Annotated in this window: 95 protein-coding genes, 1 tRNA gene and 2 pseudogenes (1 of these 98 running past the window's edge); 45 read left to right on the top strand and 53 right to left on the bottom strand. The window is 58.9% G+C overall.

The features are described 5' to 3' along the window. The 9 genes from V0R60_RS20570 to V0R60_RS20530 all read left to right on the top strand — a co-directional run. On the top strand, nucleotides 1–2,250 hold the 3' portion of the coding sequence (locus V0R60_RS20570) for a malto-oligosyltrehalose synthase (protein WP_330080202.1). It extends 519 nt beyond the left edge of the window; the window shows 2,250 of its 2,769 coding nt (coding positions 520–2,769); the start codon falls outside the window, past its left edge; its stop codon occupies nucleotides 2,248–2,250. Nucleotides 2,251–2,267: 17 nt separating this feature from the next. Next, the gene (locus tag V0R60_RS20565) at nucleotides 2,268–2,528 is read left to right on the top strand and encodes a DUF2934 domain-containing protein (protein ID WP_330080203.1); all 261 of its coding nucleotides are present in this window, start codon (nucleotides 2,268–2,270) and stop codon (nucleotides 2,526–2,528) included. Nucleotides 2,529–2,603: 75 nt separating this feature from the next. Next, entirely contained in the window at nucleotides 2,604–4,748 is a 2,145-nt protein-coding gene (glgX, locus tag V0R60_RS20560; RefSeq protein ID WP_330080204.1) for a glycogen debranching protein GlgX, read from the top strand. Nucleotides 4,749–4,810: 62 nt separating this feature from the next. Next, entirely contained in the window at nucleotides 4,811–5,605 is a 795-nt protein-coding gene (locus V0R60_RS20555; protein WP_136475656.1) for an endonuclease/exonuclease/phosphatase family protein, read from the top strand. 312 nt (nucleotides 5,606–5,917) lie between these two features. Beyond that, complete coding sequence (locus tag V0R60_RS20550; RefSeq protein WP_330080205.1) at nucleotides 5,918–7,000, top strand: autotransporter outer membrane beta-barrel domain-containing protein; 1,083 nt, start codon at nucleotides 5,918–5,920, stop codon at nucleotides 6,998–7,000. Nucleotides 7,001–7,236: 236 nt separating this feature from the next. After that, nucleotides 7,237–8,268, top strand: coding sequence for an ABC transporter substrate-binding protein (locus tag V0R60_RS20545; protein WP_330080206.1), 1,032 nt, complete (start codon nucleotides 7,237–7,239; stop codon nucleotides 8,266–8,268). After that, the gene (locus V0R60_RS20540) at nucleotides 8,269–9,075 is read left to right on the top strand and encodes an ABC transporter permease (protein ID WP_330080207.1); all 807 of its coding nucleotides are present in this window, start codon (nucleotides 8,269–8,271) and stop codon (nucleotides 9,073–9,075) included. Then, nucleotides 9,072–9,857: an ABC transporter ATP-binding protein gene (locus tag V0R60_RS20535; RefSeq protein ID WP_330080208.1), complete on the top strand. Its 786-nt coding sequence runs from the start codon at nucleotides 9,072–9,074 to the stop codon at nucleotides 9,855–9,857. The genes V0R60_RS20540 and V0R60_RS20535 overlap by 4 nt, the downstream gene beginning before the upstream one ends. Beyond that, nucleotides 9,854–11,095, top strand: a complete 1,242-nt coding sequence (locus tag V0R60_RS20530) for an NnrS family protein (RefSeq protein WP_330080209.1) — start codon at nucleotides 9,854–9,856, stop codon at nucleotides 11,093–11,095. Before V0R60_RS20535 ends, V0R60_RS20530 begins: the two co-directional genes overlap by 4 nt. 9 nt (nucleotides 11,096–11,104) lie before the next feature. Here the strand turns inward: V0R60_RS20530 and V0R60_RS20525 are convergent, their stop codons facing one another. The 5 genes from V0R60_RS20525 to V0R60_RS20505 form a co-directional block, all read right to left on the bottom strand. Next, nucleotides 11,105–11,887, bottom strand: a complete 783-nt coding sequence (locus V0R60_RS20525; RefSeq protein WP_136475650.1) for a Crp/Fnr family transcriptional regulator — start codon at nucleotides 11,885–11,887, stop codon at nucleotides 11,105–11,107. Between the two features lie 112 nt (nucleotides 11,888–11,999). Beyond that, nucleotides 12,000–13,478 (bottom strand): surface lipoprotein assembly modifier, encoded by a 1,479-nt coding sequence (locus tag V0R60_RS20520; protein WP_330080210.1) that lies wholly within the window; start codon nucleotides 13,476–13,478, stop codon nucleotides 12,000–12,002. A 103-nt stretch (nucleotides 13,479–13,581) separates the two neighbouring features. After that, a complete protein-coding gene (locus tag V0R60_RS20515; RefSeq protein WP_330080211.1) occupies nucleotides 13,582–14,457 on the bottom strand; it encodes a Slam-dependent surface lipoprotein in 876 nt (291 codons plus the stop codon). Between the two features lie 73 nt (nucleotides 14,458–14,530). Then, nucleotides 14,531–17,671 carry a TonB-dependent receptor domain-containing protein gene (locus V0R60_RS20510; protein WP_330080212.1) on the bottom strand — a complete coding sequence of 1,047 codons (3,141 nt, stop codon included), beginning with the start codon at nucleotides 17,669–17,671 and terminating at the stop codon, nucleotides 14,531–14,533. 224 nt (nucleotides 17,672–17,895) lie between these two features. After that, entirely contained in the window at nucleotides 17,896–18,894 is a 999-nt protein-coding gene (locus tag V0R60_RS20505) for an NAD(P)H-dependent flavin oxidoreductase (protein ID WP_330080213.1), read from the bottom strand. 187 nt (nucleotides 18,895–19,081) lie between these two features. On the opposite strand from V0R60_RS20505, the gene V0R60_RS20500 reads away from it, so the two are divergent. After that, on the top strand, nucleotides 19,082–19,243 hold the full coding sequence (locus V0R60_RS20500) for a DUF2986 domain-containing protein (protein WP_136475645.1): 162 nt from the start codon (nucleotides 19,082–19,084) through the stop codon (nucleotides 19,241–19,243). A 35-nt stretch (nucleotides 19,244–19,278) separates the two neighbouring features. On the opposite strand, the gene V0R60_RS20495 is transcribed toward V0R60_RS20500, so the two are convergent. Then, the gene (locus tag V0R60_RS20495) at nucleotides 19,279–19,758 is read right to left on the bottom strand and encodes an isochorismatase family protein (protein ID WP_136475644.1); all 480 of its coding nucleotides are present in this window, start codon (nucleotides 19,756–19,758) and stop codon (nucleotides 19,279–19,281) included. An 80-nt stretch (nucleotides 19,759–19,838) separates the two neighbouring features. After that, a complete protein-coding gene (locus V0R60_RS20490) occupies nucleotides 19,839–20,909 on the bottom strand; it encodes a helix-turn-helix transcriptional regulator (RefSeq protein WP_330080214.1) in 1,071 nt (356 codons plus the stop codon). 112 nt (nucleotides 20,910–21,021) lie between these two features. On the opposite strand from V0R60_RS20490, the gene V0R60_RS20485 reads away from it, so the two are divergent. Together V0R60_RS20485 and V0R60_RS20480 are read left to right on the top strand one after the other, a co-directional pair. Continuing rightward, on the top strand, nucleotides 21,022–21,903 hold the full coding sequence (locus V0R60_RS20485; protein ID WP_330080215.1) for a hypothetical protein: 882 nt from the start codon (nucleotides 21,022–21,024) through the stop codon (nucleotides 21,901–21,903). 73 nt (nucleotides 21,904–21,976) lie between these two features. Then, a complete protein-coding gene (locus V0R60_RS20480; protein WP_330080216.1) occupies nucleotides 21,977–22,348 on the top strand; it encodes a hypothetical protein in 372 nt (123 codons plus the stop codon). Between the two features lie 45 nt (nucleotides 22,349–22,393). On the opposite strand, the gene V0R60_RS20475 is transcribed toward V0R60_RS20480, so the two are convergent. Next, a complete protein-coding gene (locus V0R60_RS20475; RefSeq protein ID WP_330080217.1) occupies nucleotides 22,394–23,089 on the bottom strand; it encodes a tRNA (adenine(22)-N(1))-methyltransferase in 696 nt (231 codons plus the stop codon). 210 nt (nucleotides 23,090–23,299) lie between these two features. On the opposite strand from V0R60_RS20475, the gene gltS reads away from it, so the two are divergent. After that, nucleotides 23,300–24,514 (top strand): sodium/glutamate symporter, encoded by a 1,215-nt coding sequence (gene gltS / locus V0R60_RS20470; protein WP_136475628.1) that lies wholly within the window; start codon nucleotides 23,300–23,302, stop codon nucleotides 24,512–24,514. Nucleotides 24,515–24,549: 35 nt separating this feature from the next. Here gltS and V0R60_RS20465 read toward each other — a convergent pair whose 3' ends face one another. The 5 genes from V0R60_RS20465 to V0R60_RS20445 form a co-directional block, all read right to left on the bottom strand. Continuing rightward, entirely contained in the window at nucleotides 24,550–27,051 is a 2,502-nt protein-coding gene (locus V0R60_RS20465; protein WP_330080218.1) for a TonB-dependent siderophore receptor, read from the bottom strand. An 84-nt stretch (nucleotides 27,052–27,135) separates the two neighbouring features. Then, on the bottom strand, nucleotides 27,136–28,089 hold the full coding sequence (locus V0R60_RS20460; RefSeq protein ID WP_330080219.1) for a FecR domain-containing protein: 954 nt from the start codon (nucleotides 28,087–28,089) through the stop codon (nucleotides 27,136–27,138). Further along, nucleotides 28,086–28,604 carry a sigma-70 family RNA polymerase sigma factor gene (locus V0R60_RS20455; RefSeq protein WP_330080220.1) on the bottom strand — a complete coding sequence of 173 codons (519 nt, stop codon included), beginning with the start codon at nucleotides 28,602–28,604 and terminating at the stop codon, nucleotides 28,086–28,088. The genes V0R60_RS20460 and V0R60_RS20455 overlap by 4 nt, the downstream gene beginning before the upstream one ends. Before the next feature lie 186 nt (nucleotides 28,605–28,790). Then, nucleotides 28,791–29,573 carry an APH(3') family aminoglycoside O-phosphotransferase gene (locus V0R60_RS20450; RefSeq protein WP_330080221.1) on the bottom strand — a complete coding sequence of 261 codons (783 nt, stop codon included), beginning with the start codon at nucleotides 29,571–29,573 and terminating at the stop codon, nucleotides 28,791–28,793. A gap of 62 nt (nucleotides 29,574–29,635) precedes the next feature. Continuing rightward, nucleotides 29,636–30,166 (bottom strand): glyoxalase superfamily protein, encoded by a 531-nt coding sequence (locus V0R60_RS20445; protein ID WP_330080222.1) that lies wholly within the window; start codon nucleotides 30,164–30,166, stop codon nucleotides 29,636–29,638. Nucleotides 30,167–30,528: 362 nt separating this feature from the next. On the opposite strand from V0R60_RS20445, the gene V0R60_RS20440 reads away from it, so the two are divergent. Further along, entirely contained in the window at nucleotides 30,529–31,161 is a 633-nt protein-coding gene (locus V0R60_RS20440; protein WP_218571424.1) for a hypothetical protein, read from the top strand. 63 nt (nucleotides 31,162–31,224) lie between these two features. Here V0R60_RS20440 and V0R60_RS20435 read toward each other — a convergent pair whose 3' ends face one another. The 6 genes from V0R60_RS20435 to V0R60_RS20410 form a co-directional block, all read right to left on the bottom strand. Then, on the bottom strand, nucleotides 31,225–32,316 hold the full coding sequence (locus tag V0R60_RS20435; protein WP_168198454.1) for a hypothetical protein: 1,092 nt from the start codon (nucleotides 32,314–32,316) through the stop codon (nucleotides 31,225–31,227). Nucleotides 32,317–32,506: 190 nt separating this feature from the next. After that, nucleotides 32,507–32,582: transfer RNA gene (locus V0R60_RS20430), tRNA-Gly, on the bottom strand. A gap of 62 nt (nucleotides 32,583–32,644) precedes the next feature. Beyond that, nucleotides 32,645–33,205 (bottom strand): CDP-diacylglycerol--glycerol-3-phosphate 3-phosphatidyltransferase, encoded by a 561-nt coding sequence (gene pgsA, locus V0R60_RS20425; protein WP_136475622.1) that lies wholly within the window; start codon nucleotides 33,203–33,205, stop codon nucleotides 32,645–32,647. A gap of 32 nt (nucleotides 33,206–33,237) precedes the next feature. Then, nucleotides 33,238–35,061 (bottom strand): excinuclease ABC subunit UvrC, encoded by a 1,824-nt coding sequence (gene uvrC / locus V0R60_RS20420; RefSeq protein ID WP_136478912.1) that lies wholly within the window; start codon nucleotides 35,059–35,061, stop codon nucleotides 33,238–33,240. Between the two features lie 4 nt (nucleotides 35,062–35,065). Further along, the gene (gene gacA / locus V0R60_RS20415) at nucleotides 35,066–35,704 is read right to left on the bottom strand and encodes a response regulator transcription factor GacA (protein ID WP_136475621.1); all 639 of its coding nucleotides are present in this window, start codon (nucleotides 35,702–35,704) and stop codon (nucleotides 35,066–35,068) included. Nucleotides 35,705–35,784: 80 nt separating this feature from the next. Then, a complete protein-coding gene (locus tag V0R60_RS20410) occupies nucleotides 35,785–36,189 on the bottom strand; it encodes a helix-turn-helix domain-containing protein (protein WP_136475620.1) in 405 nt (134 codons plus the stop codon). 658 nt (nucleotides 36,190–36,847) lie between these two features. Here V0R60_RS20410 and V0R60_RS20405 point away from each other — a divergent pair. The 11 genes from V0R60_RS20405 (at nucleotide 36,848) to V0R60_RS20355 (ending at nucleotide 51,178) form a co-directional block, all read left to right on the top strand. Then, nucleotides 36,848–38,155: a nucleotide sugar dehydrogenase gene (locus tag V0R60_RS20405; RefSeq protein ID WP_330080223.1), complete on the top strand. Its 1,308-nt coding sequence runs from the start codon at nucleotides 36,848–36,850 to the stop codon at nucleotides 38,153–38,155. 155 nt (nucleotides 38,156–38,310) lie between these two features. Next, nucleotides 38,311–39,834 (top strand): glycosyltransferase, encoded by a 1,524-nt coding sequence (locus V0R60_RS20400; protein ID WP_136475618.1) that lies wholly within the window; start codon nucleotides 38,311–38,313, stop codon nucleotides 39,832–39,834. Between the two features lie 15 nt (nucleotides 39,835–39,849). Next, nucleotides 39,850–41,013 (top strand): PilZ domain-containing protein, encoded by a 1,164-nt coding sequence (locus V0R60_RS20395; protein ID WP_136475617.1) that lies wholly within the window; start codon nucleotides 39,850–39,852, stop codon nucleotides 41,011–41,013. A 20-nt stretch (nucleotides 41,014–41,033) separates the two neighbouring features. Next, nucleotides 41,034–42,485 (top strand): sel1 repeat family protein, encoded by a 1,452-nt coding sequence (locus V0R60_RS20390; protein WP_136475616.1) that lies wholly within the window; start codon nucleotides 41,034–41,036, stop codon nucleotides 42,483–42,485. After that, a complete protein-coding gene (locus tag V0R60_RS20385) occupies nucleotides 42,482–43,939 on the top strand; it encodes an alginate export family protein (protein WP_330080224.1) in 1,458 nt (485 codons plus the stop codon). The genes V0R60_RS20390 and V0R60_RS20385 overlap by 4 nt, the downstream gene beginning before the upstream one ends. A gap of 14 nt (nucleotides 43,940–43,953) precedes the next feature. Then, on the top strand, nucleotides 43,954–45,381 hold the full coding sequence (locus V0R60_RS20380; protein WP_136475614.1) for an MBOAT family O-acyltransferase: 1,428 nt from the start codon (nucleotides 43,954–43,956) through the stop codon (nucleotides 45,379–45,381). Nucleotides 45,382–45,390: 9 nt separating this feature from the next. After that, the gene (locus V0R60_RS20375; RefSeq protein WP_136475613.1) at nucleotides 45,391–46,485 is read left to right on the top strand and encodes an alginate O-acetyltransferase; all 1,095 of its coding nucleotides are present in this window, start codon (nucleotides 45,391–45,393) and stop codon (nucleotides 46,483–46,485) included. Between the two features lie 19 nt (nucleotides 46,486–46,504). Next, nucleotides 46,505–47,149, top strand: a complete 645-nt coding sequence (locus V0R60_RS20370; protein WP_330080225.1) for an alginate O-acetyltransferase AlgF — start codon at nucleotides 46,505–46,507, stop codon at nucleotides 47,147–47,149. Nucleotides 47,150–47,157: 8 nt separating this feature from the next. After that, nucleotides 47,158–48,552, top strand: coding sequence for an alginate O-acetyltransferase AlgX-related protein (locus V0R60_RS20365; RefSeq protein WP_330080226.1), 1,395 nt, complete (start codon nucleotides 47,158–47,160; stop codon nucleotides 48,550–48,552). Next, nucleotides 48,543–49,658 (top strand): polysaccharide lyase, encoded by a 1,116-nt coding sequence (locus V0R60_RS20360; RefSeq protein ID WP_136475610.1) that lies wholly within the window; start codon nucleotides 48,543–48,545, stop codon nucleotides 49,656–49,658. Before V0R60_RS20365 ends, V0R60_RS20360 begins: the two co-directional genes overlap by 10 nt. A gap of 17 nt (nucleotides 49,659–49,675) precedes the next feature. Next, nucleotides 49,676–51,178 (top strand): right-handed parallel beta-helix repeat-containing protein, encoded by a 1,503-nt coding sequence (locus V0R60_RS20355; protein ID WP_330080227.1) that lies wholly within the window; start codon nucleotides 49,676–49,678, stop codon nucleotides 51,176–51,178. Here V0R60_RS20355 and V0R60_RS20350 read toward each other — a convergent pair. Continuing rightward, nucleotides 51,168–51,599, bottom strand: coding sequence for a GNAT family N-acetyltransferase (locus V0R60_RS20350; protein ID WP_330080279.1), 432 nt, complete (start codon nucleotides 51,597–51,599; stop codon nucleotides 51,168–51,170). The genes V0R60_RS20355 and V0R60_RS20350 overlap by 11 nt on opposite strands. Before the next feature lie 38 nt (nucleotides 51,600–51,637). Further along, on the bottom strand, nucleotides 51,638–52,036 hold the full coding sequence (locus tag V0R60_RS20345) for a DUF488 domain-containing protein (RefSeq protein ID WP_136475609.1): 399 nt from the start codon (nucleotides 52,034–52,036) through the stop codon (nucleotides 51,638–51,640). 112 nt (nucleotides 52,037–52,148) lie between these two features. On the opposite strand from V0R60_RS20345, the gene V0R60_RS20340 reads away from it, so the two are divergent. Then, entirely contained in the window at nucleotides 52,149–53,765 is a 1,617-nt protein-coding gene (locus V0R60_RS20340; RefSeq protein ID WP_136475608.1) for an inorganic phosphate transporter, read from the top strand. A gap of 91 nt (nucleotides 53,766–53,856) precedes the next feature. On the opposite strand, the gene V0R60_RS20335 is transcribed toward V0R60_RS20340, so the two are convergent. The 9 genes from V0R60_RS20335 to V0R60_RS20295 all read right to left on the bottom strand — a co-directional run bounded on the left by V0R60_RS20335 (nucleotide 53,857) and on the right by V0R60_RS20295 (nucleotide 62,488). Continuing rightward, complete coding sequence (locus tag V0R60_RS20335; RefSeq protein WP_136475607.1) at nucleotides 53,857–54,351, bottom strand: DUF934 domain-containing protein; 495 nt, start codon at nucleotides 54,349–54,351, stop codon at nucleotides 53,857–53,859. Continuing rightward, a complete protein-coding gene (locus V0R60_RS20330) occupies nucleotides 54,339–56,021 on the bottom strand; it encodes a nitrite/sulfite reductase (protein ID WP_136475606.1) in 1,683 nt (560 codons plus the stop codon). The genes V0R60_RS20335 and V0R60_RS20330 overlap by 13 nt, the downstream gene beginning before the upstream one ends. Nucleotides 56,022–56,116: 95 nt before the next feature. Next, a complete protein-coding gene (locus V0R60_RS20325; protein WP_330080228.1) occupies nucleotides 56,117–57,082 on the bottom strand; it encodes a Csu type fimbrial protein in 966 nt (321 codons plus the stop codon). Beyond that, the gene (locus tag V0R60_RS20320; protein WP_330080280.1) at nucleotides 57,079–59,409 is read right to left on the bottom strand and encodes a fimbria/pilus outer membrane usher protein; all 2,331 of its coding nucleotides are present in this window, start codon (nucleotides 59,407–59,409) and stop codon (nucleotides 57,079–57,081) included. Before V0R60_RS20320 ends, V0R60_RS20325 begins: the two co-directional genes overlap by 4 nt. Before the next feature lie 83 nt (nucleotides 59,410–59,492). Continuing rightward, a complete protein-coding gene (locus V0R60_RS20315) occupies nucleotides 59,493–60,254 on the bottom strand; it encodes a fimbrial biogenesis chaperone (RefSeq protein WP_330080281.1) in 762 nt (253 codons plus the stop codon). 71 nt (nucleotides 60,255–60,325) lie between these two features. Beyond that, nucleotides 60,326–60,829 carry a Csu type fimbrial protein gene (locus V0R60_RS20310; RefSeq protein WP_330080229.1) on the bottom strand — a complete coding sequence of 168 codons (504 nt, stop codon included), beginning with the start codon at nucleotides 60,827–60,829 and terminating at the stop codon, nucleotides 60,326–60,328. A 3-nt stretch (nucleotides 60,830–60,832) separates the two neighbouring features. Beyond that, on the bottom strand, nucleotides 60,833–61,363 hold the full coding sequence (locus V0R60_RS20305; protein WP_136475601.1) for a Csu type fimbrial protein: 531 nt from the start codon (nucleotides 61,361–61,363) through the stop codon (nucleotides 60,833–60,835). 17 nt (nucleotides 61,364–61,380) lie between these two features. After that, a complete protein-coding gene (locus V0R60_RS20300) occupies nucleotides 61,381–61,911 on the bottom strand; it encodes a Csu type fimbrial protein (protein ID WP_330080230.1) in 531 nt (176 codons plus the stop codon). A gap of 49 nt (nucleotides 61,912–61,960) precedes the next feature. Next, nucleotides 61,961–62,488, bottom strand: coding sequence for a Csu type fimbrial protein (locus V0R60_RS20295; protein ID WP_330080231.1), 528 nt, complete (start codon nucleotides 62,486–62,488; stop codon nucleotides 61,961–61,963). Between the two features lie 212 nt (nucleotides 62,489–62,700). On the opposite strand from V0R60_RS20295, the gene zapE reads away from it, so the two are divergent. Further along, the gene (gene zapE / locus V0R60_RS20290) at nucleotides 62,701–63,816 is read left to right on the top strand and encodes a cell division protein ZapE (RefSeq protein ID WP_330080232.1); all 1,116 of its coding nucleotides are present in this window, start codon (nucleotides 62,701–62,703) and stop codon (nucleotides 63,814–63,816) included. A gap of 21 nt (nucleotides 63,817–63,837) precedes the next feature. Here the strand turns inward: zapE and V0R60_RS20285 are convergent, their stop codons facing one another. The 4 genes from V0R60_RS20285 to V0R60_RS20270 form a co-directional block, all read right to left on the bottom strand. Further along, on the bottom strand, nucleotides 63,838–65,727 hold the full coding sequence (locus tag V0R60_RS20285; RefSeq protein ID WP_330080233.1) for a propionyl-CoA synthetase: 1,890 nt from the start codon (nucleotides 65,725–65,727) through the stop codon (nucleotides 63,838–63,840). 180 nt (nucleotides 65,728–65,907) lie between these two features. Further along, on the bottom strand, nucleotides 65,908–66,615 hold the full coding sequence (locus V0R60_RS20280) for a YebC/PmpR family DNA-binding transcriptional regulator (protein WP_136475596.1): 708 nt from the start codon (nucleotides 66,613–66,615) through the stop codon (nucleotides 65,908–65,910). Nucleotides 66,616–66,710: 95 nt separating this feature from the next. Continuing rightward, nucleotides 66,711–68,102: an FAD-dependent oxidoreductase gene (locus tag V0R60_RS20275; RefSeq protein ID WP_330080234.1), complete on the bottom strand. Its 1,392-nt coding sequence runs from the start codon at nucleotides 68,100–68,102 to the stop codon at nucleotides 66,711–66,713. A gap of 19 nt (nucleotides 68,103–68,121) precedes the next feature. Further along, nucleotides 68,122–69,438, bottom strand: coding sequence for an MFS transporter (locus V0R60_RS20270; protein WP_136475594.1), 1,317 nt, complete (start codon nucleotides 69,436–69,438; stop codon nucleotides 68,122–68,124). A 278-nt stretch (nucleotides 69,439–69,716) separates the two neighbouring features. Between V0R60_RS20270 and V0R60_RS20265 the strand changes: the two genes are divergently transcribed. Next, nucleotides 69,717–70,586 carry a LysR family transcriptional regulator gene (locus V0R60_RS20265; protein ID WP_136475593.1) on the top strand — a complete coding sequence of 290 codons (870 nt, stop codon included), beginning with the start codon at nucleotides 69,717–69,719 and terminating at the stop codon, nucleotides 70,584–70,586. Between the two features lie 193 nt (nucleotides 70,587–70,779). On the opposite strand, the gene V0R60_RS20260 is transcribed toward V0R60_RS20265, so the two are convergent. After that, entirely contained in the window at nucleotides 70,780–72,078 is a 1,299-nt protein-coding gene (locus V0R60_RS20260; RefSeq protein WP_136475592.1) for a Zn-dependent hydrolase, read from the bottom strand. A gap of 45 nt (nucleotides 72,079–72,123) precedes the next feature. After that, nucleotides 72,124–73,611, bottom strand: a complete 1,488-nt coding sequence (locus V0R60_RS20255) for an NCS1 family nucleobase:cation symporter-1 (RefSeq protein WP_136475591.1) — start codon at nucleotides 73,609–73,611, stop codon at nucleotides 72,124–72,126. 325 nt (nucleotides 73,612–73,936) lie between these two features. Here V0R60_RS20255 and hydA point away from each other — a divergent pair, with 325 nt between their 5' ends. From hydA to preA, 3 genes are all read left to right on the top strand, one after another. Next, on the top strand, nucleotides 73,937–75,382 hold the full coding sequence (gene hydA / locus V0R60_RS20250) for a dihydropyrimidinase (protein ID WP_330080235.1): 1,446 nt from the start codon (nucleotides 73,937–73,939) through the stop codon (nucleotides 75,380–75,382). A 99-nt stretch (nucleotides 75,383–75,481) separates the two neighbouring features. Beyond that, nucleotides 75,482–76,849 carry an NAD(P)-dependent oxidoreductase gene (locus V0R60_RS20245; protein ID WP_330080236.1) on the top strand — a complete coding sequence of 456 codons (1,368 nt, stop codon included), beginning with the start codon at nucleotides 75,482–75,484 and terminating at the stop codon, nucleotides 76,847–76,849. Then, nucleotides 76,846–78,123: an NAD-dependent dihydropyrimidine dehydrogenase subunit PreA gene (preA, locus tag V0R60_RS20240; protein WP_178084211.1), complete on the top strand. Its 1,278-nt coding sequence runs from the start codon at nucleotides 76,846–76,848 to the stop codon at nucleotides 78,121–78,123. Before V0R60_RS20245 ends, preA begins: the two co-directional genes overlap by 4 nt. Before the next feature lie 54 nt (nucleotides 78,124–78,177). Here the strand turns inward: preA and V0R60_RS20235 are convergent, their stop codons facing one another. After that, nucleotides 78,178–78,807 carry a LysE family translocator gene (locus V0R60_RS20235; RefSeq protein WP_136475588.1) on the bottom strand — a complete coding sequence of 210 codons (630 nt, stop codon included), beginning with the start codon at nucleotides 78,805–78,807 and terminating at the stop codon, nucleotides 78,178–78,180. A gap of 142 nt (nucleotides 78,808–78,949) precedes the next feature. Between V0R60_RS20235 and V0R60_RS20230 the strand changes: the two genes are divergently transcribed. Beyond that, on the top strand, nucleotides 78,950–79,324 hold the full coding sequence (locus V0R60_RS20230) for a DUF2784 domain-containing protein (protein WP_136478908.1): 375 nt from the start codon (nucleotides 78,950–78,952) through the stop codon (nucleotides 79,322–79,324). A gap of 10 nt (nucleotides 79,325–79,334) precedes the next feature. Here V0R60_RS20230 and V0R60_RS20225 read toward each other — a convergent pair whose 3' ends face one another. Then, nucleotides 79,335–79,955 (bottom strand): TetR/AcrR family transcriptional regulator, encoded by a 621-nt coding sequence (locus V0R60_RS20225; protein WP_136475587.1) that lies wholly within the window; start codon nucleotides 79,953–79,955, stop codon nucleotides 79,335–79,337. 158 nt (nucleotides 79,956–80,113) lie between these two features. Here V0R60_RS20225 and dkgB point away from each other — a divergent pair, with 158 nt between their 5' ends. Further along, complete coding sequence (gene dkgB / locus V0R60_RS20220; RefSeq protein WP_136475586.1) at nucleotides 80,114–80,917, top strand: 2,5-didehydrogluconate reductase DkgB; 804 nt, start codon at nucleotides 80,114–80,116, stop codon at nucleotides 80,915–80,917. Here the strand turns inward: dkgB and V0R60_RS20215 are convergent. Further along, nucleotides 80,914–81,156, bottom strand: coding sequence for a DUF2790 domain-containing protein (locus tag V0R60_RS20215; protein WP_136475585.1), 243 nt, complete (start codon nucleotides 81,154–81,156; stop codon nucleotides 80,914–80,916). The two genes, dkgB and V0R60_RS20215, sit on opposite strands and share 4 nt — an antisense overlap. A 165-nt stretch (nucleotides 81,157–81,321) precedes the next feature. On the opposite strand from V0R60_RS20215, the gene pdxR reads away from it, so the two are divergent. Together pdxR and V0R60_RS20205 are read left to right on the top strand one after the other, a co-directional pair. Then, the gene (pdxR, locus tag V0R60_RS20210) at nucleotides 81,322–82,752 is read left to right on the top strand and encodes a MocR-like pyridoxine biosynthesis transcription factor PdxR (protein WP_136475584.1); all 1,431 of its coding nucleotides are present in this window, start codon (nucleotides 81,322–81,324) and stop codon (nucleotides 82,750–82,752) included. Between the two features lie 102 nt (nucleotides 82,753–82,854). Next, nucleotides 82,855–83,292, top strand: coding sequence for a carboxymuconolactone decarboxylase family protein (locus V0R60_RS20205; protein ID WP_136475583.1), 438 nt, complete (start codon nucleotides 82,855–82,857; stop codon nucleotides 83,290–83,292). A gap of 16 nt (nucleotides 83,293–83,308) precedes the next feature. On the opposite strand, the gene V0R60_RS20200 is transcribed toward V0R60_RS20205, so the two are convergent. The 3 genes from V0R60_RS20200 to V0R60_RS20190 form a co-directional block, all read right to left on the bottom strand. Then, a complete protein-coding gene (locus V0R60_RS20200; protein WP_136475582.1) occupies nucleotides 83,309–84,739 on the bottom strand; it encodes a short-chain fatty acid transporter in 1,431 nt (476 codons plus the stop codon). Nucleotides 84,740–84,881: 142 nt separating this feature from the next. After that, nucleotides 84,882–85,538: a CoA transferase subunit B gene (locus tag V0R60_RS20195; RefSeq protein WP_136475581.1), complete on the bottom strand. Its 657-nt coding sequence runs from the start codon at nucleotides 85,536–85,538 to the stop codon at nucleotides 84,882–84,884. A 36-nt stretch (nucleotides 85,539–85,574) separates the two neighbouring features. Next, a complete protein-coding gene (locus V0R60_RS20190) occupies nucleotides 85,575–86,273 on the bottom strand; it encodes a CoA transferase subunit A (RefSeq protein WP_136475580.1) in 699 nt (232 codons plus the stop codon). Between the two features lie 137 nt (nucleotides 86,274–86,410). Here V0R60_RS20190 and V0R60_RS20185 point away from each other — a divergent pair, with 137 nt between their 5' ends. From V0R60_RS20185 to V0R60_RS27065, 5 genes and pseudogenes are all read left to right on the top strand, one after another. Beyond that, nucleotides 86,411–87,316 carry a LysR family transcriptional regulator gene (locus V0R60_RS20185; RefSeq protein WP_136475579.1) on the top strand — a complete coding sequence of 302 codons (906 nt, stop codon included), beginning with the start codon at nucleotides 86,411–86,413 and terminating at the stop codon, nucleotides 87,314–87,316. Then, entirely contained in the window at nucleotides 87,304–88,125 is an 822-nt protein-coding gene (locus V0R60_RS20180; protein WP_330080237.1) for an aldo/keto reductase, read from the top strand. Before V0R60_RS20185 ends, V0R60_RS20180 begins: the two co-directional genes overlap by 13 nt. Nucleotides 88,126–88,424: 299 nt before the next feature. Continuing rightward, entirely contained in the window at nucleotides 88,425–89,780 is a 1,356-nt protein-coding gene (locus tag V0R60_RS20175) for an APC family permease (RefSeq protein ID WP_330080238.1), read from the top strand. A gap of 68 nt (nucleotides 89,781–89,848) precedes the next feature. Further along, nucleotides 89,849–91,117: pseudogene (locus V0R60_RS27070) on the top strand (PDC sensor domain-containing protein); the annotation flags it as partial. 102 nt (nucleotides 91,118–91,219) lie between these two features. Further along, entirely contained in the window at nucleotides 91,220–91,975 is a 756-nt protein-coding gene (locus tag V0R60_RS27065) for a methyl-accepting chemotaxis protein (protein ID WP_408005547.1), read from the top strand. Nucleotides 91,976–91,990: 15 nt separating this feature from the next. Here V0R60_RS27065 and V0R60_RS20165 read toward each other — a convergent pair whose 3' ends face one another. The 4 genes from V0R60_RS20165 to V0R60_RS20150 all read right to left on the bottom strand — a co-directional run bounded on the left by V0R60_RS20165 (nucleotide 91,991) and on the right by V0R60_RS20150 (nucleotide 102,133). Next, a complete protein-coding gene (locus tag V0R60_RS20165; RefSeq protein WP_330080240.1) occupies nucleotides 91,991–97,651 on the bottom strand; it encodes a CHAT domain-containing protein in 5,661 nt (1,886 codons plus the stop codon). Between the two features lie 374 nt (nucleotides 97,652–98,025). Then, nucleotides 98,026–99,366 carry an MFS transporter gene (locus tag V0R60_RS20160; protein ID WP_136475574.1) on the bottom strand — a complete coding sequence of 447 codons (1,341 nt, stop codon included), beginning with the start codon at nucleotides 99,364–99,366 and terminating at the stop codon, nucleotides 98,026–98,028. Nucleotides 99,367–99,419: 53 nt separating this feature from the next. Beyond that, on the bottom strand, nucleotides 99,420–100,952 hold the full coding sequence (locus V0R60_RS20155) for a class I adenylate-forming enzyme family protein (protein ID WP_330080241.1): 1,533 nt from the start codon (nucleotides 100,950–100,952) through the stop codon (nucleotides 99,420–99,422). A 2-nt stretch (nucleotides 100,953–100,954) separates the two neighbouring features. Beyond that, nucleotides 100,955–102,133 carry a thiolase domain-containing protein gene (locus V0R60_RS20150; RefSeq protein WP_136475572.1) on the bottom strand — a complete coding sequence of 393 codons (1,179 nt, stop codon included), beginning with the start codon at nucleotides 102,131–102,133 and terminating at the stop codon, nucleotides 100,955–100,957. 146 nt (nucleotides 102,134–102,279) lie between these two features. Between V0R60_RS20150 and V0R60_RS20145 the strand changes: the two genes are divergently transcribed. Beyond that, nucleotides 102,280–102,852 (top strand): LuxR C-terminal-related transcriptional regulator, encoded by a 573-nt coding sequence (locus tag V0R60_RS20145; RefSeq protein WP_330080242.1) that lies wholly within the window; start codon nucleotides 102,280–102,282, stop codon nucleotides 102,850–102,852. A 360-nt stretch (nucleotides 102,853–103,212) separates the two neighbouring features. After that, entirely contained in the window at nucleotides 103,213–103,416 is a 204-nt protein-coding gene (locus tag V0R60_RS20140) for a hypothetical protein (protein WP_136475570.1), read from the top strand. 7 nt (nucleotides 103,417–103,423) lie between these two features. On the opposite strand, the gene V0R60_RS20135 is transcribed toward V0R60_RS20140, so the two are convergent. Next, nucleotides 103,424–103,717, bottom strand: a complete 294-nt coding sequence (locus tag V0R60_RS20135) for a DUF3077 domain-containing protein (protein WP_330080243.1) — start codon at nucleotides 103,715–103,717, stop codon at nucleotides 103,424–103,426. 561 nt (nucleotides 103,718–104,278) lie between these two features. Here V0R60_RS20135 and V0R60_RS20130 point away from each other — a divergent pair. The 3 genes from V0R60_RS20130 (at nucleotide 104,279) to V0R60_RS20120 (ending at nucleotide 107,620) form a co-directional block, all read left to right on the top strand. Next, nucleotides 104,279–105,271: a formylglycine-generating enzyme family protein gene (locus V0R60_RS20130; protein ID WP_330080244.1), complete on the top strand. Its 993-nt coding sequence runs from the start codon at nucleotides 104,279–104,281 to the stop codon at nucleotides 105,269–105,271. 172 nt (nucleotides 105,272–105,443) lie between these two features. Further along, nucleotides 105,444–106,436, top strand: coding sequence for a formylglycine-generating enzyme family protein (locus V0R60_RS20125; protein ID WP_330080245.1), 993 nt, complete (start codon nucleotides 105,444–105,446; stop codon nucleotides 106,434–106,436). Between the two features lie 176 nt (nucleotides 106,437–106,612). Continuing rightward, nucleotides 106,613–107,620 carry a formylglycine-generating enzyme family protein gene (locus V0R60_RS20120; protein WP_330080246.1) on the top strand — a complete coding sequence of 336 codons (1,008 nt, stop codon included), beginning with the start codon at nucleotides 106,613–106,615 and terminating at the stop codon, nucleotides 107,618–107,620. Nucleotides 107,621–108,004: 384 nt separating this feature from the next. On the opposite strand, the pseudogene V0R60_RS20115 reads toward V0R60_RS20120, so the two are convergent. The 6 genes and pseudogenes from V0R60_RS20115 to tssK all read right to left on the bottom strand — a co-directional run. Beyond that, nucleotides 108,005–108,244 (bottom strand): annotated as a pseudogene (locus V0R60_RS20115) (type VI secretion system tip protein VgrG); the annotation flags it as partial. A gap of 95 nt (nucleotides 108,245–108,339) precedes the next feature. Beyond that, nucleotides 108,340–109,353 (bottom strand): serine/threonine-protein kinase, encoded by a 1,014-nt coding sequence (locus tag V0R60_RS20110; RefSeq protein ID WP_136475563.1) that lies wholly within the window; start codon nucleotides 109,351–109,353, stop codon nucleotides 108,340–108,342. After that, nucleotides 109,350–110,078 carry a PP2C family protein-serine/threonine phosphatase gene (locus V0R60_RS20105; protein WP_136475562.1) on the bottom strand — a complete coding sequence of 243 codons (729 nt, stop codon included), beginning with the start codon at nucleotides 110,076–110,078 and terminating at the stop codon, nucleotides 109,350–109,352. The genes V0R60_RS20110 and V0R60_RS20105 overlap by 4 nt, the downstream gene beginning before the upstream one ends. After that, complete coding sequence (gene tssM / locus V0R60_RS20100) at nucleotides 110,078–113,602, bottom strand: type VI secretion system membrane subunit TssM (RefSeq protein ID WP_330080247.1); 3,525 nt, start codon at nucleotides 113,600–113,602, stop codon at nucleotides 110,078–110,080. Before tssM ends, V0R60_RS20105 begins: the two co-directional genes overlap by 1 nt. A gap of 14 nt (nucleotides 113,603–113,616) precedes the next feature. After that, nucleotides 113,617–114,486 (bottom strand): type IVB secretion system protein IcmH/DotU, encoded by an 870-nt coding sequence (gene icmH / locus V0R60_RS20095; protein ID WP_330080248.1) that lies wholly within the window; start codon nucleotides 114,484–114,486, stop codon nucleotides 113,617–113,619. 5 nt (nucleotides 114,487–114,491) lie between these two features. Beyond that, nucleotides 114,492–115,328 carry a type VI secretion system baseplate subunit TssK gene (gene tssK / locus V0R60_RS20090; RefSeq protein ID WP_330143362.1) on the bottom strand — a complete coding sequence of 279 codons (837 nt, stop codon included), beginning with the start codon at nucleotides 115,326–115,328 and terminating at the stop codon, nucleotides 114,492–114,494. Nucleotides 115,329–115,343: the final 15 nt, after the last annotated feature.

Here is a 115,343-nt window from a genome sequence, read left to right as displayed (position 1 = left end):
AGCCCCACCGATTACGGGCAAATCCTGTGCCTGAGTGAAAACACTGCGTTGCAGGGTCTGGGCATGCGCTTTGCTGCCTTGCACAGTGCGACCCAGGCAGCCGACAAGGCTGTGCTGTTGCGCCAGGAGCTGGTGGCGATGGCCGATCCGTTGCACATTGAACAGTTGCTCACCGCTTTCGATGGCCGCACCGGCCCGGGCGCCGAGCGCCTGCATGGTTTACTCGAACATCAGGCTTATCGACTGGCCAGCTGGCGTACCGCCGCCGATGACATCAATTGGCGGCGCTTTTTCGATGTCAACGAACTGGCCGGCCTGCGGGTGGAGCGCAATGAAGTGTTCGAAGCCACCCATCAGAAGATCTTCGACTTGATCCGCGCAGGTCTGGTCGACGGCCTGCGTATCGACCATATCGATGGCCTGGCCGATCCACGCAGCTACTGCCGCAAACTGCGGCGCCGTGTCGATGCTCTGCTGGCCGAGCGACCGCTGAGTACCGCATTGGAACACCTGCCGATCTATGTCGAGAAGATCCTAGGCGCCGGCGAACAGTTGCACCGTGACTGGGGGGTGGATGGCACCACGGGTTATGAGTTCATGAACCAGATCAGCCTGCTGCAACATGACCCCGCAGGCGAAGCGATCCTCAGTGAAGCCTGGAGCACCCTGAGCGAACGCCCAGCATTCGGTGAAGAGGTGCGCCTGGCCCGCCAGCAAGTACTCAACACCGGCCTTGCCGGTGATTTTGAGTCTGTCGCCCAGGCACTGCTGCAAGTGGCTCGCGATGACCTGATGAGCCGCGACCTGACCCTGGGTGCCATTCGCCGGGTGCTGCAGGCGCTGGTCGAACACTACCCGGTGTATCGCACCTACCTGCATGCCGGTGGCCGTTCGCAACAGGATGCACCGTTCTTCGACCATGCCCTGGCCGGTGCCCGGCAAAGCCTGGGCGAAGGCGACTGGCCGGTGCTCGACTACCTGCAATACTGGCTTGGCGGCCAACCCTGGCGCAGCCTGCCGCCAGGGCGGCGGCGCAAGCACTTGCGCCACGCCTGCATCCGTTTTCAACAATTGACTGCGCCGACCGCAGCCAAGGCGGTGGAAGACACTGCATTCTATCGCTCAGCCCTGCTGCTTTCGCGCAACGATGTCGGCTTTGACGCCGAGCGATTCAGCGCCCCGGCGCAGGCTTTTCATCAGGCCTGCGCACAGCGTTTACAGCAGTTTCCGCACAATCTGTTGTGTACTGCCACCCATGATCACAAACGTGGTGAAGACCTGCGCGCACGCTTGGCGGTTTTAAGCGAACGCAGTGAATGGTTCGTGAGTCGCGTCGAGCACTGGCGCGAGCTCGCTGCACCACTACGCAGCAACCTTGCCGACGGCATCGCCCCGGAGCCTGGTGATGAGTGGATGCTTTACCAAACCCTGCTTGGCAGTTGGCCGTTAGAGCTGGACGAAGGCGACGCTCTGGCAGTGCAAGCCTACGTGGAGCGCTTGCAGCAATGGCAACGCAAAGCCTTGCGCGAAGCCAAGCTGCGCAGCAGCTGGAACGCACCGAACGAGGACTATGAAAAAGCGTGCCTGAGCTTCATCGAGAATCTGCTACTGGCCCCGGAAAACCAGCAACTGCGCCACTCACTGGCCCAGGCCACGCAGTCGATAGCCTGCGCCGGGGCGGTCAACAGCCTGGGGCAATGCCTGCTGCGCATGACCGTTCCCGGAGTGCCCGACTTGTACCAGGGCAATGAGTTCTGGGACTTCAGCCTGGTCGATCCCGATAACCGTCGCCCGGTGGATTACTACACGCGCCGACATGCGCTGGATGAAAGCACCAGCATGGCGCAGTTGCTTGAGCAATGGCGCGGCGGCCAGGTCAAGCAAGCGCTGATCAACCAGGTGCTGGAGCGACGCCAACAGTACCAGGCGCTGTTTGCCCAAGGCCGCTACCTGCCGCTGCAAGTACAAGGTAGACACGCCGAGCAGGTATTGGCGTTCGCCCGAGTAAGCGATGAAGCCCAAGCGATAGTCGTGGTGCCGCGCCTGGCCTGTGGCTTGCTTGGTGATACCCCGATCCCGTTGATCCCGGCACAGAACTGGGACGACACCCGGCTGATTTTGCCGTTTGCCCTGTCACCTGCCAATTGCTCGGGACTTTTTGCCAGCAGTGCAGTCACAGCCTCAAGGGAGCTGTTACTCAGCGTTGTACTCAAGGAGTTCCCGGTCAACCTGTTGATTAATCATGCCTAAACCTCAGGAGCGTCGAGATGAGTATTGATGACAAACGTATTAGCGAGTTTGCCTACCAGATCTGGGAGTCGGAAGGTAAACCCGAAGGCCAGGAGTCGCGCCACTGGGAGATGGCACGCAAGCTCGCCGAGGCTGAATCCCTGGCGCCCAAAGTCACGCCGCGAAAAGCCAAGGCCAAGCCGACGCCGACAGCCACGGCGGAGGTAGCGGTGTCGAGCAAAAAACCCGCCCCGGCAGCGAAAAAGCCGCGAACGACGAAAAAACCACCCGTTGCATGATCCGTAATGCGGGGCAGTCCCGTTCATCAAGGAGCGGGCTTGCCCCGTAATGAACCGAATCAGTCAAGGAGACTTATGAAAACACCCACGCAAGCTGTCGAACCCTCGCGCATTCGCGAAGGCCTGCCATTTCCGCTTGGCGCAAGCTGGGACGGCTTGGGGGTCAACTTCGCCCTGTTCTCTGCCCATGCCACCAAGGTCGAGCTGTGCCTGTTCGACGCCAGCGGTGAGGTAGAACTTGAACGTATCGAGCTACCGGAATACACCGACGAGATCTTTCACGGCTACTTGCCCGATGCCCACCCGGGGCAGATCTACGGCTACCGTGTGCACGGTCCGTACGAGCCGCAGAACGGCCATCGCTTCAACCCCAACAAATTATTGATCGACCCTTACGCCAAGCAACTGGTGGGCAGTCTGAAATGGTCCGAGGCGTTGTTCGGCTACACCATTGGTCACCCCGATGGCGACCTCAGTTTCGATGAGCGCGACAGCGCCCCATTCGTACCCAAGTGCAAGGTCATCGACCCGGCCTACACCTGGGGTCGCGATCAACGTGTCGGCGTGCCCTGGGACCGCACCATCATTTACGAAGCCCATGTACGCGGCATCAGCATGCGCCACCCGGCAGTGCCCGAAGACAATCGTGGCACCTTTGCAGGCCTGATGTGCGACGAGTTGCTCAACCATATAAAGCAACTGGGCGTCACTTCCATCGAGCTGCTGCCGATCCATGCCTTCGTCAGCGACCAGCACCTGCTGCAAAAGGGCCTGGACAATTACTGGGGCTACAACAGCATCGCGTTTTTCGCCCCGCATCCACGCTACCTGGCCAACGGCAAGATCGCCGAGTTCAAGGAAATGGTCGCGCACTTGCACGACGCTGGTCTGGAGCTAATTCTCGATGTGGTCTACAACCACACTGCAGAAGGCAATGAACTGGGCCCGACCCTGTCCATGCGCGGTATCGACAACGCCTCGTATTACCGGCTGATGCCCGACGACAAGCGTTTCTACATCAACGATTCCGGCACCGGCAACACCTTGGACCTGAGTCACCCTTGCGTACTGCAACTGGTTACCGATTCGCTGCGCTACTGGGCCGGCGAGATGCATGTAGACGGCTTTCGCTTCGACCTGGCCACCATCCTTGGCCGCTACCACGACGGTTTCAATGAACGTCACAGCTTCCTGGTTGCCTGTCGCCAGGACCCGCTGCTGCGGCAGGTCAAGCTAATTGCCGAGCCTTGGGATTGCGGCCCGGGTGGCTATCAGGTGGGCAACTTTGCTCCAGGCTGGGCGGAGTGGAACGACCGCTTTCGCGACACCGTGCGGGCTTTCTGGAAAGGCGATGAAGGTCAGTTGGCCGAGTTTGCCGCACGCATGACCGCTTCCGGCGAGCTGTTCAACCGCCGTGGTCGTCGCGCCTACGCCTCGGTGAACTTCATTACCGCCCACGACGGCTTCACCCTGCGCGACCTGGTCTCGTACAACGACAAGCACAACGAGGACAACGACGAAGACAACCAAGATGGCAGCAACAACAACCTGTCCTGGAACCACGGCGCCGAAGGTGCCACCGATGACCCGGAAATCAATGCATTGCGCCTGCGCCAGATGCGCAACTTTTTCGCCACCCTGCTGCTCGCCCAGGGCACGCCCATGATCGTTGCAGGAGACGAATTCAGTCGTACTCAACACGGCAACAACAATGCCTATTGCCAGGACAGCGAAATCGGCTGGATCAATTGGGAACTCGACGACGAAGGCAGTGCACTGCTCAAGTTTGTCAAACGCCTGACCAAGCTGCGCCTGAACTATCCGGTGTTGCGCCGCTCGCGCTTTCTGGTGGGTGACTACAATGAGGCCATCGGGGTCAAGGATGTTACGTGGCTCGCGCCTGACGCCAGCGAGATGAGTGTCGAGCAATGGGAGGACAGCCAGGGGCGCTGCCTGGGCATGTTGATGGATGGCCGCGCACAGGTGAGCGGCATACAGCGACCCGGTGAGGATGCCACCTTGTTGTTGATCGTCAACTCCCATCACGACAATGTCACCTTCACGTTGCCGCAGGTACCTGAAGGCGAGCACTGGAATTGTCTGCTCGACACCGATCGACCGCAGTTGCGCAAGGGTGAACGCCATGAGTTCGAAAGTACCCTGGAGGTGACGGGGCGATCGCTGATGCTGCTGGAACTGCAACGCGAAGATGACAGTTGAGGCTGGGAACTGACACATTGGGTATCAGTCTCAAGCAGTAGGCTTGAAGATCAGGAGCAACCGTGAATCCCGAACCGGACCCCACGCTGATTACCACTACCCAACAGGCGCCCGCCGTGCGGCGCCTGAAGGTGTTGACCGTCAACACCCACAAAGGCTTCACAGCCTTCAATCGCCGCTTCATCCTGCCGGAGTTGCGCGAGGCAGTGCGCAGTACCGAAGCCGACATCGTTTTCCTCCAGGAAGTGCTCGGCAGTCACGACCGGCATGCCGCGCGCCACGCCGGCTGGCCGCAGACGTCTCAGTACGAGTTTCTTGCCGACAGCATGTGGACCGATTTCGCCTATGGCCGCAACGCCGTCTATCCCGATGGCCATCACGGCAATGCCTTATTGTCCAAGTACCCGATCATCGAACACCGCAATCTGGATGTCTCGATTACCGGCCCGGAACGACGCGGGCTGCTGCACTGCATACTCGACGTGCCCGGTCAGCATCAGGTTCACGCCGTGTGCGTGCATTTGTCGCTGCTGGAAAGCCACAGGCAAAAGCAGCTGCAGTTGCTACGCCGATTACTCGACTCGCTACCCGCTGAAGCACCGGTGATCATCGCTGGCGACTTCAATGACTGGAAGCTGCAAGGCAACCGCACGTTGGGCCTGCACCGTGGCCTGCACGAGGCGTTCGAGCGCCATCATGGCTTGTTGGCGCGCACCTACCCCGCTCGGTTGCCGCTGTTGCGCCTGGATCGTATCTACCTGCGCAATGCCAACAGTCATGCGCCACGCATCCTCGGCAACAAACCGTGGAGCCACCTCTCCGATCATCTGCCGCTGGCTGTCGAGGTGCAGCTTTAGCAATGATTCGGCATTAGACGCGGGTATGCAAAGATCCATCACGTCTATCTAATGTAAATAATTGTTTAATTTCAGCACACTACCCTGCTTAACTTCTTGACAACATGCGCTTCACGCTTTCTTGACGCCCGCCGTCTCCTCTCCTTAGCTACATGTAATGCAGCATTGCATAACTCCATTGCGAGCCTCTAGCTCGCGCCTTTCGGCGCGCGGCGGAGACCCGTTTTGCTGGTTTGGGTCGCCCTCTGGTTTTGCCTTACAGCTCGTGACATCAGGCCAGAACCTTGGCTGTTACAACAGAGGAGATCCGCCATGAAAAAAACGCTGAATCGCGCACGCTGTGAGTACGCTTTCTACGCGATTTCCACGTCGCTGCTGATCGCAAGCCCGTTGGAAGCATTTGCGTTCGAACTCCAGAATGACGATCCCTTCAATACACTGGTGCAAGCGCAGGCACAGTTCCTGCCAATGCTGTCATTGAACCCCGTCAATGCCAGCGGCATAGGCCTGGCGACCCTGAGCGCGTTCTCCGAGCGCATGGCCGAACGCAATACGCCAGCCGCCCCCGAGCTCATGACCAGTCAGTGGGCACAATTTTTTCCGGTGCCGTTGAGAACCAGTGCTCCTGCTGCGACCCGACTGGATGCTGCCAACCAGAGCCTGCAGATCAGCCCGGACTTGTTCGTCCGCGAAACCAGCGCCGGTAACATCCATCGCATCGGATTCTTCGTCGGGCACAGCAGCCTGCAAAGCGGCTTCGATGGCATGCGCAAACCGCAGGTCGGTGACAAGAAGTCCAACGTCAATCTTGAAGGTGAAAGCCTGGGTATGTACTGGAGCATGACCCACGATCAGGGCTGGCACGTGGATGCGGTGGCCATGGGCACCCGTTTCGACGTCAACGGCCGCAGCGAAAACGGCCAGCGTCTGGATGGCGATGGTCATGCCCTGACCTTGTCGGTTGAAGGTGGCTACCCCATCAGCCTTGGCGCCAACTGGACAATCGAACCCCAGGCGCAATTGATCAACCAACAGTATTTCCCCGGCAGCCAGACCCAAACCGACACGCAACAAGCCTTCGACCAACAACCTAACTGGACCGGCCGGGTCGGCGCCAAGTTGTCCGCACGCTACAACCTGCGGGGCATGCCCATAGAGCCCTTCCTGCGCACGAATGTGTGGTACGACTTTACCAACGCCGACACCGTGTCACTGGACAAGGTCGACAAGATCAGCAGCGGGCGCAACTCCGCCACGGTTGAAGTGGGCTTGGGGCTGGTGGCCAGGGTAACGCCTAAAGTGGCGTTGTTCGTCAGTGCCGACTACAGCACCGATGTGGACGACAACGATCTCAATGGCTTGATTGGCAACCTTGGGGTCAGGGTCAGATGGTGAAGGTGCGGGCGTCGATCAAGTGAGTGGGATCGTTCAAGGCGGTGATACTGCGAGATGTTTGCGCCATACGCCGCCGGAACCTATTTTGGGGTTCGCTCGCGAAAGCCACAGAGGCATCAAGATTTTTACATCGTCACTTGATAATTATCATTCGCACCTGAATCTGGGATAGATAAGCTTGAATGCTTTGGCCCCTATTGTCGGGACCTGTACGCTTTCGAGTGGATCCTCTATCGATGCCGGACATTTTTTCCCGTTCGCGACACCTTGGCCCAATACTGGTCGCATGGGTGTTCTGCCTGCAACCCTGGCAAACGGTGACCGCCGAAACCGCGCCTGTCTTGCGCCCCCAATTGGTATTGGCGGGGCCGCCCGCTTCGGTTTCCTATCCGTTGATTCATATGCTCGAAAGCGGCGCCTTGAACGACCTGGCGCAACGTGTCGAATTCGTCCTCTGGAGCAACCCCGACCAATTGCGCGCGCAGGTGATTGGCAAGCAGGCCGACTTCATTGCCGCCCCCAGTAATGTGGCTGCCAACTTATACAACCGGGGGGCGGCCATCCAACTGCTCAACGTGTCCACCTGGGGTTCGCTGTGGATGGTCTCACGCAATCCTGGCATGCGCTCGTTGGCTGACTTCAAGGGCCAGGAGGTGGCTCTGCCGTTTCGCGCCGACATGCCAGACATCCTGTTCAGCTACCTGGTCGAGCAACAGGGTCTGAACCCGCAAAAGGATATGCGCCTGCGCTACACCGCCACGCCCCTGGATGCCTTGCAACTGCTGGTCCTGCGTCAGGTCGACCATGCGCTGCTGGTGGAACCCGCCGTGTCCATGGCGCTACGCAAGACGCGCTCCTTTCCTTTGTCGGTGGTCGCACCGGAGTTGTATCGCAGCGTCAACCTGCAACAACAATGGGGCGCCTTGCACGGCAACCAGGCACGCATCCCGCAGGCCGGGCTGGCCGCGCTGGGCAACGTCCGCCTCGATGCGCAACTGACCCAGCGCGTCGCCCAGGCTTATGAGCAATCCAACGCCTGGTGTTTCGACCACCCTCAAGCGTGTGCGCAAATGGTCGCCCGCCATATTCCGCTACTCAGCGCCGAAGCCGTCGCCGATTCGCTTCGCGTGCTGCCACGCGACTACGCCAGCGCCGCCCAGGCTCGCCCGGAACTGGAGGCTTTGTTTCAAATTCTCCTGCAACGTCAGCCTGCCAGCATTGGCGGCAAGCTGCCCACTGTCGGCTTCTATGCGAGTGAACGCGAATAAATGAGTGACGTGGAAAAAATCGTGCAACGCAGTGTACGAGCGACGCTCATCTACCTGTGGAGCGGTTGGGGCGCGGTTGCCAGTCTGTTGCTATTCTGCGCCGCCTGGGAGTTGGCTGGCGAGCTAAACGGGCCGCTGGTACTGCCTGGGCCACTGGCAACCATCGACCAGTTGCGCGCAATGATCAGTGATGGCAGCGCCCTGCCGCAATTGACCATCTCGGCACGCCGAACCCTGTATGGTTTGGCTGCTGCATTGTTGCTTGGCAGTTTTCTGGGACTGCTGGCTGGCCGCTCGCTTACCACCAGCATGTTGTCACGGCCGTTGGTAACACTGTTGCTGGGCATGCCGCCAATTGCCTGGCTGGTGCTGGCGATGCTGTGGTTCGGCATGAGTGATGCCACGCCAATGTTCACGGTATTCATCGCCTGCCTGCCGATTGTCTTCGCTGCGGCCATGCAAGGCGCGCGTACCCTGGACAATCAACTGCACAAAGTGGCTAGTGCTTACCGCCTGCCTGCGCTCATGCGCCTTACCGACCTGTACCTGCCGCACGTGGCATCGTACTTGTTCCCCGCCTGGATCACCGCGCTGGGTACCTCATGGAAAGTCGTGGTAATGGCTGAACTGCTCAGTACCAATGATGGCGTCGGCGCGGCGCTGGCGGTGTCGCGTGCACAGCTGGATACAGCCAGCTCACTGGCTTGGATTCTCGCCGTTCTGGCACTGCTGCTGGGCACCGAATATTTGCTGCTCGAACCCCTCAAGCGCCGCGTCGAACGCTGGCGAACACCGGAGCACGCATGAACGCCCTGCACGTTCGTCATCTCTATCATCGTTATGGCCCCATAGAAGTGCTGGCCGATGTTGGACTGGATCTGTACGCCGGTGAAACTCTGGCGCTGGTCGGCCCTTCCGGTTGCGGCAAGAGTACCCTGCTACAGGTGTTAGCGGGCCTGCTTGTGCCAACGGAAATGATCATGCACTGCGACTTTCGCGGCATCGGTTATGTGTTTCAGCAACCAAACCTGATGCCTTGGATGACCGCGCGCGACAATATTGCCCTGGGCCTCAAGGCCCTCGGCGTACCCAGGTCTGCCCGTCGCAAGCAGGCAGACCATATGGCCCAGCGCCTGGGGCTGACAACACAAGACCTGGACAAATATCCCCACGAACTCTCCGGTGGCATGCAAAGCCGCGTATCCCTTGGCCGTGCCCTGGCCGTGTGCCCCGACCTGCTGCTGCTCGACGAACCCTTCTCGGCGCTGGACATCGGCCTGAAACTGGAACTTTATGCCTTGCTGCGCGAACACCTGACCCAGCGTGGCAATGCCGCGCTGTTGATCACCCACGACCTTATGGAAGCGGTACGCCTGGCCGACCGCATTCTGTTGATGGTGGCCAACCCCGGACGCATGGTGCATGAGTTTGTCATGCCAGTGCCGCATCACGAGCGCTCGGAAGCCTGGATCTATCAAACCACGGGCGAGCTGATGCAAACCCGCGAAGTGCGCATCGGCTTTGGCTTGAGCCAGGAAGCCTTCGACTGGGTAGCACCCCTTCGAGCCCATACAGGTTGCGAGCTATGAGCCGAAGCTTGCCGGTGTTGATGTGCGGCTTTCGCCCCTTCTTTGTCCTGACTGCAGCCAGTGCCACACTGCTGATGCTGACCTGGCTGCTGGTGATCAATGGCTGGCTGCCGGGGTGGAATCCTCCCGGTGGCCTGGTGCTATGGCACGCCCATGAACTGATATTCGGCTTTGCCGCTGCAGCCACCGCAGGGTTCACCCTGACGGCGATTCCGGAGTTCAGCAAAACCTCGGAAATTCTTGGCAAAACGCTGCTGCCGGTCGTGGGCCTATGGCTCTTGGCGCGTCTGGCCTATTTGCTCGCCGCGTTATGGCCGGCCGCGCTGGGCCTATGGCCGGCAGCATTGTGCAACCTGGCATTCTGGCTGACGCTGCTGCGTTTGCTGGTTCCACGCCTATGGCAAGCCGATGGGCGGGCGCACCTGAGTTTTGCCTGGGTGATCCTCAGCCTGTGCCTGCTGCAAGTGGGCTTCTTTGCCGCCCAGCTAATGGTCGCTGATGCACTGGCCTGGGCTCGGGCGGCAACAGGTGCCTTGAGCGTATTGATAGTGATTGCCACCAGCCGGATTTCCATGAGTGTGGTCAACGGCCGAATCGAAGAAGGCCGTCCTGACGCCCCATTACCCAACGATTCATACCTGGCTCGGCCTCCACGGCGCAACCTCGCGATTGTCTGCATCGTACTGTGCAGCGCCAGCGAGTTCGTCATCGGTGGGCAGCCTGTCAGTGGCTGGGTCGCCCTGGCCGCTGCTGCTGCCATGTTCAATCTCCTCAACGATTGGCATGTGGGGCGCCCCTTGTTCCAACGCTGGGCGCTGATGCTGTACACCTGCTACTGGTTGATCGGCCTCGGTTATCTGGCGCTCGGTGCGGCCTGGCTTGGCGCCCCCATCAGTTCTTCATCCGGTCGACATCTGTTGACCAGTGGCGCGGTATCGTTGGCTATCTTTGCGGTAATGGCCATGGTCGGTCGCATCCATGCCGGGCTCTGGCTTGATCGACGACCGTGGCCGATGCTCTGTGCAAGCACTCTGGTACTTGCTGCGCTGCTCAGGACATTGGCCGGGCTACCACTCACCGCAAGCAGCAGTCTGGCTCTGATGAACATCGCAGGCCTGCTGTGGGCGAGTTGCTTCGCCATCTACCTGATTGCGACCTGGAACACCCTGACCGGCCCGCGGGCAGATGGTCGCCATGACGGCTCCGGCCCACAGCTGAAAAGTGATCACAGCTGTTGACGTGACGGTTCAGCCTTTACCCAACGTCTGGCGCGCATAGTTACAGCAATCGAACAAGCTGCTGCCCAAATGCGCCATGGGTTCGGCGTTATCGAAATTGGTATCCGGCACCGGCAGCTCTACCGACTGACACAAACCTTCGATATCCAGCAGTACCAATTCAGGACTGTGCCCACCGACAAACCCCGCCTTGCGGAACGAACTCAATTGACGCGAAAAGGTTTCCGGGGTGATGTTCAATTGCCGGGCCAACACGTTATGGCTGCTGGGGAAGGTCAGCCAGGCACTGCGCTGCTGAACATAGAGATCCATCAGGTAGGCCACCAGGCGTTGCGCCGAGTTGCCAATGGTCAACAGGTCGATGCGGTTGAGCGACTGGGCGATACGCACGGCCATGCCTTCAAGCATGGCAATGCTGAAGTCCGGTGAGGCCCGGCAAAGCGCCAACAGGCGTGCCCGCGGCAGGCGGTAGACACTGGAGGCAAGACCAGCACGGGCCGACAACGGGTAGCGGCAAGGTTCGACAAACATGGCGGTTTCTGCCAACAGGTCGCCCGCTTCCATGCTGCGAAATATTTTGTGCTCTCCCGAATAGCTGGGGCGATAGAGCTCCAGGCTGCCCGACTGCACCAGATAGAAATAGGCCGCTGCATCGCCCATGCGAAACAGATGCTGGCCACGCTCCAGGCGGATCAGCGAAACACCCTCGAGCAGCGAGGCCAGCCCTTCCTTGCCCACCTTGGAAAACACCGGCGAGCGAGCCAGCATATGGATAAGACTTAACGCCTTCATGGCTTACTCATCGTACATATCGGAAGCGTTGCACATCAGTGAAGACCGACGGCGACGGTAATGAGAATTATTCTCGAGGCGCAAAGTTACTCCATTTGACATCATTTTAAAATCAGAAATGCTTGCGCACCTGCAAGGTAATCTCACTTTGCTGGTAGCCGTTGAAGACCGAATTGCTGTCGTTGAGGGTGCGCTTGAAGCGCAACTCCGGGTAAGCCCCGTGGATCGCCAGCTTGCTGGCGCCCAGGGTGGCGATGAGCATGCGCTGCTGATCTTCGCGCTGAACGCCATAAAAGTAGGATTCGTCGTCGTTGCTGAAGTCGCGCTGTAGCACCATCAAATTGGCAAACAAGCCTGCCGTTTCAAACTGATGAAATACGCCAGCCCGCCACACCTGCTCTTGGCTACTATTGACAGACAACGCGTAGCTTTTGCGGTAATAGTCCACCCCGCCGTAAATGCTGGTGTTGGGCTCAGGGTAATAGGTCAGGCTAACCCCCGCCCCACGCTGGGTGTAGTCGGCGTAATAGCGGCTGTCAGGCCCCTGGTATTTGTAGCGCTTGGCTCCAGCTTGCAGGCCCAGTTTCACACGTGGCGAAAGAAAGTAACTCCAGTCTGCCTGCACACCGGGGGCGCGATAACTAGTGTTGCCGTCGCGGTGATAGTTTTCCAGTAAGGGCAGCACGGTGAGGCTTTGGCGGGCGCTGGCGTACTGGTAACCGAGGTACAGAATGTTAGTGCTGTCGCTGTAATCCGTAAGCGTCGTGCTTTGCTCGTCCCGCTTGTGATAGTAGGTACCGTAGCTGACCGGACGTATAAGCACATTGTGATGCCCGCTCAAGGCAATGCGCTTGCTCAGTACCAGGTCGTAGCTCAACAGCGACGATGCGATGGGGTCGGGTAACTTCATCTGCGACAGGCAATAGCCCGCAAACTGCTGCGAACACCGCTCGTAGCCATTGCCCTGATTGATATTGCTGTTGTAACCAACACCCAGGGCCAGCGAGCCCTGCCAGTCACTGCGTTGTTGCACGGCACTCACATAGTTGTGCAACAACTCACGCGTTTCGGCTGGCAGGCTGCTGCCGAGCGTGCGTTCGAGCATTTGCACCGACTCGCGGTCCTGTTGGTCTTCGGCGTAGATACGCGCCAGTTCCATCTGCACGCGCAGATCATCCGGGGCTGCGGCGTTGGCGTGTTCCAATAACCTCACAGCGCTGTGGTAATCACCGCTGTGGCGTGCACTGAGGCCTTCAGCCATCAGGGCCAGGTGCTCTTTGTGCCCGGGTAGCTCGCGGTAGGCTGCCGCCAGCTCACCCGCGTTGTTCCATTGTCCGGTATTGATAGCGACGTAGAGCGCAGGCTCCAAGTCGGCTAGGGATCTTTGCACACGATAGCGCTGACCGTTGACCTCGACAGAGAGCTCGCCCGTAGGGGCTGCCACTTGCCACTGCGGACGTTGTTGCTGGTGCAGGGTTCGTTCGGCACGTTCGCGGTCGAGCAGCAGACGAGTATCTTCCTCGTCTGCCCAGACGCTGGCAGCGCCGGCCAACAGCAGCAGGGCCAACGGGGTAATGCGTGGAATCGTCATAGGCGCAGCGTCTTGTGAGGGAAGAAGAAACGGGAGGAGCGCCTGTTGCGCCCCTCCCGTGAACGTGGCCGGACCGCGCCACGATCGTCACTGGTGCTGATGGTTACTGCCGTGCGCCACCGAAGGCGACGTCGTCCTGAGTACCCGCACCGCCCTTGTGAATGCCGGCCAGGGCATTGGCTTGAGCACCGTAGAACTGCCCGGTGATCACATTGCCGGCGTTGGCGAAGCTGCCGTTGCTGCTGATATTGGTGTTGGCGAAGTTCAATGAAGCCGAACCGCTACGCGCCAACGTGCCGGTCAGCGACCCTGCGCCCGTGCTATAGGTGGCGCTGAGCACACCGGTGTAAACGTTGGGGTTTTCCGGATTGTGCTGGTTGATACCCACAACGTTGTACTTGGCGTTGGCCAGGGTCGGCATGTTGGTGGTGGGGTTTTCACCCGAATACCAGGCGGTATGCTGGGCACTGTTGAGGTTCAGATCGGTGCTGGCTACAGCGGCATAGTTGGCGCCCTTCGGAGCCCACTCGCCGAAGTACACGGGAGAGCCCTCCACCTTGCCGATGACCAGACCGCCAAAGTCCGGCATGAACGGCAGGGGCGGCACGATCATCTGGCGGGTGCTGTTGATCGTGGTGGTGTCGCCATTGAATGCCACGTCATTGCGCCACACCTGAGCGATCTTGGTACTGCCCAGCATCACCCCGGCAAGGAAGTTGATATCACTGCCCTTGAGATAATGTTTGCCATTGCTTTCGGCAGCACGGGCCAGTGCATTGTTTGCCTGGGTGATCGGCCCGCCCAACAGGTCAATCGCTGCCGAAGAGCCAAACTGCAATCCGGCATTGCCGGAGCCAAACAAGGTCGAAGGTGCTGCCTTGACCTTGGTTTCATCAGTAGACCCGCCTTTTACGGCACCGACAGCGGAAACACTCGCCAGGGCGGCAGCCATGGCAACGATCACAACATGCTTGTTCATCGGTTGACTCCTTGAGGGTTGGGTACAGCGTTGGCGCCGGTTTTGATAAACCGGCAAAAGCGAATGGCCGGGATCAGAACCGTGCGCGCATGCCCACCGTGAGGGTGCGCCCTGGGCCCGGAACAGGAATTTTCGACATCGGGTCCATGTAATAGCGGTCGGTGAGGTTGGTAATGCCCATGTTCAGGTCGAGATGTTTATCGACCCGCACCCTGGCGTAGGCGTCGTGCAGCAAAACCGACTTCCAGTACAGTGGGCTGGCGCTGTTCTGCACCCAGATGTCATGGCCATAATCGGTATTGAGCAGGTCATCGAGGTCTTTGTTTTCTGCCTTGGCGTGGTAGACCGAACGCATGCCCAACTCCAGCCGCTCGTTGAACAGTCGCGTGCCCAGATCGGTATTGATCGAGTAGCGCGGTTGCAGGCTGCTGGCGGTCAAGGTGTCGGGGAACCCGCCGGTCATGCATTCGGGCATACGATTTTTGAACACGTCGAAGCTGTAGGCGTAATCCTTGTCACACAGCTCCTGCTTGAGCCGGTAAGTCGCCCCGACGCCACCGAAGAAACGTCCGCTGTCAAAACGTGACTGGAACTCGATGCCGGTGGTTTTTTTCTCGTCGAACTGAATGACGTTGAGGTAGATATCGCGCTCGATGAAGTCTTCGATGGTGGTGTCGAAATAGCTCAGGCGCGCATCGGCCAATTGCAGGTCAGGGAAGAACTGCGTCAAGTCGTGGGCATAGCCAATCTCCCAGTTGGTGCTGCGCTCAGGCTTGGTTGCACCGCGGGTTGCGAGACTGCCACCATCCATCCCTACCGACGTCGACGCCACCTCAAAGATGCTCGGAAACCGCGTGACTTGGGCATAACGCCCAAACAGACTGCCGTACTCGGTCACCCGCGCGGTAGCCGAAAATACCGGCGACCAGGCATGCCCCGATTGTTTCTCCGGCTCGGCCCATTCATCACCGGCAGCAGGCAGCGCATAGATATTGGAACCGCGCGGCGAGCTGATCGGGGTGATAACCGCGTACTCGCCGCTGTTGCCCTGGGCGTCCTGGACCACTGCCGAGGCGTCCAGGGAGCCATTGGCAAATGGGCTCTGCGAGGCGTCCACTTTGCCGTCAACCAAAGGCACCGCCACGCTTCGCAGCCAGTAGTAGGCGCCATTGTTGGCCAAGTGCGTGCCCTTGCCGGAAAAGTCGAGAAAAGCCTTTTGCGCAGCTAGGTGCGCGGCCATGGCCGGCGTGGCTATTTTCTCGTTAGCCCATTTTTCCGAGTCGGCAGGCGTTACCTGGCTGAGCGCCTGAATCGCGGCGGCATCCAGCGTCTTGAGGCGGATGGCCTCGGCGTCAGTCATCAGTTGGCCGTAATCAAGCTGCACACCAGTTTTCTGCTGGTTGATTTTCGATCCGGCGACCCGATTGCGGCGCCGATCAGCCAGTCCCTCATCGAAGGCCGAGTAACGGTTGTAGCGAGTGCCGGCGGTAAGCGTCAGCCATGGCAAGGCCTGCCATTCCAGGTTCATGCTGCCGGCGTACTCACGACGATCGCCCGAGCGCGGGCCATAGTTGGCCGTGGCGTAGTGAAAGTTCGAGCCACCGATGCCGATACCGCCACTGAGGTCGAGTTCGGTCACACGCTCGTCAAGCTTCTCGCGTTGAAACTCGCCAGCCATCGTCAGGTGCAGGTTGTCACGCAGCACAATCATGTTGCTGAAATCAAAACCGGTGCGGTCATGACTGGTCCACTGTGCGCTACCGGCGAACACACGCGCATCGACATTAGGGTCCGGTTCAGGCTTGGGCGCATTGAGGAATGGATTGAGCTCCGGGCGGATGTAGCAGTTCCACAGAGCATCAGGCGTGCTGACTGGCGGCTTGCCAGCTTTGCAGGCCTTCCAGTCCTCCAGCAATGTGTCGTACTCCTTGACGTAGTAAGCACCGCTACCGGTCTGATGGCGCTCGCCATCGGTCTTGGTCATCCACAAGTTGCTTTGCAGATCGATCCAGCGCGAGCCTTCCGGCTTCCACTCATGGCTGAGTTTGTAGGTATCGAGACGAATTTCGGACTTGGGGTATTCGGCCACCAGTTGATCACGAAACCCCTGCTTTTCCAGCTCTTCGGCAAAACCGAGCATCACCACCGCCTGACCGGAACTGGTCTCGGCAAACTCCAGATCGGTACGCATGAAACTCAGGCCAATCTTGTGGTTATCCGCCAGGTACCAGTTGTTCTTGGCCAGCAGCGTACTGGTGTCGTTGGAGGTGCTGAGAATCTCATTACCTGGCTTGTAGAGTTTGGTCAGGTTGGGGAAATAGGCGGCACTGTCGCGGGCATAGGCGTCATTGTTGCTATAGGCGCCAGCGCCCTGTTTGCCGGCGAAGTAGTTGCCCTTCTTGCGCTCACTGTAAGAGACCAGTAGATCACTGAAATCCGTACGCCCGGCAACGGCGAACATCACCGCGTTGTCGTCGAAATTGAGCGTGTCGTTATGGCCACGGGTGCGCGGCACCGGTTGTGGAATGTTGACGTTTTTGTCCGCCCCCAATACCGCGCCAGGGATGTCACGGTAATCACGTCCGAAGTAGTCGTTGGCATCGACGCGGGGCTTGACCGTGCTGCCGGAAGTTTCCAGCTTGAGGTCGAAACCGAAGGTGTCGCCGTCCGCAATGATGTCATCGGCATCGATGGTGCGCACACTCACCGCACCGCCCACGCCACTTTTTACCCCACGGGTCAGGGAAGGCCCCTTCTCCACCGAGATGCTGCGAAACAGTGCCGGGTCGACATAGTTGCGGTTACCCGCGCCGTAGACTTGCAACCAAACGTTGGTCGACTGTTCAGTGCCATCGACGGTCAACGGCACCCGTCCTTCGCCAGACAAGCCCCGGATATTCGGTGACAGCGCAGTGCCGTTGCGCGAGTCCATGCTGTAGACGCCGTTGAGCCCCTTGAATACATCGGCCGGATTACTGTTCTGGTAGCGCTCCAGCTCTTCGCGGCCCAGATAGAGGTTGGTGACGTTCTCTGCGTACACCTTGTTGCGCCCTTCTGCGTCTTTGTCGCGCTTGCCCTCGACCGTGGTGGGCAGCAGCTCGACCTGACCGTCCACGTTTGTCACCGACTCCGCCGCTTGTGCCGTCTGCGCGTATGGACTTAACCAGCACAGACTCGATATCAGCAGCGACAGCTTCTTTGGCGTAAACAACATCACAACCCCTCCCCGGGCGACTCCAGATGATCGGGTAGGCCTGATGGCAATACCGATAAATGAGAATCATTATTTTTAGGGAGATGAAGGCTGAGAGCCCATGACAATTGTCAACGGCAGGGCAAAACAGAGAATTGGCGATGGGGGAATAGCGATTGTTCTACCTAATGTGCAATGCCCTTCCCAGCGGCGCTCCGACACCGCTGGGATTGCAATGTCGTCACCTAGGCGGCGTCGTGTAGCTGCCCAAGACGCTGAAGTGCGTTTTTGGCATCGTCGAGTATTTCATCGAAGATGGCCTCTACAGGCTTTACGGCGTCGGCGAACACAACCGATGGGCCGAAGTCGAGCATGCCCAGGGCGCTGTCGCCAGTCTGATATGCTTGAGTGCTCAGCGAGCCCATCACATGAGTCCGGTACTGCTCGAAGTCGCTTGCACCGGCAGCATCCAGGGCAGCAACGGCCTTGGCGCTTTGGTTGTTGTAAACCCGGTGATGATCGCGCAACCCGGTCTTCACGATCACGCTTTCGGTGCCGTCGCTGCGCACCAGCAAATCCTTGTAATTGCGGTGTATCCACAACTCCTCGGCGACCAGCATGCGCGATCCCATCAATACGGCGTCCGCGCCCATGGTCAACGTTGCTGCCAATTGCCGCCCCGTGCCGATGCCGCCACCAATAACCACTGGGACACTGACTTCGTTAGGCACCTGCGCCGCCTGAACCATACTGCTGATGCCATAGACGCCCGGATGGCCACCACAGTCGTTACCGACAACAATCACCGCATCTACCCCAAGCCTTGCGGCCGAGCGGGCATAACGCGCCGCGGCCACCTTGTGCAGCACTTTGATCCCCGCTTCACGCAGAATCGGCAGGATGCCCTCGGGACTTGCACCCGACGTCTCCACGCACAACACACCCTCCTCAGCGACGATCGCCAACTGTTCATGCATACGCTCAAGGCCTTGCGCTTGACGAGACAGGTACAGGTTGACGCCAAAGCCCTTGCCCGCAGTCAGCTGCTTGCAGCGGCGCAGTTGCTCACGGAATTCATCGGGATCAGCGAAGCCCGCAGCCACTATAAAACCCATGCCGCCGGCATTGACTACCGCCGCAACATAGTCGGCATCAGACACCCCCGGACCCATGCCGCCGCACAGAATGGGGTGAGCGATGCCGAGCATTTCGGTAATTGGCGTTTTGAACAGGGGGCTGCGCATCAGGGGGACCTCCGACTCGATGAGAACGTATGAGGAAGCAGGATCGAAGGGTTTATAGCTGAACAGTCGTTCAATAGCAATTCCGGACGTAGCGCGTCCTGGAACACACGCTAAGGCGGCGTTTCATTTGCGTGGCGCAACAGATATGACAGACTTCGGGGTATTGACGCAGAGCTGAGTAGAAAAAATGAATCGCCGCAAGAAAATCAAGCAACTGCTGACGGCTCACGCCAAAAAAGCCAGCGCCAAACTGGCTCCGAAGAGCAAACCTAAATACATCAGCAAAGCTGACCGACTGAAACTGGAAGCCGAATCCAGCCAGGAACCAACTGTGGCACCTGAAAGCTGATCAAGTACTCTGCAGGCGCTGGAGCCGCCTGCCTGCTAAGCGTCGAGCTCGGCCAGAATTTCGGCTCGAGTGGTGACCTGACGGAAGTGGTGTTCCCACAGTTTGATCCCCAACTGCCCCGAGCGATCCAGGGAGGAGCCCACCGTCAGGTCAGTCACCAGCGTCGGCGACAGCCCCGCATCAAAGAGTGCGAAACCGGCGGCAAGTACGCAGGTTTCGGTCTGGATCCCACACACCAGCACGCGTTCGACGCCTAACTGCTTGATGTACTCGATCGTTTCACCGGTCTGCCCGTAGCCATGCTTTACAAACACTCGGTCAGCCTCGACCAGGCTTTCATCCTCGGCGGCAGGATGCCAACCGAGTTGCTTTTGGAACGGGGTTATCCCCTCGTCATGCAGCTCGACCGACGCGATGGTAAGGATTCTCTCTGACAGCGCCCGCACACCATCGACCAGCCACTCGGGAGGACTGAAGGTGGACTGCACATCAACGATAAGCAAAACCTGCCGCATGAACGTCTCTCGAGCGATAGCAAAGGGCTGGGAGTATATCGCTTCGTCAGCTCAAGACAGAAATCGCGCCGCGCCCACCGTCAATCATCGGCATAAAGACTGACCGCCCGACGCAGCGTATCCCTGACATGCGCGCGAACAACCGCTGGCGCCAACACCTCGATTTCGTCGGCATTACTCAACAGGAACAACCGCAGGCCTTGGGTATCGTGCAAGGTGCAATTGAGCTCCCACTTGCCGTCGACAGATGGAACCATGACCTGATTTTCGGCCAACGGATTTTCAACGAGCCGATTGTGCAAGTTGGCGCCCAAGCGCAACGTTAGCTGCACAGGATCATCGCCATGGATGGTCATGAGGTGCTTTTGTGCTTCCACCGAGTTGACGTCATAGTCGTCAGGTTCGCAGATGTGCCGACTGCTTTCGGTAACCGCTACAACTCGGTGCAGCATCAGCGCACACATTGTGTTCGGGCCATTGCTGCTGTACTTCCCGCGTTTTGCCCCGGGCTCGGGCGCGCAGCCTTGCGGCCACTCTTCTTCCAGTACGTAGGCAGACAGGTAGATGTTGGAATCTTGATAAGACAACGCCAATGGCTTCAGGTGATAGACACACTCAACACCGCCCGCATCCCTGGGCAGGTAGGTGACCTTCAGCGGCTCGTCGTATAACAGCGCGTCTTGAATCCTTGCGACATGCCCGGGGTTGGACCGCCCGGGTAGCAACACGGTAAAACGTGTGCCGGTGGTGATGCGTTTGGTCCACTCCAGCTTGCGGATGGGTACCTTGCTCATGACCCGGTCCACGTAGCCACGCAGTTTTTTCAGCATTGCCGGCGGCGCCTGCAGACCGAAACGGGCGGCGTGGTCGATGATGGCGGTGACGGTCATGGCTTCGGTGGGCAACAGGGTCAGGTCGAGACTTGCGCCTTCACCTACCCAGTAGTTGGCCCTGAGGTCGGTGTCCATCTGCACTTGCCGGACCTCGCCGATACGCTCCAGTGCTTCAAGGTCGCGCTGCGTGTTCTTGGGGTTGTGGTGCTCCAACTCAAGCTCGGCACACAAACGCTCATGTAGAATCGGGGTCGATTGTGGCGCCTTGTAACTAAGCAAAATTTTGCGCAGACAATCGCGACGATCGAACAAATCCACTTTATTTTCCACAGTCATCCCATTGCGGACACGATCTGTCCCTATCTGATGTTTTGATGCTCTGGCTGGCAGGCAATCTCGCCAACCGTAGTGCCAGCCCACAGGAGCATTGATGAATCGGCAAACTTATTTCGCCCTTCCCCACGTTGCCCAGTTCACTGACTGGCTCGCGGCCGAGCTCGACTCGCAGTCGCGCTTCAAGCACGAGTATGTTGATCGGCGCAGTGCCACGCAATGGTCGTGCAATAGCTTGTTCGACGCGTTCTGCAAGTACCGCTGGAATCATCCGGGCAATGCCCGCCTGGGGTTCAATCCCGGCAGCTGTTCTGCCAGCAACGGCCTGGCCCTGGCGGCATTGCGCAACGATCTGCAAGGCATCGATGGCGATGACGGGCGCGCGCTTGAGGCGACCCTGGATGTTATGCGCTGGGGAGGCGTGAGTGCCGGCAACGCCAACTGGCTTACCTTGAACAAGGCGGGTTTGGCAAACGCTCTCAAGACTGTCCAAGTCGCAATGGACGCTGGCGATGAATGTGCGCCAACGCTTCGCGCCAAGCAACTGCGTTTCAATTCGGGGATGACCAAAGTCTACTCGCTGCTGTGCAAGAACTTTGTCATCTACGACAGCCGTGTCGCCGCAGCGCTGGGATGGCTGGTGGTGAAGTACTGCCAGACGCACAGTTTGTCGAGCGTACCGCAAGCATTGAGCTTCCCCTGGGCGGGTGCGAAGGAGGCAGCCAACGCAAGTGCCCCGAAACGTCGCAACCCGGGCATTGGCAACCTCCAGTTCAAGGGCCTGCGCTCGGGATCTCACCACGCCCTGTGGAATCTTCGTGCCAACTGGCTGTTGACTGCGGTACTGGCCCACCCCGCTGCACACGACAGTCCGTTCCACTCGGTGGCGGCCCCGTACGCCCCCTTGCGTGCGCTCGAAGCTGCACTGTTCATGATTGGCTATGACCTGGGCGATCAACGCGCCGCTGTCGCAGCCTGATCAATGCGCCACGTGCCCTCGAAGCATCAACGAGGGCTCGCTGAACAATCTGAATGAACAGTCGAGGTGAGCAATGAATGACTTCAATCCGCTGCAGGCGTTGATCGTGGAACTCGCCGCCGAGGGCACGCGTGCCATTGACCTCAAGCGCGCCGTTGCGAGCAAGTTTCCAGCACTGGAAGAAGCCCAGTACCAGTCGACGCTACTGGGCCTTCAAGAGCTGGAGTGCCTGGTCGGGGAAGAAGCGCAAGGTGAATGGTTCTTCAAAACCGTGGATAAAACCAGTCCGGACTACCAAGCGCTGGAATACAGCCCTGAATTTGCCGAAAAGATCATCGCGGCTTCCTGCGGGGAATTTGTCGAGATCGATGTCGACGCGTTTCTCGCCCAGCTAAGTGACATGATTGCCAAGGCCAAAAGCGCTAACTCAAAACCTGCCGACTGAATTGCATAGGGAGCAAACCAATCATGCTCAAACCACGTCGAGCCATTAAGCCAACAACTCGGCAATCCACCGCACCTGGCGGGTGACGTCTTCGACCTTTTGTTCGGGAACATCCTGCCGTGCCCGGGCAAAGTTGCTCAAAATTCGTTGCTTCTGGCGCAGCATGCGCTGCCACTTCTGCACAAATGCGGGGCTGCGCACCTGCATTTGCATCGGGCCGAAATACAGCTCCCGTGCGGTGTAGGCCACAGGACCAGCACGCTCGGCAACAATAATTTCGTAGTCAAAGCGGTTTTCCCGCAGCACTTCCTCACAGAGAATCCGATAGCCATTTTCCATCAACCATTGGCGCAACGGCCCTTCGCCGCCGTTGGGTTGCAGGATCAATCGCTCCTCGCCGCTCAGGCGTGACTTGTCGGCTTCAAGAATGTCGCGAATCGTCTCGCCACCCATGCCACAGATGCTGATTGCAGTGATTGCGTCCTGCGCCTCGATTGCACCCAGGCCGTTGGCCAGGCGTACCGAAATCAGTTGCTCCAGCGCATTCTCGCGTACCGTGCATTGGGCAGAGTGAAACGGCGTCAAGGCCACCTCCCCCGCTACCGCTGCTGCGATGACGCCACGGCGCGTCAGTGCCACAGGTAGGTAGGCATGATCCGAGCCGATATCGGCCAAGCGTGCACCCACCGGTACATGTGCCGCCACACGCTCCAGGCGCGCAGACAATGTCTGTTCGTTCAACTGCAACCTCTCTTCACCACAATCGCCCGGCAGCTTTGCCCGGATCGGGGCGCGATTCTGTCGAGCGACGCCGCGCAATTCAAGTTTTTGCGACCAAATCCACGCTTCAGACCTTGCTGCTATGCTCATTTCACCGTTCATTGACGCCAATCAGAACGCAAAATGGCGGTGCCCTGATAATGACTTTCCCGGATTTTTAGGTAGGCCTCGATGACCTCCCAGCTCTTCCCGATTCACGGCCTCGTGAGCTTCACGCTGGCCATTCTTCTGCTGTTCCTGGGTAAGACCCTGGTCCAGCGCAGTACCCTGCTACGTCAGTACTGCATTCCCGAATCCGTCGTCGGCGGCTTCGTTTGCGCGGCGGTGACCAGTATTCTGTATTTCGGCCTCAATGTTCAGGTCGAATTCGATTTGCAGGTTCGCGACACCTTGCTGCTGTATTTCTTCGCCGGCATCGGCTTGAAATCGGACATGCGCCAACTCGTCAAGGGCGGGCGCCCACTGCTCATCCTGCTGTTTCTCGCCAGCGCCTTCATCGTGCTGCAGAACACCCTGGGTATGGGCATGGCCGAAGCGTTCGGCCTCGATCCAAAGGCTGGTTTGATGGTCGGTTCCATCTCCCTCACAGGTGGTGTGGGCACCACCCTGGCCTGGGCACCACTGTTCGTTGAAAAACTGGGGATCAATAACGCCCATGAACTGGGCATCGCCAGTAACACCGTAGGGCTTATCGCCGCGTGCGTGATCGGCGGCCCGATCGCCAACCAATTGATACGCCGCCATCAACTTAAACCTTCCCGGGATGCAGCGCTGGAGGTCGGCATTCTTGAGCACCAAGCCAACAATTCAGTGAACTACTACGACGTGCTCTGGGCATGGATGTGGCTCAACCTGACATTGATGCTCGGCTATGGACTCAACCTGTTGCTGGTCGATGCCGGCATCACCCTGCCGAAGTTCGTCAGTTGCCTGTTCGCGGGCATCATCATCCACCATGTGGTGCTCGCGGTGCTGGGTGAACAGCGACTGAAAAGCTGGAGCGGTGCCAGCCTCGGCCTGGCGTTGATTTCCGACATTTGCCTGGGCATGTTCCTGACCATGGCCTTGATGGGCCTGCAGCTGTGGCAGCTCAGCGGGGCCCTGATGTTCATTATGTGCACCTTGACCTTGCAGGTACTGCTGACGGTTCTCTACACCTACTTCGTGGTGTTCCGTTGCATGGGCCGCGACTACGAGGCCAGCGTTATTGCCTCAGGCTTCGGCGGAATTACCCTCGGCTCCACGGCAACGGCCATCGTCAACATGACAACCGTTACGCAGAAATACGGCGCAGCGCACCAGGCATTTCTGATCGTGCCGCTGGTGTGTGGCTTTTTCATCGACCTGGTCAACGCCGTGATCATTGGTATGTTCAGCGGGATTTAGGTAGACGGCGGGCGTGCCCGCCGAGGCTGGGACGCTCAGAACTTGCTACGAATGGTCACCATCAAGTTGCGAGGATCGCCATAGAAGTTGTTGTAAGCCGAGGTGCCCACTGTCGAGTAGTACTTCTTGTCGAAGAGATTGTTGGCATTGAGCGTGGCTGACCAGTTCTTGTCGATTTGGTAGTCCAGGCTCGCGCTCCAAAGGGTATAACCCGACTGCAAGAACTGGTAGTCAACCGGTGTGCCGTCAAACTTGCCGGTGTCGGGGTTGAACGGCGTCACCTGCCCTTGCTTGGAGGTTGCGCTTTGGCTGGTCGCTCCCAGGCCAACCTTCCAGTCGTGCAGTTGGCCCGGCAGTTGGTACGTACCCCAGACCTTGAGCAGGTGTTTGGGCGTGACACCTTCGAAGGTGCTACGACCTTCGTTGGCATCCTTGGCTTCGAGGCGGTTGAAGGTATAGCCGGCCATCAGGTTCAGGCCTGTGGCAACTTCACCGCTTATCTCGGCATCAAAGCCCTTGCTGATCACCCGACCCGCATTGTAATAGCAGCAGGTTGCTTCGCTACCGATAGGTCCGGTACCCAGCTCGTCGTAGACCGCAGTATCGTCCTGCTCAATGCGATAGAGGGCAAACGAGGTATTGACCCGGCCATCGAACAGTTGCCCCTTAAGGCCAATCTCGTAGTTCTTCGACGTCGCCGGATCGAGCTGGGCACCTTGGGTATCGGTATCACCGGCTTGCGGGGTAAAGGTCTCGGCAAAACTGGTGTAGGCGGTCCACTGCTCGTTCAGGTCATAGGTCAGGCCGGCATAAGGAGTGAAAACACCCCGCTTGTGCTGAGTGGCCGGGCGCGATGGCGGCGTGACGCCGTCGTAGAAGTCCTGCTTGTTTTGATAGGCGTAGTCGGTAAGACGACCACCGAAGATAATCTTCAGGTCTTCGCTCAGTGCCAGGCGAGTCATGCCATAGGCCGAGCGGCGGATCTCGGGCAGGTCCTGCTTCTTGCTCGCCGTGCTACCCAGGTTTTGCGGCGGATTACGCCCCTCAAGGTCCACAGGAAGGCCCTGGATTCGACCGGTACGCTGATTGACAGTGCCTACGGTATGGGTGTAGTCAACCCCGAAAAGCACATCGTGGTGTCGTTCAAAAGCGTCGAAACCACCTTTGACATAGCTGTTGACGGTCTTGCGCACGCTGCCACCTTTGTTCGGGAACTGGTGCCAGGTCGGACCGCTACCGGTGAGTGGATCGACACCACCAAAGAAGTACAGGCCGGCAGAGTCACGATCGATGTCGACATAAGCCAAGTCAGTGGTCAGTGACCAATCGGCGTTGAAGGCATGCTCGAGCTTGGTGTACAGCTGGGTGGTTTTTTCCCGTACCGTGTTCCAGTCGGCGGTATACGCGGTGTGCCGTGGCAGTGCCAGGTCGTCGCCGTTGGTGTAGCGCGGCAGGCCTGCGTAATACGGCACGCCGTCGTTGTCCTGGAAGCTGCCGCCCAAGGTCAGGGTGGTGTCGGGATCCAGGTCGAATTCCAGTGAGCCGTAGGTCAGCGAATTCTGCGTGTCAACGTAGTCCATGAACGACTTGCTATCCTGGTAGGCCATCCCCAGGCGACCGCGGATATCGCCGCTATCGACCAGCGCGCCGGTCACGTCAAGCTCGCTGCGGTAGTTGTCCCAGGAACCGGCCGAAGCGGAGAACGACAGTTGCTTGTCCCGCAAGGCGCGCTTGCGTACCAGGTTGACAGTGCCGCCCGGATCGCCAGTACTGGAGTACAAGCCATCGACGCCGCGCAAGAACTCGACACGATCATATTGAGCCATATCGAGTTGGCTCAACGACCCGTAGCCGGCGATCGAGGTGGTCAAGGGCGCACCGCCGTCGATGGTGGTATTGGAGACCGCGAAACCGCGCGAAAAAAAGTTGCTTTCGTTTCCCATAGCCGCCTGGGATACACCGCCTTTCTGCAAGGAAACACCGGTCATTTTGGACATCACATCGGTCAGGCTATTGAGGTTCTGGTCCTCTATGCGCTGACGAGTAATGACCGAAACCGAATGCGGCACCTCACGCACCGAGGTCGCCACCTTGCTGCCAACAGTCGCGGTGTTGGCGGTATAACTTTGGGCGCCCTCTTCCAATCCCAGGCCGTTGATGGTGGTCGCACCCAACTCCACCGAGCCGTCGCGCGGGCGGTGTTCTGTCAGCAGGTACACACCATTTGCCTGGCGGACCGCTTGCAGCCCACTGCCGGCCAGCAATACTGCGAAACCCTGATCGACATTGTAACTGCCTTGCAGTCCTGGCGAGCGCCGCACCTGGGTGCTGGCCCCATCAAATGACAATGCCACCCTGGAGAAACTGGCAAAGCGGCTCAACGTTTCGGTCAAGGTGCCGGGGGCGATATTGTAGACCCGGGCCTGGCTGCTGCTCACCTGCTCGGCAATCGAGATACTGGGCCAGGCGATCACTGTACCGAGTGAAAGATAGATCGCCAGGGCTGATGCCGTTTGTGCCCGCTGCTTGCTGCTCATGTTCCCTTCCCAAAACATTCAGTTGATCAGATGGAAGGAAGAGCCGAACGGGGCTACGAAAAAGTGCAACATCAAACAAAAAAATCAGCGCCGCGCTGTGACCGTTACCCAGTATCGGCTACGGCGATGCACGTTGAGCGCAAAGGCGCTTTGCAGTGCCGCCAGCGCCAGGTCTGTGTCGGTAATCGGGAACGCGCCGGAGATCTTCATCGCCGCCACCTGCGGATCGCAGAACAGCAAACCGGGACGATAGCGGGACAACTGGGCAAGCAGTTCGCCCAGAGGCTGGTCGATGGCGATCAGACTGCCGTCCTGCCAAGCGCCAACCGCAGCATCGTTGGCACGCACGGCACCGATACCCGACGCTCCAAATGCCACCCGTTGACCGGCCTCCAGGCGCAGGTGCTGAGTAGCGCCATACGACAGTTGCACAGCCTTCTCCAGAACGGCCACTTCGCTGCCCTGGTCATCGACACTGACGATGAAGCGGGTGCCCAGGGCGCGTATCCGGCCATAGCGGGTATCGACCAGAAAAGGCCGGGCGCCTGGGTCGGCGGCGGTGGTGATCGACACCTGGCCACGACGTAGCACCAGCAGTCGCTGTTGAACATCGAACTGCACCTCCAGAGCGCTGTCGGTGTCGAGCATAACCCGGCTGCCGTCCGCCAATGTCAGGGTGCGCAGCTCGCCCACGCCAGTGCGCTGGTCAGCGGTCAGCTCTCGGCGCATATCGCTACGCCAGCCCAGCGACGCAATTGTGCCGCCGCCCAGCAGCATCGCCAAGCCATAGAGCACCTGTCGGCGAGTGCGCCCGGCGCTCAATAGCGTTGAAGAGACCAGTGATCGAGGCAGACACTCCAGGGGATTGGTGACCGCCTGCATGCGTTGCCACGCCTGTTGATGCAAGGGGCTGCTGTCATGCCAGCATTGCCAACTTGCACGGTCATCGGCGGTGGCCATGCCCGAGGACAACTGCGCATACCAGCGGGCTGCGTCACGTATGGCCTCACGCTGGGCAGGTGAAGGCGACAAGCTCATTCACTGGGCTCCCACTGCAGCAGGCAGATGTGCTCCATGGCTTTGGCCATGTGGCTATTGACCGTCCGCAGGGAAATACCGAGTTGCTCAGCAATTTGAGCGTACGTCATGCCGTCGAGTTGCGACAGGATGAAGACCTCGCGCACCCGCGCGCCAAGCCCTGCGAGCATTCGATCCAGCTCCATCAATGTTTCAAACAGTACCGTTTGCGCCTCGGCGCTCGGGACTAGAGCGGCGGGTAGGTTTGCCAGGGTTTCGAAGTATGCCTGTTCCAACGAGCGGCGGCGAAACAGGTCAATCATCAGGCCCTTGGCTATTGTCGTCAGGTAAACCCGAGGCTCGCGAATTTCCAGTGCACTGTTTGCCTTGATGACTTTGACGAAGGTGTCCTGTACCAGGTCGGCTGCATCGCTATAGTCGCCCATGCGTTTGCGTAACCAGCCGCGGAGCCACGGGCTGTGTTCAACGTAAAGTTCAGCTACAGCGGCGGACAGAGGAGCGGACTCAGCCGACATGACGGGAATCTCAAATGGGAATTGATCGCATTATTATTTGTTTTGGGGTTGATTGGCAATGTGTAAGGACAGCTTCGGACCGTTCCCCGCTCGTCATTCGCTACTCACCTCCCGTACAAACGGGTAATCAGTACCGAGCTTTCAGGTGGACTGACGAGGCGCCATTTCGCAGCCCTCGCTCAACACTTAAAACAACTCATCCAACTGCTCGAAAAACACCCGCTTGGCCACTTGGTCCGGCTCGCCAATTCCCAGAAGCAGACTGTTTGCTGCTTTATCCGAAACATCTTCGCGCAGGTTTCGATGGGCAAAGGCGATGTCCAGCCAGCGATCGGCGATACCACCGCGCCCCAAGTCAATGAAATGCAACTGGTCGTGGGCGTCGACGAAAACGTTGGTGTCGCAGAGGTCGCCATGACTGAACGCCTTTTCTTCAAGCGGTCGCGTAGCGTACAGGTGGGCCAGAAACCTGTTGGGGCTGGTAAGATTCGGCCATTGCTGCAGATCGACATCGTCCGCACACAAATCGTGGGCGACGAGGTATTCCAGTTCATTCAGGCGCAGCGAAACACTCGAGTCGAATGGGCAATCGCTGATCTCCACAGCCTGCAACTGCCGAAGTGCTTCGCGAAACAACGCCAGTATTGTGTCCTGATCGTCGCTACGGGTTTGTATCGGTTCGCCAGGTACGCAACGCGTGATCATGAACTGCCCGGCATCGCTTTGAGCAACCACGGCGACCTCGGGAACATTCAGCCGGCCATCCAGCCATTGCAGCACCTGCGCTTCACGTACAACGCTGTAGGTCGTGGACGAATAGATCGAATTGCAGGCCTTGAGGAAAAAACGCTCATTGCCTCGAGTGAAGCTGAAGACGTTGCAGGGCGACTCGCCCACCTCGTCGGCAATAAGTTGATTGCCGCCAATAAATCGGGCAATGGCGTTGGGTAATTGGTAAGGGGTGTGCAATGAAATGTACTCGCAACGGTGGATGCAAGGCGCCCACCTGAAGTGAAACGCCTGTTGTGCAATCAGCTTTCGCAGAACCTGATCCGATTGCCGAATGGGTCGTACACCTCCAACAGTTTGCCCCAGCCCTGTTCAACGATGTCTGGACGCCCGTAGCCATAGCGCTTGGTAAGCAGCTCGTCACGAAGCAACTCGATGTTTTGCATCGGTACAAAGATTGTCGTTCCAGGGCTGGCATCGCCATGGTGCTCGGACAGGTGCAACTGCAACCCGTCGCGGTTGAGCCCAAGGTACAGCGGCAGATCCGCTTCGAATCGATGCTCGAATTCGACGCTGAAACCTAGGAAATCGAGGTAGAACTCGCGGGCCTTGGTTTCGTCGAACATCCGCAAGATCGGGATGGCCTTGTCAAAGGTAATGACCGGTTGCGGTGCCTCGGCCGGCAACAGCGCCGCAGCGGTGTTCCAGTCCTTGTAACCCAGTTGCCGAGCGACCAGCTCAAGCGCGTTAGCGTGAGACACTTCATGATCGCTCGCTTGCAAAGCGCTTCGCAGGCTCTTGGCCATGCGCTTGGCTTTCTCGATTGACAGCATAAATCCTCCTGGCGTCGAAGCATGTTGGTGCTCGCATTGCCAAACCTCGACGTTCAAGAGTGACTCGAGAGGGTTTGGAGCAGAGATGCTTTCACCTTTCCAATGAGGAGCGAGCGGCAGGCAGCATCGGCCTGCCGCGATAGTACACAGTCGCCGTTATGCGCGAAAGCGCCGCCAGCAGCCCTCTTCTGCACACAAGGCCTACGAAAATCGTGCCACAACTCGTATAGTCCCCACTTGCTGGAAGCCGGTCCGCAGTTGCCTTGAGATCCTTGCACGTTGTCCAAGGCCAAGCGGATGTAGTCAATCAACAGGAGTTGGCAAGGATGGATTTTTCGCATCAGCGGGTTTTAGAGGGTGCAATGTTTGAAGCGGTTCGCGCTCGCTCGCCCCTCTTGGGAAAACAGATCATCAATACAGGTTCGTTCAGCGTGCTGTTCGAGGGCGAAACAGCGGCATCGGTGCATCGTTTGTCTTCCGACAACGCCACCCATGATTTCGCCGCAAAAGCGCGCCAGCTTGGCCTGCCTGGCGTGGTCGGAGTGCTTGCAGACTACGGCGCCGTCGCCCTGTACGACGAGAGTGACTACGGCGCCGAGTACCTGTGGCTGGCCCATCTCGAACGTCTGGAGAGCCTGCAGGACTACCCTGCCCAGCGCGCCGCGGTCGCGCACCTGCTGGTGCATCTGACCGATTGTGACGACGGCGACCTGTTAGGTACGCAGGCCGACAAATGCAACTTGTTGACGAAGCTGAACGACGCCCCTGTCGAGCCGTACACGCAACAGGCTGTCGAAGCCATGAAGCGCCTGCTGCCGGAGTACATCAGGAACACCGACGTTGCCATCGACCTTGAAATCAGTAATTTCATGGTCCGCGCCTCCACTGGCGACGTGGTGCTGAGCGACCCACTCAGCGGGCTTGCCGATGTCTCTCAAGCGCACCATCAACGCTTGTTGGATGAAGTCATTGTGATTGCCGATACGTTGGGTTGAATCTGTTGCTGTCTATAAAGATGCACTCACGGGGGCGTACATTGCACGTTAGCGCGCAAACTCCTAGTCACGCGAAAACGTTATAACGCTGTAGGCAAACTCGTGCGGTTGCCGCACAACGCCTGTATCAGGGTTGTTCATCCTGACCCGATCGTCGTCGTGTACAACCAGAACATGGCTGTTATCGAGCACCTCAACCCCTTCAGGCTTATTGGTGAATTGGAGCGGTGAGCCATCCTTGAGCCTCACCGCTTGTGGTCTACCCGGCTTATCGCCCTCCAGCGGCAGAACCCACAGAAACCCACCCAGTGTATTACCGCGTTCAAAGCTCGTTGCAGCATAGAATCGGTCCTGGTTGTAGCGATCGAATTCAATAGCGGAAATCCCTAACTCGGGATGAGAGCCGGCAGGCAAATCAAGAGCCTGCATCAGTTGGTCGGCAGGGAGATTCCAGACAACCTCAAAACTATCTCCCAACACGAAGCCGCTGTCGGTGATGGCGAACGGTACAGAAAGCAGCAGGAATGAGAAACCTGCTGCTTTTTTGCTAGGTCCATGCTTACGAATTCCTACCAGCAGACGGTCGCCGGGAGCGGTCGTCAACGCTTCGATCTGGTAATAGGGAGTACCGATGGCGTGGCTGATGTGTTCTCGCAAACTGCGTGAGCTTGTGACATTGCCACGCGTGGAAGGAGAAATGACCTGCGCCTTTTCTGGTGCATCGACGGGCCAGTAAAGCAGCGTACTGAGCGCATCTGCTGCAGCCTGCTGCTCGCTGCCCTCCTTGTTGAACGCAGTGCTCGCGATGACGAACTTGCCATCCAACGTCGTGGTCAGCGCCTCATATTTGTCTGCTCTGCGCAGCACGTCTACTGCCAGGTAGCTGGGAGTGCCAATGATCTGGTTGTTCTTGAGCGCCATTGTGAATACAGCTGAATCAGCTGGGTTGGGCAAAGGCTTGTCATTGGCGAGCAACAAGGCTTCGCCGATACGAGCGACGCCCGAGACTTCACAATTGACCTTTTGACCTGCCGCGTAACAGGGCGCGAAATGGTGCTGTATAGAGTCTACAGTCGCCGCACCAGGCGCGGCATAGGCGCTGACGTGGTAAAAAATCAGTCCACTAAGTGCGAACGACCTGATTGGCCTACTCATGGCTTTCCTCCGTGAATGCGCCATTGCGGTATAGGTTTGAAGGTACGCAGAAGTGAGCAATGAAGTAACTGGCATTTCTGACAGGTAGTGTTTGCCGTCGGCGCAAATGGGCTGCACAGAAACGAAAAAAGACGCCGAAGCGTCTTTTTTCGATGATCTACAGAATTAATGAAATTCCCAGATCTATATTTGGAGCGGGAAACGAGACTCGAACTCGCGACCCCGACCTTGGCAAGGTCGTGCTCTACCAACTGAGCTATTCCCGCATTTGGTGACGGCCATTCTATAGATTCACGGAACGCCGTCAAGCCCTTGATTCAAAAAAGCTTTATTTTTGTTCCGAACCTTCGCGCAGGTGCGGCCAGGCGGCGCGCAGGTAGTGCACCATAGACCACAAGGTCAGGCCTGCGGAAATCATCAGCAAGACGTAGCCCAAAATCACCCAGAAGGTCATCACCGGCGGATTGGCCAACAGAATCACCAGCGCGAGCATTTGTGCGGCGGTTTTCCACTTGCCCAGGTTCGACACCGCGACATGTGCCCGTGCGCCCAACTCGGCCATCCATTCGCGCAGGGCCGATACCACGATCTCACGACCGATGATCACCGCTGCTGGCAATGTCAGCCAGAAGTTTGCATGGACCTGCACCAACAGCACCAAGGCCACAGCGACCATCAACTTGTCCGCCACGGGGTCGAGGAAGGCTCCGAAGGGTGTGCTCTGCTGCAGTCGGCGGGCCAGGTAGCCGTCAAGCCAGTCGGTGGCCGCTGCAACAGCAAAGACACTGCTCGCTGCGATATAGCTCCAATGGTACGGAACATAAAACAGCAAAATGAAGATCGGAATGAGCAGGACGCGAAGAACTGTAAGTAGATTTGGGATATTCATCGGCACAACTGGCTGCAAAGTGAGGGGGCATTCTACTCGCTATGCAGGGTCGCATAAATCGACTCGGCAAGCTTTTTACTGATTCCCGGTGCTTTGGCGATTTCTTCGATGCTGGCACGGGTCAATTCCTGCAGGCCACCGAAGTGTTTAAGCAGGTCACGACGGCGTTTTGGTCCTACCCCAGCTACATCTTCAAGGCTGGAGGTACGTCGGGCCTTACCGCGTCGGGCACGGTGGCCGGTAATGGCAAAGCGGTGCGCTTCGTCACGAATCTGCTGAATCAAGTGCAACGCTGGCGAGTCGCCCTTGAGGGTGAACTCGTGGGCCGCATCGTTGAGGTACAAGGTTTCAAAGCCCGCCTTGCGGGTTACGCCTTTGGCCACGCCGAGCAGAATCAGGTCTGGCACCGCCAATTCCTGCAGCACATCGCGGGCCATGTTCAACTGGCCCTTACCGCCGTCGACCAACAGCACGTCTGGTAACTTGCCCTCTCCGTCCTTGATGCGCCCGAAGCGGCGAGTCAGGGCCTGATGCATGGCCGCATAATCATCGCCCGGGGTGACGCCTTCGATGTTGAAGCGTCGGTAGTCCGATTTCAGCGGCCCCTCCGGCCCAAACACCACGCAGGATGCTACGGTGGCCTCGCCACTGGAGTGACTGATGTCGTAGCACTCAAGGCGTTGAGGCACCTCATCGAGGGCCAGCACCTGAGCCAAGGCTTCAAAGCGTGACGCCATGTGCTGACGGTTCGCCAGGCGGGCGCCGAGGGCCTGTTCGGCGTTGGTCACCGCCAACTGCTGCCAGCGCGCACGGGTACCGCGCACCCGATGGCTGATGGTCAGTTCGCGCCCGCGCAAGGTTTCGATGGCCGCGGTGAACGCAGCGAAATCTTCATGCACCACGTTAACGATCAATTCGCCCGGCAGGTCGCGCTCGGCGTTACCTATATAGTACTGCGAGAGAAACGCGGCCATCACCTCGGCCACATCCTCTTCGATCCCAACCTGCGGAAAGAAATTCTTGCTTCCCAAAACACGCCCACCGCGCACACTGATCAAGTGCACACAGGCGCCACCAGGGTTGGTAAACGCCGCGACGACATCCACATCGCCACTGCCGCCCTCCATACTCTGCTGGTCCTGGACCCTGCGCAGCAGCCCGATCTGATCGCGCAGCTCGGCGGCCTTTTCAAATTCCAAGGCCATCGCCGCCTGTTCCATCTCAGCATTGAGTTCATTGGTCAATTGGTGACTGCGCCCCTCGAGGAACATCACCGAGTGGCGTACATCGATGGCATATTCCTCGGGCTCGACCAAGCCGACACAGGGGGCCTTGCAGCGCTTGATCTGGTACTGCAGGCATGGGCGGGTGCGGTTGCTGTAGTAGCTGTCTTCACATTGGCGAACAAAGAAGGTCTTTTGCAACAAGCTCAAGCTTTCGCGAATTGCCCCGGCACTTGGATAGGGGCCGAAGTACTTGCCCTTCTGCTTCTTGGCTCCGCGGTGAATGCCGAGGCGCGGAAACGGACCATCGGAGAGAAACACATAGGGATATGACTTGTCGTCGCGCAACAGAATGTTATACGGCGGCCGCCACTGCTTGATCAGCGTCTGCTCGAGCAGCAGCGCTTCGGTCTCGTTGGCGGTAATGGTGGTTTCGACCTGAGCAATACGCGCCACCAGCGCAGCCGTCTTCGGCGCCAGGCCAGTTTTGCGAAAATAACTGGCCAGGCGCTTCTTGAGGTTTTTTGCCTTACCGACATACAGCAGCCGGGCTTCACCGTCGAACATCCGGTAAACGCCTGGGCGACCACTGCAGGTCGCCAGAAAGGCACTTGCATCAAACACAGGAATCATGAGTTCAGAGATTGGCGTCAACCATGCCATGGCGGACCGCCAACAGCGTCAACTCGACGTCGCTGGTGACCGAGAGTTTTTCGAAAATTCGATACCGGTAAGTATTCACCGTTTTCGGGGACAGGCACAGCTTATCGGAGATGATCTGTACTTTCTGGCAACCGACGATCATCAGGGCGATCTGGATTTCTCGCTCTGACAGCGTATCGAATGGCGAGCCTTGCGGCTGGAACGGTTTCAGTGCCAGTTGCTGAGCAATTTGCGGGCTGATATAGCGCTGACCTGCAAAGACCAGGCGAATGGCCTGCACCATTTCGTCGAGCCCTGCCCCTTTGGTCAGGTAACCAGCTGCGCCGGCCTGTAGCAACCGAGTCGGAAACGGGTCTTCTTCACAGACAGTCACCGCCACCACTTTTACATCGGGGTGGCTGCGCAGCAATTTGCGCGTCGCCTCAAGGCCTCCGATGCCGGGCATTTTCACGTCCATGAGGACGACGTCAGGCTTGAGCTCACGTGCCACCTTCAAGGATGCCTCGCCAGAGTCAGCCTCGCCCACTACCTGCAAACCATCGATATCGGCCAGCATACGGGTGATGCCTGTACGTACCAGATCGTGATCATCGACCACCAGGACCCTAATCAAGCAGACACCTCACACTGCGGCGGCAATTGGATGCCGCCACCTTAGCAAAAACCAAGTGCCAGAGCTAACGGAACAGGTCATCAAATCGACACCCGTTTGTCCTTTGCCGCCACGCGGTCAAAGACTACCGGGTCCGCCTCGCAAACCAGCGCACATGTGCGTGGCAGAGCGCTGGCGAGACTACCGAGCAAATGCTGGACCGCGGCCTGGTCGGCCGTGGGCAGGGCGCGAAATGCACCGAGCAAACTGACCTCTTCGGAGCTAAGGGTGCCCTGGGCTACCGGCGTACGTGTACCGCTCAGTACATACAGGGCATCGACGCCCCTGGCGGCCACGGCGGCCATATAGTCGGCCTTGGGTGTACGTTCACCACTCTCATATTTGCCTTGGGCGTTGGGTTCGACACCGCCAATGTCACCGAAAACGCGCTGGGTAAGGCCCAGACGCTCCCTTTCTTCCCGTAGACGGGGTCCGATTCCGTTCATTGCAGTTCTATGTCCTTGGTCCATCGTCCATGCCTGCTATCCACGCATTCCTGCCAGATAGGCCACTCAAGCGCCACTATGCACGGGAGGACAAGCGCTGCACAAGCCGAGCAACATACTCGAGAGTAGTGGTTTAACAATGACCTTCTCTATTGAGTTGCTTCGACTTGACTACCGGCCGATGAACTTTCCACGCATAAGCGATGGCACTTTGCCCATCTCGATAATTACCCAACTACTATTTATCTCAGGCAACTAAGTACACAACATCAAGATCAGAAAACCAACTGACAAACCCGTCAAAAGGCCCGCCACAAAACCGTCAAAATCTGGCCAAAACCCCAAAAAACTCATTTCTTGACGCCATTTAGTCGACGACTGACAAGAAAATATTTTTTGACGCACAACTAATTGACAACTTTAAGTCATTGATTTTAAACAGTTTTTAATTTGCAATGAATTAATATTAGTTTGAATTCAATATCAAACAACAGATTGCTTGCCTAACTAAAAAAACTCCCCTTAGGATATAAACAAGAGAACGAACACACGGCCTTCGCCTGTCCAGCGCGCGATACGATATCGCGCGCTCGCCGCATCGATTTCACCGATAAACTGAGTAACCGGGACAGCCAGGCTGTGCTCGCAAGAGGGAACTATGAATATCAGTATTTTTGGATTGGGTTATGTAGGTGCAGTCTGTGCGGGATGCCTGTCCTCCCGGGGTCATCAGGTGCTAGGGGTCGACATTTCCCAGGACAAGATCGACATGATCAACCAGGGCAAGTCTCCTATTGTCGAGCCTGGGCTTGAGCAACTGTTGCTCGATGGCGTCAACCGTGGTCGTCTGCGTGGCACCACCGATGTTCAAGCTGCGGTACTGGCTACGGAAATGTCGCTGTTGTGCGTCGGCACCCCGAGCAAGAAAAACGGTGACCTGGATCTGGTCTACATGGAGGCGGTGTGCCGCGAAATTGGCATGGCGCTGCGTGACAAAGCCAGTCGCCACACCGTAGTGGTGCGCAGTACTGTCCTGCCAGGCACCGCCAAGAACGTGGTCATCCCGCTGCTTGAAGCCGCTTCGGGCAAACGTGCCGGGATTGACTTCGGGGTTGCGGTGAACCCTGAGTTCCTGCGTGAAAGCACCGCTATCCAAGACTACGACTTCCCGGCAATGACCGTGATCGGGGAACTGGACGCTCAGTCTGGCGACCTTCTCGAATCGTTGTACAAGGGCCTTGATGCGCCGGTGATTCGCAAGTCGATCGAAGTCGCCGAAATGATCAAGTACACCTGCAACGTCTGGCATGCGACCAAGGTCAGCTTTGCCAACGAAATCGGCAACATCGCCAAGGCCTCCGGCGTCGATGGCCGTGAAGTCATGGACGTGGTTTGCCAGGACTACAAACTCAACTTGTCGCGTTACTACCTGCGTCCAGGTTTTGCCTTTGGCGGCTCTTGCTTGCCCAAAGATGTACGCGCCCTCACCTACCGCGCCGGACAACTGGACGTCGAGCACCCTCTACTGGCCTCGATCATGGACAGCAACCGCAATCAGGTGCGCAACGCTTTCGACCTGATTGCCCGCCAGGACAAACGTCGTATCGGTCTTCTCGGCTTGAGTTTCAAGTCCGGCACTGACGACCTGCGCGAAAGCCCATTGGTGGAACTGGCAGAAATGCTCATCGGCAAAGGCTACGAGCTGACCATTTACGATGCCAACGTCGAATACGCCCGTGTCTTCGGTGCCAATCGCGACTACATCGAATCGAAGATCCCCCATGTGTCGTCGCTGCTGTGCAATGACCTCAGCACAGTGATCAACGGCGCCGACGTGATTGTGCTCGGTAACAACGACGATAGCTTCGCCCAGGCACTGGATGTTGCAAGTGACAAACAGGTCATCGACCTGGTCGGCTTCATGCCCCATGGCAGCAACGACAGCCAACAGGGTATCTGCTGGTAACGCCCAAGCTACGTAGAGAGCAACGGGCAAGCAATCCAGGTTTGCGCCTGACTGAACCGAACACCTGCCGTTTTCTGCCTGCCGCCTCGCGGTCGGGCCTGGTAAGTGCGCATTTCAGTCAGGCCCATGTGCCTGTAGAACGGAGCAACGGTTAGATGGAACGACAGCAACAACCGCCTTCAGGCGCACGCCGGGGAGCCGCAAGCTTTTGCGCCTGGGCCTGCCTGTTCGGCCTGATCGCCCTGGCCTCGGAAATGATCGCTCCGGCGTATCTGGACCCAAGCCACCACAGCTTCATCTTCATCATCGGCACCTTGGGAATGTGGCGCTATGGCAATGCCATCGTGCACTACCTGCGTGGCATGTACTTCCTGCACTGGAAGTTTCCACGCATCCGCAAGGCTGTGGAGCGCATGGGTGACGCCGCGCTGCCGGCACATATGTTCATGGTGGTGACCAGCTTTCGCATTCCAACCCATACCACCTTCAAGGTCTACCAGTCGGTTTTCCAGGAAATACAACGGCTCAATGTGCCCTGCACGGTGATCGCTTCGATTGTCGAAAAAGGTGACGAGCAGTTCATCAAGGAAATCATGCGCAACGAGGTCAAGGGCCGCGACGATATCAAGCTGGTTATCGTCCGCGCCCGTGGCACCGGCAAGCGTGATGGCCTGGCCCATGCGTTTCGTGCTTTGTCGCGGCAGATGCCACTGGAAGACTCGGTTGTCGGTGTGGTCGATGGCGACACCATGATGCTGCCCGGCTGCGTGGAACGTGCGGTGAAACTGTTCGCCTACTTGCCCAAGGTCGGCGGCCTGACCACCAACGAGTTCTGCGAAGTCGAAGGCAGCAACCTGATGCGCCAGTGGCACTCGATGCGTTTCGTCCAGCGCCATATCAATATGTGCTCCATGGCCCTGTCGCACCGCGTACTGACCCTGACCGGACGCTTGTCGTTCTTTCGCGCCAGCGTCATGACCGATCCTGCCTTCATCCGCGACGTCGAAGCCGATTTTCTCGAACACTGGCGCCTGGGTCGCTTCCAGTTTCTCACCGGTGACGACAAGTCATCGTGGCTGAGCCTGATGCGCGCCGGCTGGGACACCTTCTACGTGCCCGACAGCAATACCCTGACCGTCGAGCATCCACCAGACAACAGTTTCTGGCGGGCCACGCGACTGCTGATGTTCCGCTGGTACGGCAACTCGTTGCGACAGAACTTTCGCGCCACCGCCCTGCTCGGTCGTGCGCGCCTGGGCCTGTTCACCTTGTATGTACTGCTCGATCAACGGGTATCGATGTGGACCTGCCTGATGGGCCTTACCGCCTCGGTAGTGGCTGGCGTCGTGTTTGGCATCCAGTACCTGCTGGTGTACCTGTTCTGGGTGTTGTTGTCGCGCAGCATTGTCACTGTGCTGTTCCTGTTTGCCGGCCACCCGGTCAGCCCGATGTACCCCTTTGTTCTTTATTACAACCAGATCGTCGGCTCGGTGATGAAGATCTATGCGCTGTTCCACATGGACCAGCAGCGCTGGACCCGACAGAAAACCACTTTAAGCAACGGCAGCGTCGACTTCGATGCAGCCCTGAACCGCTGGTCCTCGAAAGCGATGTTGTTCTCCTCCATCGCGATTTTCTTCGGGGTTATCTCGGTTCTTCTCGAACTCACGCAACGTTAAGGAAAGGCGCCTGCCATGAGTAGCTCAAGTACACCTACAGTTCCCGCTAAAGCTGCAGCCAATGTCGTTCACGAAGCTATCGACGAACGCCAGCACGTGCGCACCCGGATCAATGCCCACATCACCCTTACAGCGGCCGGCCAGCCCACCATCGAAACCAACGTGCAGGACATCTCCCTGGGCGGCATTGGCCTGCGTCACGACAAGCCGCTGACCATCGGCAGCCTGTACAACGCCTCGATTCGCCTGCGCCTGAATCAGTTGAACCTGAGCCTGGACAGTAAAGTGCGCATCGTTTCCCAGCGCGGTGAGGAAGTAGGTGCGCAGTTCGTCGACCTGGATGCGCAAAAGCGCGACATCTTGCGCTACATCATCAGTGCCTACCTATCGGGCGAAATTGCCGACATCAACGGTCTATTCAACGTGATGCAGCGAGAAAACTACATCAAGGAACGCAAGCAACAGCACGCCAGTGCGCGCAACGGCAGCGATCGCCTCAAGGCCGTGGCCGGTACCCTGCTCTATGCCGCTGCCGGCCTCGCCGCAGCGGGCTTCGTGGCCTACAAGAGCTACATGCTGTTCTTCCGCATTCCTGCCGTACAGGCGCAGGTTTCAGCCAACGCGCAAGTCATCAGCATGCCCGACAACGGCTACGTCAAGTTCCTCCTCAAGCCCGGCCAGGCGGATGTGAAGGCCGGTCAACCCTTGGCCAATATCTCTACCCAGTTGGCTACCAGCTTCACCAGCCCTGCGGACATGAAAGCCGTGGCGGATCTGTCGCCAGGCGATCTGCAGACCCTGCTTGGGCGCGCAACTATCGAAACGGTGATCAACAGCCCGTGCGATTGCGAAGTCTACTTCCCCACCAAGCCTCTCGATGGTTATGGCTACAAGCAGGCGCCGCTGATGCACTTGCTACCGCGCAATGAAGGCCTGTTCGTCACCGCCAACGTGCCCTTCGACAAGCTGGCCGATATCTCCCGAGTGAAGTCGGTGGATATGAAGGTGTTTGGTCTGGATGAAAACTTCACCGGCAAGGTAGTGGATTCCCGTGTCGACGAGGTCAACAAAAACCTGGCGCTGACCATCGCCCCGGACTCCCCATTGCCGCGCGAGGCTTATCAGAAGCCGGTGGCTGTTGATCTGTTCCTGAGCCTGCCGTTCACGGCATCGCGCTGAGCAAAAAGGAAGAATTGGCGATGAACGCGATGATGCCCTCCCGCCTGTTGCTGGCCAGCCTGTGCGTGGCTTGTGCCGGCGCCGTCTCGGCCGGACAGAGTCTGGATCAGATCCGCTACGCGCTGTACAAGGACCCGAGTGCTAATGTCAGCGGCGATCTGCGCCTGCTGTCGGAGCGTGGCGACCTGGCGTCCAAGCTGTTGTTGGGCGATGTCCTGGCCAGCACCAATGGTGCCAACCGCATGGAAATCATCGGCCTGTACAAGGAGGCATTCGCGGACGGCCACGGTCAGATTCCGGCGCTGACTTCCCTGGCACGCCTGCTCGACCGCACCCCCAGCCTGCAACAGGAACAACGCGACTGGATGGCCCAGGCCCTGACGCGCTACCCGGCTACCCTGGACCCGCGCAACGCCAGTACCACCCTTGAGGTGTTCCTGGTCTACCCGCAATTGGTTTCCACCGGCGATGCCGAGCAACTGCTGGCGCTGTACCAGCAGTCGTGCCTGCTCAACTGCCGCCCGGAGCTTTTCCGTGCCGTGCTGGCTGAACGCCAAGGCGATCGTCAGGGCGCAGAGCATTGGTACCAGCAGGCGGCGCGTGTGGACGTGCGCGCAATCGATCGTTATTACCGCTTCCTGGGTGACGATCAGGACCGCGCGTTTCCGGTCTTCGCCCGTAGCCTTGAGCCCCAGCGCTCTACCCTTGCAGTTGAGATTGTGCAGCGCATTGGCTCACTGCTCGAAAGCATCAGCAGTGTGCAGCGCGCTGATTTCGAAGCAGACCGCTACGCGCGCCAAAGCGCTGCCATGGGCCCTGCCGGTACGCAACCCGATGCGGCGCAACTGGCGGCGGAAAAGGCTCAACGCGATGTCCTCGATGCGGCCCTGGCCGAAGCCCACCGCTGGCGTGACAACGCCGCCGACCGTGGCTTCGTACCGGCCATGGTGTCCAGAGCCAACTTCATGATTTCCACGCCCACCGAGCACAACGCCGAGGAAACCCAGGCCCTGATCGACCAGGTGCAGGCCCGCGAACCCACCCGCGCCAAGGTCCTGCAGGCGTCTTTCTACATGGTCAACAACTGGCTGACACTCGACCCGCAGAAGGCCCGGGCGCTGATCGATGAACTGATCGCCAGCCATTACCCCGACGCTCAACTGCTGCTGGCCGAGTACTACAGCAAAGGTGTGGAAGATCAACCGGATCAAGAAAAAGCCCTGCAAATTTTCCAGGCCCAGGCCGACGCCGGTTCCACCACCGCCTGGTACCGCATGGCGACCCTGCATGCTTACGGCCGCGCCATCTGTCATGACCCGGTCAAAGCCTACGCCTACGCCCAGGTGGCGATGGAACTCGGTGAAAACGGTGCGCGCAGCTTGATCAAGCGCCTGGAAAAAACTCTCAAAAAGGATGACATCGACCGCGCCCTGGCGGCGCGCGCCGATCTGTTGAAGGAGACAACCCTGTGAAAGCGCATCACTCATTGTTCGGTGCCCTGCTGGCCCTGACCCCGCTATACCCGGCCATGGCCGCAGAAGAAATCACCGGCCCTGAAGCTGATAGCACCGAACCTGTGCGAGTGATGCCCAGCGATGGCAGCACGCCTGTCATCACCTCGGAGTTTTTCAACAAGCTTACGGTACAAACCGGCTACGGTCCGGAAGACTCACAGGTCGACCGCGACCGCGAGATGTTCTACAGCCTGCGCTATGAGCCTTCGTTCGCCTGGTATTCGCCGGAAAAACGCTGGGCCAAGTGGATGGTCTATGGCCGCATGTGGTTGAACTATGACTCCAGCCAGTCGGGCAACCTGCAGAACGAATCAACCAACAACAATAATGTCCGTGAACAACCGCAAGGCTGGTATGCCGAGCTGCGCGAGCTGTATGTGAAGCGCAACCTGATCGGCGACGATCCGCGCTACTCGATGTCATTCGGCCGTCAGCGTTTCTTCGATGACTACGGCCTGTGGTGGGACGACAGCCTTGAGTCTGTGCGTTTCAACTACAAGGACACCTTTTCCGACGCCTTCCTCGCCGTGGGCCAGAAATTCCATAACTACAACACCGACGTCAACAGCCTTCCGGCCAGCGAAGAACGCACGCTCTATGTGATGGGCGAATACGCCTACCGCTGGAGCGAGAACAACCGAGCCGGCGTGCGCATGATGTACGAGAACGACCGCAGCGACCATGATGTCGACGACCGCTACGACTTCAAGGGCATGCGCTACGGACTGTTCTTCAAGGGCGACAATCTGCCGTCGGCGGTCATCAGCGACTACCACGTGGAACTTGCCGCGCTCGATGGCAAGATGGACAACACCAATGGCACTGGTGTGACCAGCACTGGCCACAGCAGCAAGGGTTGGGTCGCTTTGGGTGAAGTCGGCAAGCGCTTCGATACCCTGCCGTGGACCCCGCGCGTGGCCCTGCGCGGTGGCTTCACCGACAAGCCCAGCGACGACAATGACGGTTTCCGCCTCAACACCATCCAGTCCGACCGCATCACGCGCCAAGGCTCGTACAGCACGCGCCTGACCAGCTCCTTCGTGAGCATTGATCTGCAGAACCTGAGCTACTACGGCATCGCCCTGGAAACCCAACCCACCCCGCGCAGCGCCTTGGACCTGCGTCTTACCCAACTGAACATGCGCGACGATGATGGCGTGGTGCCGATCCGCATGGCCAGCGATAGCCGCAGCAAGCGCCAGAGGCAACTCGACAATGGCCAATACGGCAAGGGCGACAACGTCGGGCAAATGCTCGACCTCAACTACTACTGGAAGATGTTTCCGGTGGCACTCGACGGCAAGCACCTGGACGTCAACGCGCTGGTCAGCGCCAGTTACCTCAATGCCGGTAGCGCATTGAAGACCGGCGACGACTACCAGTTGAGCCTCGGCGTCGTAGTCAGCTACTAAGGACGGACCCTTCGATGATCTTCGCCTCCAACGTCTTTCTATTCCTGTACCTGCCCTTGTTCCTGGCGGTGTACTTCCTGTCGCGCCCGCAGTGGCGCTCGACCGTCATTGTCGCTGCCAGCTACATCTTTTATGCCTGGTGGCGACCTGACTTTTTGCTGCTGTTCGTTGCCATCACCTACTGGAACTACTGGTTCGGCCTGCGTATCAAGGCGCGCCTGGACGCAGGTGACAAACGCTGGGCATTACGCCTGCTGTGGATCGGCATCATCGGCAACCTGTCGACCCTGGGTTACTTCAAGTACGCCAACTTCGGCGCTGAAGTACTTGCCGCCCTGCTCGCGCCACTGGGCATCAACACCTGGACCCTGGAAACGATCTTCCTGCCGTTGGGCATTTCCTTCTATGTGTTCCACGCCCTGAGCTACATCGTCGACATCTACCGCAAAGATGCCACGCCAACGAACAACTTCATCGACTTCGCCGCCTTCGTGGCGTTGTTCCCGCACCTGGTTGCCGGCCCGATCCTGCGTTACAGCCAATTGGCTCCGCAGCTGCGCCAACGTACTCACTCTCTGGAGCTGTTTTCCCTCGGGGTTTGTCGCTTCATGCTCGGCTTTATCATGAAGGTACTGATCGCCGACCAACTGGCGCCGATCAACGTGCTGTTCATCAGCGAAGGCACATTGCAACTCAGCGACGCTTGGTTCGGCCTGATGGTTTCGACCCTGCAGCTGTACTTCGACTTCGCCGGCTACAGCCATATGGCTCTGGGCCTGGCATTGATGATGGGGTTCCGCTTCCCGGAAAACTTCAACCAGCCGTACGTGTCCCAGAGCATCACCGAGTTCTGGGCACGCTGGCACATGACCCTGGCGCATTTTCTGCGCGACTACGTGTACATGCCGCTGGTGCGCAAGCGCGTTGCCGGCGCATTGCCAGCGCTGGTCTACACCATGTTGTTGTCGGGTCTGTGGCACGGTGCGAGTTTTGCCTTTATCTGCTGGGGTCTGTTCTTTGGCCTGGGCATGGTCATCGAACGCAAGTACAACCTGGCAACCAAGATCACCACGCCTTATCACCTGGGGCGCAACCTGCGCACCTTCGTGCTGATCATCCTGAGTATGCCGCTGTTCTTCACCAACGACCTGCGCCACAGCCTGGATATCTACCAGGCGCTGTTCGGTCTCAATGGCCTGGGGTCGCTGGACCTCTATGTATTTGGTGCCTCGAAAATGGCCATGTCATTTGCGGTCGTCGCGCTCTGCTGGCTGGTGCTGGCCGGTAGCAACAACGTGCGTTACTACGCCGGCAACAAAGAGCACTACTTCATGCGTCATGTCGGTGGCCTCAAGGCCGTGCTGCTGTGGGCCGGCTTCGCCCTGGCCCTGAGCAGCCTGGCGGCGAACTCCTTTTCACCCTTCCTGTATTTTCAGTTTTAGGAGACCGCCATGTACCCGGTCATGAATTCGGCGAGCAAGGTCAACGGCATTCTTTTTGCCGTGGCGCTGGCAGGGATGTTCATCTACTCCCTGCCACCGGTGTTCAGTTTCGCCAAGAACCAGAGCGATGCCTGGAACCTGTTTGTCGATGGCAAATTGCTGCGCAAATTCGAGCAGGTCTACGACAAACGCTTCTTCCTGCGCGAACCGTCGGTAGAACTGTGGGCCAACGCCCAATATCGCCTGTTTGGCGAGGGCACCAAAGGTGTGGTGCTGGGCAAGGACGGCTGGTTGTTCACCAACCAGGAGTACCGTGTGCCGAACAACCTGCAAGCCAACCTTGATGGTCAGTTGGCGCAGATCGCCGAGGTGGAAGAAAAGCTCAAGGCACACAACAAGCGCCTGATCGTGCTTCCCCTGCCGATGAAAGTAGACATCTACTCCAGCCACGCCGAGCGTGCTGTCGACCCACGCGCGATCAGTCTGTACGACCGCTTCGTCGCAGGCCTGCAGGCAAACAAGATCGACGTCACGCCGGTGCGTTCAGCGTTCTTGAGCAACCTCGGTGGCCCGGAGCTTTTTCTCAAGTCCGATACCCATTGGAGCCCGGAAGGCGCGCGCCTGACCGCCTATGAGCTGGCCCGTCAGCGCCCCGAGCTGTTGGGTGATGAGCGCTACGTGTCGCACAAGGTTGCGCAGAAAGCGGTCAAGGGCGACCTGATGAACTATGTGCAGTTCAATCATGCACAACTGGCCCCGCAGTTCGGTCCCAATCAGATTGCCCTGTACGAAACCCTCAAGGCCGAACAGGACAGTGACGCCTTGTTCGCCGACGAACAACAGAGCCTGCTGCTGGTCGGCACCAGCTACAGCAAGATCGACGACTGGAACTTCACAGGCTTTCTCAAAGAAGCCCTCAACCGCGACCTGCTCAGTGTCGCGGTGGAAGCCCGCGGGCCGTTCGAAGCCATGAACCAGTTCCTGGCCAGCGACGACCTGAACAACCCACAGATCGACACAGTGGTCTGGGAGTTCCCCCTGCGCACCCTGCTTGCCCACCGTCTTGGCTCATTGAGCCGACCCGGCCAGACCCAACATTTCTGAGACTTTCAAGGAGATCATCATGAATCGTTCGCTCAAGCAATTGCTCACCGCCACTACCCTTGTACTGATCAGCAGCCAGGGCATCGCCGCAGAAGGCAATGCTGACCTGTACGACGCCGTGGCCCCTGCCGACTCGGCCTTCGTGCGCGTCCTCAACTTGTCCGACAGCAACATCGACGTGACCCTGAGCGGCAAACTCACCCCTCAGCGCGTTGCCGCCGGGCAACTCAGTGGCTACCGCTTCACGCCCGCCGGCAGCCACAAGATCGCCGTCGGTAACAAGGCTATCGAACCGCAGCTCAAGGCCAACGCCGCCAGCACCGTGGTTTATGACGGCAGCAAGTTGACCCTGATCGCCGACAAGTACGTCAACGAGCCGAAAAAAGCGCAGATCGCGTTCTATAACCTGACCCCGACCAAAGTGGCGCTCAAGACCGTCGACGGCAAAAGCGTCGTGGTCGACACCCTGGGCCAGGACCAAACCGGCAGCCGTATGGTCAACGAAATCAAGATCGGTTTTGCCGCCTATGACGATCAGCAGAAAGTCGCCCAGTTCGACGAGCTATTCCTGAAAAAAGGCCGTTCCTACAGCTACGTACTGCTGCCTCAGGGTGCTGGCTATCGGAGCATGAGCATGGCCAACAGCATCGACGCGAGCGAGTGAGTGGCGCCATGAAAAGCCTATTCGCCCTTGGCCTCGCCGCCGCAGGCGCCCTGTTCAGCGTGCAGGGCGTCGCCGCCGACAGCAACCAGGCCACCTGCAAAGGCCTGGAGTGCCTGGTTTGCCCCGGTTTGAGCAACCCCCAGCACTACGCCGAAGGCCGCATGAAGCTGATGCGTGAAATCGTCCCGGGCAAGGACCGCTGGCTGTTTCGTTCAGCCGTGGACCTGACCAACGATTTCGGCATCCCGGCGCCTATGCGCCCAGAGTTCGCCCGCCTGATGGACACCTTCCATCGTCAGGGCATCCAGGTGGCCATGGCCATCCAGCCAACGCGCGGGCTGATGCACCGCGACAAGCTGTATGCCGACAAACTGCATGGCTTCGACTTCAATCGCGCCAGTGGCAACTTGGGCAACTACCTGCAGCAACTGCGCAGTGGCGGCGCGGTGGTCGCACCGATGATGCAACTGGTGCAGAACCCACCTGAGGGTGAGTTCTTCTTTCGTCGCGATCACCACTGGACACCGGCTGGCGCCGAGGCCACCGCACGTCTTCTGGCCGAAGAAGTCCGGCGCCAGCCGTTCTATGCCGCGCTGGACAAGAAACACTATCGCACCGAGCCTGGGGTGATGCTGCCCAAGGACGGTACCTTGAACCTGGCGCTGAGCTACATCTGTGGCAACAACTACGGTTTCCAGTACGTGCGCGGCTTCCAGACGATCCCCGAAGACCAGGGCGCCGATGCCTTGTTCGACGATGCTCCGGACCCGCAGGTAATCCTCGTTGGTGACAGTAACGCCGCCGCTCGAGAAGACGAAAGCAAGCAGTTCAACTTCGACGGCTACCTCAAGCAATACCTGGACGTCGACATCCTCAACTACGCCCTGCCGGGCGTTGGCCAGGATGGCTCGTTGCTCGAATACCTGTTGTCGGAGAACTACAAGCCCAAGGCGCCGCCCAAGCTGATTATCTGGGAGCTGCCGGCCAACTATCAGTTGGAGTCCGACCTGATGTATCGCCAGCTGATTCCGGCGATCAAGGGCGGCTGCCCGGTGTCCACCGAAGTTATGGCCAACCGCCTGCAGCGTCCTGCGCTGAAGGTCAACGACCGTATCGAGCTGCTCAGCAACGCAGGCGAAGCGCGCAAGACCGTCAATGGCGGCTTCCTGGATATCCGCATCAGCGACAAGAACGTCAAGGATTTCTACGTGATCGTCTATTACGACAACGGTGCTCGGGACAAGGTCTGGTTCCGCCGCGAAGCGGTGGTTACCGGCGGCCAGTACTACTTGGAGTTGAGCCGCGCCAAGGAATTTGCCGGTGCCAACCTGCTCTCGGTGTTCATGGAGCCAACCAAACCCGGCACTGCCGCCACCCAGGTGGAAACTCGACTATGTCTGTGAAGACCTGGAGCGTACTGGCCCTGGGCCTTTGCGCCAGCCTGCAACTGAGTCAAAGCCTGGCAGCCAATTCGATCTGGCCGCCTCGGGCAACCACGCAGTCGGCGATGATCGCCGACTACCGTACCCTGCAGTGCAGCAAGGAGCCTCCGGCGCCGTACACCGGCAGCCTGCAGATGAAGAGCAAGTACGACCAGCGTGATGCGACCAAGTCCACGTTGCGCAGCAGCCCGGACGCCGACAGCGAAAAAATCGGCAAGCAGGTCAAGCAGTTCATTGGTGGGCTTATCTATGCCAGCAAGCGCTTCCAGCGGGCGAAAACGCCACAGGAAGCCAATATGGCACTGGCCTGCCAGGACCAATGGCTGCAACACTGGGCACAAGCCGGCGCCCTGCTCAACCCGGACGCCAGCAGCACCGGCATGGCGGCGCGCAAATGGGCGGTGGCGGCAATGGCCTCGACCTTACTGATGACCCAGGCCGCCAGCGACGGCAAGTTGCAACTGTCGGCACAACAGCGCGAATGGTTCGCCCAATTGGCCGAGCGCATCATTGCTGAATACCAACCACGCCGCGCCTCCAGCTTCGCCTGGTTCAACAACCATGATTACTGGGCTGCCTGGGCCGTGGCGGCAACCGGCATGTTGATTCAGCGCGACGACTTCATCCAGTGGGCTGACGGCAACCTGCGCCGTGGCTTGCAGCAAGCCGTCAAAGCCAGTGATGGCAGTTATGCCTATCTGCCACTGGAAGTCGCTCGGGGCAAGCTGGCCGCCACCTACAGTCAGTACGCACTGGTTCCTCTGGTATTGCTCGCCGAATCGGCGCGGGTCAATCACTTGCCTTGGAGCGCCGAGGATCAACAGACCCTGGATCTGCTGGCCAACTTTGCCGCGCGCAGCATCCTCGACCCCGACGAGTTGCCTGAACTCAAGGGCAAGTCACAGACCTCGGTGGCCCCTTATAAACTGGCCTGGCTTATCCCCTTTCTGGCACGCACGCCGGATCATCGCCTGGCGCGCCAGCTGTACGAAAACGAAGACGGCGACGTCGACAACTACAGCCAGATTGGCGGCCCGCTCAAGCCGCTCTACCCCAAATTGCCGTAACCCAAGGACGAATCGCCATGGCCATGCGCCCTCTATCCCTTTGCTGTCTTGCCGTCCTGCTCTGCGCAGGCACGGCGCAGGCCGCAAGCCAAAGCCTGCCGCTGCAGCAAGCGCTGAGTGTCGTCAGCGAGAATGAGCATCAAGCACAGTTGCAGCAGGTGCAGCGACAGGTAAGCCAAGCGGTGCACGTGCAGGTTACCGAGCGCCCGCGCCCGGTCGGCCGTGCCAGTGTCAGCCTGCAACCGATGTTCTCCTCGCAGGCCGGTAGCTGGCCGTTCGAGCCGTTCGTCAACAATGGATTGTTTCGGGCCATGGCCGGTTATCAGGCACACCACCCACAAGCGGTGCTCGTTCGCGGCGGCAGCATTACACTCGCGCAACTGCATGATGACCTGAACAACCCGCACATCATCAAACGCTACAAGGACGGTTACCTGCTCAGCTACCCGCTGATGATTGCGGGCGATGGCGGCCTGGTGCTCGAAGGCACCAGCCTGTATTTGTACAGCTTCTCCGGTACCGCGCTGATCAATCAAGGTTGGCTGGGCCTGAACCAGTCACACCTGGCCAGCGTTGCCGGTGACAAACCCAGCAGCACCGACCGTGCCTGGCGCCCGTTCGTCGTGGCCTGGGCAGGCAGCCATACCCAGGTGATCGGTTCGACGCTGGAGCGCCTTGGCTACAACGCCAACTTGTCCAGAGGCCTGACCACTGCCTTGAGCAGCCAACAGTCGGCGAACACCGCGCAGGCCACGGTGATCGTGCGCAACAGCCAGTTCAACGAGCTGTCCAGCGCCGTCGAACTGCAACACAGCCAGGCGCAGATCGTCGACAGCCGCTTCGAACAGTCCCAGCAGTACGCCATCGACGTACGCGACAGCCGAGTCAGCGTGGTCAACAACCAACTGCGCGGTATCGACAACAACAGCGGCATTCGTGTGCGCGGACAATCGGTGGCTCGCATCGAGCGCAACCTGATACTTGGTGCCAGCAAGGCCGCCATTGAAGTCAGCGACCAGCAAGGTGCGCTACTGCTCAGTGCCAACCTGATCGGTGACAGCCGCGGCAACGGCGTGCAACTGCGTAGCCTGGCACCTTCCTCACAGGCCCCGCTGTTGATCGAAGACAACCTGATCGGCAACAGCCAGGGCAGCGCCGTGGACGCCAGCGAAGTGAGCGGTGCAATCATGGTTAACAATCGCATCGGCAATACCCCTGAATACGCCATCAGCTTGCGCAACTCCGCGCCGCTGCCGGGGCCGCTGACCCTCAGCGGCAATGTCCTGGGCACAGCAGGCAAGGCGGTGGTACGTATCGAGGGTGTGCAGCAGGTGGTGCTCGGCCATAATCGCTTCGAAGGAAAATCGCTGTTGCAAAACCTGTTGATCGGCGACCTGCTGAGCGTTCAGGGGCCCTTGCTTGATGCCACCCAGCGCCAGGGCTGTATTGTCCGTGTCAATCGGGTGGCACAGGCGGCGGCACCAGGTGCGTTGTCGTGTGTACAGAGCGCTAGCCGATAACCCGCTGCATACGCAAAAAGCATTCATCCTCACCCACCACTTCAAAGCCCCGGCGCCGGTACAATGCCTGCGCCGGGTTGCTTTTGAACACGGTCAGGCGTAACTGCCCCAAGCGCCGATCTGCAGCCCAGCCGGCCAACTGCTCCAGCACCTCTCCCCCGATGCCCCATCCGCGCGCCTGCTCGAGCAAATGCAATTCACGGATGTACAGCGCGTGACGATCCTGGCTGAGACTGCAAAAGCCCAGCACTTCGTCGTTTTCCATGATCAACCATTGTTCACGCCAGCCCCAGGCCTGATCGAACGCTTCTTCGATCCAGAGCAGATCGAATTCACGGTAGTAACGCAGCATGGCCCGGCGGGTAAGATCGCGGGCAAAAGCGCAGTGCTGGTCGGTGGCGGGGATAAGCTGCAATGGAATGGGTCCGGGTCGGTAGAGGTGGCGGCGATTGGCGAGGGTCAAGGCTTGATTTCGCCGGCATAACAAACCGGTGAACTGCTAGGCCCCTGTCGGTCCAACTCCTCCTCCAGCCATTGCGCCAACACCTGTGCGTTGTTGTGCTCAGTATCCTTGCCAGCATAAAGCAAGGTCAGGTCAGCCTTGGCCGCCATACCCAACAACGACCACCAATGCTCCGGCCGAGCCGTCAGCTCCTGACGGTAACGCTGAGTGAACCCGGCAAAATCCACTTCTCCTTTATGAAAGGCCTGGCGCAATGCCGTCGAGGGCGCCACATCCGGCAGCCATAGTGCCTGCAACTGGTCCTTGCGCTTGTTGCGCGGCCACAATCGGTCTACCAGCACGCGCTGGCCGTCTTCAGGCCCGATCGGATCATAAACTCGTTTACAGCGGATCATCGGCACCTCGTCAGTTTTTGTCTCAGCCTAGAACTTTCATTGATCGTAGTCAGCTCGATTTCAGAAAGTTTTTCTATGCTGGCCGCCTGAGGTAAACCAACACGGAGTCATTATGACTACCCCAACGCTGGCCAGCCGTCCATCGCCAGCCGCGCCCGATGCAAAGCCGCGCCTGAACCACAAACCCAGCCGCGGCACCCTGACCCTGTTCATCGGGCTACTGCTGGCGGGGTTGCTCTACACCGCTTGGAGCCTGGTTCAAGATATCGATGCTAGCGGTACAGTGGTCACCACCTGGACACCCTTCCTGCTCTTGGGGGTAGCGCTGCTGATCGCCCTGGGCTTTGAGTTCGTCAACGGCTTTCACGATACCGCCAATGCCGTTGCCACGGTGATCTATACCCATTCCCTACCCGCCTCGGTTGCAGTGGTATGGTCGGGGTTTTTCAACTTTCTCGGCGTACTGCTATCCAGCGGTGCCGTCGCCTTCGGCATTATCGCCCTGCTACCGGTCGAGTTGATGCTCAAGGTGGGCTCCTCGGCTGGCTTCGCCATGGTCTTCGCCCTGCTGCTGTCGGCGATTATCTGGAACCTGGGCACCTGGTGGCTGGGCCTGCCCGCCTCCTCCTCGCATACCCTGATCGGCTCGATCATCGGTGTCGGTGTCGCCAATGCATTGATGCACGGCCGCGACGGCACCAGCGGCGTAGACTGGAGCCAGGCCAGCAAAGTGGGCTACTCATTGCTGCTATCCCCGCTGGTGGGCTTTGTCTGCGCCGCTTTGTTGTTGCTGGCATTGCGCCAACTGGTAAAGCGCCGCGATCTGTACCAGGCCCCGGTCGGCAACACGCCACCGCCTTGGTGGATTCGCGGCTTGTTGATCCTGACCTGCACCGGGGTGTCTTTTGCCCATGGCTCCAATGACGGGCAGAAAGGCATGGGCCTGATCATGCTGATTCTGGTCGGTACCCTGCCCATGGCCTACGCCCTGAACCGGACCATGCCAGCCGAGCAGTCCTTGCAGTTTGCCGCGGTGGCCGAGGCCACTCAGCATGCGTTGCAACGTGAGGCCCCACAATTGTTGAGTGCCGACCCGAGAGAGGTGCTAACCGAATTCATTCGCCAACCGGCAGCCAATCCGGAGCTGGTACCTGCCCTCGCCGCTCTGAGTGGCGCTATCGGTGATGAAGTCGCAGGCTATGGCTCGTTGAACCGGGTGCCCGCCGAGGCCATGGTCAACGTGCGCAACGACATGTACCTGACCAGCGAAACCATTCGTTTGATCGGTAAACACCAATTGGTGACGTTCAACGCCGACACCCAGGCCAAAGTGCAGTCGTTCAAGCACCAGCTTGACGACGCTACGCGCTACATACCGCTGTGGGTCAAGATTGCCGTGGCCATTGCTCTGGGGCTGGGAACCATGGTCGGCTGGCGCCGCATTGTGGTCACGGTCGGCGAAAAGATCGGCAATACGCACCTGACGTACGCCCAGGGCGCTTCTGCAGAGTTGGTGGCAATGTGCACCATTGGCGCCGCCGACATGTATGGCCTGCCAGTATCGACGACCCATGTGCTGTCTTCGGGGGTGGCCGGCACCATGGTTGCGAACGGCTCCGGCCTGCAGATGAAGACCATTTTCAACTTGCTGATGGCCTGGGTACTGACGTTGCCAGCTTCGATCATGCTGGCAGGTGGGTTGTACTGGCTGCTGCGGCACGTCTTCTGACGTCTTCAAGGGGCCTATTCCTCAAGGATATGCCCCTGCAACGAAGCGCAATCCAGCAAGTCAACCGATTGCTACACGTTCAAGCCACGCCCTAGCGCCGCCTGAACAATGGCCGTGGCTCGATGACCGAGCGACCGTACAACACGCTCATCCCTGCCAGCCCCTTGAGTGCGTCCTCGGCACACTTGTCTTCACGAACCGCGAAGCTGTCGAAGCCACACTGGCGCATGTGGCTCAGTTGATCGCGCAGCACATCGCCAATAGCCCGCAGCTCCCCCGTCCAGCCCAAGCGTGTGCGCAACAGGTACGCCTGGCTGTAGCCACGGCCATCACGAAAGCTGGGAAAGTCGACGGCGATCAGGGGCAACTGCGTCAACCAGGGGCGCAGCGGCTCGACTTCATCATCCGGCCCCAGCCACAGCCCGACCTGTCCAGTGTCTTGCAAGGCCTGACGTGCCACCCAGGCATCAAGCGGCAGAATCAGTCTGCCCTCAGGCAAAGCTTGGTCACCGCTGCGCAGCAGCTGCCAGTCATCGTCCGCCAGAAGCTGAGGCTCGCCATTGCGCAAGGCAATCACATTACGCATATCAATTCCTCTGCACGCTTGGCGTAGACCCGTTCCTTGAACGGCTCCAGGCCCACCCGACGCACGGTGTCGACAAAGGGTTCATCCAGCTCACGATAAGCGCAGTAAGTGGCGATGATCTGCTCGATGACCCGGGGAATTTCTTCGGCGCTGAACGAGGGGCCAATGACCTTGCCTAAAGTGCTGTTCTTGCCCTGAGCACCACCCAGCGTCACCTGGTACCACTCGCTACCGTTCTTATCGACACCCAGAATGCCAATGTTGCCAATATGGTGATGGCCGCAAGCATTGATGCAGCCAGAGATATTCAAGCTCAGCTCGCCTAGATCATGCAGGTAGTCCAGGTCTTCGAAGCAGCGCTGAATCGACTGCGCGATGGGGATCGACTTGGCGTTGGCCAAGGCGCAGAAGTCACCGCCGGGGCAGGCAATGATGTCGGTGAGCATGCCGATGTTGGCAGTACCCAGTTCACGCTCACAGGCCAGCCGCCAGAGTGCGTGCAGGTCTTGCTTGCGCACGTCTGGCAGAATCAGGTTCTGTTCGTGAGCGATGCGGATTTCACCGAAACCGAACTGTTCGGACCAATCGGCCACCGCGTCCATCTGCGCCGCCGTCAAGTCACCCGGCGGTGACGCTGCGCCGGGCTTGGTCGACAGCACCACACTGGCGTAACCCGGCACTTTGTGCGGTTTGACGCAGCAGGAAACCCAGCGCGCGAAGGCGCTGTCCTGGGCCAGGTGAGTCTGGTACTTGAGGTCGTCATCGGCCACGCTTGCATAGGCCGGAGGCTCGAAGGCTGCAGCTACCCGCTGGTACTCATCTTCAGTGAGCTGCGCCGGGCCTTCCTTGATGTGTTGCCATTCTTCTTCCACTTCCTTGGCGAACGCCTCGATGCCGAGGGCCTTGACCAGGATCTTGATCCGCGCCTTGTACTTGTTGTCGCGGCGGCCGTGCCGGTTGTAGACACGCAGAATCGCCTCGACATAAGACAACAGGTGCTGCCACGGCAGCCCTTCGCGGATTTGCAGGCTAAGAATCGGCGTGCGTCCCAGGCCGCCTCCGACCATGACACGCAAGCTCATCTGGCCTCGACCATCGCGGTACAGGTACAGGCCGATGTCATGCATCATGATTGCTGCTCGGTCTTCATGGGCCGAACAGATGGCGATCTTGAACTTGCGCGGCAAGAACAGAAATTCGGGATTGATGGTTGACCACTGGCGCAGGATTTCGGCCAACGGTCGAGGGTCGAGCAATTCATCGGCAGCGACACCGGCGAACGCCTCAGTAGTGATATTGCGCACGCAGTTGCCGGAGGTCTGAATGGCATGCATTTCGACTTCCGCCAGGCGCTGAAGAATGTCAGGTACCTGAGCCAGTTCGATCCAGTTGAATTGAATGTTCTGGCGGGTGGTGAAATGCCCGTAGCCACGATCGTAGTCGCGGGCAATCTGCGCCAAAGTGCGTAGTTGGCGGGCGCCGAGGGTGCCATAGGGAATGGCTACACGCAGCATGTAGGCGTGCTTTTGCATATACAAGCCATTTTGCAGGCGCAGTGGCAGGAACTCTTCTTCACTCAGTTCGCCACCCATGAAACGCTGCACCTGGTCGCGAAACTGCACCACGCGCTCGAACACCAGCGCACGGTCATACTCGTCATATTGATACATGGTTCGGACCTCATCACGGAGGCCGCCACTATGCCGCTGGGGTGTACTGAGTTACAGATTCAGGTTTTGGGGATTTATACGGATCAGATCGATGCTCAGAACTGCACATCGAGGATCACGTTATCCAGGTAAGTGCCTACAGGCGGCGTGCTCTGGTCGGGGTAGATCCTCGCGTTGTAGTTGAAAATCTGACTGCCCGTACCGGTGCCCGCCCCAGGGTTGATGTCGGCGTCGCTACTGGCCCGGCGTGCCGTGGTAAGCGAGCCCCACCGCTGAGAGCCGGCGCTCTTGAAAATATCGTAGGCCAGAAAGTTACTGGCAGCGGACTTCATCCGCCGTCGCCCACCTGCCGCGTTCTGCCCTTCCCCCAGGCCCACGGTATAACTGCTGCCCTTGGTGCAGGACAAATTGACGCTCTGGTTGACTGCGGAAAAGCCGCTGATCACCGGCGCACTGCCGAAGCTCACAGGAGGGGTAGTGATCTGGCAATCGTTGCTTACCGTCAGTTTGACCGTCAGGCTGGTTGACTGTGTGAACGTCTGCCGGCCAAGGCAGGCACCGAGCGCACCGATGCCATAGCAATAGTTGATGCTCCACTCCACCGTGAAAGTTTCCTGATAGAGGCCTGCCGCAACATTGCTGCCGACCTGGGTCTTCAGATAGATCGGCACGCTCTTGGGCACCGTACCGTTGAGCAAGCCAAGGGCATCGATAATGCCATTGCGCGCAAAATCATAGGCCTGGCCACGGGTGATGGCGTAGTTGGTGGTGTTATTGGCATACAAGGTGTACCTGATGACATCACCCGTTGGCCCCACCAGACCAGTGGTGCCGGCAGTCGGGGTGAACGTGGCATAAAAATGGTCGTTAGTCGCCAACAGACTCAGCAACGAACCGGTGCACTGCAAGCCTGCATTAAGGGTCGATGCCGATTGAACCGCATCACGCACCAATGTCGAGTTGACCGTGCCAAAGTCCGCAGGGCTGGTGGCTACCACCGAACACAAGGCGTGCGCCTGGGCACTGGCCAGCAAGGCCAGCGTCGCCAATAGATACCTCACCGACACACCAGCGGCCCAATCAACGGCACCTGCGCCTGATCATTGTCGAGCGTGAACTGAACGCGACAACTACCGCCCGCACTGCGCTCGACCACCAGGCTGTTATGTTCGGCGAGCCCCTCCAGGTACACCAACCCATCCCAACCGACGACCGTACGCGCACCGCTCTGCTCGTGCAGCACCTGGCTGCCCAAAGGCAGATCAATCTGCGCGCTATCGACCAGATGAATACTGGCCGCTACTACATGCTGCATGGGAAATTCGAGCAAGTAACCTGCTCCACGACGCACCGCTACACGTTGCTCGACCTGGGCCACCTGCACGGTGCTGGGCAGCTCCATCGGGTCGATTTCATACTTGCCCCGGTAATAACCGCTGCTCCAGGGCACGAGCAAATGCCCCTGGCTGTCGGTGCGCCCCACCAACTGGTTTTCGTAGCGAACCGGCACATCGGCAAAGCCATCGGTGCTAACCACGACAAATGCGTCGTCGATACGATTGGCGGCAAACACGCCCGAGTCCATCCACACCAGCGAACCGCTGGCATCGGCCCAGCGCGTGGTGTCAGCAGCATTGCCGTAAGCCCCCACCTGCAACTGAACAGACTGCAAGCGCCAGGTCAGGTCAGCCTGGCGATAGACCTCTTGGTCGCCGCCGGCATAGCCAAGGTTGAACCCTACGCCCCCCTCACCCGGCACTGCACGACTGTAGTTGACCCGCTGCAGACTCTCGCCGTTGTCGTTACGCTCAGCGCTCAGGCTCAAGGTGCCATTGAGGTCGAACGGAATCACCCATTGCGCCTGTACTGCCCATTGGCTCTCGCCGATCTCACGGTTCGCCGACAGGTACAGGCTGCTGTTGCCCCACAGCGGTTTGCTCCAGCTCAGGTTGAGCAGGCGGGTGCGACTGTTGTCCCCTGCGCGCACATCGAAATAGCCTGCGCCCAGACTGCCATAGCGATTGAGGTTCAGGCTCAGGGTGACTTGTTCGCTACGCTGGCTCAGGCGGGTGTAAGGGCTGTCGAGCAATGACAGGTCGGCGTAATCGCCACGGCGCTGCAAGCGCTGATAGTTGAAGCCCAGACGCGGGCTGTTGTACTGATAGCCCAGACTCATTTGCTGGCCACTGCGGCTGTCAAAACGGCTCTGGCTGAGCGCAGCGTTGACCACGCCCCAATTGCCGACCTGCAGGTTGCCGCCCACGCCACCCAAGGCCAGGGACTCGGCCGCCTCGGCATGGCTTTCCAAAGTGAAGCGATCCGTCAGGCCATAACGCAGGCTGGCGGCGGTCACGCCTGGGCCGTAAGCGAAGTCTCGCAAGGCATAGTCGCGACGCAGGCTGCCAGCTGCCAGGGAGAAGTCCGCAAGGCCCTTCTGCAACAAGCTGCTGGTGACGTAGAACGGCAAGGTCGTGGAGACCTGCCGTCCAAGGGCGTCGGTAGTCACCACCACCGCTTCGCCAGCGCCATTGATGAAGGGAATATTGGTCAGCGTATAGGGTCCGGGTTGCAATTCTGAGCTGGCGCTCTTGTAGCCATTGATGAACAGATCCAGCGAAGATGGCACTGCGGCTTCCCCTGCGAATGCTGGCAGTGGATAGGTGACCAGATCCGGGCGCACGGCAAAGTCCCGCGACAGCTGCACGCCCCCCAAGCGTACCGAACTGGTCCAGGGCAACGCGCCGCTGAGGACGTCGCCCACTTCCAGGGTCAGCAAGCGCGCCTCATCGGTGTAACGCCAAGTTGTGTCGTAGCGGCGAAAGCCCTGCTGGCTGTCGTCGAACTGGTTGCCGCCCAGTGCCTGGCGCCATTGACCGGTTGTCGACAGGGTGCCCCAACTGTCGAACAGGCGCAGTTCATTCCAAGCTGCAAGGTAGGTGCCGCCGTCATCGGTGTCGTTCAGGTACAGGTCGTAGTTGAACAAACCACCCAAACTGCTGCGCGCCTCGCTGGGCGGATACAGCTGCCGGTTGCCCAGGGTCTGCAGCGGCAACCAGGCAGGCGGCACTTGCAACAGCAGGCGCTGCGCCTGACTGTCGTAGTCGACGTGCAGGCCCTCGATACTGTCGAGCGCCACCTCCCCTGCCGCCAGCTCCGGCACTTGCACGCCTGCCGCCTGCAGGTCCGCCGAAGCCATGTACAGACGCCCGGCACGTTGCTGCACCACCACCAATTCAGGGCTGCTCATCTGGTTGACCACCAACTCCAGGTACAACTGCGCATCGCCAACCGCCTCCAGGCTGGTGGGCGGAGCAGGCAGCTCGCCAGCCAGCAGCGACGCGCTGCCCAGCGTCAGCAGCGCACAGGCCGTCAGCGCCAACGGACGCACCAAGGTCGGAGAAATACTCACGCACCGTATCCAACCATGACCGGGTCCTCCCTGGGCCCTGCTCCTGCGGTACTACCTTGTACTTATTGGCCCTGACTCAGGGTTTGCGCCGGCTCCTGACCATTGATCCGCCCTTTGAGCACCGTGGCAGCTGTCATCGGTTGCGGCACTGGCCAGCGCATGCTGGCGCCGGGCAGCACATAGCCGAGCAGACCTTCGACCAGCGGGCGGCTCTGTCCACCTTGCTGTAACACCACATCGGTCAGGCGCGCATGCACCGGCCCGGTATTGCGTACTTCCACGTAGGGCCGGCCCTGAACCGTCACCTGACGCCAGCTCAATGCCGGCTTGCCGACACTTGCCGGATCGCGCTGGCCCGTGGCATCCGCCTTGCCCCACAGACCTTGCCCGTAGACGAATAGCGGCACCGAGTAGCGCATCTGGAAGCGGATTGCTGCCTGTGGTTTGTCCGCAGGTGTGCTTTCGGACCAGGCGGGAGGAATTTCGTCGATGATGATCCGGTAGGCTTTTTCCTGCCCTACTGCAGAGGGGCCGGTGCGGGTCAGGCGGATCAACTGTTTTTGACCCGGCGCGATTGTCGCCACTGGTGGGCTGCCGATGATTTCGCGCTGGGCCTGGTATTGATCGTCATAATCGCCCTGGCGCCAGGCGAACACTCGTACCTGCAGATTGGCCGCTGTGGTGCCGCGATTTTCCAACCACAGCGCCCCGGCCTTCTGGTCGGCTTCAAGCACAGGATCGATCGGCCAGATCAGCACCGATGTGGCCGCCTGCAAAGGCGCACCCGTCAGCATGACCAGCGCACAACCAAGCCATTTGATCATCCAGTGCGAATTGTCAGCGCATGCCCTCATTCACAATCTCCTTGGTTGTCGAATACACCTGGCAAGTCCTCTCACCAGGTCAGCACCACCTGCACCACATCGGTGTAACTGCCGGCCGGCAGCTTGCCGGTCAGCTGTGCCCGAGCGTAGACCGGTAACTTGATGGCATTGGCGTCGCTGTAGTTCACTGCGACGATCTGGTCGATGCCCAGCGGCTGACTTAAACCGGCATCGCTGAACAATTGATAGGCCAGCAATTGGCTGCCGGCGTTGCGCTTGAGATTGCGGCCGCCGCTGCCCGGGTTGCGCCCCGCATCGATGCTCATGCGCAATGTGACACCCGGCGTGCACTGCAGGGACACGGACGCGGCGCTGAGCGCGATAGTGGGCGTGCCGCTGGCGAGTGCTGAAAAGGTGCCGAAATTGAGCTCGCCATAGTTGCTCGAGCCGCCGACCACCAAGCACCCCGCCACTACTTGGGCACTTACCTGAAACGTGCTGGTGGTGGCCGCAGTCAAGGTTGCCGGCGCGACCCAAGCCGCTAGCCCCAGCAACGCGCAAAATGTGCGCGGCACGGCTCAGAAACTCAACTCGACGCTCACCGTATCGGTATAGGCCCCGGCCGGCAGACCGGCCTTGCCCTTGGCCAACCCATAGAGGTTGACCGTCTGTGCCGCACCACTGCTGGTGGGCAGGGTGATGGTGCCGTTTATCGCCAGAAGCTGGGTATGACCGGAGTCGGTATAGAAGTCGTAGGGCACAAAATTGCCTGCCCCATCTGCCAAGGACCGAGTACCACCGGCCGATTGGCCATCGTTTATGCCAGTGCCGACCTTCACCACAGGCACGGTACCACTGGAGCAGAGGATACTCATGGCCCCGCCTGCACCCAGTACTTGCCCTGCGGCCTCGGTAAACAACGCGTCGGTGGTGCCAAAGTTCAATGCTCCGAAATCCACGCCGGAGCTCCCTGTATTCCCGTTGACCTGACAGCTTGCCGTCAAGGTAAGCGTGGCATTGATCTGTCCGGTGATACTCGCTGCATTGGCCTGAGCGCACAGGGCCAGGCCAACGCCGGCGAAAACAAAGCGAGAAATATACGCCTGCATGAGTCACTCCTTGTGTGTTACCAGTCCAGGGTCACCATCAACGTGTCGCGATAAATGCCGGCCGGCAGGGATTGCGGGTGAGCCACCAGCACGCCGTAAATCGGTATGGGAATCTGCGCCGTGCTGTTGATGGCAAAATTGCGTTGCTGGCCGATGCCATAGCGAGCATTGCCGGAAGCATCGGCCGACAACTGATAGGCAATCAGCTCGCGGCCATTGCTCAAGCGCCGATTGCCACCATCACCGTGCGTGCCGCCATTGATACTGACGCTGAAGGCGCGCACGGAAGGATTGCAGCGCACCATCAGGCTGTCGTTAGAGGCATCTTCGTCTACATGCGATAGCAGCGGTCCAGTCCAGCTAGGGCCCTGGCTGCCGAAATCCAGGACACCGGCACCAGGGTTGCCGACACCACCCTTGGGATCACCACTGATCTGGCAGGCAGCGCTGATCACCAGGCGCGCCTGAATATGCCCACTCATTCCCGCAAAAGCGTCAGGGCTCACCAGTAGCAACGGGCCGATACTCAACAACAGGACTTTCTTCATGCTGCCAGTTCCTTTAGCAGACACCCCTTGGCAGACGATGCAGGGGCTTTCACCAGGTCACGGTGACCTTGAGCAGATCAGAATAGCTACCGACAACTGGCACCTGGGTCAAGCTGTCGATACGTGCATACAGCGGAAGTTCCACCGAGCCACTGGAGGGCACGCGTGCATGCTGTATCACGTTGACCGGCAGCGGTAAGCGCCAGGCAGCATCCTGATACAAGCGATAGGGAATCGGTTGCGCCGACGGCTGGGTGCTGCTCAGGTAACGCACTTCGCCGCTGCCGCCGTGCTGGCCGGCATCAACCTGCAACTGATAACTGGTGTCGGGATTGCACTCAAGCCGCGGCGGACGCTGATTGTGTAAATAGCTGGTTCTGAGCCCAGATGGATCATCCAATCGCGCGGTAACGCCAAAATCCAGAACGCCCAAGGCCTGGGCACCGGCTTCGCGTGGCTCATGCACAAGCACGCAGCCGCGCTGTACCTGCACCTTGACTTCAACCATGAATTGAGCGGCGGCGCAGCTGTTGGCAATGACCAATCCAAGCAGTGCAACCAGAGAGCGTCCTTTCACTCGTTCATCCTTTAACGCAGGATTCATCTGGTTTTCAGGGTAGCAGTGAAGAAAAATGCTGCCAGTCCGTAGGAGAATGTACAGGTCATGTACAAGATCCGGTATCGCATAACCGAACGTCTCGCGCGTTGGCAGCCACCGACCATTTTGGTTAAATTAGCCGCGCTCACTCAAGCTGGAGCTTGAGTCCTTTCAGCCTCGAGGCGCCCAGATTGCCTGCTCAACCACCTTCCTGGATACGCTCACCGCTACGCGCCCTACGCCATCGCCTCACGCCGACATCCGCTAGCGCGTCCAGCCTGCCTGCAACCGTTCGTCAGTATTTTCGTCACAAGGCTGCTACCCAAGGTTTCACCTTGAGTCAGGGTCAATTGCAGGTCATCGAACACTTTGCCAAACAGGCTACTCGTATCGACAGCGGCCAGGCTCGCAGTTTGTATCTGCATGGCAAGGTTGGACGAGGCAAAAGCTGGCTGCTCGATGGGTTCTTTCAAGCATTGCCACAGACGCAAAAGCGTCGCCTGCATTTCCACGATTTTTTTGCCCGCCTGCACCAAGGCATGTTCGAGCACCGCCATCAGGATGATGCCCTGGCCTGCACCCTCGACCAACTGCTGCAAGACTGTCAGGTTTTGTGCTTCGATGAATTTCATGTGCACGACATTGGCGACGCAATGCTCATCACCCGGTTGTTCCAGGCACTGTTCGCCCGGCGCATCTTTGTAGTGGTGACGTCCAATTACGCGCCGGAAGGTTTGTTGCCCAACCCTCTCTACCATCAGCGTTTCGAGCCGGTCATACGCTTGATCAACAGCCAGATGCAGGTGCTGGAAGTGGGCGGTGACCAGGACTACCGCAGTTTGAGTACATCCACAAGCCACCAGCGCTTCACCCAGGGCCACTATGTTTGGCCGGGTAACCCGCAGCAGCGCCAGGCACTGCAACTGCCTGCCTCAGGCATGGCCCTCTCAGCCACTAACCCTGTGATGCTGCACGTGGGCAAACGCCAACTTAAGGCGCTGCTCGCCGAGGACAAAACAGTAGGATTCCATTTCGCCCAGATCTGCGAGCAGCCCACGGCCGTTATTGATTATCTGCAGCTGGCTCAACGCTTCGATTACTGGATTATCGACGGGTTGCCGTGCCTTGAAGACTGTTCGATCGCCGAGCAACAGCGCTTCATCAATCTGGTGGATGTGCTTTATGACCAGGACAAACACCTGACGGTGATTGGCGCAGCGCCGCTGCAGGTGAGCCTGCAGGGCGTTGCCGCCGACCTGGCGCGAACCCGCAGCCGGCTCGGTCAGTTACGCCAGGCCGACTGCTGAAAGCCACCGATGCGCGGGGGCTCAACCCACCCGCGCGAAGCTCGCCAGCACCGCTTCGATTTCTCCCAGCACAGCCGGATCATCCAGGGTTGAGGGCGGTGTGTAGGCCTGCTGATCGGCAATCTTGCGCAGCACAGCACGCAGGATCTTGCCTGATCGTGTCTTGGGCAGGCGCTTGACCACCCGCACCTGATTGAAACAGGCAAGGGCTCCGATTTGCTCACGTACGCTGGCCATCAACTCGCTCTGCAAGGCAGCCTCGCTGATGCCCTGGCCGTCCTTGAGCACCACCAGGGCCAGCGGCACCTGGCCCTTGATTTCATCATGCACGCCAATCACCGCGCACTCGGCCACCGCTGGATGGCGAGCCACCAGGTCTTCCATTTCACCGGTCGACAGGCGATGGCCGGAAACGTTAATGACATCGTCGGTACGGCCCATGATGTAAACAAAACCATCATCGTCCAGGTACCCGCCGTCACCTGTGTGGTAGTAACCAGGGTAGGTGGTGAGGTAGGCATCCAGATAGCGCTGGTGGTCGCCCCACAGCGTCTGGCTGCAACCGGGTGGTAATGGCAAGGCGATTACGATGGCGCCCTGCTGGTTAGGGCCAAGCAGTTGGCCGTCATCGTCCAGCACCCGCACGTGGTAACCCGGCACGGCGCGGTTGCTTGAACCTGGCCGCGCGGCACTGCCATCGAGCCCCACGCAAGGTGCCGTCACCGGCCAGCCGGTTTCGGTTTGCCACCAGTGGTCGTGAACCGTCTTGCCGCTGATCGATTCCAGCCACTGATGCGTGCTGGAATCGAGCTTTTCCCCCGCCAGGAACAGCTGGCGCAAGGAACTCAGGTCATAACTGCGCAGCAGCTCGCCCTCCGGATCCTCCTTGCGGATGGCACGCATGGCGGTCGGTGCGCAGAACAGGCCGTTGACCCGATACTGCTCGACCACGCGCCAGTAGGCGCCCGCATCGGGCGTGCGAATCGGCTTACCCTCATAAAACACGGTGGTGCAACCGTTCATCAGTGGGCCATAGACGATCAACGAGTGGCCGACCACCCAGCCAACATCGGAAATTCCCCACCACACATCACCGGACTGCATACCGTAGATATGACGCATGGCGAAGCTCAGGGCCACGGCGTTACCACCGTTCTCACGAACAATACCCTTGGGTTTTCCGGTGGTGCCGGAGGTGTACATGATGTACAGCGGATCGGCGGCGGCCAGCTCTACCGGCGCTACCGGGCGGGCGTTGGCCACGGCTTGCTGCCAGTCGAGGTCGCGGCCTTCAATCAGGGTTGCCGGCGCCTGCGGACGCTGCAGCACCAGCACCTTGCGCGGTTGATGGCTAGCCAGTTGCAGGGCGCGGTCAACCAGCGGCTTGTATTCGATGACGCGATCAAACTCCAGCCCGCAGGAAGCGGTCAGCAGCAAGGTCGGGCGTGCATCGTCGATACGCAGGGCCAGTTCGTTGGCGGCAAAACCGCCGAACACCACCGAATGCACGGCTCCGATGCGAGCACAGGCAAGCATGGCCATGGCCGCCTGGGGCACCATGGGCATGTAGATAATCACGCCATCGCCCTTCTGCACCCCCAACTCACGCAGCAATCCAGCCAGGCGCGCGACTTCGTCACGCAGTTGCACATAGGTGAACTGTTGCTGGCTGCCGGTTACAGGTGAGTCGTAGATCAGGGCAGTCTGCTCCCCTCGTCCCTGTTCGATCTGATGATCCAGGGCCAGGTAGCAACTGTTCAGGCTGCCGTCGGCGAACCACTGGTGGGTGCCATCGGGACGTTCCCCGAGGGTTTGCAGGGGCTTGCGATACCAGGCCAGTCCATCGGCATGTTCGGCCCAGAACGCGGCAGGATCGGCGATGGAACGGGCATAGCTGTGCTGATAAGTCATCGGTACTGAACCCTGAGTTTGTTGTTATTTAAAAGGGCGAATATCGATTATGGCTGGCTATCGCAGGGACGCCATCGGACTTAAGTCTCATCAGATATGCACAAATGCAGGGCCTGAACGCAACGCGGGGGACAAGCCTATTCGACTTGCCCCCCGCGTTAAGGTAACTGGACTTTTAGATCAGCCAGCCAAACCTACGTAGACGTTCTGCACGTCATCATTGTCATCGATGGCATGCAGGAAGGCCTCGACTTCAGCCATTTGCTCATCGCTCAAACCGCTGACCGGGTTCTTCGGGGTGTAGCCGATTTTCGCCGAAACAACGGTAAAACCTTGCGCCGGCAAGGCCTTCTGTACCGCATCCAGGTCGGTGGTGTCGGTAATGAACAGGGTCGCACCCTCTTCTTCACCTTCAGCAAAATCCTGGGCGCCCGCTTCGATTGCGGCCATTTCCGGATCGGCGTCAGCGCTGGCCGGCGTGGCTTCGATCAGGCCAACGTGGTTGAAATCCCAGGCGACGGAGCCGGAAGCGCCCAATTGGCCCTTGCGGAACAATACGCGGATCTGCGCCACAGTACGGTTTACGTTGTCGGTCAGGCACTCGACGATCAGCGGTACCTGATGCGGCGCATAGCCTTCGTAGGTGACCGAGTTGTACTGCACGGAATCGCCATCCAGACCTGCGCCCTTGCGGATCGCCCGCTCCAGGGTTTCGCGGGTCATCGAGGCCTTTTTGGCCTGCTCTACCGCCAGACGCAGGCGTGGGTTCATGTCCGGGTCAGCGCCAGCCTTGGCGGCGATCTGAATTTCCTTGGACAGCTTGCCCATGATCTTGCCCTTGGCGTTGGCTGCTGTTTCTCTATGCTTGGCTTTCCACTGTGCGCCCATCTCGACTCTCTTGTTTCAACTGCCGGTTCAGGTAGCGACCAGCAAAGTGGGTGCAGTTTATACATCCTCGTTCTGGCAATCGACAAAAAAACTGCTCAGCCTTTGTCGGCCTTGCCCGCCGCTGCAGCAAAACGTGCCAGGCGCACATCCAGACGCCTTGGACGGTGACCATGATCCTCGGCCTGTTCTTTGCGACGAATGGCGTTGCGCACCATCAACGATCCCAGATAGCGGATGGGTTCGGGAGGGAAGTAGCCCAGCGGGCCGTTGACTAGCGGTGAACGGGTCCATTCGTTGTCCAGTCCCAGCGCCAGCGATGAAAGGATTTGCCCGCCCATATGACAAGGGCCGACACCACTGCCTGAATAGCCAAAACCGTAGAACACATTGCTCTGCGCGCCCAGGCGACCGAAGAACGGCAAGCCGGTCACCGAGCGATCGGAGGGACCGTTCCAGGTGGCTGCCACGGGCACCTGCGCCAACGCAGGGAAGAACTCGCCGAGACTGCGCCGTAACAGTGCTTCGTAAGGTGATGGCTGATCGAATACCGGCAGCATGCGTCCGCCGTAGGCAAAGGTGTTGCCACCTTTTCCGAGCATAAGCCGGCCATCACTGGTGTTGTGGTAGTAGTGCACGAAGATCCGCGAATCCAGCACGCTGACGCCACTGGTCAAGCCAATCTGGCCCAGCAACTCCGGTTGCGGCTCAGTAATGATCATGTCGCTGGAGACAATCGCCACACTGCGTTCGAACTGCGGGAAGGCGCGCGCCATCCAGGCATTGAGCCCCAGCACCACACTTGCGGCACGAACGTTGCCCGTGGCGGTTTCCACCACCGCCTGCGGCCCCTCCTGCAGGCTGGTCATGGCGGTGCGTTCAAAAATGCGCACGCCCTTGTGCAGGGCAACCCGGCGCAGACCGCGCACCAGCTTGCCCGGTTGCACCGTGGCGGCGGCTGGCGAGAACCAGCCTTCCAAATGCTTGGCCGATCCGGCCATGCGCTGCACCTCATCCACCGGCAAGCGCCGAAAAGAGTTGATGCCCTGACGCTCCAGTGCGGCAATCACGCCGTCGGTAGCACCCATCTGGGCGCGGTTGGTGGCGGTGTACAAGGTGCCGTCCAAGCGGTAGTCCGCCTCAATAGCGTGATCACGGCAGAAGTCACCGATAGCATAAATGCTCTGCTCGGAGGCCTTGACAAGACGTATCGCCTCCTGCATCCCGAACAGCCGTTCCAGGGTGAAATACTTGGCCGACCATGACAGCGCGCAACCGCCATTGCGCCCGCTGGCCCCGGCGCCACAGATATCGGCCTCGATCAGCACGACATCCAGGGCTGGGTTCTGCTCCTTGAGCATCAGTGCGGTCCAGAGCCCTGTGTAGCCCCCACCGACAACGCACACATCGCAGTGGGTATCGGCGGACAGTGGTGGACACGCGCGTTCATCTTCCTGATCCAGCGCCTGCTGTAGCCAAAAGGGTCTCATGGTCGGTTCCTTGTAGGTGTCAGGTACGCAGTGGCTTGATTGCCATGGCCGTGTTCGGTGCCACGGCCGGGATGTGATCTGCTGTCGCCGGACGGCTGTTCCAGTGCGGCACCAGCACCAACGCCGAGAACAGGGCGCAGGCGGCGAATACGATGAACACAGTGATGCCGTCGAAATAGCCGGGTAGCAGCCCACCGAGAATCGCGCCCACCGAGCCACAACCGTTAACGAAACCAGCAGCCGTGGCTCCCGCCTTGGCGCTACCGAAATCGATGGCGGCCGCGCCGCTGATCATCGAATCCGGCCCGTACAAGGTCAGGCCCATGACAAACAACAAGGCCACCACCAGTATCACGCTGCCGGTTTGCATCGCACCCATGAACAGCGCCAGCGTTACCGTCAGCACGATCAGGCTGATCACGCAGGCCGGCATGCGCCGGGCGCCAAACAACTTGTCCGAGGCCAGGCCGATCATGATCGGGCCCAGCAGGCCGGCCAGCTCGAAGGCCGTGGGGATGATTGCGGCGCCGACCTTGCCCACCGACGGCATCTGTTCAAAGACCATGACCGGTCCCCATAGCAGGATCGCGTAGCGCGCAGGTTTAAGCAGAAAGTACGCAAGCCCCAGGGTCAGCACAGTGCGGTTACGCAGAATCTCGCGCAGCGGCGTCCAGATACTGCAAATCGTGGTTCCGGGCACCATGCTTTCCGGCTCGGGCTCCACCGCTGGTAAACCAACGTCCTCGGGCTTGTTGCGCTGCAGGAAGAAAAACAGCACCGCCACCCCGGCAACCACGGCGGCACTGGAGAAAAACGCCGCGTGCCAACTGCCGACCAGGGTGTAGGCCCACCAACCGGCAAAGGGCGAAGCGACAAGACCGCCGAAGGCATAGCACGAACTCCACAGCCCGAGCACGCGCCCGCGCTGCGACGACGGGAAAAAGCTGCCAATGTTCTTGCACAAGCCCGCCCACCCCGTGGACTGGGCCAAGCCCTGGACCAGCATGCAGGTGGCAAAAATCGGGAAGGTTGCGTAGCTGCCCATCACCAACGCGGCTGCCGCAGAAATCACCAGGCCGCCGAGCACCACCACACGTGGGCCGAAACGGTCGGCGAGCATGCCCCAGGTGAACTGCCCTACTGCATAGGCAGCCAGGTAGATGGCATCGAGGTTGGCCATAGCCATTTTGTCGAGGGTAAAACTTGGATCTTCGCCAATGCCCAACTTGGCGACGGAGAATGCTTTGCGGGTGAAGTAAAACGCAGCGTAGGCAATCCAGGTGACGGCAAAGATCTGCACGCGCCAACGCTTTATATCTGCAATATGTTTATTCATGGTGACTCTGACCTCGAAGCTTGAGTGTGCCGGCAGAATTTGAAAAAACGCCTGTCTTGTTGTTGTGTTGCGCACTGCGTGACGACCGGTCAGGGCCATCACAGGGTCAGATGGAACTGGAGCAAGGGGTATTGTTGTGCCTTTTCAGCCAGGTCCATGGCCCGTTGGTCACAGGACGTGACATGGCGGGCTGAACGAGATAAAAACAATTACTGACTGATAAATAAAATCGATTTATCGTATTTCACTAATAAGCTCAGCTTGTAACAGGTACTGCGATGTCGGTCTCCCATGCTCAGTTGAAAGCGTTTCATGCCGTTGCCCTGCACGGCAGCTTCACCCGCGCCGCCGAACGGTTGTTTCTCACCCAGCCGGCGATCTCCGATCAGGTGCGCAAGCTTGAGGAGCGCTTCGGTGTATTGCTGTTCAATCGCAACAAACGCTCGGTGCAATTGACCGATCTGGGCGAACGCCTGTTGGCGATCACTCAGCGCTTGTTTGTCTGCGAAGCCGAAGCCCACGAACTGCTCCAGGACTCCCGTGCCCTGCAGACCGGAACCCTGGTCCTGGCGGTTGATGCGCCGGTGCATGTGCTGCCGCAAATTGCGCAGTTCTGTGAGCAGTACCCGGGCATCAGCGTCAAAATCGAGACCGGTAACACTGACGAGTCGCTACTGAGACTATTCAATTATCAGGCCGACCTTGCCTTGCTTGGCCGAGATGTCGATGACGAACGCCTCCTCTGCGTACCGATGCGCAGCGACCCGATGGTGGCTTTCGTTTCACACAACCATCCCTGGGCTAGCCGTGGCTCGATCAGCCTGGCCGACCTCGATGACACGCCACTCGTGCTGCGCGAGCCGGGATCAGTGACCCGCCAGACCCTGGAAGAAGAAATGCAACGCGCGGGCCTGCGCATCCGCCCGGCGATCCAGGTGGAAGGCCGGGAAGCGGCGCGCGAAGCGGTAGTGGTGGGCATCGGCGTGGGCGTGGTATCAGCCGCCGAATTTGGTGCCGACGCGCGGGTTTGCGCCTTGCCGATCGTAGATTGCCAGCGCCGCCTCACCGAGACCCTCGTGTGCTTGCGCGAACAAAGCTCACGACGCCTGGTGGCCACCTTTCTGCAAATGGTGCGAGACAGCCTCTGACACCATCGCGTCCACATCTTCAAGCCGGCAAGGCCGGCTCCCGCAACAGTTGGAACCTGCTCTGGTGGGGCAAGCCCTTTGCTTACTTTGGGGCGACTGGCCAAAGTAAGGCACCGTAAGGGCGCAACGGTGACTAAGCGCCACCACCGCAAATGGATCTACCCGCAAGTCCCAACGCCGCAGCCCTCCAGAATCAAGCCATTTTAAGCACGGCCGCATCCCTCCCCCGTGCCACCGCCTGAGCCGCCACCAACATCGCCCGCAACAACACTGCACAACCATCAGCCAGATCCTGAGGTGCAGCGTTCTCAATTTCGTTGTGGCTGATCCCCCCCTCACAAGGCACAAAAATCATACCGGCGGGTCCCAATTCAGCGAGAAAAATTGCATCGTGGCCAGCGCCGCTGACAATCTCCATGTGCGACAGCCCCAGCCCCTTTGCCGCACTGCGTACCGCCTCGACACACTCCTGATTGAAATACAGCGGCGGAAAATCTGCCGTCGGCGTCAAGGTGTACTGCAACCCATGTTGCGCACAGGTACTACTGATCACATCGCGAACCTGGGCAATCATCGACTCAAGACGTGGCGGCTCCAGGTGGCGAAAATCCAGGGTCATGCGCACTTCACCGGGAATGACATTGCGCGAACCCGGATAAGCCTGCAGGCAACCGACGGTCCCGCAGGCATGCGGCTGGTGCTCAAGGGCCACTCGGTTCACTGCCGCTACCACCACACTGGCACCGACCAGGGCGTCCTTGCGCAGGTGCATGGGCGTTGGCCCGGCGTGCGCCTCAACACCACGCAGCGTCAAGTCGAACCACTTCTGACCCAGCGCGCCGAGTACCACGCCAATGGTCTTGTGCTGGTCCTCCAGAATCGGCCCTTGCTCGATATGCGCCTCAAAATAGGCTCCCACAGGATGGCCACTGACCGCCCTGGGCCCAGCGTAGCCAATGGCCTTGAGCGCCTGGCCGACACTGATGCCTTCGGCGTCGACCTTGGCCAGGGTTTCTTCCAACGTGAACTTCTCGGCGAACACCCCCGACCCCATCATGCACGGGGCAAAGCGCGAGCCCTCCTCGTTGGTCCAGACCACCACCTCCAGCGGCGCCTCGGTTTCGATGTTCAAATCATTGAGGGTACGCATCACCTCAAGGCCAGCCAGCACGCCAAAGCAGCCGTCGAACTTGCCGCCAGTGGGCTGGGTATCGATATGGCTGCCGGTCATCACCGGTGGCAAGTGCGGATTGCGCCCCGCACGGCGGGCGAAAATATTGCCGACGCCGTCGATACTGACGGTGCAGCCAGCCTCCTCGGTCCACTTGATGAACAGGTCACGGGCCTGACGGTCCAGGTCAGTCAGCGCCAGACGGCACACCCCACCTTTGACCGTAGCCCCGAGACGGGCAAGCTCCATCAGCGATTGCCACAAACGCTCGCCGTTGATGTGCCGATGGGTTGATTGCAAAACGTCCTGTGCTGTTTGCATGGTGTTCTCCTGCATCTGCTGCCGAGCCTCTGCGGGCTATCGGCACTACACGGTGGGTTTGAGGTGGGTGGCACGCGCGCCCTTCAGTTGCCCGAGCCCGTAATAGATCAGCCCGCCCAGGGCGGAGCCGGTGAACCAGCCAAAATCGTAGAACCAACTGAACGCCGTGCTCTGCAACGACAACAGGGTCAAGACGACCGGAACGCCAAAGGCGATAAAGCCGCTCACGTTCCAGGCTGGATAGACGTCATCGCGGTACAGCCCCGCCAGGTCCAGGGTTTGCCTGCGGATCAGGAAGTAGTCCACCACCATGATGCCGGCAATCGGTCCGAGCAGGCTCGAATAGCCAAGCAACCAGTTGGAATAAACGCTTTCCAGGCTCACGTCGCTGACGATCCAACCAAGTTTTTTCAGCAGCTCATGCCCCATCAGCAGCAGGCCGACCACGCCGGTCAGGAGCACTGCCAAGGTCCGCCCGATCCACTTCGGCGCCAGGTTCTGGAAGTCGTTGGTTGGCGACACAATGTTCGCCGCGGTGTTGGTCGACAAGGTGGCGATGATGATCAGTGCCATGGCCAATGCCACCCACACCGGGCTCTGGATATGCCCGATCAGGCTGACCGGATCCGACACCGTTTGCCCGACCAGCGACGCCGAGGCCGCGGTCAATACCACACCGAGCGCGGCGAACAGGAACATGGTCAGCGGCAGGCCGAAAATCTGTCCGAGAATCTGGTCCTTCTGGCTTTTTGCGTAGCGACTGAAGTCTGGAATGTTCAGCGACAGGGTGGCCCAGAAACCGACCATGGCGGTGAGCCCGGCAAAAAAGTAGCCGTAGACACTGGCACCTTCCGGACGCTTGGGTGGCTGGGCCATCAGCTCGCTGATCGACACGTTGGGCAAGGCCCACACCAGTAGCCCGGCACCGACGAGAACCAGCAGCGGCGCCGAGAGGGTTTCCAACCATTTGATCGACTCGGCACCGCGCAGCACCACCCACAGGTTCAGGCACCAGAACAGCATGAAGCCGATCACCTCGCCGGTACCGCCAAGCGCCTTCCAGTCCGCCGACAAGGTACCGAGAAACAGGTGAATAGCCAGGCCACCGAACATGGTCTGAATGCCGAACCAGCCACAGGCCACCAGGGCACGGATCAGACATGGCACGTTGGAGCCGATGATGCCGAAGGAGGAACGCAGCAACACCGGAAAGGGAATGCCGTACTTGGTACCGGGAAAGGCATTGAGTGTCAGCGGAATCAGCACCACGGTGTTGGCCAGCAAAATGGCCAGTAGTGCTTCGCCCACGGTCAAGCCGAAGTACGCAGTGAGCACCCCACCGAGGGTGTAGGTCGGCACGCAAATCGACATGCCAACCCACAGTGCGGTTATGTGCCATTTGTTCCAAGTGCGGTCCTGCACCTTGGTCGGCGCGATGTCATGGTTGTATCGGGGGCTGTCGATGACGTCGCTGCCGGCGTCGAGTTCATACAAGCCATCACGTTCACGCACTTGCGATCTGGTCTGCTGCATGGTCGCTCCACTGTTTTTGTGTTTTTGGAGGTACTTGCACTGGCATAGGGGCAATCACGGGTGCCCATGAGAAATCTTGACCATTTCCACAACCTGTCAAGAACGACAGGACCACTGGTCGTTTTGTTGAGGCATCGAAAATCAAAACAAATCCATAAATATCAATCAGTTATGGCGAATATAGGCTTATAAATTAAATATTTGCCCAATCCTGAAACCGCTACTAGATTCATTTCCTGACAGCAGTGACAGGTTTTGACCTACGCTGCTATGAGTACAAAACCTAGAGCCGGTATCAACCGGTCAAGCCTGCGAGGAGCATCTGATGACGCTTATGATTCGTGGCGCCACCCTGATTACCCATGAGGAAAGTTATCGTGCCGACGTGCTGTGTGCCGACGGTGTGATCAAGGTCATCGGCACCGACCTCGATATCCCCAACGGCTGCGAGATTCTTGACGGTAGCGGCCAGTACCTGATGCCTGGCGGCATCGATCCGCACACTCACATGCAGCTGCCTTTCATGGGCACGGTGGCCAGCGAGGATTTTTACAGCGGCACCGCAGCAGGCCTTGCCGGCGGTACTACCTCGATCATCGACTTCGTCATTCCCAACCCCCAGCAATCATTGCTCGAAGCCTTTCATCAGTGGCGCGGCTGGGCAGAGAAATCTGCTTCGGACTATGGCTTTCACGTGGCCATCACTTGGTGGAGTGACGCAGTGCGCGAGGAAATGGGCGAGTTGGTCAGCCAGCACGGGGTCAACAGCTTCAAGCACTTCATGGCCTACAAAAATGCAATCATGGCGGCCGACGACACCCTGGTTGCCAGCTTCGAACGTTGCCTGGAACTGGGCGCCGTGCCGACTGTACATGCCGAGAACGGTGAGCTGGTCTATCACCTGCAACGCAAACTGCTTGCCCAAGGCATCACCGGCCCCGAAGCCCACCCATTGTCGCGCCCCTCGCAAGTCGAGGGCGAGGCGGCCAGCCGCGCCATTCGCATTGCCGAAACCCTGGGTACTCCGGTCTACCTGGTACACGTGTCGACCCGTGAGGCACTGGATGAGATCAGCTATGCCCGGGCCAAGGGTCAGCAGGTCTACGGCGAAGTGTTGGCCGGGCACTTGCTGCTCGACGACAGCGTTTACCAGCATCCGGACTGGCAGACCGCGGCGGGTTACGTAATGAGCCCGCCCTTCCGCCCGCGCAAGGAAGGCCATCAGCAAGCGCTGTGGGGTGGCCTGCAGTCAGGCAATCTGCACACCACCGCTACCGACCACTGCTGCTTCTGCGCCGAGCAGAAAGCCGCTGGCCGCGACGATTTCAGTCGCATCCCCAATGGTACCGCCGGTATCGAAGATCGGATGGCGGTGCTATGGGACGAAGGTGTGAACAGTGGCCGATTGTCGATGCAGGACTTCGTCGCCCTGACCTCCACCAACACGGCGAAAATATTCAACCTGTTCCCGCGCAAGGGCGCCCTGCGCGTAGGCGCCGATGCCGACCTGGTGCTCTGGGACCCGCAAGGCACTCGAACCATCTCGGCAGCGACCCATCATCAACAGGTCGACTTCAATATTTTTGAAGGCAAGACTGTTCGCGGCATCCCCAGCCACACCATCAGTCAGGGCAAGCTGGTCTGGGCCAACGGTGACCTACGTGCCGAGCGAGGCGCTGGGCGCTACATCGAACGGCCGGCGTATCCGGCGGTATTCGACTTGCTGAGCAAGCGTGCCGAGCATCAGCGACCGATTGCGGTCAAGCGCTGAAGTACTGAGTTCCCTGAACGCCGAGGGCTGTTGGACGCGGATGCATTCGCTCCCACTGTAATCGGCGCACGCAAAAATAAAAAAAAAGAGGAAACCACCGTGATCGAGTCCCTCAACCACCTCCCCCGACCGTCTACCGACAACGCCAGCCTGGCCGAGCACTTCAGTGACCTGGCGCCTGCGCTGAATGCCCGCCAGGCCGCAGTCGAGGCTTCCCGCTGCCTGTACTGCTACGACGCCCCTTGCGTCAATGCGTGCCCAAGCGACATCGACATTCCCTCGTTCATCCGCAACATTCACCAGGAAAACGTCCAGGGCGCAGCAGAAAAGATTCTCTCGGCCAATATCCTCGGCGGCAGTTGCGCCCGGGTCTGCCCGACCGAAATCCTCTGCCAGCAAGCCTGCGTGCGTAATCATCACCAGGAATGCGCCCCCGTATTGATCGGCCTGCTGCAACGCTATGCACTGGACAATGCCGAGTTCAAAGAGCATCCCTTTCAGCGCGCTGCCAGCAGTGGCAAGCGCATCGCCGTGGTCGGCGCCGGGCCTGCCGGTTTGTCTTGCGCACACCGCCTGGCCTGGCACGGCCATGACGTGGTGATATTCGAAGCACGGCCCAAGGCCGGCGGCCTGAATGAGTACGGGATTGCCAAATACAAAGTGGTCGATGACTTCGCCCAGCGCGAGGTGGACTTTGTTCTGCAGATTGGCGGCATCGAGATTCGTCATGGCCACGTGCTGGGCGAAAACCTCAGTCTGGGCGAGTTGCAGCAACAGTTCGATGCGGTATTCCTCGGTCTGGGTCTGGCCGCCAGTCGCCAATTGGGCCTGGCCGATGAAAATGCACCCGGCGTGCTGGCCGCTACCGACTATATCCGGGAGCTGCGCCAGGCCGACGACCTGAGCACCCTGCCCGTCGCTGACCGCTGCATCGTCCTTGGCGCCGGCAACACCGCTATCGACATGGCAGTACAAATGGCCCGCCTTGGTGCCCGTGACGTCAACCTGGTTTACCGCCGCGGCTTTGAGGACATGGGTGCCACCGAGCATGAACAACATATTGCCAAGGAGAACCAGGTACGCCTGCTGACCTGGGCGCAACCCGAGCAGGTGCTGCTCGACGATCAGGGTCGAGTGCGTGGCATGCGCTTCGCCCGCACCCGCTTGAGCGAGGGTCGCCTGCACACTACAGGGGAAACCTTCGAATTGGCTGCCGCTGCCATTTTCAAAGCCATCGGCCAGACGTTCGACGACCACGCCTTGAGCGACAGCAGCGCCCAGGCGTTGGCCCGTGATGGCGAACGCATTCGCGTCGATGAGCACATGCGTACCAACCTGCCAGCTGTTTATGCCGGCGGCGACTGTACCCACCTGGGCCAGGACCTTACTGTTCAGGCGGTGCAACACGGCAAGGTGGCCGCCGAGGCCATCCATGCGCAACTGATGCTCAATGTGGAGGCTGCATAATGGCTGACCTATCGATCGAATTTGCCGGCATCAAGGCGCCCAACCCGTTCTGGCTAGCCTCCGCACCGCCTACCGACAAAGCCTACAACGTGGTCCGTGCCTACCAGGCCGGCTGGGGCGGCGTGGTCTGGAAAACCCTGGGTGAAGACCCGGCGGCGGTCAACGTGTCGTCGCGTTACTCGGCCCACTATGGGGTCAACCGCGAGGTCATGGGCATCAACAACATCGAGCTGATCACCGACCGCTCGCTGGAGATCAACCTGCGGGAAATCACCCAGGTCAAAAAGGACTGGCCTGACCGGGCACTGATCGTGTCGTTGATGGTGCCTTGCGAGGAAGCGTCGTGGAAAGCCATTCTGCCGCTGGTGGAAGCCACCGGCGCCGACGGCATCGAACTGAACTTCGGCTGCCCGCACGGCATGCCTGAACGTGGCATGGGGGCGGCAGTTGGGCAAGTGCCTGAATATGTCGAGCAAGTCACCCGTTGGTGCAAGATGCACTGCTCGCTGCCGGTGATCGTCAAACTTACGCCCAACATCACCGACATCCGTCAGTCTGCCCGCGCAGCCCATCGTGGCGGCGCCGACGCCGTGTCGCTGATCAACACCATCAATTCGATTACCAGTGTCGACCTCGAACGCATGGTCGCCCTGCCCATTGTCGGGGACATGAGCACCCACGGCGGCTACTGCGGCTCGGCGGTCAAACCGATTGCCCTGAACATGGTCGCCGAGATTGCCCGTGACCCGGCGACACGCGGCCTGCCGATCTGTGGCATCGGCGGAATTGGCAGTTGGCGCGATGCGGCCGAGTTCATCGCCCTGGGATGCGGCGCCGTACAAGTCTGCACGGCAGCGATGCTGCACGGCTTTCGCATCGTCGAAGACATGAAAGACGGCCTCTCGCGCTGGATGGACAGTCAAGGCTATCGCAGCCTGCAAGAATTCAGCGGTCGTGCCGTTGGTCACACCACCGACTGGAAGTTCCTGGATATCAACTATCAGGTCATCGCCAAGATCGATCAGGATGCCTGCATTGGCTGCGGCCGCTGTCACATCGCTTGTGAGGATACGTCGCACCAAGCTATCGCCAGCCTGCGCCAAGCCGATGGCAGTCATCGCTACGAGGTGATCGACGCCGAATGCGTGGGCTGCAACCTGTGCCAGATCACCTGCCCGGTCCAGGACTGTATCCAGATGGTGGCGCAGGACACCGGCAAGCCGTTCCTCGACTGGCAACATGACCCGCGCAACCCTTACCGCGAAGCCTCCTGAGGCGGGGGCATGAACAACAAGGGAGGATCAGTGATCCTCCCTTGTTGTTTGAACTCAATGCATGTCACTGCGCCGATACAGGCTCAAGCCTACCGCCAATGCCGCCAGCATTCCGGCGCAACTGCGGTTGATCCACTGCATGGTGCGGGCCGAAAAGCGCCGCATGGCGTGTCGGCCGCCATAGGCATAGACCGCCATCATCACACCGTCCAGGGCTGCACTGGTGATCGCCAGCACCAGGTATTGCTCGGCTACCGGCTGATCCGGGCGGATGAACTGCGGCAGGAAAGCGGAAAAGAACAACAGCCCCTTGGGATTGGACAAACCAACGAACAGCGCCCGCAGGAACGCCGAACGGCCAGTGGCGCCGGCATTCATTGGCACACGCTCAAGCGCATTGCTTGGCGCACGCCATAGCACCCAGGCCAAGTACAGCAAGTACACGGCGCCGACCCATTTGACCAGGCTGAACAACTGTTCCGATGTTTGCAGCAGCGCCCCGAGGCCGCAGCCAACGGCAGCGATCAGGATCAAGTCGGAAAGCATTGCCCCGGCCATGCCGAAGCCAGCCACGCGCATGCCATGGCTGGCACCATTATTGAGCGCCAGGAGCATGGCCGGACCCGGGGTAATCATCACCGCACTGGCGGCAACGACGTAGAGCAACAGTGTGGAAGCGTCCATGGCGGTTTTCGCAGGCAGAAAAACGCCAGAATGCCTGTTCGATACGGTCAGGACAATACCTGTTATCGGCCCGCACCAGACTTCGACACTTTGCCTTTATCATGGGGTGAACAAGGAAAATCAACCCAAGGAAGTGATTGTCATGCTGTACCGCCTGAGCGCCGATGGTCTGGTGCTGTTTCACCTGTCGTTCATTTTGTTCGTGCTGTTCGGCGGCTTGCTGGCGCTCAAATGGCGCGGTGTGCTGTGGTGGCACTTACCCGCCGTGTGCTGGGGCATCGCCGTGGAGTTTTTGCACCTGTACTGCCCGCTGACCGACTGGGAAAACCATCTGCGTCAGGCCGCTGGCCAGGCTGGCTATGAAGGCGGGTTCGTCGAGCATTATATCCTGCCGGTCATTTACCCCGCCGGGCTAACGCCCGGCATTCAGGTCTTGCTGGGCTCGGTGGTGGTGCTGGTCAATGCCGTGGTCTACGTGCTGGTCATTCGTCGCTGGCCACGCCGCCAACTGACGTAGCCACTGCGACTTACGGTTCCAGCCCGATGCCGCGCAAAATAACGCTGGTGACCGTCTGCACCGCCCGCTCGAACTGCAGTTCAGTCAGTGGCTGGTGGTCATTGAGCAAACCAACCTGGTGACTGAAGTCGGCATAGTGCTGGGTCGAAGCCCAGATCATGTACAACAGCCCCGACGGCTCCACCGCGATGATGCGACCGTCGTCGATCCACTGACGAATCTTCGCCTCTTTCATCTTCGCCCAGTCATACAGCGGATCGTCCAGCGCCGCGCCCAGGTTGGGCGCGCCGTGGATGATTTCGTTGGCCCAGACCTTGGAGCCAAAAGGACGGGTGCGCGAATGGTTCATTTTTGCGCGAATGTAGCTGCTGAGCACGATGCGTGGGTCGTCATAGAGTTCGAAGCACAGTGCATCCTGCTTCCACACTTCCAGCAGGCCGAACAGCACGGCCTGATACAACTCGGCCTTGGTGCTGAAGTAATAGTGCACATTGCTGCGCGGCAACTGCGCCGCTTCGGCGATATCGGCCATGGCGGTGCCTGCGAAGCCTTTTTCGGCAAAGACCTGCTCGGCTGCCAGAAGGATGTTGTCGACATTGCGTTGGCGAATGCTGAGCTTGTGCCGGGTCATGACCAGATCCATTGCGACTGACACTGCAAGGCTAACATCAGTACTGCAGATTCGTGCGTCACCGGCAAAAAAGTTGTGTCGACGCAGGGATTTTTCTCGTGGTCGGCAGTCGCAATACTGCACACCTCTTATCACCAGCCCTCCCCAGGAGCCCTTTCATGTCCATTCCTCTTCTTGGCCTCGGTACGTTCCGTCTCAAGGACCAGGTCGTTATCGACTCGGTCACCCAGGCGCTGGAGCTCGGCTATCGAGCGATCGACACTGCCCAGATCTACGGCAACGAAGCTGAAGTCGGCACCGCCATCGCTGCCAGCGGCGTAGCGCGTGAACAACTGTTCCTGACCAGTAAGATCTGGATCGACAACCTCAGCGCCGACAAGCTGATTCCGAGCCTTAAGGAAAGCCTACAGAAGCTCAAGACCGATTATCTGGACCTGACCCTGATTCACTGGCCTTCCCCCAAGGGCGCCGTGGCGGTCAGTGAGTTCATGAGCGCGTTGGCCGAGGCCAAAGCCCAGGGCCTGACCCGCCAGATCGGCGTTTCCAACTTCACCATCGACCTACTGCGCCAAGCCATTGAGGTGGTCGGTAAAGACGCCATCGCCACCAACCAGATTGAACTGCACCCTTATCTGCAAAACCGCAAACTGGTCGAGTTCATGGCAAGCCAGGGCATCGCTGTGACCTCGTACATGACCCTGGGCTATGGCAAAGTCCTGCAAGACCCGGTCATCCAGGCTATTGCCAGCCAACACCAAGCCACCCCGGCGCAAGTCACCCTGGCCTGGGCCATGCAGTTGGGCTATGCGGTAATCCCGTCCTCGACCCGTCGCGAGAACTTGGCGAGCAATCTCAAGGCGGCCGAGCTTAAGCTCAGCAGCGATGAAATGGCGCAAATCGCCGCCCTCGACAGCGGCCTGCGCCTGACCAATCCTGAAAGTCTGGCGCCTGCCTGGGACTAATCGTGATCGCTACAGGCCTGCGCCAGCTTCAGGTAGCGCAAGGTGTGTTGCTGGCCGGCGGAGTCGAGATAGACCATGCTGGCCTGCACCACATCGCAGAGCTCGGAGACCGGCTCGCTCATGCTCACTACTCGGGCGATATCCAGTGGCATCCCGTACTGGTAGACAGCAGTTGATTCAGTAGCCTGGGCGCTGGCAGTAAGCACCAGGGCAAGGCACAACAGAGTTCGCAGGTACATGGCGACGCTCCTGTAGGACAAGAGGTTCGCCGACACGTCGGAGAACCCCGACCTTTAAAGTGTGGCGCGCCCACGCCCAAACGTCGCGCCAGGGGATCAACGGCAAAGGCTGGGCAGATCGGCTAATCTGCACGCCTGACAATTGCCTGCGAAACTGCCCCCACCATGGAACTCCATATCAGCCTGCACGGCAGCAAAGGCTTGGCCGAGCAGCTCTACCAGCAACTGCGCGAAGGTATCGACAGTGGGCGCCTGGCGGCAGGCACGCAGTTACCGCCGACGCGGCTGCTTGCCGAGCAATTGGGGGTGTCGCGCAAGACCGTGGCCGACGCCTATTCGCGCCTTACCTATGACAACCTGCTCAGCGGCAAGGTTGGCAAGGGCACTTTCATTACCCCCAGCGCACCGCGTTTACCCCCAGCGCCCGCAGCCCTGCCCCTGGCCAGCGCCGCAACGTTGGAAAAATGGCGCTCACGCGCCCACCTGCTGGCAGACCTTGCGCCCAGCGCTTCGCGTTACGACTTCATCGGTGGGGCGTCGAGCAAGGCGCAGTTTCCATTCGATGACTGGCGCCGCTGCAACCAGTACGCGCTACGCCAGATACGCCGCGGCAGTGCGCGCTATGCCGCCCATCAAGGCTTGCCGGAACTGCGTGAAGCCATCGCCCGACACATCGCCTTTGCGCGCGGTGTGCGTTGCGACAGCGCCGATGTGTTGGTTTGCAACGGCGCCCAGCAAGCGCTGGATCTGATTGCTCGGATACTCATCGAACCGGGTTGCAAGGTGGCCATGGAAGATCCCGGCTACACCCCGGCACGCCAGTTGTTCCTATCCCAGGGCGCGCGACTGCAGTATGTGCCAGTAGACGAACAAGGTCTGTGCGTCGAGCACATCGAAGAAGGCACGCGGCTGATTTATGTCACACCCTCGCATCAGTTTCCATTGGGTATGCCCATGAGCCTGGCACGTCGCCAAGCCTTGCTGGAGCGCGCGGCGGCACTGGGCGCAATCATTATCGAGGACGACTACGACAGTGAGTTCCGCTACGAGGGGCGCCCCACTGACGCCCTGCAGAGCATGGACCGGCACGGTTTGGTGGCGTACGTCGGGACCTTCTCGAAAACCTTGTTGCCCGAGCTGCGCCTGGGCTACACCATCGTTCCGCAGGCCCTGCGCGAAGCCATCTGCACCGCCAAGCAATTGACCGACTGGCACACCCCGACCTTAAGCCAGTGGGCCCTGGCCAGTTTTATCAACGAAGGCTCGCTGCTCAAACACATCCGCCGCGTACATGAGGTGTATACCGCCCGCCGCCAGCGAATCCTGCATCGCCTGCACGGCGATCTGGCACCTTGGTTCGAGGTGATACCGGCCACCGCTGGCTATCATTTAAGCGCCCTGGCCAAGCATGACCTGGACGTGGACTTTTTGATCAATATGGCGCGCAAGGTCGACGTTGGCCTGTACTCATTGGCGCCCTTTCATGTTCAGGCGCCGGTGCGTCCGGGCCTGCTGTTGGGTTTCGGTGCCATTGAACTGCTGGACATCGACCCGGCACTGGACCGGGTGCGTGACACCCTGCAGGCAATCGGCTGATTGGCCTCCTGAGATTGGCAGTGATTGGCTATTCGAGCAGCGCCGCCTCAGGGTTAAGGTAACGTCATCGCCGCCTGATGCGGACCTTAACGGAGAGAACCAGTGAGCAATCGTATCGAGTGGGCCAAACATTCACCTGAAGCCTACAAAGCCATGGTCGGCCTGGAAATGGCCCTGGGCAAGTCCGGCCTGGAAACCTCACTGCTGGAACTGATTCGCCTGCGTGCCTCGCAGATCAATGGCTGCGCCTACTGCGTCAACATGCATGCCAATGATGCACGCAAGGCTGGAGAAACCGAGGCGCGCCTGCAAACCCTCAGCGTGTGGGAAGAAACCGCTTACTTCACCCCGCGCGAACGTGCCGCCCTGGCCTGGACCGAAAGCCTGACCCACCTGCCCGAGCTGCGCGCACCCGAGCAGCAGTACCATGCCTTGCTCGAACACTTCAGCGAAGCCGAAGTGGCCAACCTGACCTTGGCCATCGCCACCATCAACGCCTGGAACCGCTTCGGCGTCGGCTTTGCAATGATTCCAGGCTGACGGCCAGCGACTGCGATTAGCCAGCCGGGGTCGGCATCACCGGTGGTGTGTACTGCAAAGTCGTGCCCAGGAACCATAACAGGAACAGTACCAATGGTACGTGCACCAGCAACTGCACGAACGAGAAGCCGATCAGATCGCGCGCCTTCAGGCCCAGTACGCCGAGCAGCGGCAGCATGTAAAACGGGTTGATCAAGTTCGGCAGCGCTTCAGCGGCGTTGTAGATCTGCACCGCCCAGCCCAGGTGGTATTGCAAGTCGTTGGCCACGAGCATCACGTACGGCGCTTCGATGATCCATTTGCCGCCACCGGACGGAATGAAGAAGCCCAGTACCGCCGAATACACGCCCATCAACACCGCGTAGGTGTCGTGAGAGGCGATTTGCACGAAGAAGGTCGAGATGTGGTGGGCCAAGGTTTGCGCATCAACGCCCTGAACTTGGGTGAGGATCGCCGCAATCGAGCCATACAGCGGAAATTGGATCAATACTCCGGTGGTGGTCGGTACCGCGCGGGTCACTGCATCGAGGAAGCTGCGTGGGCGCCAGTGCAGCAAGGCACCCAGCATGATGAACAACAGGTTGTAGGTGTTCAGCCCGGAGATGGCGGTTATCGCAGGCTTGGTGCTGAATTCGTTGTACAGCCACCCGGCCGCCAGCGCCACCAATAGCAGAATCAGAATCGGGCTGTACTCCAACCATTCACCCGGGCGGGTACGCTCAGGCGTGGGTGGCGCCGAAAAACTTGGATCAACGCCACAGTCTTCAGCGCTACGAGCGCTGGTCGGCCCTGGCGCCGTGGCATACGCCACCACCAGTGAAACCACCACCAGCGCCGCCAGCATCACACCCGACTGCCAGAGGAAAATGGTTTCGGTGAACGGGATCACCCCGGTGATTGCCAGGATCGAGGGCGGCAGGCTGGCCGGGTTGGCCTGCAACTGCGCTGCCGAAGAGGAAAGCCCCAGCGCCCACACCGCCCCTAAACCCAGGTAGGCGGCAGCACCGGCAGCACGGTAGTCCATGCGCAAGTCGGCACGACGCGCCAATGCCCGCACCAACAAGCCACCAAACACCAGCGACAGGCCCCAGTTGAGCAACGAGGCCAGCATCGAAATCAGCGCCACCCAGCACACTGCCGAGCGGCCGTTTTTCGGGATGCGCGCCAGACGATCGATGAGTTTCACCGCAGGTGGCGAGCTGGCCACCACATAGCCGCCAATCACCACGAAGGCCATTTGCATGGTGAACGGAATCAAGCTCCAGAAACCGTCGCCAAAAGCCTTGGCGGTATCGGTGGGCTTGGCGCCCATTGCCAGGGCGGCGACAGAAACCAGTACCACTGCCAGGGCGGCGAACACCCAGGAATCAGGGAACCAGCGTTCAGCCCAGTTTGAACAGCGCAAGGCAAAGCGCGCAGAGCGGCTGTCTTGAATATCAGCGGCCACAGGGTATTCCTTTTGTTGGTTTTATCAGAACGACTGAAGGCCCTATCGCCGACAAGGCCGACTCCGACAGAGGAATGCGTGGTTCGTCTGTCGGAGCCGGCCTTGCCGGCGATAGAGCCTGCAAAAACAGTGAAACGTCAGGTCAGAACGTCATCTCTTTCACATCATCCGGCACGATCAACTTGCCGGCGGTTTTCTCGATGATTTCTTCAACCGTCACCCCAGGAGCGGTCTCGCGCAGGATGAACGCGCCGTTTTCGATTTCCAGGTAGGCAAGGTCAGTCAGTACCTTGCGGATGCAGCCCGCACCGGTCAGCGGCAAGCTGCAACGGGGTAGCAGCTTGGATTCGCCGTCCTTGGAAGCGTGAGTCATGGTGACGATGATGTTGTCGGCACCGGCCACCAGGTCCATGGCGCCGCCCATGCCCTTGACCAGCTTGCCGGGGATCATCCAGGAGGCGATGTTGCCTTCCACATCTACCTCGAAAGCGCCCAGCACGGTGAGGTCGACATGACCGCCGCGGATCATGGCGAAGGATTCGGCAGAATTGAAAATCGATGCTCCGACACGCGCAGTCACGGTCTGTTTGCCGGCGTTGATCATGTCGGCATCAAGCTGCGCTTCGGTCGGGAATTCGCCCATGCCCAGCAGGCCGTTTTCCGATTGCAGCATTACATCCATGTCCGCTGGGACGTAGTTGGCCACCAGGGTCGGGATGCCGATGCCAAGGTTGACGTAGAAGCCGTCCTGGAGTTCGCGGGCGACGCGCTGGGCCATTTGTTCGCGGGTAAGTGCCATGGTCAGTATCTCTTTGTTGTTCTGTTCGGGGACGGTTCAGGCTTTGAGGGTGCGTTTTTCGATACGCTTCTCGAAGGTGCCGACAATCACCCGGTCGACATAGATACCCGGGGTATGAATTTCAGTTGGCAGCAATACACCCGGCTCGACGATCTCCTCGACCTCGACCACGGTGATCTTGCCGGCAGTAGCGGCCAGCGGGTTGAAGTTCTGCGCGGTATTGCGGTACACCACGTTGCCGTAGTGATCGGCCTTCCAGCCTTTGACGATGGCGAAGTCGCCAGTAATGGCTTCTTCAAGGATGTATTTGCGGCCGTTGAACTCGCGCACTTCCTTGCCTTCGGCAACGGGCGTGCCGTAGCCGGTAGCGGTGAAGAACGCCGGAATGCCGGCGCCGCCTGCGCGCATTTTTTCCGCCAGGGTGCCTTGCGGCGTCAACTCTACATCCAGCTCGCCGCTGAGCAGTTGGCGCTCGAATTCGGCGTTTTCGCCCACATACGAAGCAACCATCTTGCGAATCTGATGGTCTTCAAGCAGTACGCCCAGGCCAAAGCCATCGACGCCGCAGTTGTTCGAGACCACGGTCAGACCCTTGACGCCACGACGCTTGATTTCGTTGATGAGGTTTTCCGGGATCCCGCACAGACCAAAACCACCAGCCAGTACGGTCATGTTGTCGGTCAGGCCTTCAAGAGCCTGTTCATAGGTTGCTACGCGCTTGTCCAGTCCGGCCATGCTGATCCGCCTTTTGTAGTTGTTTAACCGACGGGGGTGTCGGCGAGCGTTTGTCCCATCTTCACCCCAACGAACTTATTTGTTAATTTTGTTTTTATGTTTGTTTGATTAATTTTTCAAAAGAATAGACCACAGCAATGAACGTCAAGCAGCTGCGCGCCTTTGTCACCGTCGCCAAATACCAGAGCTTTGCCCAGGCCGGCGAGCATCTGCACCTGTCGCAACCGGCCTTGAGCCTGACCATCAAGGCCCTGGAAGACAACCTCGGCGGCGCCCTGTTCAGCCGTACTACCCGCAGCGTCAGCCTGACGCCGGAGGGTGACGTGCTGCTACCTCTGGCGCGGCAGTTACTCGCCGATTGGGACAATACCGAAGAACTGCTACGCCAGCGTTTCACCCTGCAATTGGGCCGTGTATCGATCGCCGCCATGCCGGCGTTTGCGGGCAACTTGTTGCCTGCGGTGCTGAAGGTATTCCGCCAACGTTATCCTCGGGTCAATGTCACAGTGCATGACGTCATCAACGAACAGGTGCTGGAACTGGTACGCCATCGTCGTGTCGAACTGGGCATCGGCATTGAACCGGAGTCTAGCGCACCCCTGCTGTTCAAGCCGTTGTACCTGGACCGTTTTGTCGCGGTGGTACCCACCGAATCCCCCCTGGCCCAGCAAGCGCAGGTGAGTTGGCGCGAACTGCTGGCCGAAGATTTCATTGCCCTACAACGACCGTCGGCAGTGCGACTGCTGCTCGAACAACACCTGGCTGCCGAGCATGGCAAGCTGGCGGTGGCCTTCGAGAGTCATCAGCTTTCGACCATCGGCCGCATGGTTGCCAATGGTCTGGGCGTGAGCGCAGTGCCGGCCTTGTGCATCGGCCAGATGCAAGAGCTTGGCGCCCGTTGTGTGCCGCTGGTCGAGCCAATCATCGAGCGACGCATTGGCGTCTCCCTGCTCGCCGACCATAAACTCTCGGCAGCAGCCCAGGCGCTGCTGGATGTACTACAGGAACAAACCCGTCCCCAGGAGGTGAAATGCGCACAGTGAAGCTTGCCGGCAAAGACGTTCCAGCCATCGGCCAAGGTACCTGGTACATGGGTGAAGACCCGCACCAGCGCAGCCGCGAAGTGGCGGCGCTGCAGCATGGTATCGACCTGGGCCTGACGCTGATCGACAGCGCCGAAATGTATGCCGAAGGCGGCGCGGAGGAAGTCGTCGGCCAGGCCATTGCCGGGCGCCGCGACAAGGTGTTCGTGGTCAGCAAAGTGTACCCGCACAACGCCAGCCGCAACGGCGTTCCGGCGGCCTGCGAGCGCAGCCTGAAGCGCCTGGGCACCGATTTTATCGATCTTTATCTGCTGCACTGGCGCGGCCAGTACCCGCTGGAAGAAACCGTAGAAGCGTTCGAGCGGCTGCGGGAGGCGGGCAAGATTGGTCGTTGGGGGGTGTCGAACTTCGATGTTGACGACCTGCGCGAGCTGGGCAGTTCGGACTGCGCGGTCAACCAGGTGCTCTACAACCCCAGTCAGCGCGGTATCGAGTTCGACTTGCTGCCCTGGAGCCAAAAGCGTCAGATGCCGACCATGGCCTACTGCCCTTTGGCCCAGGCCGGGCGTTTGCTCAAGCACCCTACCCTGATCGATATTGCCGAGCGCCACGGTGCTACGCCAGCACAGGTGAGTCTGGCCTGGGTTACGCGCCAGGCGGGCGTTATCGCCATTCCCAAGGCAGTGGAGCCTGAGCATGTACGCCTGAATGCGGCGGCGGCCAGCCTGAACCTGAGCAGTGAAGACCTGCGTGCCATCGATCGGGCCTTTCCTGCGCCAACGCGCAAGCAGCACCTGGCGATGGTTTGAAGCAGTAAAGCGCATCTCCCTGACTTGAGGCGACCCTGAGTCGCCTTGGGCAGAAAACCGATAATAATCGGTATCACTACGGCTGAAGTGTCGAATTTAATCGACAACAGAAACTACCGGCCGCCAGGCCAAAATCCGCGCAATAGAGCCATTCCCCCACATTTCTCGGCAAAAAACCGATCACATCGATACACATTTTGTCAGAATTTAATTGACACACCTCTCCCACACTTCTTATTTTCCCCCTCGCCTCACCACTCAAAAATAATTCAAACAAATACGGGCAAGCGCCATCCATCATGCCAGTCTCTTCGTCTGCACCTTCGCCTGACACCCAATTCAAAAAGACCTTGAAACTCTGGCAGGTGGTCATCATTGGCCTGGCCTACATCGCCCCGATGACCGTTTTCGACACCTTCGGCATTGTTTCCGGGATCACCGATGGACACGTCCCCAGCGCCTACGTGCTGGCCCTGCTCGGCATCCTCTTCACTGCCGTAAGCTACGGCGTACTGGTGCGTCGCTTTCCCGAAGCCGGTTCGGCCTATACCTACACACGCCGCGCCATCAATCCTCATGTCGGCTTTCTGGTGGGCTGGTCGTCATTGCTCGACTATCTGCTGCTGCCCATGGTCAACGCCCTGCTGGCCAAACTCTACTTGTCGGTGATGTTCCCGGAAGTACCGGCCTGGGCCTGGGTCGTGGGTTTTGTGACGATCATGAGCCTGATCAACATCCGCAGTATCAACCTGGTAGCCAACTTCAACACCCTGTTCGTGGCCATCCAGGCCGTCATCATCGGCGTATTCATCTACCTGACCGTGCGCGGTCTGCACAGTGGCGAAGGGTTAGGCACTACCTGGAGCCTGTTGCCGTTTGCCGCTGAGGACACCCATTTCAATGCACTGGTCGCTGGCGCCACCATCCTGTGCTTCTCATTCCTGGGCTTCGACGCGGTCACCACGCTGTCCGAAGAAACCGAGAACGCCGAAAAGGTCATTCCGCGCGCTATTTTCCTGATTGCGCTGATCGGCGGCTTGGTGTTCATCATCGTCTCGTTTTACATCCAGTCGTTTTTCCCAACCATGGACCGCTTCCAGGATCACGAGGCCGCCTTGCCGGAAATCGCCCTGTATGTCGGCGGCAAGCTGTTCCAGTCGATCTTCATTTGCTGTACGTTCATCAACACCCTGGCTTCAGGCCTGGCCTCACAAGCCAGCGTATCGCGCCTGCTGTATGTGATGGGTCGCGACAATGTCATCCCCCGACGCTACTTCGGTCGCCTGCATGACAAGTGGAAAACCCCGGTCATCAACATTGCCATCGTCGGCTTCATTTCTCTGTCGGCGATATTCTTCGACCTGGTGACCGCGACTTCGGTGATCAACTTTGGCGCGTTGGTAGCCTTCAGTTTCGTCAACCTCTCGGTGATCGTACACTGCTACCTGCGTGAAGGCTGCAACAAGACCCTGGGCGACAAATTCAAGTATCTGGTGGTGCCGACCATTGGCTTTTGCATCATTGCCATCCTCTGGCTGGACCTGGATGAGCACTCGCTATTGTTTGGCGGGGTCTGGGCTGCGCTGGGGGTGCTGTACCTGGCCTACCTGACCAAAGCCTTCAAGGTTGCGCCGCCCAGCTTCATTGCCGAATAACAAGAAATGGCCCGTCGACATCGACGGGCTTTTGCCGTTTAACGACCTGCCACTTCAAGGATGTCAACATGCTGCTGCGCCGCCTGCTCATTCAATGGAAGATCACCCTGCTCGCCGGCCTCTGCCTGCTGGCCATCGTGGTGTTGCTGATGGGGGCGGCTCTATTTCAATCCAGCCGTAGCGCTGCACTGGTCAATAGCGCCAATACCCAGATCCTCGATGAGAACGCCCGCCTGCGCATGCACACCTATGCCCAGTTGCAGGCCGCGCATATCCAGCGCTACTTCAAGGATACCTACCTGTATGGCAACGGCGTCTCGCACCTGATGATGGTGCTCAAGGCTCAGGGGCTCGACAACCTGCGCCAGGCGTTGACCCAGCAGGCGAAAACCGCGCTGGCGGCCAATCCCGAGCTGCTTGGCCTGTACGTCGTGTTCCTGCCCAATGCCCTGGATGGCAACGATGGCGCCTTCGTTGACCAAGCCGAGGTCGGCAGCAACGAGCGCGGCCGTTTTTCCCTGTACTGGTCACAGCCGCAGCCCGGCGAACTGACGTCAGAGGCAATGCCTGAAGAGATGCTCGCCGACACCAGCCTTGGCGCCAACGGTTTTGCCTACAACCGCTGGCTGACATGCCCACTGGAAACGGGTGAAGCCTGTGTGATCGACCCCTATTTCGATACCGTTGGCGATCGCACGCCACTGATGACCAGCATTGCCATTCCGTTCAAGCAAGACGGCAAGGTCATTGGCGTGATGGGCCTGGACATCAGCCTCGACAGCTTGCAGCAACTGAGCCTCGACGGCCGCCAGGAACTGTTTGACGGCAACGGCCAGGTCAGCATTGTCAGCCCCGCCGGCCTGCTGGCCGGACACAGTCGCGACGGCAGCCAGTTGAGCAAGGAAATCGACCAGGTATTCGGCCAGCAAGCCAGTACCCTGGCCGCCCAGATGCGTGCAGGCAAAGCAGCGGAGTTGAAAGACAACGGCATGCTGCAGGTCAGCCAGCCATTTGCCCCGGTCCCCGGCGCGCAGCCTTGGAGTGTCCTGCTCGAGGTGCCCGAGCAGATCCTCCAGGCCCCCGCGCTGGCGCTCAACACTCGTCTGGATGCCGCCAACAACAGCGCCAACCTCAACAGCCTGCTAATGGCCCTCGCTGCCGCCATCGTGGGCCTGATCGTGATCTGGATGACCGCCCGAGGTGTAACCCGGCCGATTCTTAACGTTGCCGCCATGCTCAAGGATATTGCCAGCGGTGAAGGCGACCTCACCCGCCGTCTGAACTACCCGCGCCAGGACGAGCTGGGCGAATTGGTCGGTTGGTTCAATCGCTTTCTCGACAAGCTGCAACCGGTAATCGCCGACGTCAAAGCCTCGGTGCAGGATGCTCGCAGCACCGCCGACCAGTCGGCAGCCATCGCCAGCCAGACCAGCGCCGGCATGCAGCAGCAATACCGTGAAGTCGATCAGGTGGCCACCGCCTCACAGGAAATGAGCGCCACCGCCCAGGACGTTGCACGCAACGCAGCTCAAGCTGCCGAAGCGGCCCGCGGCGCCGACGTGGCTACTCGCGAAGGCCTGGAGCTGATCCGCACCACCACCCATGCCATCGAGCAGCTTGCCTGTGAAATGAACGCCGGCATGGAAGAGGTGCAGCAACTTGCCGACCGCAGCGAACAGATTGGTTCGGTGCTTGAAGTGATTCGCGCCATTGCCGACCAGACCAACCTGCTGGCCCTTAACGCTGCCATTGAAGCCGCGCGCGCTGGCGAAGCCGGCCGTGGTTTTGCCGTGGTTGCCGATGAAGTGCGCAACCTGGCGCGCCGCACCCAGGACTCGGTGGATGAAATTCGTCTGGTAATCGAGGGACTGCAACAAGGTACTCGCGAAGTAGTCGGATCGATGCACAGCAGCCACCGCCAGGCCCAGGGCAGCGTGAGCCAGGCCGAACAGGCCGTGCCGGCGTTGCAGCGGATCAGCGATGCGGTGGCGGTGATTACTGATATGAACCTGCAGATAGCGTCTGCCGCCGAGGAGCAGAGCGCCGTGGCTGAGGAAGTGAATCGCAACGTTGCCAGCATTCGTGACGTAACCGAGTCGCTCTCCGGGCAAGCCGAGGAATCGGCACAAATTAGCCAGGCGCTGAACCGCCTGGCCAATCACCAGCAGGGCCTGATGGCGACGTTCAAGGTGTAGCCATCAGCCGTGCGATTATCCGCGCCGGGTCTTCAGGACCCTGGCGATGTTTTCGAGCACTTTGGCTTCGGGTGCTTTCCCCGACCAGGCCAGCCAATTGGCGATCATCTGCAACTGCCGTACCACCGACTCGAACTGCCGCTCCGATATGCGCTGGCCCGCCAGCGCATCATCGTAGCTGTCGTTGAGCTCGCGCTCGGTGCAAGCCTTAGCGCCAGCCGCATTCACCTCTCGGGTCACCCCTATCAGCCAGCGGGTAAGCAGTACATCGGCCTTCATCACTGCATCGAAAACACCGAAAGACTGCTTGTAACGCGCCTGAGCTTCGGTTTCACAGCGTTCAAGATCTTCTATCGACAGCTTTTTCGAAAGGCACATAACCTCCAGCTGGACCCGGTTGAGCATCGCGTAAGGATTCCAGTCAGGTGAGTCTCTATCCTCCCCTGCCGCATAAGCCATCTTTGCTGCCAAAAGGCTTCGACTGATGCGTCCATCCAATTCTTCATTGCGTGACTGGGTAACGCTTTCCAGTAGCGCTATATGCGCTTGACGCTTGAGGCCGCGCCCGCGCATGACTTGTCGGCGAGCAATCGATTCACCCGGCACATCCTCGCACATATCACTCAACTGATCGGCACGATTGATGGCGGCCATGATCAACCTTGCCGCTTCCTTGAAATCAGCAACAGCAGTGCCGTCGACTGGATCGGCGACGAGGTACGCCTGACGAATCTCTACATCAATCAGCTTCTCCACCGCGGTCATTGGTACACAACCACGACCATTGAAGCGCGCCAACGCCTGCAACAGCGCTTTGCGTGAAGCCGCCAACGCCTCGGGGTCATCCCATTCGCTGTACAGCAGACCCAGGCCGTACTGAACCTCGGCCTGATTGATCCAACTGTCCGGCAGGCCCTCCAGGCGTCTGCGCACCTGCTCCTGAAGCTGGTCGAATCCGGTTGCCGTCGCTGCGGCATTGGTGTTGGCCGCCGACAAGCGCTGGCCTTCCAGCCAATCGAGCAGTTCTGGAGTGCCCCGCAAGCAGGTGTTGTTGCTATCGCCGGGAGGCAGCAACCTGAGCTGGAACAGTGGGTCGCCATAGGCTTGGTAGGCGCCCCAGGTATTGCAGGCGGGAAACTGCTCGAGGGTGTCCAGCCGTGCACAACTGATCGCCTCGGCAAAGTGATCGCCGTGAATGGCCAAGCGCGTGAAGAAGGTCTCTGAAAAACAGCACGCCGCACTGTCATCGACCTCCCAGCCCGCCGCGACCACACAGCGCACGCCCATGTTGATCAGCTCCTGGGCCAGACTTGCGGCCAGGCGGTTACCACCCGCTTCACCGACCGTGATCTTGCCCAGGTGACAGCAACTGAGGAACACCAGGTCTGGCACAGTTTCCATCCGATCGATTTCGGCAGCGGTCAGCAGCAAACCATCCGACAACACCACCCCGCTACGCAGTTGGCCGTTGCTGTCCTTGCTGCGGTAAACGCCATGGGCGCAAATCACCAGGACTCGATAAGGCCTGGCAAACAGTTGGTCGAACACGTCCACGGCACTGGCACCACCGGGCAGGCTCCAGGTGGTATAGCCCGCACCGTCCAGCACCTGGCCCACCGTCAGGCTTTCACGCAGGGCACCGGGCAAGTCAGCCAGACGTTCCGGCCAAGGCCCGTCGCCTTTGGGCCTGAACTGCTTGAAGTAGCCCTGGGTATCCGGATTGCCGATAACACAGGCGTTCATCAGGTCGGTACGTATCACCTCGCGGCGATAACGCTGGGTGATGAACTGGCGCACCAGACGCGTGCGCGAAATCATCGGCACACCGTCGGTCTCGAGCATTTCCCATGGCAAATTGGCGCTGCTGTCGTCGAGCACCAGAATCAGATTGTCCGACTTGCGCACCGCGCTCTTGAAGCCTAATGGCAACATCAATTGGAACAGACTGTTACCAAAGAATGCCGCCGAGTCGTAGCGGGTGCTGTTCGGCCCGCGCAAGGCGCTGTCGACCATCTTTTCCAGCAAGCCCGGTTGACGCTGGTCGACGACCGCCTCGACGCGCGCACGTTGCCCCATGTACAGGTAGTTGAAGCGTTGCGCCGGCCGGTCGAAGCGGGCTTCAGCCCTGTTCGCCGGTTGCCCCGGGCTGTCGGCGCTGCTGACCTGCAAGCGTGGCCAGTAGTCACCCGGAGGGGTAACGCTCAGGCGCGGCCTTGCACCGTCACCGAACTGCACGGCCTGGGCCACCTCCAGCCGACTGTTCAAGCGCTGCAGTTCGCCCGCCAGCTCACTGTCCAGGTTGGCTACGGCGTAACTGGCACAGATAGCGGCATCGACAAACATCTCGACAATGTCCAGGCGCGTCACCGCCGCGGCACGGCCTTTGGGGCCGACACAAACCGCGGCGTAGTCACGGTTGGCCTGCAGCACCCCGAGAGTCACCGCGCGGATCGACTCGTCCACAGTCAATTGCGCACTGGAGTTGGTCCCCAGCAGCAAACTGGCAATATGCAACGGCAGCAGGTCATCGGGTCTGTTGGGGTCGTCCAGGCGGGTAACCTGGGCATACTGGTCCACCGCACTGAGCAAGTAACGCAACACGCCACTGCGCACCGCCTGGATCACCACTTCAGCGGTCAGCTCACCCATCTCACCAAGACCGATGATCAACGCGCCCCGCCCCGTCCCACGGCTCACCTCGGCAGCCGTCCGTGGCACCAGCACCACCGTGGTGTTGCCCAACTCGCCAGAGTACAAGCCCAGGCGTTGACGTTGGGTCAGTGCACCGTTGACCAGTGTCTGATCGACGGCCGCTTCGGCACCGGAAATCGGGTCACCGCGGTAATGACCACAGATCAGCGGCACCTGCACACAACTGAGGTTCATCGCCAGAACATTGATTTTCAGCGTGGTCAGCTCGGGTTTTGGCTCCAAGCTGCTGCTGTTGCCGAGCACCTGACTCAGCAACTGGGCATCGGCCGGATAGGCGGGTGGCCCACCTCGAAAGCTGACCAGCGCCGTGCTGCGCTCGGCTGTACGACTACTCGGCAGACGCTTGAGCAGCGCAGGCGTACGCTTGTGCAGCAAGCTTTCGATCTCGGCAAAATAGTGCTTGGTGGATGCCAGCTCACCGTGCACCACGGGCATGTACCAGTAACGATTATCGGGCAGATTGCCCAACTTGCCGGAACGCCAGGTCACGGTGCCGTCGCCTTGCGAAGTGCCGCGCAGCATCAGTTGCTCGCCGCTGATGTCCAAGCCACAGGGAGTGTTCTTGCCCTGGCCAAAGACATAACTGATGCGCTCAGGCGCCAAGTCGATCCAACTGTTATCTGCCAGGCGCTGCCAATGCTCCTGCACTTGCTTGAGCACTGCCGCGCGAGGCCGAGCACCCAACTCTTTGCCGAACCAGAAATCATCGTTGTTCAGGGCCAACTGGCTCCAACTGGCCGCCGCGAAAAAGTCCACCGGACTGTGCCCGCCGATATCGACAAACCCTGGGGCAGGCAACAGATGCAACGCTCCGGGGAAGTCGGCGACGATTTTCAGGATGTCCGCCAAGTTATTCTTAAGGTCCACGCGGGCCAGCATACGAATGGTGTCGGACTGCCCCAGCAAGGTTTCCACCATCGAGTAGGCACCCTGGTTGGGGGTGCCCAGCATGATCACCAGCCCATCGGCATGGGTTATCAGGTCTTTCCATAAATCGGGGTCTTGCCTGAAAGCGGCACGTATCACCAAGCCGCCCATGCTGTGCGCGAGCAGGCGAATGCTGGAAGTGGGATGCTCCTTGAGTTGATCGCGTAACCTGACTGCCAGTTGCGCACCCAGGTCCTCAAGCGGCTGGCGCCAATCGTAGTAGTGGGCAATAACGTTGTGGGCCTTATCCAGATACTTGTACAGATCTCCATACGCCAACCTCATCAGGTCCTTGCTGCTGACCCGCGGCTCATCGATGGCAATGCTGCCCAGCCCCCTCAAGGCAAGCTTGAGGGGATCGAGCCAGAAAATTTCGTCGCCAACGCTCAAGCTGCTACCCATGATCCCCGGTATCAGGAACACAGCAGGCTGACCTTCGACATACACTTTCACCGTTTCGACGGTGTCAGCGCCCCGCGCTGATGAAGGTTCGGCGCCCCGGGTCATCGTCAGCCGATCCAGCAGCCAGTCGCTCAGGCTGCTGGGAAGTGGACGATTTCGAAATTTGACGGTGTCGCGAAAATAATGGAAGTGATTGACCTGCGGCCCTTCGACCGCCATGGCATGCGCCTCGTTGGCATGATCGAACAAGCCGCCATACATGGAGTCGGTGTTGACTACCAGGTCGTTGCGAGCACGATCAAACAACGCCCAATTGACGAACATGTAGCCGATGCGCTGCACAATCCCGCTGGCCGAATCCTCGGTATCGCCGGCAACGATGGCCATTTTCAGCTTCGGCAGTGGCGCAGCTCGCGCCAGCAACATGGCCATGGGTGCCTCTGGCAGCATGGCCTCGATGCCAGGCACCACTTGCGGTTGCATCCGTTTGTCAGCGATCTCCAACACCACCCGTTCCAACAGCTTCAGGCTACGCGAAGCAAGCTGAGCGGTGGCACTGCCGGCGGCAGGTGTAGCCACGGCACCCACCGCCGCACCAATACCCCAGGTGGCAAACTTGCGCACCAGACTCAGCAGGCAGGAGAGAAATACATCGAGATTATCAGAGAGCAAGGCCGTGCCACGGGCAGGAGCAGCCACGCGCACATAATGGGTTATATCGAGCTGCTTGGCCTTGAGCAGGTCTACAAGGCTCTGGAGTTTAGCCCGCTCTGTTTGAGCAAACTCCAGGCGCTGCGCGGTTAACGCCGGATCTTGTTTTTCCCGCTCGACTTCATCGGGACGCGGTTCACGGCGGTAATGCGCGATCCACTGTGGCAAGTCCGGATCATAGGGGTCCATGCACAACAGATCGGCAACCAACCCGCCGCGTGAATGACTGACCAACTGCACCCGTGCCTTCTTCGGCAAATGAACCAGCGCTTGCAGGGCATTGGTAATGGGGCTTTCCGAGAACGTGCGATGCTCAAGACCGACAATCTGGCTGCCGAACTTCAATTGCAGATCCTTCCAGGCTGCCGTTGCCGGCAACTCACCGAAACTGCCCAGCGTGTGCGAGCCCGTGCCATGAATGAACAGCAAGATAGGTTTACCGGCCTGCAGCACCTGGTCGCTTGCAATCAGATCCTGGGGATTCAACAGCCCACCGTTCCAGCGGTAAAGACCGGGCTCACCCGCCAACTGCCGCTCGATGGCTTCCATCAGTGCACTGGCGCCCTTCTGCGCGGCCCAGTCGACAGCCATGTCAGTCGCCCTGCTTTTGAAAATCTCCTTGGCCAGGTCAGTGATGCCATCATCGTCCAGCACCAATTGCCGGACTTGCCGCCAGACCCAATCCGCAGCCCCACGGTTCTTGCCTTGGATGTCTATGAAGCGGGCAAAATCGACCGAACCGTCCCTGTCGACAACATCTGGCCGGGTTCGACGCAACTGCTCGACCAACGCATCGGCGCGAATATAGATGGTCGAGCCGTCATTGGCATCCAGCGCCAGCAAAGCATGGGGATCGTGCAATGTTTCACTGCGCGGCGCCTCACTGGCACGTGCAGCAGGTGCCAACTGCCAGGTTTTCAGCACGCGTATGTTGTCCAGTGTGCTGGTTGATCCAGCATTGATACCGCGACTGGTTGGCGCCGGCAGGGGCGCAGGTGCAATTGCGGCAGTATCGGCAGATGGCTGAAGGGGCAATTTAATCAGGGGGGGCGCGTCAGTTGGCTTCACGATCAATCCCTCTGGATCCACCCCCTCACTAAAGTTCATGCTTAGTTAGATTTCAAACATTCCCTATGTTTTTAAAATACGCCAAAAGAATGGTGTTTCAAAAATATAACAACTGCACTTCTTTAATAGCGAAAGTCTTCAGCGAATGCTGTTTCTTATCGCGTGTATTTCATACCTCGTTGCGGCTGATCTTCCCCTTCAAAGAGCGAGCAAGCCCGCTCCTCCCCCCCCTACACCGCAGTGCCTGCCAGCTTCAAGTCGACCTGGGCAGGCGCTGATTCCGTTGCCCCGTGGCACGCCACAAAATCCTCCTTGCGCAATGCCACCAAGGCAATCAGCGACACAATTCCGGTGCCAATATAGAAGTACCAAGGCGATGAAATATCACCGGTCTGCTGAATCAACCAGGTAGAAATCAAAGGCGCACTGCCGCCGAACACTGCCACAGGAATGTTGTAGGCCACCGCGATTCCCGTCGAGCGGATCCGCGTGGGCAGCAATTCACTCATGGTCGCGTAGGTGGACGAAGCGTACAGACCAAACAGAATCGCCACCGCCATCAGCGGATAGAAGAAAGACGCCGCAGTGGCTGTTGGTGCAGCCTTGAAGAACCAATACATCGACGCTGTCGCCAACACCCCCACCACCATCAGGAACGGCTTGCGCCCATATTTATCGGTGAACATGCCGCCAAACGGCATGACGAAAGCTGCCGATAGACTGGCAATGAACACGTAAAGCAGCGTGGTACCACTGTCGAACTTGAGAATGCGCGACATGTAGGTCGAGGCAAAGGTCAGCACCAGGTAGAAAATCGAGCTGTGCAGGGTGATGATGAAAAACACCAACGCAATCGCCCGCTTCCACTGCCATACCTCACGCAATGGCGCCTTGGAGGTTTCTCCCGCTTTCTGCAAGGCAAGGAACTCGGGGCTGTCTTCAAGCTTCAGGCGGATATACATAGAGATCAAACCCATGGGACCTGCTACCAGGAAGGGAATACGCCAGCCCCAATCCTGCATCAGATCAGCACCTAGCGCCCAGGTCATGCCGTTGGCTACCACACCGCCAAGCACCAGGCCCAATACTGCCGTCACCATCAACCAGCAGGTGGAGAAGCCGCGCCGCCCAGGCCCGGCATACTCGGAGATAAAGCTGGTAATGGTGCCGATCTCGCCACCGGCAGAAAAGCCCTGCACACAACGGATCAACACCAACAGAATCGGAGCGGCGATGCCGATGGACGCATAAGTGGGCAGCATGCCCAGCAGGCAGGTGGAACCTGCCATCATCACCAGCACGGTGATCAGGGTTTTGCGCCGACCGATCTTGTCGGCCAATGGGCCGAAGAACAACCCGCCCAAGGGACGGATGAAAAAACTCAAGGCGAAGGCGGCAAAGCTACTGAGCAGGCTGGTGGTCGGATCATCGGAAACAAAAAACGCCTGACCGATGTACACCGCCAGAAAGCCATAGACGCCATAGTCGTACCATTCGATCAGGTGCCCAGAGGTTGCTCCGATGAACGCGCGCCGCCGTTGCCGGGCCGGATTGTGCTGAAGATTTGCCATAGCAGTATTCCTGTCTTGTTTTTATTGATGGAAAGCGGTCCTACATCAGTCGTTTACAAAACGGCGGCGCTTGCGGCCTCCTTAAGCCAGTGGCGCAATTCAGTCTTGAGTACTTTGCCGTAGCTGTTTTTCGGCAGCTCGGCGAGAAACACATACTTCTTCGGCTTCTTGAACGAAGCCATGCGTTCGATGAACCAGGCTGTCAGTGCACGTTCATCCAGCAAGGCTGCATCACGGGCAACCACAAAGGCCACCACCGATTCGCCCCACTGCTCATCCGCCTCACCCACAACGCATACCTCGAACACCTGGGGGTGCAGCGCCAATACTTCCTCAACTTCGCGTGGGTACACGTTGCTGCCGCCAGAGATGATGACGTCCTTGCAACGGTCGGTGAGGGTCAGGTAGCCCTGCTCATCAAGAAAGCCGATATCACCTGTCAGTAACCAACCATCGACCAAGGTTTCACGGCTGGCTGCTTCGTTGCGCCAGTAGCCTTGCATTACCGTTGGTCCACGGACCGCTATCTGCCCGGGCTGGCCGAACGGCAAGGGCCGACGATCGCCATCCAGCACCTGCACATCGACACATGAATGCGCCAGTCCCACTGAAGCCGCAACACCCGCCCAATCCGCTCGCTGACGATCGGCGATCACTTCACGGGGCAAGGCGCTGATGGTCATCGGGCTTTCGCCCTGGCCGTAGATCTGCACCAAGCGCGCACCGAAGGTGTCCACGGCATCCTGCAAATCCGCCAGGTACATCGGCGCACCACCGTAGACAATGGTTTTGACCCCGTCTCCGGCATAGCCGACCACGCGCGCCTGCTCGACCATACGCTTGACCATGGTCGGCGCGGCAAACAGCGAAACGTCGCCAAGCCGGGCAGCCAGGTCGAACACTTCTTGCGCCTTGAAGCCGCGCGACGCCGGCACCACATGCCGCGCACCACAACGCACATGTATGAAGTTGTACAAGCCGGCGCCATGAGACATCGGTGCTGCATATACCACGGCATCGTCAGCGTTGACGGGATCAACATCCACTGGGTAGCACAGAGACATCGCCACCAGGTTGCCGTGGGAAAGCATCACCCCCTTCGAGCGTCCAGTGGTGCCCGAGGTATAGAACAACCAGGCCAAATGATCGGCCGTGCAGGTGTAGGGTGTTGCCAGTGCAGCGCCAACATCGGCGATCACGCGTTCGCGCCCCGCCTGCTCGAAGCAGCCCTCAGCCAGCTCGCCGCGCGCAAAGACCTGGCCGTCGTCAGTGAAGATCAGCTTCGCCTCGGCGTTGTCGACAATCCAGGCCGCCTCGCTGCGGTGCAGCTTGCAATTGATCGGCACAGCCACGGCACCGATCCACCAGACCGCATACATCAACTCCAGGTACTCGCAGCAGTTCTTCATGAACAGAGCTACCCGCTCACCGGGGCGAACTCCATGCTCGTGAACAAACTGCAACGCCAAACCGCGCACTCGATTGGCAAAAGTACGGTAATCGGCAATCTGCTGGTGCCCCTCAAACAGCGCCGGGCGCTCGGGCCAGCGTTGCGCGGCAGCTTGCAACCAATTGGCAATATTCACCGTTACGCCCTCCGTGCCTGAAGCACCGAGGCGTAGTTGGCCACTGCCATCCCACCCATGTTGAACAGCAACCCGAACTCGGCATTCGGCGCCGCCAGGCCAATCGGCTTACCGGTCAATTGAGCAAAGGCCAAGGCATGCATCGATACACCTGTTGCGCCCACCGGATGCCCCTTGGCCTTGAGCCCGCCGGACAGGTTCACCGGCAGCTTGCCACCGGGCTGGACAATACCCTCCTCCAGCGCCCGCTGGCCTTGCCCTTGTGGGGCCAAGCCCATGGCCTCATAAATCAGCAATTCGGCGATGGTGAAACAATCGTGCACCTCGGCGAAACTCAACTCGCCCAGGCTCACCTGTGCCTTGTCCATCGCTGCACGAATTGCCCGCTGCGGGCCTTCAAAGGCCAGCAAGTCGCGGCGAGACAAGGGCAGGTAATCATTGACCTGCACCATGCTCTTGATCGCGACCTCGCGACGGAACTGCCGTGCACGCTTGCTCGACGCCAACACAATCGCCGCCGCGCCATCACTCACCAACGAACAGTCGGTCAGGCGCAGCGGCTCGGCAATGTATGGATTGCTCGGCGAAACAGTGTTGCAGTGCTCAAAACTCATCGCTTTGTGCATCTGCGCCAACGGGTTGCTCATGGCATTGGCGTGGTTCTTCGCGGCGATGGCCGCCATCGCCGACAGCGGGCTTTGATAGCGCTGTTCATAATGAGCGGCCGCCAAGCCAAACAATTGCGGAAAACTCAGCCCAGCCTCATCGCTATCATGCTGGTAGCCCGCCCCGGCCAACGCCGTGGTGACTTGCTCGGTGGAATTGGCAGTCATTTTCTCGGCACCCACCACCAGCACCAACTCTGCTTCGCCGGCACGAATGGCATTGATCCCCGCCTGAATCGCCGCCGCCCCAGAAGCGCAGGCATTTTCGCAGCGAGCAGCTGGTTTAAAGCGCAACGCGGGATCGGCCTGCAACATCAGCGACGCTGGAAAGCCATCGGCTACCAGCCCCGAATTGAAGTGTCCGAGAAACAGCGCATCAATTTCCGCGGCGGCCACATCAGCGTCAGCCAGGGCGGCACGGGTTACATCGACAATCAGGTCTTCCAGCGTGGCGTCGGTCAAGCGGCCAAAGCGTGAATGCGCGGCAGCGACGATGCTGACAGAATCGGTAGCCATGGTTTTTGTCCTTTTGTTGATCAGGCGTTCCCTACAATGGCCCCAAGCGCAAAGCCCTCGCTATTCGTGCAACTACGTATAGGGATCAGTAGCTCGATTGATGGATACTGCATGGCAACACTGAAAAGAAACAGGCAGCCAGCGCCATGACCGACCCCGCCCGACAACTGCAAGATCTTGAGCGCCTGGCGTTCCAGGTGTCGCCTGCGCCCCAGGTGATCACCGGCAACCGGCGCATGCTCGACCTCAACGAGGCCTTCCAAAACCTATTCGGCTACCAGCGCAGCGACCTGCTTGGCGAGCTCATTCTCAAGCTCTACCCCTCCAAAGCTGACTACCAGGCCATCGGCGAACGCAGCCTGAGCTGGCTGCGCCACGCCAAGAATGGCGCCTACTCGGACGAGCGATTCATGCAGCACCACAACGGCGAAGTCTTCTGGGCCCGGGCCAATGGCTACACCCTGACCCCGGACGACCCGTTCCAACTGATGGTGTGGCACTTTGAACGGATGGACCGCGTGTTTCGGCCCACCGTTAACCTCACGGCGAGGGAGCGGGAAGTTTCGGCGCACATCGTCAACGGCCTGACCTACAAAGAGATCGGCCGTAAATTGAACATCTCCCACCGCACGGTGGAAGTGCATCGGGCAAGGCTGATGAAAAAGTTGCAGGCGAAGAACAGCGCGGAGTTGGTGTCGCGGATTATCGTTTTGAACTGAGGGATGGCTCCGCTATCAGGCAGTACCGTCCGTCCCGAATCGCCAGAACCTAGTATTTTTGTCAGTTGTGGCGCGGCGCCGCTCAGCCTATAAATAACCCAAGCATGAGGGGATGAGGTCACCGGAAAATAGATGTATATCTTGACCGGCCCGATTCCTCTCATGCCCCATCTTCTGATAGCACTTGGTCGCCATTCGTCGCCTTGGATCTCGCGACAGCCAATTATCCAGCAGCTCTGGCGTGGCTATTGCAAATGCCGCCTCAGCGGCCCCGAAAAGACGTAATTCTGACGCGGCAGCGGCCAAAATCAACGTCCAAGGGCGCCTACAAGACGCCTGCTCAGCTATCGGAGATATAACGTGTCAACGCTCAATGAAATCGCAATGAACCACGCGAAAATGGTCAAAAGGCTGGCGGATGAATCAATCGCCCTTGAGCAGCGTCAGCCCCTGGTCGTGGGTGGTTTCGAGGTTTCATCCCTTGATACGCCACACCACCTGCCGCTGCCCTTTATCATTGATGTTCAAGACCGAAACATCGAGCTGACTGCCGCATCGCTGTGATCCACCCTTAGGTAGCGGCGAGCAAGCTGTGCGCCAAGTCGTCGACCAACGCCTTGGCCATACCCAGCAGATAATGTGCCGCCCAGGCGCTCGTCGCATCCTCCTCCAGCCCAGCCTGCAACGTCAGCGTTTGCGCACAGGCCATCAACGTTGACACCTGCTCGAGCACAAACTCCGCACTGTGCCCTGGCTCGACCCGAAACAACCGCTGTACACCTCCCCCGCGCTCGCCTTCACCGAAGGTTGCGACACCTACTGTCTTGAGATTCGAAACACTGCCGAATCGCGGATTCTTATCCATCCCAACCTCCCTGGCCAAGTTGGCCTTTATGCAACGGCGCCAGGCTTTGAGGAACACGTGGGCGTGGGTGAGTAGTGGGTCGATGAGGTGAATTGTTGGCGGGGATGAAGTGGTGGATCGGGGACGATTTTTAGCATGACGAACTCCTTTGCTTTAGGGAGCTGCCACAACCTTTGCTGTCAAACAAAGGTGGCAGCTATACGTGGGTTGACAGACCGGTAAAGCAAAGGGAAAACCGGCGCACACGAAGGTGCCCCACGTACAGCCGCCATAACGCGAGCACATGCGGATTCACTTTGAATTCGGTCTGTCAAAACCGGTCGTTGAATTGGCAACGACCGAGCGAGACTAGAGCTGGATCTAAAGCGTCGCAATGGCTTTTAGGCGGCAAAAGTATGAATAGGAAATGGACTACATGGAATCAGGAAATTCTGAAAGATTTTCCCGCTGCTCCTGTGTATTCATTGCACCTGTAAGATTCGATGGAAATCTCGGCTTCACCCAAGGTTGTTACTGGTAGCTGGTTTCTGACTATTGTCTCACCTGAACAAGGACACCCCCGTGCCAAGTCGGTTGTTGATAACCACCTGTACCTGCTTGCTATTGGCAGGTTGCCAGGAACAGTCGCTCCCCCACCCCAAAAGCCAGAAGCTCTCCGTCGATAAGGTGGCAGAAATCGCCTCGACCATAGAGCGAAAATACCCAAACCTTTCCATTGAGACGCGCAGCAAAGTGCTCAATACTGTTGTGCGATCACTGGATAATATGGTGTTTGTTGAGGGCGGAGCGTTTCAAATGGGAGATTTTGGGTGGCCATTTGATGATGATCCACATAATTTATGTGAGTGGCCTTGTGGAGTACATCCCTCTAAAATTGGGCGAATAACTATGCACGGAGAGGACGACTTCGTTCACCCTGTAAAGCTCAGTAGCTACTCCCTATCTAAATTTCAAACGACCATAAAAGACTTTGACATCTTCTTTATCTCTCAATCCAAACCAGTGTTCAATGCAGAGGACAGGAAGCGTAAAGACATTCAATTTCTGCATGAACCGAACCATCCTGCCCCTACAAAAGAATGGCAAGAAGCCAAAGACTACTGTGGCTGGCTGGGTGATCTAAGTGGATATCAAGTCGATCTGCCGACAGAAGCACAATGGGAGTATGCCGCTAGAAATCGAGGCAAGCATGTAGTATTTCCCACCGATAATGGTAGCTTGAATTATGGAAGAAATTTCCCTGAGCCCAAGGTAAAACGCGTATTTCCAGTAGATAGCTTCGTTGCTAACCCTTTGGGCATTTACAACCTTTCTGGAAATGCAACAGACTGGGTTAATGATTGGTACGACAAGGATTATTACCGCCGCTCGCCTGTCAATAATCCTCAAGGGCCACGTACTGGTAGGGAACGAATATGGCGCGGCGCAAATGTCCTTGAAGACCCCCTATTAAGTGCCAGTACGGTCCGCCGCTGGGGTGTTGAGCCAATACAAGAGGACTACTACCCCAGCGTCGGTTTTCGTTGTGCAATACAATCAGAACACCCACTCTAAGACCTTAAATGCGTTAAGAAAAGGACTACATAAAATCAGGAATTCTGAGAAATTCATCTGCGCTATTGTGTACTCATTACATCTGTAAAATTCGACAAAACCTCGATATCACCGATTGCGTCTTACTAGTTTTTGTTTTTGACTACCGCCTCACTGGAATAAGGACATCCCCGTGCCCAGACAGTTTTTATTAGCGATTTGCACCTTACTGCTGATGGCAGGTTGCCAGGGACAGTCGACCTCTCACCCCAAAAGCCAGAAACTCTCCGTCGACAAGGTGAACGAAATCGCCTCGACCATTGAGCGGAAATACCCCAACCTCTCCGCCGAGACTCGCGACAAAGTGCTCAACACTGTTGTGCGGTCACTGGACAATATGGTGTTTGTTGAGGGAGGTGAGTTTCAGATGGGGGATTTTGGGTGGCCATATGATGACGACCCAACCGATTTATGTGACTGGCCCTGCGGAATGGATAGAAGTCAGATGGGTAATATAACGATGTTCGGCGATGATGACTTTGTTCATCCAGTCAAGCTGAGCAGCTACTACCTTTCGAAATTTCAGACAACTATTGAAAGCTTCGATTTATTTTTCACCGTTCATGGAAAGCCTGTTTTTAATGTTGAGCGACGCAAGCGAAAAGACTTGATTGACCTTCATTACCCTAATCTTCCAGCACCAGCAAAGAGCTGGCAAGAGGCGAAGGATTACTGTATATGGCTCAGGCAGCTCAGCGGCTATCCAGTCGATTTACCAACCGAGGCGCAATGGGAATTTGCAGCCCGCAATCGAGGACAAAAAATCATATTCCCCACTGACAATGGAAGCTTAAATTATGGAAGAAATTTCCCAGAACCCCATATCCTTGACACGTTCGCTGTAGATAAATTTCCGCCTAATTCTTTAGGCATTTACAACCTCTCAGGGAATGCAACGGACTGGGTCAATGATTGGTATGACAAAAATTACTATCATTATTCCCCTATCGAAAATCCCCAAGGTCCCGATACCGGAACACAGAAAGTATGGCGGGGTACGAACATGCTAGAGGACCCATTATTAAGCGCCAGTACTGTTAGACGCTGGGGCGTAGAACCGGTACAAGGTGGCCACTATGCAGGCATAGGTTTCCGCTGCTCAATCCAATCCGAACTCGCGTTGTGATCTATTCAAGTTGAAGCACACTTTAGTATCATCAATTAAGTGAAGCGTAAATGGTGGGCATGGGCAGTTTCTGCATGAAAAGCCGCATTACTAAACCAGATACAGGTCTCGCGCCCCATCACCTTGCAGTGGCAGCTAGTTTTTGACTATTGCCTCACCCGAATAAGGACATCCTCGTGCCCAGACAGTTTTTATTAGCGACTTGTACCTTGCTGCTGCTGGCAGGTTGCCAGGGACAGTCGATCCCTCACCCCAAAAGCCAGAAACTCTCCGTCGACAAGGTGAACGAAATCGCCTCGACCATTGAGCGAAAATACCCAAATCTCTCCGCCGAGACTCGCGGTAAAGTGCTCAACACCGTTGTGCAGTCGCTGGGCAATATGGTGTTTATTGAGGGTGGTGAGTTTCAGATGGGGGATTTTGGGTGGCCTCGTGATGACGACCCTTCAAATCTCTGCGACTGGCCTTGTGGGGTTGAACCGACGCAAATGGGCCCTATTAGCATGGGCGCGGATAATAAATTTGTGCACCCGGTAAAATTAAAGAGCTTTTCGCTTTCAAAATACCAAGTAACACTAGATGATTTTGATATATTCTTCATAGCCAACGGGAAAGAGCTAATCGACACTGAGTATCGACAGCGCGCAGATTTACAACATCTCTATCAACCTAAGCTCCCTGCCCCCACTAAAAGCTGGCAAGAGGCCAAGGATTACTGCGGATGGTTAGGAACACTATCTAATTACCCGATCGACCTACCAACCGAAGCACAATGGGAGTACGCAGCACGCAACCGTGGCCAATACTTATCTTTCCCAACCGACAATGGAAACTTAAATTACGGCCGCAACTTTCCACACCCAGACGAGCAGAATACATTTCCCGTTGATAGGTTCGTGCCCAACCCGCTCGGAATTTACAACCTATCGGGTAATGCAACAGATTGGGTTAACGATTGGTACGATGAAGACTACTATCAATACTCCCCACTCGAAGACCCACAGGGCCCAGCGGTTGGAGTTCAAAAATCTCGCCGAGGGGCTAACGTGGGAGAAGACCCACTATTAACAGGCAGCACTGTTATGCGGCTTCCCAGTGCACCTATCAAAATATGGTATCTTCCGGGATCGAGCTTTCGCTGTTCAATTCAATCTCACTCGCCTCTGTCATCCTCGTCACGATAGCTTCGTTTGCTGACGCCTGATTAAAGTGCGGTTATTCGACCTGTAGCAATTCGTCAGCGCTTCAGATTTTTCGAGTAGCTGTTCTTCTTGCCCAGCTATTTATTTAATGGCTCACCCGCCATGATCAGGGATGAGACGCGAACAAAGCTATTGATCATTTCGCGCTAGGGATTGAAATGGCAACGGGTGGCTAGAACTTATTCGGGTTCGCCGCGATGGTTTATAGCCGCTAGAAGCATGATTAGGAAAAGGACTACATAAAATCAAGAATCGCTGAGAGATTTTCCTGCGCTATTGTGTATTCATTACATCTGTAAAATTCGACAAACCTTCGATTTCACCGATAGCGTCTTACTAATTGCTGGTTTTGACTATCGCCTCACCGCCCACCGCCACATCGTCGATGAACCCGTGAAGCCCTTCACCGCGCAAGCCCAAGCGCAGGAAGGCTGGCTGGTTGAGCAAACTTTCCAGTTCGATGTTGGAGTACTCGCTGACCAGTTCGATGCGCAGCGCGTAGAGGGTGCTGATGGCTTCGCTGCCCTTGAACGCCAGTACTTTAAAGTCGTTGCGCACCGAGGGGATGAGTAGTTCGAACTGCGCGGTATTGGCCGACGCAAACATAAGCTAATCCTTGAGCTGAGTGAGTAAAAGTGAGCAACAGGCCATCTGATCCAATCGAAAAATCGTGGACTGCAGGGTGTACGAGTACGCGGTTTTCATAGCCGACACCTCGCTAGCCAACCCTTTAGCCTTGACGTCGGTCGCGCCAATGCAGCGCGTAGCTGGGAGACATCAGAAAGGCGCGTGCACGGGTCAAAACTCAGCGCTTTTTGCAGCGCAGGCCAGCACTGCCTCGGCAAGCCACCGGGCCTGGTCAGCGTTTGGTCCAGACCTTCATCGCGAGCCTGGGTGGCGGGTAAGCGCTTGAACGGGTGCTTTCCGCACACCAGCTCATAGATCACGCAGCCCAGCGCGTACAGATCACTACGGACCGACAGCGCACCGCCCTCCAGTAGTTCTGCCGCGGCGTAGCTGGGTGTCCAGGCGTTGATTTGGCTGCGGCTCAATTGCGCCAACCCAGGCAGTGCGCCTTCCTCGGCTTTGCCAAGACCGAAGTCGAACAGTCGCACGCCGCGCTCGCTGAGCATCACGTTGCTTGGTTTCAGGTCGCCATGCAGTACGCCGCACGTGTGGCTGTAAGCCAGGGCGTCGAGCAACGGCAAGGCCACATCACGTACTTCATGCCACGGCAACCCCGTGGGGCGTTCACAGAGCAGTTTGTCCAAGGTAAGGCCATGCATCAGCTCCATGGTGATAAAGGCACGCTGGCAATGGGTGTCCACCTCGAAACTGTGCAGCCGGACCACGTTCGGGTGATGCAAGCGCCGAGTCAGAGCAAATTCGCTGTAGAGCAAAGCGCTGGCATCTGGCGACTCAAGGAAGGTATCGCTCAACAGCTTGATCGCTATATAGGGATCGGGATCACCGAATTGCTCATGCAGCAGATCCCGGGCCCGGTAGACAGCGCCCATCCCCCCCGCTCCCAGCAGACGCTCAAGACGATAACGGCCCAGCAGCACCTGCGGAAGCTCCGGCAGCGGTGCTGCAGGCTTGTTTTCGAGGGCCACCAAATTGCCCGCCGCGTTGCTGGACCTGGCGAACGCAAAGTACGTCGGGTCCAGCAACGCTTCGTCGCTGGCCTCCCTCAGCCCCTCATGGAGCTCGTTCACGGGCGAATCACCACGGCCGTCAGGTTGTCACGTGCCGCGCCATGCAAGACGCCGTCGAACAGACGCTTCAACGCGGCCTGCGGCGAAGGCAGGCTCAAGGCTTTGCCCAGGACATCGCTGGCCAACCCTTGGTAAAGGCCGTCGCTACAGAGCAGAAAGGCATCGCCTGGGTAGGTTTTCAGCTCCAGCACGTCCAGGGTCAGTTGCTCGCTCGCGCCAACAGCGCGGGTCAAGGCATTGGCCTGCGGATGGGCTTTTGCCTGCGCGATACTCATTTTTTGCTCGTCAACCAGTTGCTGTCGCAGCGAATGGTCCCTGGTCAACTGGTAAAGCCGTTGCCCACGCCACAGGTAACAGCGGCTGTCCCCGGCCCAGACACAAGCCGCACGGTTGCCTTCGAGCAACAGCGCAACCACGGTGCTGCCGATGATGCTGTCGCGTCGTTCGGCAGTTACCGTAAGTTCTTGGCCGAGGCGCCGATTGAGCCAATGCAGGCATTCGCGCAGGCCTTTGAGACGCTCATCGAAGCAGTTGTAAGCCGGTAAGTCAGCCAGGCTTGCGACGATCAGCTGACTGGCGATATCACCTCCCCGATGCCCACCCATGCCATCGGCGACCACCCAAAGGCCCTGCTCCGGGCAATCGAGAAAAGCGTCTTCGTTGCGCGTCCGAACTTTACCCGGGTCGGTGCGCGCGGCACTGCGCCAAGTACTGGCAACCTGCATCAGAGCTGCACCGGCATATGGAAGCTGCGCAGCACGTCCATGTCGAACGGATTCGGCGTGCGCTGGCTCATAAGCAGGTAGTTGGCGCGCAAGCCACCTACCTCGGCCTTGAGCACCAGAACGTCACGGCCGCTCAGGTATTCGGTCTGCATCAGGTCAAGCAAACGAAACAACGACCAGGGCCCGGTGTTCTTCTCGATTCCGATCGGGCGCGCGGACATCTTTTCCAGCACCAGGCTGGTGCGACCATCCTCGGCATCGGTTGGCCACTGGAAAGACACCGGCATGATGGGGCCATGGCGGTATTCCAAGGCCTGGGCGCCGAAGCGAAACTCGGAGCGACTGACCGCAGGATCGAGGGTGTAAGGCTCAAGCTTGAACTGCACCTGCGGTTGTGTCGGGTTTTCAGCAAAAAAGCTGCGCCGAATCACATGGGCCGCTGCCATTTGGTTGAGATAGAGCTTGGAGACCGGCAGGCTTTGGCCGTCAATGCTGCGTAGATGGTAGCTACCCGGATCACCGCTGACAAAAGGCCGCAGGTAGGTTTCAAAGAAGCGCTCGGCAACGCCCTGAGCTTTGAAAAACTCACGAAAGTCATTGATGGCGACATCACTGGTACTGTGGGCGTTGAAGGGATAGCGCTTATTGATAGCCTTGCCGTAGAAGCTGTACAGCTCACTCTGATAGCGCTGGTTGAGAAACTGGTAGGCGTCGTTGAGTACCAGACGCCAGGTATCCTCTACCAGTATGTTGAACCAGGCACTTACCGGACGCGGCAACCGCAGCGAGGTGTTACGCAGGTTGCTGATCGCATCACGATGGCCACTCATACGCGCCCTGGCCATTTCAAATGCGCTTTGCTCAGGCAGGTTGGCACGGGCCAGGCTGGCCAACTGCAGTTGCAGATCATTAAGCGCCTGCAGCGCCAAGCTCAAATCAGGCGTGGGACCGTTGTTGTCGTCGAGCAAACGGTGCAACGCCTCGAACCGTCGCTGCAGTGATCGTTTTGCGGTGTCCGGCAGCGTGCTGGCCAAGGCTTGCTGAGCCTTTCCAGCAATAGCGGCAACGGCTGTGACCTTGCTCGGCGCCACTTTTGCCGTGTCGGCTGCAGCGACTACGTCTTCAGCGCTTTCAGCGAGCGCCTGGAAACGGGTATTTTCGCGTACCTCCACAAGCAGTTGCAGAATTGGCGAGTCGGCTGAGGTGAGCGCCGCCAACTGCGCAGCGCCTCCGCCTGCATCGTTGAAAGGTTGCAGGCCAATCCGCCCGACCGCTTCACTCCAGTAGTTGGCGTAGTCGCGAAAGTACAACTGCTCCAGTTCCACCATCAGGCGCCGCAGGTCCATACCGCTAATACCGCTGCCCTCCCCCAGCACCCAGTTGTCACGCAGGATATCCGTGACCAGCGCTGCACCCTGTACCGAAAAGTACTGTTGGTAGCCTTGCTGGGTGTAGAAGCCAGGTATGGCGTAGTCGGTGCCAAAAAACACATTGCTTTGCGACCTGAGGTGCTGGCTCAGGCGGTACTCCGGCAGGCTTCGACCCTGCTCGCGCAACACCCTATACACCACGTTGGCCAGCGATTCGCTGCGCAACACCTGACGGGCCTGGATAACCAACGGATCGTTGACGGGGTAGCTGAAGTTAAGTTTGAGCAGGCGCTGGAAATGTCCACTCAGGTCATTCTGCACCTTGGTGTTGCCGGCATAATGCGTCGACCAGGCGCTGGCCACCCAATCCCTGAGCCAGGCAGGATCGCGACGATCTGCCATGTTCAGCATCAAATACGCCCGCAAACTGTTGAGCAAGCGGTCGCGGTCACGCAGGTTGGTGCGAATCTGGCCTTCCAGCATTTGTGCCACCCGTGGCAGCAACTGTGCTTGCAGCTCCTGCTCATAAGCGTTGAGTACCGGCGGGTTGATCTTTTCGCCCTGATACAGGCCGACACGTTCGTACAGCGCAACATCGGTCGGAGCCGGAAACACGTTGGAGGCGTCGAAGCTGGCATCCAGAACCTTGAGTGCAGCCATCGCATCGTCCTGCGCACTCAGGTCTTCGCGCTGCTGGGTCCAGGTCTGTGCCAGCGAACGCAGGCTTTGCAATCGCTCATGGTTGGCAGAAAAACCTTGCGCCCACATCACGCCAAACAAGGCCAATACTGCCAATGCTCCCGCGTAAAGCGCGCGCTGCCCCCAGTGAATGCGCTTGCGCTCGCGTTTATCCAGGCCCGCCAGGTCAGCCTCGGGAAAAATCACCCGGCTCATCAGGTGATGAATGAATCTCGAAGGCCCGCTGCGCAACGTTGGCAGGACATCGGCGCCATTACTTGCCTGGGCGTCGTCGCCCTTGGGGTTCTGCGCCGGTTTTTCCGGCACATGGGGCGCGCTGGTCAGGTAAAAGCCGCGTAGCTGGCTGGCCTGTTGGTAGCGGTTGCCGGTGAAGGCCATATCCACGAACAGACAAAGGAGCTCGCCGATCTGGCCCAATTGATGTGGGAAGTCGAGGATCCGGCCCCGGCGTTGAGTATCGCGTTCCTGGTGCATGCGCATGATCACCTGGCTGTTCAGACGACGCAGCAGCTCCTCGAACTGCTGGCGCAGCATGGTCACGTCAGCACCGTTCTGTTCCTGGGCAAAGCTGCTGCCGAGTACTTGATCGCTTTCCTCGCGAGTCAACTGATCGAAGGATTCGTTAAACCCCGGCAGCCTATCGGCTTTACTCAGCACCAGGTAAACCGGCACGTCAACGTGCAGTTTCTGGCGAATGTCCTGTAGACGAGCGCGCACTTGATCGGCGATGACTTTCAGGCCCTCTTCATTGCCGCTGATGAGTACATCCACTGGAATACTCACCAACACCCCATTGAGAGGACGCCCGCGACGACGTTTGCGCAGCAGCTCAAGCAAGGTGTTCCAGGCGCTGCCATCGACTGCCGGATCTTCCTGGCTCAGGTAGCGGCCGGCGGTGTCGATCAGTACGCCGTGATCGGCAAAGTACCAATCGCAGTGTCGGGTACCGAAGGTGTCGCGTGTCAGCTTGCGCTCGACTTTGTTGATCGGAAAATCCAGGCCGGAAAACTCCAGCAAGCTGGTTTTGCCGCTGCTCTGCGGGCCGATCAGCAGGTACCACGGCAGATCGTTACGCCAATGTTCACTGCGGCCACGGTACAGGCTTGATGTCTTGAGGGTGCGCAGCGCTTCGTTGAAGCGGCCGCGCAGCACTTTCTGTTCTTTATCGATCGACTCTTCACGATGCAAGCGCAACTGGCCGTCTTCGCTGTCGTCCTGATCTTTCTTGCGGATCCCGGCGCGCCAGTTGGCGAAGACCATTGCCAGGCCCCAAAACAAAAACAGCACGCTGATGCTTAGCAATCGCGAGCTGGCACTCTTCCAGAACTTGTAGTCGTTGACCGCCAGCAACGGCCCGACGCCCCACACCAGCAGCGCAAAAAATAGCACCAGCGCCAGTGTCCAGACCCATGTTGTGGACAGGATCGCAGCGGCTTTTTTAAAGAAATTTTTCATCACGCATCTCTGATTTACGGCTGGGAATGAACCACGACAGGGTCAAGCTGCTGATAAGGACGCAGGACGCTGTCGCGCTGCTCACCCAAAACCCAGGCGAACCCCGAATACATCACTACCAGGCATGCCACGGTGAACAACGCAATCCCCCACACCGGCACGATGCGCACCAGGCGCCGCCGCTTGTCCCCGAGCCCTTGCCAATGCGGTGACAACTCGCGCGGTACATCGCCACGCAGTTGTCGGATCTGCCGGTACAGCGAGTCACGGATGTCCTCAAGTTCCAGCGTGCCGCGCGCAATCACCCGGTACTTGCCCTCGAAACCGAGGGACATGCACAAGTACATCAACTCCAACATTGGCAAATGCTTGACCGGATTCTTTGATAGCCGGTCCAACAACTGAAAGAACTTCTCGCCACCAAAGGTCTCGTTGTGAAAGCTGCTGAGCAGACTCATCTGTGACCACTCGCTTTCCTTGTTGCCTTTGGCAGTCACCACCGCCTCATCGATCACCGTGCACAGCACATAGCGAGCAGCCATTACCTGGCTGCTTTGCGCGCCATTCTCCTGCGCGCGCAGATCGAACAATTTCAAGCTGGCGGTCAGGCGCTCGTTCAGGTCCTGAAGACTTTCGTCGTTAGCGTCATGCTTAAGGCGCACCACCTCCGACAACAGGTCTGAGGCTGCCGCCACCAACGCATTGAGGCTGATGTTGAACGTTTCCGCCGGGCGCAGGCGCGCGGCGTAGATCATTCGATTCTCCAGTTGTTCGAAGCGCGGCGGTGCCTCGAAATCGGTCAACGCACCCCGCGCCGGGCCTTGCCCCTCGCGGTCGAGCAGGACGGTTTTGTCGTCCTGGTGTTGTTCCATTTCCTTGCTCATTTCGTTCAATTCCTGATGGCCCAGAATGTCAGTTCAAGCTCGGGAAATTCGCCAGACACATGAAAGGCAAGGCCACCGGAACGCTCCAGCTGTGCCAGGTCTTCAGAACTGAGCTCTAAAATGAAATAGGTTTTGTTGGCGTGAAACGCGATCTGCCGTGGCGCCACCGGCAGCGGCTTTATCTTGATCCCCGGCAGGTGCAGGTTGACCAGCTCCCGAATACGTTCCACCGGGCCGACCTTGAGATGTGCCGGCAGGCGATGGCGCAATTCTTCGGAGTCGCAATTGGCGCTGGCAGCGAGCACGAACGAAGCCGTACTTAGGAGTGTGTGATCGTGCAGCGCCGAAACCAAAATACCGTACTGACGTGGCTGCAACTCCAGCTCGATGGCGTGCTGCTCGAGCACCATCGATAGCACCTGTCGTATCGCTTCCATCAATTTGCGAAAGCTTGCGCCCTGGTCGCTATGTTGGTAGCGGCTGTCCAGGCGCGGTCGCTTACTGTCAGAGGCAAAGGTAGCGAGGTCACCCAGCATCGTCAGCAGTGCGCGGTACAGTGCTTCAGGCGGCAGCTGTTCCAGATCGAGATAATGACGCAGCAGCAACTCGGTGCGGTTGATCAACTGCAGCATCATGAAATCGCCGACCTCGGCACCACCCACCTTGCCGTTTGAACGTATCCGCTCGGCGATGGTGTCACCTCGGTGGCTAAGCATGCTGATCACTTCTTTCAAGCACGAAAGCAGATAGCCAGAGGCATGGATGTGGATGAAGGTTGGTAAATACCGTACTGACGTGGCTGCAACTCCAGCTCGATGGCGTGCTGCTCGAGCACCATCGATAGCACCTGTCGTATC

This window comes from Pseudomonas auratipiscis (genome assembly GCF_036324085.1).
Taxonomy (GTDB): Bacteria; Pseudomonadota; Gammaproteobacteria; order Pseudomonadales; family Pseudomonadaceae; genus Aquipseudomonas; species Aquipseudomonas auratipiscis.
The sequence above is the reverse complement of the archived record's forward strand: the minus strand, read 5'-3'. Positions and strand labels throughout refer to the sequence as shown.

Coding starts and splice junctions, on each gene's coding strand:
- V0R60_RS20315 (WP_330080281.1), bottom strand. CDS start 60,254: ATGATCAAATGGCTTGGTTGTGCGCTGGTCATGCTGACGGGTGCGCCT.
- V0R60_RS20330 (WP_136475606.1), bottom strand. CDS start 56,021: ATGTATCAATATGACGAGTATGACCGTGCGCTGGTGTTCGAGCGCGTG.
- tssM (WP_330080247.1), bottom strand. CDS start 113,602: ATGAAAAATTTCTTTAAAAAAGCCGCTGCGATCCTGTCCACAACATGG.
- V0R60_RS20360 (WP_136475610.1), top strand. CDS start 48,543: ATGTCTGTGAAGACCTGGAGCGTACTGGCCCTGGGCCTTTGCGCCAGC.
- V0R60_RS20480 (WP_330080216.1), top strand. CDS start 21,977: ATGAATGACTTCAATCCGCTGCAGGCGTTGATCGTGGAACTCGCCGCC.
- V0R60_RS27065 (WP_408005547.1), top strand. CDS start 91,220: ATGCAGCAGCAATACCGTGAAGTCGATCAGGTGGCCACCGCCTCACAG.
- V0R60_RS20215 (WP_136475585.1), bottom strand. CDS start 81,156: ATGTACCTGCGAACTCTGTTGTGCCTTGCCCTGGTGCTTACTGCCAGC.
- V0R60_RS20260 (WP_136475592.1), bottom strand. CDS start 72,078: ATGCAAACAGCACAGGACGTTTTGCAATCAACCCATCGGCACATCAAC.
- V0R60_RS20505 (WP_330080213.1), bottom strand. CDS start 18,894: ATGCGCAGCCCCCTGTTCAAAACGCCAATTACCGAAATGCTCGGCATC.
- V0R60_RS20515 (WP_330080211.1), bottom strand. CDS start 14,457: ATGAACAAGCATGTTGTGATCGTTGCCATGGCTGCCGCCCTGGCGAGT.
- V0R60_RS20185 (WP_136475579.1), top strand. CDS start 86,411: ATGAACGTCAAGCAGCTGCGCGCCTTTGTCACCGTCGCCAAATACCAG.
- V0R60_RS20285 (WP_330080233.1), bottom strand. CDS start 65,727: ATGACTTATCAGCACAGCTATGCCCGTTCCATCGCCGATCCTGCCGCG.
- V0R60_RS20465 (WP_330080218.1), bottom strand. CDS start 27,051: ATGAGCAGCAAGCAGCGGGCACAAACGGCATCAGCCCTGGCGATCTAT.
- V0R60_RS20510 (WP_330080212.1), bottom strand. CDS start 17,671: ATGTTGTTTACGCCAAAGAAGCTGTCGCTGCTGATATCGAGTCTGTGC.
- V0R60_RS20520 (WP_330080210.1), bottom strand. CDS start 13,478: ATGACGATTCCACGCATTACCCCGTTGGCCCTGCTGCTGTTGGCCGGC.
- V0R60_RS20540 (WP_330080207.1), top strand. CDS start 8,269: ATGAGTGACGTGGAAAAAATCGTGCAACGCAGTGTACGAGCGACGCTC.
- V0R60_RS20235 (WP_136475588.1), bottom strand. CDS start 78,807: ATGGACGCTTCCACACTGTTGCTCTACGTCGTTGCCGCCAGTGCGGTG.
- V0R60_RS20390 (WP_136475616.1), top strand. CDS start 41,034: ATGAACGCGATGATGCCCTCCCGCCTGTTGCTGGCCAGCCTGTGCGTG.
- gltS (WP_136475628.1), top strand. CDS start 23,300: ATGACCTCCCAGCTCTTCCCGATTCACGGCCTCGTGAGCTTCACGCTG.
- V0R60_RS20280 (WP_136475596.1), bottom strand. CDS start 66,615: ATGGGCGCACAGTGGAAAGCCAAGCATAGAGAAACAGCAGCCAACGCC.
- V0R60_RS20440 (WP_218571424.1), top strand. CDS start 30,529: ATGTTTGAAGCGGTTCGCGCTCGCTCGCCCCTCTTGGGAAAACAGATC.
- V0R60_RS20565 (WP_330080203.1), top strand. CDS start 2,268: ATGAGTATTGATGACAAACGTATTAGCGAGTTTGCCTACCAGATCTGG.
- V0R60_RS20300 (WP_330080230.1), bottom strand. CDS start 61,911: ATGAAGAAAGTCCTGTTGTTGAGTATCGGCCCGTTGCTACTGGTGAGC.
- V0R60_RS20335 (WP_136475607.1), bottom strand. CDS start 54,351: ATGCGTAATGTGATTGCCTTGCGCAATGGCGAGCCTCAGCTTCTGGCG.
- V0R60_RS20305 (WP_136475601.1), bottom strand. CDS start 61,363: ATGCAGGCGTATATTTCTCGCTTTGTTTTCGCCGGCGTTGGCCTGGCC.
- uvrC (WP_136478912.1), bottom strand. CDS start 35,061: ATGATTCCTGTGTTTGATGCAAGTGCCTTTCTGGCGACCTGCAGTGGT.
- glgX (WP_330080204.1), top strand. CDS start 2,604: ATGAAAACACCCACGCAAGCTGTCGAACCCTCGCGCATTCGCGAAGGC.
- V0R60_RS20230 (WP_136478908.1), top strand. CDS start 78,950: ATGCTGTACCGCCTGAGCGCCGATGGTCTGGTGCTGTTTCACCTGTCG.
- V0R60_RS20105 (WP_136475562.1), bottom strand. CDS start 110,078: ATGCAGGTTGCCAGTACTTGGCGCAGTGCCGCGCGCACCGACCCGGGT.
- V0R60_RS20445 (WP_330080222.1), bottom strand. CDS start 30,166: ATGCTGTCAATCGAGAAAGCCAAGCGCATGGCCAAGAGCCTGCGAAGC.
- pgsA (WP_136475622.1), bottom strand. CDS start 33,205: ATGAATATCCCAAATCTACTTACAGTTCTTCGCGTCCTGCTCATTCCG.
- V0R60_RS20355 (WP_330080227.1), top strand. CDS start 49,676: ATGGCCATGCGCCCTCTATCCCTTTGCTGTCTTGCCGTCCTGCTCTGC.
- V0R60_RS20150 (WP_136475572.1), bottom strand. CDS start 102,133: ATGGCTACCGATTCTGTCAGCATCGTCGCTGCCGCGCATTCACGCTTT.
- V0R60_RS20530 (WP_330080209.1), top strand. CDS start 9,854: ATGAGCCGAAGCTTGCCGGTGTTGATGTGCGGCTTTCGCCCCTTCTTT.
- V0R60_RS20395 (WP_136475617.1), top strand. CDS start 39,850: ATGAGTAGCTCAAGTACACCTACAGTTCCCGCTAAAGCTGCAGCCAAT.
- V0R60_RS20160 (WP_136475574.1), bottom strand. CDS start 99,366: ATGGCAAATCTTCAGCACAATCCGGCCCGGCAACGGCGGCGCGCGTTC.
- V0R60_RS20460 (WP_330080219.1), bottom strand. CDS start 28,089: ATGAGCTTGTCGCCTTCACCTGCCCAGCGTGAGGCCATACGTGACGCA.
- V0R60_RS20485 (WP_330080215.1), top strand. CDS start 21,022: ATGAATCGGCAAACTTATTTCGCCCTTCCCCACGTTGCCCAGTTCACT.
- dkgB (WP_136475586.1), top strand. CDS start 80,114: ATGTCCATTCCTCTTCTTGGCCTCGGTACGTTCCGTCTCAAGGACCAG.
- V0R60_RS20550 (WP_330080205.1), top strand. CDS start 5,918: ATGAAAAAAACGCTGAATCGCGCACGCTGTGAGTACGCTTTCTACGCG.
- V0R60_RS20340 (WP_136475608.1), top strand. CDS start 52,149: ATGACTACCCCAACGCTGGCCAGCCGTCCATCGCCAGCCGCGCCCGAT.
- V0R60_RS20180 (WP_330080237.1), top strand. CDS start 87,304: ATGCGCACAGTGAAGCTTGCCGGCAAAGACGTTCCAGCCATCGGCCAA.
- V0R60_RS20175 (WP_330080238.1), top strand. CDS start 88,425: ATGCCAGTCTCTTCGTCTGCACCTTCGCCTGACACCCAATTCAAAAAG.
- V0R60_RS20535 (WP_330080208.1), top strand. CDS start 9,072: ATGAACGCCCTGCACGTTCGTCATCTCTATCATCGTTATGGCCCCATA.
- icmH (WP_330080248.1), bottom strand. CDS start 114,486: ATGAGCAAGGAAATGGAACAACACCAGGACGACAAAACCGTCCTGCTC.
- V0R60_RS20270 (WP_136475594.1), bottom strand. CDS start 69,438: ATGAATAAACATATTGCAGATATAAAGCGTTGGCGCGTGCAGATCTTT.
- V0R60_RS20525 (WP_136475650.1), bottom strand. CDS start 11,887: ATGAAGGCGTTAAGTCTTATCCATATGCTGGCTCGCTCGCCGGTGTTT.
- V0R60_RS20365 (WP_330080226.1), top strand. CDS start 47,158: ATGAAAAGCCTATTCGCCCTTGGCCTCGCCGCCGCAGGCGCCCTGTTC.
- hydA (WP_330080235.1), top strand. CDS start 73,937: ATGACGCTTATGATTCGTGGCGCCACCCTGATTACCCATGAGGAAAGT.
- V0R60_RS20145 (WP_330080242.1), top strand. CDS start 102,280: ATGACCGACCCCGCCCGACAACTGCAAGATCTTGAGCGCCTGGCGTTC.
- V0R60_RS20265 (WP_136475593.1), top strand. CDS start 69,717: ATGTCGGTCTCCCATGCTCAGTTGAAAGCGTTTCATGCCGTTGCCCTG.
- V0R60_RS20190 (WP_136475580.1), bottom strand. CDS start 86,273: ATGGCCGGACTGGACAAGCGCGTAGCAACCTATGAACAGGCTCTTGAA.
- V0R60_RS20255 (WP_136475591.1), bottom strand. CDS start 73,611: ATGCAGCAGACCAGATCGCAAGTGCGTGAACGTGATGGCTTGTATGAA.
- V0R60_RS20435 (WP_168198454.1), bottom strand. CDS start 32,316: ATGAGTAGGCCAATCAGGTCGTTCGCACTTAGTGGACTGATTTTTTAC.
- pdxR (WP_136475584.1), top strand. CDS start 81,322: ATGGAACTCCATATCAGCCTGCACGGCAGCAAAGGCTTGGCCGAGCAG.
- V0R60_RS20455 (WP_330080220.1), bottom strand. CDS start 28,604: ATGTCGGCTGAGTCCGCTCCTCTGTCCGCCGCTGTAGCTGAACTTTAC.
- V0R60_RS20410 (WP_136475620.1), bottom strand. CDS start 36,189: ATGAACGGAATCGGACCCCGTCTACGGGAAGAAAGGGAGCGTCTGGGC.
- V0R60_RS20275 (WP_330080234.1), bottom strand. CDS start 68,102: ATGAGACCCTTTTGGCTACAGCAGGCGCTGGATCAGGAAGATGAACGC.
- V0R60_RS20405 (WP_330080223.1), top strand. CDS start 36,848: ATGAATATCAGTATTTTTGGATTGGGTTATGTAGGTGCAGTCTGTGCG.
- V0R60_RS20345 (WP_136475609.1), bottom strand. CDS start 52,036: ATGATCCGCTGTAAACGAGTTTATGATCCGATCGGGCCTGAAGACGGC.
- V0R60_RS20375 (WP_136475613.1), top strand. CDS start 45,391: ATGTACCCGGTCATGAATTCGGCGAGCAAGGTCAACGGCATTCTTTTT.
- V0R60_RS20500 (WP_136475645.1), top strand. CDS start 19,082: ATGAATCGCCGCAAGAAAATCAAGCAACTGCTGACGGCTCACGCCAAA.
- V0R60_RS20135 (WP_330080243.1), bottom strand. CDS start 103,717: ATGGATAAGAATCCGCGATTCGGCAGTGTTTCGAATCTCAAGACAGTA.
- V0R60_RS20380 (WP_136475614.1), top strand. CDS start 43,954: ATGATCTTCGCCTCCAACGTCTTTCTATTCCTGTACCTGCCCTTGTTC.
- V0R60_RS20495 (WP_136475644.1), bottom strand. CDS start 19,758: ATGCGGCAGGTTTTGCTTATCGTTGATGTGCAGTCCACCTTCAGTCCT.
- V0R60_RS20545 (WP_330080206.1), top strand. CDS start 7,237: ATGCCGGACATTTTTTCCCGTTCGCGACACCTTGGCCCAATACTGGTC.
- V0R60_RS20400 (WP_136475618.1), top strand. CDS start 38,311: ATGGAACGACAGCAACAACCGCCTTCAGGCGCACGCCGGGGAGCCGCA.
- V0R60_RS20225 (WP_136475587.1), bottom strand. CDS start 79,955: ATGACCCGGCACAAGCTCAGCATTCGCCAACGCAATGTCGACAACATC.
- V0R60_RS20370 (WP_330080225.1), top strand. CDS start 46,505: ATGAATCGTTCGCTCAAGCAATTGCTCACCGCCACTACCCTTGTACTG.
- V0R60_RS20195 (WP_136475581.1), bottom strand. CDS start 85,538: ATGGCACTTACCCGCGAACAAATGGCCCAGCGCGTCGCCCGCGAACTC.